Below are 108,844 nucleotides of genomic sequence, written 5' to 3' on the forward strand. Positions count from 1 at the left end.
GGGTCTCTTTCCCCCAGACGGGTATTGGACTTTTCGGCCAGATCGATGCTGAAGGTCCCAAGGGCCACATCCACCGAAGCGACGAGCATGTGGGTGGAATTGGTACCCACGTCAATGGCTGCCAAAGTCCTGACTTTTGGCGATCCACTCAGATCACTGTTCGATGACTGCTTGGCCCTCTGATTGCTGGGATCCACCGCGGGTGCTGGGGAAGACTCGGCACCTGGCATGGCGCACCGTGATGGAGACGAGCCCACTCTGCCATCGGTGCTCCGGGCCGAGTCGCCGCTGATTAAGGTTCCGAAAATTCAAGTTTCGGGTTCTGCGCACTGTGACTGGCACGACCTTTTCTCGCGTCATGTCGCCCTGGGTGGCTCTGCTGCGATGGAACAAACCAAGCGGGCGCCTGATTCTTCTTGTGCCAGCAGGGTGGAGTCTCTGGCTCGCTCCGGACGCTCCTCCCCCTGCGTTATTGGTGATGCAGATCCTGATCGGCGGATTGGCTGTGAGCGGGGCCGGCTGCATCGCCAATGATCTCTGGGACCAGACGATCGACAGTGAGGTAGAACGCACCCGCCAGCGTCCCCTCGCCAGCGGTGCGCTCAGCCGTAGACAAGCAACTGCTGGGCTGGTGCTGCTGCTGGCTCTGGCCCTGGCGGTCGTGCTCAGCCTTTCGACCCAAATGCTGCTCTGCCTGCAACTGGCAGTCCTAGCCCTCCCTCCGATCCTGATCTACCCCTCCGCCAAACGCTGGTTCCCTTTCCCTCAGGCGGTGCTGGGAGTCTGCTGGGGCTTCGCGGTGTTGATCCCCTGGGCGGCGTTCACAGGAAGCATCACCCCATCCATCCCCCTGATTGGCTGCTGGTTCTCCACCCTGTGCTGGACCTTCAGCTTTGACACGGTCTACGCAATGGCCGACCGGCCTGATGATGCGAAGCTCGGCCTGCGCAGCAGCGCATTGACTCTCGGCCGCAATGCCATTAGGACCGTTCGAGCTGGATATGGGCTCACGTCGGCATCCCTGGCCATCGCGGCCGCAGCCGCCGATGTGGGAGTGCTCTTCTGGCCCTTCTGGGTCATCGCAACCATTGGGCTGTGGCGCTCCACACATACCCTGCGAGCCAGTGAGCAACAACCAGCAGCTGTCTATGCCCGTCATTTCGGACGTCAGGTCCAAATCGGAGCCTTGCTGCTCATCGGCCTGGTGCTTTCACCTATGAGCTGATGCCGCAATCCGAACATCTTTGGTCATTGCCCAGTCCCTTAAAGGTGGGCGACAGAGTCAACATCGCTGCACCAAGCTCGGCGATCTGCGATGAAACCAGCCTGCTTGCAGGAATCGCCGTGCTCAAGTCATGGGGGCTGACAGTGAACACTCCGACCTGCCATGGACGGCACTGGGGCTACTTAGCAGGGCGCGACAGTGAACGATCAAGTGATTTGTCTGCTGACGCTGGGGTCGCACTGCTGGCCTGTGCCCGAGGTGGCTGGGGAGCAGCCCGTCTTCTTGAACAGGCCGTCCCCTGGAGAAAGGGATGGTTTCTTGGCTTCTCTGATGTCACAGCCTTGCTCTGCAGCCGCATGGCGAGCGGCTTTGGGGGAGGCATCCATGGACCACTGGTGACAACGCTGGCGAGCGAACCGAACTGGAGCCAACAGCGTCTTCACGATCTCCTGTTCGGACATCCAGTTGCGTCTCTCCAAGGGACCTGCTGGGCAGGCGGCGTTGGGATAGGCCCGTTGCTCACGGTGAATCTGACGGTGGCATCGCACCTGCTCGGCAGCCGTCACTTACCGGATCTACGAGGAGCGATCCTGGTGATCGAAGACGTGGGTGAAGCTCCCTATCGCCTTGATCGGATGCTCACCCATTGGCGGTTGGTGGGCGCACTGCAGGATCTGGAAGGCATTGGATTCGGGCGATTCAGCGGTTGCGATGACGCTGAGCAGAGCGAGTCTGAACACACATTCAGCTTGGAGCAAGTTCTGCGTGAACGCACTCAGGACCTGGGTTGTCCTGTGGTTGCAGATTTGCCCGTGGGTCACGGCAACGGAGGCAATGCGGCTCTGCCGATGGGCGTTCTCGCTCAACTGGATGGCAACAGCGGCACCCTAAGCCTGGAGCTACCGACTCATCGCTGACCAAGCACAGCTTCCGCCACAGTGAGATCGAACGGAGTGGTGACCTTGATGTTGGCGGGTCCCGCATCCAGCACCCTGACTGGCCATCCCAGGCGTTCAAACAGGGAGGCATCGTCGGTAACCGACCAACCAAGGGCCTTGGCCTTTGCATGGCCTTCACGCAGAGCAGCAACAGCAAAACCCTGGGGGGTTTGCGCTGCCCAGAGCTCTGCTCGATCTGGTGTTTCAGCGATAAGTCCCCCTCCTTTTACACGCTTGATCGTGTCGGTCACAGGAGTCGCAGCGATCACGGCATCCCCGCCAAGGACCTCTGCAGCGCAGCGGTTGAACAGGCTTGGATCGACGAGACAACGTGCACCGTCATGGATCAAGACATGCTCCGCATCCCCCGGGAGTGCGACCAAACCTCGCTCCACCGATTCCTGGCGTGTGCTGCCACCTTCGATCCAGGCAACAGGCTTGGGCGCGGCCTGCAGAAGGGAGGCAATCTCGTGTTCATCTCCAGGCTGACCGATGACCCCGATCCAACCGATCTCTTCAGCCGCAAAAGCCGACTCCAACGTCCAGGAAAGTAGGGGCTTGCCCCGAAGCTCGAGCAGGAGTTTGTTGCGATCAGCTCCCATTCGCCGGCCGCTGCCAGCTGCGGCAATCAACAGATGCACAAGCGACTCCTGCTGCCAGCAGTCTGAAACGGCCTCCATACAATCAGCTCGCACCCCCTGTGCTGCTGGTTCATGCGCGTTCTCGCTCTCAGCCCCGGAAGCCTTCAACAGCAGCTCGAGCGCCTGCCGGCTCTTGCGGCTGCCGCTGATCAGCTTGAGGCCAGCCTCCAGGTGGCCTGCGATCCATCCCATCGCGCGTTGTGGACGATGCTGCCAGCGGTGAAGAAAGTGATTCCCTTCCCTTTTGAAGCGACTCCGAACCTCTCGGATTGGGCCAACCTTCTGGGGCTAGTCAGGGAACCTGACTTCCAGGCATGCCTCAATTTCGCCACAGGGAAGCAGGTGAATTTAATGCTGTCGATGAGTCATATCCCGATGCGGGTGGCCACGGAAGGCTTTGCCAGTACGGCCTCCGCCACGGTGGAAGCAGGCTGGACGCCGCAGAAACTTGAAGCCTTTCTGTCCCCGATGGGGGTTTCTCTGAATGCCGATGCCTTTCGCCTCAGCCTGCCTGCGGATGCCATGGAGAAAGCCCGTAATGCTCAGCCCGCAGGGGATGGGCCTCTACTGCTGCTAGCGCCAAACACATTCCCTGGTGACTGGCCTCAGGAACGCTGGACATCACTCCCGGAGACCATCCGCAGCAAGCTGCCCCAGTTACGCAGCCTTGTATTACCGACTGACATGCCCATCGCCGAACGTGCCGCTGCCGTTGCCTGCGCTGATGTGGTGCTCAGCAGTTGTTCCCTGACCCAGCTGATTGCCACCTACTGCGGACTACCACTAGTTGCACTGGGTGCGAAAACAGACCAGCTTCCCCAGAGGGACATGATTCGCAGGCTCGACAACGAGGATCTGACTTCACTCTCGGTCCAGGATGTGATGCAAGCTCTCGGCTTCTGATGATGCGCCCCCGGCGGAGCAGACGAGACGATCTGCTCAGAGGCCGTCCACATCAACTGAGACACCTCGCACGCCCTTGGATGCTGCCGGGACTGGCACTGACCGCGTTGGTCCTCGGAGGAGCCATCGGTTACCGAATTACTGAAGGATGGGACTGGGGAGATTGCCTGTGGATGGTGCTGATCACGATCAGCACGATTGGCTATGGGGAAGTGGAGCCTCTGTCCCAGCCGGGGAGATTGGTCACGGTTTTGATCATTGCCGGAGGACTTCTGGTTGTTCAGCTCTCGATTCAACGCGTGCTGGGCTTGTCAGAATCCGGATACTTCCGTCAAGTACGGGAGCTGAGGTTTCGCCGGATGTTGCGGCGCATGAAAGACCACGTCATTCTCTGCGGCTACGGCAGGATCGGTCGTGAGATCAGCGAGCAGCTGCTGCTCGAAAAGGCACCAGTGCTAGTGGTCGAACTCGACCCTTTACGCAAAAAAGCTGCTGAAGAACGCGGACTGAAGGTGCTCCAGGCCGACGCCACCCTGGACGAAACACTGATGGAGGCCGGCCTCGATCGTTGCCGAAGCCTAGTGACCGCATTGCCCAGCAACGCAGCCAATCTCTACGTAATCCTGAGCGCCCGCGGACTTGAACAGCGATGTCGCCTCATCGCCCGCGCTGACAGCGAGGAGGCGGCGGCAAAACTTGAACTAGCTGGCGCCAGTGTGGTGGTGAGCCCTTACGTCGCAGGTGGTCGACTGATGGCGACGACGGCCTTGCGCCCCCTTGCGGTCGACTTCACGGATCTGCTGGCGGGGTCCGACTGCGAAATCGAGGAATTCCGCCTCAGTGAAGATCCTCTGCTGATGAGTCAGATCGCCCACCGCAGCCTGCAGGAACTTGACCTGGCACGGCGCACCGGTGCCATGGTGCTCGCCATCCGTGACAACAACACCCTGTCGGCCAATCCCAATGGAGAGGTGACCCTGGAACCGGGCCAAATGCTCGTGGTGATGGGTAGCAAGCAGCAACTGGAGGACCTGCGTCGGATTCTTGGTGACGCCATTGACGCAGTGGAAACCATGCGAGGCATGCAGGCGACTGAATGAAAGCTGGTTCTGCAGGTCCGTACGATCAGCCGGTCACAGGTTCTTGCATGAGCAGCATCCGCACCCTCGATGGCCAGATCGCTCTGGTGACAGGAGCCAGCCGTGGAATTGGTCGAGCCGTTGCCCTCGCCCTGGCTGAGGCCGGTGCTGAGGTGGTTGTGAACTATTCCAGCTCACCCGATGCGGCCGAAGTGGTGGTCAGTGAAATCAAAGATTCTGGAGGTGAGGCCTACGCCCTTCAAGCGAATGTGGCCGACGAGGAAGCTGTGAACGGTCTGATCAAGACCGTGATCGAGCGAAGTGGAAGAGTCGACGTTTTAGTCAACAACGCCGGCATCACCCGCGATGGGCTGCTGATGCGGATGAAGACCGAAGACTGGCAGGCCGTCATCAACCTGAATCTGAGTGGTGTCTTCCTCTGCACCAGGGCCGTGACCCGCCCAATGCTCAAGCAGAAAAGCGGAAGGATCATCAACATCACCTCTGTTGTGGGCCTGATGGGCAACGCCGGCCAGTCCAATTACGCCGCAGCCAAGGCCGGCGTCGTGGGATTCACCAGAAGCACCGCCAAGGAGATGGCCAGCCGTGGCATCACCGTGAATGCAGTAGCTCCAGGTTTCATCGCAACCGATATGACCAAGGACCTTGATGCAGAAGGGATCCTCGCCGCCATCCCCCTGGGGCGATTCGGAACTCCAGAACAGGTTGCCGGGGCTGTGCGGTTTCTGGCAGCCGACCCTGCTGCGGCCTACATCACCGGTCAGGTTCTGCAGGTTGATGGCGGCATGGTGATGGGCTGATCAGGGTCTGCGGCGGCCTCATGCATCACGGCTCAAGCGGTTGCCCCAGTTCATCCCTGAGTTTGCGGATTCGCTGCAGCAATCTGAATCTGCGACTGCGCTCTGTCGCGGTGAGAAAGATGCGCAGCGGCACGTAGACCAAGGCCATGATCCCGGCCAGGCCGGTCAGTAGAACAAAGAACAGTGCCCCTGAATTGGCCATGGATTAACGCTAACGAGCGCAGCGGCCTCCAGCAGATATCAGGGAGCGATGATTCGGCTTTCCCCACTTCCAGCAACGAGTCAAACGTCCAGCCGTTGTGGGACATTGACGAGCGGGTAAGTGTCGACCATGGCCAAGCTTCTCAGTTTTTCGGATGAATCCCGCGCTTCGCTGGAGCGAGGCATGAATGCTCTCGCCGATGCCGTGCGTGTCACCATCGGCCCGCGCGGTCGCAATGTGGTGCTTGAGAAGTCATTCGGAGCACCCGACATCATCAATGACGGCGACACGATCGCGAAGGAGATCGAGCTCGAGGATCCCTTCGAAAACATCGGCGCCAAACTGATTCAGCAGGTGGCTTCGAAAACCAAGGACAAAGCTGGAGACGGCACCACCACAGCAACCGTTCTGGCGCAGGCCATGGTGGAGGAAGGTCTCCGCAATACGGCAGCTGGCGCCAGCCCGATCGAACTTCGCCGCGGCATGGAAGCTGCTGTTGAGCACGTGGTTAAAGGCCTGTCTGAGCGCAGCCAGGCCGTCAGTGGAGATGCCATCCGTCAGGTGGCGACAGTCAGCGCCGGCGGCGATGAGGAGGTGGGCCAGATGGTGAAAGAAGCGATGGACAAGGTCAGCGTCGACGGAGTGATCACCGTCGAGGAATCCAAATCGCTGGCCACTGAGCTTGATGTCACCGAAGGCATGGCCTTCGACCGTGGCTACAGCTCCCCTTATTTCGTCACCGACGGTGACCGTCAGATCTGTGAATTCGATAACGCACTGTTGCTGCTAACTGACCGCAAAGTGAGCGCGGTGGCCGACCTGGTGCCAGTACTAGAAGCCGTTCAGCAGTCCGGCTCTCCCCTGGTGGTTTTGGCCGAAGAGGTGGATGGGGAAGCTCTGGCCACCCTCGTGGTGAACAAGAACCGCGGCGTTCTACAGGTTGCTGCTGTTCGCGCTCCATCGTTTGGTGAGCGCCGCAAAGCTGCTCTAGCAGACATCGCCATCCTCACCGGCGGCACAGTGATCAGTGAAGACAGGGCGATGACGCTGGAGAAGGTCACACTCGCCGATCTCGGCCGCGTCCGCAGAATCACGATCAGCAAAGAAAGCACCACGATCGTTGCCGGCGAGGAAAGCCGTAACGCAGTAGCTGAGCGGGTGGCCTCCATTCGACGTGAACTCGACAACACCGAATCGGAATACGACCGGGAGAAGCTCAGCGAACGCATTGCCAAACTTGCTGGTGGCGTTGCCGTGATCAAGGTTGGAGCACCCACCGAAACTGAGCTCAAAAACCGCAAGTTGCGCATCGAGGATGCCCTTAATGCAACGCGGGCAGCTGTTGAGGAAGGCATTGTTGCCGGTGGTGGTTCCACACTGTTGCAACTGGCAGGAACCCTTGATTCCGTCGCTGCTGAGCTGCAGGGAGATCGGCGAACAGGCGTGGAGATTGTTCAGCGCGCCTTGAACGCTCCCCTCAAGCAAATCGCCATCAACGCAGGTGCCAACGGGGACATCGTGGTGGAGCAGGTGCAACGCTCCGGCCAGGGCTTCAATGCCGTGACCGGCAATTACGAGGATTTACTGCAGGCAGGTATTCTTGATGCCGCCAAGGTGGTTCGCCTTGGACTTCAGGACGCTGTTTCGATTGCATCACTGCTAATCACAACTGAAGTGGTTGTGGCCGACAAACCTGAGCCTCCTGCACCGCCAGCAGCCGGCGGTGATCCCATGGGTGGCATGGGCGGTATGGGTGGCATGGGTGGCATGGGAATGCCCGGGATGATGTAGTGCCGCCAACGCGCGCCTAGTTCAGCTCAAAGAGCCCGAACCAGGCGCGCGTGAATCCGACAGACGGCCAGTGCTTCACGCGGGGGCTTGCTGCAGAGATGGCCCAATTCTCTGTTCAGAGCCTGGAGCTCACCCATCGGCAGACCTGCAACAGGCAGAGCCAGAACAAGTCCGCCGACCATCGCCGGGAGGGAAATCAGGCGCAACATGACTGAGTCTCGCGAGACTTAGACAGTCTGCCTTTCCAAGTGCCTGCAATAGGCCGCCACCTGAAGATCAACACCAGTGATGGCTGTTCCGACAACGACCACGTCCGCCCCGCCCTCGATGGCATCAGCTGCGTTTACAGCCGAAGCGATGCCTCCCTCGCAAACCAGCAGGATTGAGGAGGGAAGCTGCTCTCTCAAAGGATGTAACAGGTTCATGGCCGGCGGAGAGAGCTGTGCAGTGTCTTCTGTGTATCCAAACAGGGTCGTCCCAACCCAATCACATCCCAGAGCCGCAGCCCTCAGGCCGTTTTCAACACTGTCGACATCCGCCATCAAGGTTGCACCGAGCTCTGTTCTCGCTAATTGGATCAGCGTCTCAAGCGCTTGGCCTGAGGGCCGCTTGCGGGCGGTTGCATCCAGCGCAATCACATCAGCACCAGCCCCCCAGACAGCTCTCAGCTCCTCCCAACGAGGAGTGATGTAGACCGAACTATCGGGGAAAGAGCGTTTCCACAGACCAACGATCAGAGCATCCGGACAACGCTCCCGAACAGCTCCGATATGCTCAGGACTCTCCAGCCTGACACCGATAGCACCGTTGCGAAGACTGGCTTCGGCCATAGCGGCGATCACATCAGGATGACGCATTGGAGACCCCTCGGGGGCCTGAACAGAAACAATCAGGCCTCCCTGGAGATGATCGCGAGACAAGCGATTCCTGGACGAGACGACCATGACCTCTCAGGACGCTTTAGGCAAATCATGCTCGCTGACAGGTGTCAGCCAGCGGCGCAATCGTTGAGGACCGGCTGCTGGAACCGGACGAAGACTCGGGGCCGGCATATCGGTACTGATCTCAGGATCCACCACGCGACCCACGTCATCCAGACAGGTTTTCAACAACGTGCTGAAACGATTCAGTCCAGGACTCAGGGTCTCAGATCCCACAACTGATGTTGCTTCGGGTTTAGCAGCAGGCGCTGCACTCGATTCAGGCGAAGCGATCGGAGAAACCTCAGCCACTGGCTGTGCCATGGGTGATGGAGAACAGTCTTCAGAAGCCAGCAAACCCATCGGCAGGGAGTCGACACCGAAGCGGTGAACCCACTGCAGTTCGAGCCTTGTCAACAGCTGTTGGTCGTCCTGTTGCAGAGCCTGTTCGATCAGGTGCTGAAGGCTGATCTGACGAGGGTCCTGATGCTGGTAAGGGGAATGGTTCACGGAATCAGGCAAGCTTGCGATTGAGCAACGGGCGGATCAACAGGAACAACGCGGCCGTCAACAGCGTCAACACCAGAAGGCAGGTGGTGCCGGTGACGGAGCCATAGGGCGCTTCCAGCAGAACCGATGACAGATCAAGCGGGCCGGCATAAGCGGCACGAATGGGTTCAATCGCGAAGGTAAGGGGATTTAGCGATGCAAGCCAGCCCAGCCAGGGAGGCATGAAACTCAGAGGGGCCAGCGCCGTGCTTGCGAACAGCAGAGGCAGGTTGGCCACAAAGATCACTGCAATCAATTCGATGTGTCCTGGCAGGGCGAACGCCAATCCAAGGCTCAGAGCTGTGACTGCGAACACCAGCAGCAGCAACGTGAGCACCACCAGCAGAAGACCAGCAGCGCCTGGCCAGCCATAACCGAGCAAAGATGCGGTGAGCATGATCGCCAGGCTCTGCACAAGACTCAACGTCGTGATGTAGATGACCGAGGCCAGAACAATTGAACTGCGACTGCGTAGCGGAGCGACCAAAAGACGGTTTAGGAAACCGAATTCACGGTCGAACATCACTGGAAGCCCTGCATTGAGCGCAGCACTGAAGGCGGTGAACACAATCACCCCGGCTCCCAGAAAACGGCCATAGCTCATGCCACCTGGCAGCAACCCCTCTGGTGCGCGTGAGAACAAAGCACCAAACAGAACCAACCAGATCAATGGTTGGAGCACACCGGCCACCAATGTGGATGGACGCCGTTGCAGCTGAAGGAACAGACGTCGCGTCAGAGCGAAGGTTTCCTGGAGAAGCTCAGCAAACGCCGATCCGTTGTCGGAGTTTGAGGAATTTGTACCGAGGGCAGGACTGGTCATTGACAAGACGAAAACTGAAAGAACATCAGGACAGGCCTCAACGCATCGACTGGCGTCGCTCTTGTTTGGGATCGCGCTGACCTGCAACGGCAAGCTCGGCATCCATCAGCGTGCGGCCCGTGGCCTGCAGATACACATCGTCGAGGCTGGGACGACTCTGTGAAAGGGAGAACACGTCGAAAGCCTCACTCGCCAACCGTTGCTTCAGCGCTGCAAGCACATGCTCACCATCGACAACGAGATTGAGTGAATAACCCTGAGCGCGATTAATCACGATCCGCCTGACGCCGTCCACCACTTCGAGAAGTTGACGAACGCGTTCCGCTTCTAGCTGATCACTGAATTCGCGGACTCTCAGAGTCACCCGATCTCCACCGAGCTCACGTTTCAGGGCTTCCGGGGGACCCTCTGCAATCACACGACCGGCATCGATGATCGCCATCCGATCAGCAAGAGCCTCCACTTCCTCGAGGTAATGACTGCTCAGCAGGATCGTGGTTCCCTGATCGCGCAGGTCCCGAAGCACCTCCCAGATCACAGCGCGACTTTCGATATCGAGTCCGACTGTCGGCTCATCCAGAACAAGCAGCTGCGGTTGGTGCAATAGACCAGAAGCAAGATCCAGACGCCGTCGCATCCCTCCGGAATAGGTACCGCAGCGACGATCGATCCAATCGCCCATCGACATCCGATCCACCAGTTGATCAATCCGATTATTCCTGTCCTGCCGTGGCAGATGGTAGAGATCTCCCTGGAGTGCCAGAAGCTCGCGGCCGGTGAGGATCTTGTCAATCGCCACCTCCTGAGCCACGTAGCCCATCAGTTGGCGAACCGTTCGAGGCTCCTGAAGTGCGTCCACCCCTGCAACAACGACGCGGCCTTGATCAGGGGCAAGCAGTGTGGCCAAGATGCGCAATGCAGTGGTTTTTCCGGCTCCATTCGGTCCAAGCAATCCGTAGAGGCAGCCGGAAGGAACCGACAAACTGAGTCCGCTCAGAGCCGAAACGGTCCCATAGGACTTTTCCAGTTGATCCAGCTCAAGCAGTGACATCCCGCCCACAGAAACAATCGTTTGAAATCTAGGAAGCAATCCCAGGGAACCCTGCAGTCAGCGTCATTAGAAATCCCCTGAGCTGAAGATCAAACAGGGAAGCCGCGGAGAGACGGCTGATGATCAGCAACAGACAGATCCCGAAGAGATAAAGAATCGACCAGCGGAACAGTCCTTTAGCGCGATCAGTGCTGTCAGGGTCTTCAGCGAGTTTGCCGATCATCTGCAGCAGGCGTCCATTGAAGGGAAGCACTAAAAGGCCATAGAAAAGCCCACCCTCAGGCAGTGCCCAGATCCCAAGCATGCTGATTAGAACCGTTGCCCAGCCATAACGGCGAATGGCGCGCGCTGTAACGACAGACCCTTTCACGACAGGAAGCATGGGAATGCCGACCGCCCGGTAGTCATCGCGCAGAAGCAGGGCCAGAGCCCAGAAATGCGCCGGCGTCCACACCATCACTAGAGCAAACAGCCACCAGCCACTCAGCCCCACATGGCCGGTGGCTGCGGCTGCACCTACCAGAGGAGGGATGGCACCAGCGACACCTCCAACCACGATGTTCTGAGGGGTCCTTGGCTTGAGCAGTGCCGTATAAAGCAGGACATAACTGCAGAGCCCCAGCAGCGAAAGCCCTGCGGCGAGACAATTCACACCACTAACGAGCAGCATTGCCGCCGCAAGTGTGCAGGAGACAGCACCGGCGAAAGCGGCTGTTGGAGACAATCGACCCGAAGGCAGAGCACGGCCGCTTGTGCGCTGCATGCGGCCATCAAGCTCCTGCTCCCATAAACAATTGAGGACTCCTGCGGCGGCTGCGGCGAGAGCTCCCCCGCCGAGTGTGCAGACCAGTCTCGGAGAGGAGAGTGGCCAGCCCTCGGTCAAGGCCATGCCACCGAGTGTCGTGGCCAGCAGCAGAGGGATTAGTCGCGGTTTGGCCACCTCAAGCCAGGGAGGAAGTTTGATGCGTTTGCGCGAAGGAACAACCTGTTCGCGCGTGAGCGGAGCCGAGGCTGCAGCTGTGGCGGAACTAGCCATGACAGGCCTCCAGGGCAGAAGAGTCGAGAACGACGGGGAGTGGATTAGATGAAGGGGGTTGACGCCTGCAGGTCAGTCCTGCAAGAACCGCGACAAGAAGACAAGCCACGAGCTGATGAGCCACGGTCACTGCGGGCTGTGAAAGGCCAAGACGCAGAGTGGTGACACCAAGGCCGATCTGTGTGACGACGAGCAGAGGAGCCATCAGCAGAAGCGGCCATTGCTCTCGCCCCCAGCGCCCACTGAGCAGGGCCACCAGGACGAAAAGCAGCACACTTAAAGCTGCTGGCGTGGCTGCGGCACGATGCCAATGCAACCATTGGCAAGACTGACCTGCTTCAAGACAGCGCTGAGAGGCCCAAGACGTAGCCATGCCAGCACCGAGGAGGCACTGGCCAGAAACCGCCAACACGCTCAATGAGCCGAAAACGGTCCACCAGCGAGGCGGCGCGACGGACTGGGGGCCTGCCAAAAGTGTCTGGGTAAGACCACTGACCGTGATCACCAGGGTGAGCGCTAGAGCCAGATGAGCCGTGACCACACCCGAAGGCAACAGTTTCAAAACCGTGAGCGCTCCGAGGCCTCCCTGCAGTGCAACCATCAGCACCAGAAGGGCGCTAAGAGGCAGCAACCATCCAGGCAGATCACGGCGATACCACCAGACGACCGCCATCTGCACCAGAAGTGCCACGCCTACGACAAAGGCATCGAGACGATGAAACCACTCGAGGAAGACCTGGACGTTCATCTGACGACCAGGCAACAGGCTGCCGTAACAAAGAGGCCAATCAGGACAGGCCAGGCCTGCCTCCATGACCCTCGTCGCTCCTCCGATCACCACCAGAGCCACGAGGGCCACCACGAGATGGGCAGCCAACTGAGCCAGGCGGAGACGAATCGGATTGAGAGACGATGCAGTCAACACAAACTCCTAAATGGAGATGGTTATCCACGGAACGTAGCCGTTTGAATCAGAACGGCACGATGTGTAGCCGAGTGCAACATCTGCAATCTCAGACTTGATGAGACTTTGCTGACAAGAGAGCTCTTTAGCTCAGAAAAGCCGAAGGATTTTCAGGCTTGCTTAACAATCAACGCGTGGTGATTATTAACCAACCTCCATAGCCTGAAGACAAACAGATTGAGGTCCGGGGTGCCCATCCCCTCAGCAATTCTGACGCTGGTCATAGGAATGCTCCTCGTGCTCGGGGGGCTCTGGATTGGCCAGAACATCAACCTTCTTCCAATTGATGCCAGTGCCAATGCGCCGATTTACGACGAGTTGTTTCGTGTTTTGTTCAGCATTGGCACAATCCTTTTTGTAGGAATAGTCGGATTAATTCTTTTCAGCCTTGTGCGTTTTCGTCGCCGTCCAGGACAGCTCGGTGATGGATTGGCGCTTGAGGGCAATCTTCCACTCGAAGTGTTCTGGACTGCTGTTCCGGCAATCGTTGTTCTGTTCGTTGGGCTCTACAGCTACGACATCTACGAACGCATGGGTGGGATGGTCCCACTCGGCCATGGCAACCACGGCACTGAGACCGTGGTTGATCAGCGCATTTGGGGTGGCATCGGCTCGACGCAGGATTCCCAGATAGCCACAACGACAGGCATACCGCCACTGCCCATTGAGGTGACAGCAATGCAGTTTGCATTCCTCTTCCATTACCCCGACGGAGACATCATTTCCGGAGAAATGCATGTGCCTGTCGACCGACCAGTTTCACTACGGATGGAAGCCAAAGATGTGATTCATGCGTTTTGGATTCCTGAATTCCGGCTGAAGCAGGACGTGATCCCCGGTCAGCCGACGGTTCTCGACTTCACCCCAACCCGCACGGGCAGTTACTCGATCGTGTGCGCAGAACTCTGCGGTCCTTATCACGGAGGTATGCGCTCGAGCGTCGTGGTCGACAGCGCCGATGACTTTGACACCTGGCTCCAGTCCAACAGAAAGCTCCCCGCTGCTGAAGCATGACGATTACAGCTCCCCAAAAAACAGCGCCAGCTTCACCCTCACTGCAACCGCAAGGCTGGCTTCGCTATTTGAGCTTCAGCGTCGACCACAAGGTGATCGGCATTCAGTATCTCGTTTGCGGATTTGCCTTCTATCTGATCGGAGGCGCCATGGCGGGCGCGATCAGAACCGAACTGCTGAGTCCGGTTTCAGACTTCATGGCCAGAGATGTTTACAACCAGATCCTCACCCTGCACGGGACAGTGATGATCTTTCTCTGGATCGTTCCAGTGGTCAACGGGGCCTTCGGTAATTACCTGATTCCCTTCTATGTGGGCGCCAGAGATATGGCCTATCCAAGACTGAATGCGGTTGCTTTTTGGCTCATTCCTCCAGCAGGGCTGATGCTTATTAGCAGTTACTTCATCACGGGAGCAGCACAGTCTGGCTGGACAGCGTATCCACCTCTCAGCATCACAACGCCAGCAACTGGTCAAATAATATGGATTCTGAGTGTTCTTCTTCTCGGAGGAAGTTCAATCTTCGGCGGCATTAATTTCATTGCGACGATTCTCAAGCTCCGCCGCCCTGGCTTGAAATTGATGCAGCTTCCGATGTACTGCTGGGCGATGCTTGGCACAAGCATTCTCGTGGTTCTCTCTACTCCAGTTCTGGCGGGAACACTCATTATGCTGAGCTTCGATATTGTTGCTCACACGGGTTTTTTCAATCCAGGCATGGGTGGAAATGTTGTTGTTTACCAACATCTTTTCTGGTTCTATTCTCATCCCGCGGTTTACATCATGGTGCTGCCAGCTTTTGGCTTAGTTAGCGAAATTCTTCCGGTTCACTGCCGTAAACCCCTCTTTGGATACACAACCATGGTGTATTCGATTATGGCCATCGTTGTTCTTGGATTAGTGGTGTGGGCTCATCACATGTTCACCAGTGGCACTCCACCCTGGATGCGTCTGTTCTTCACCATTGCGACAGCTTTCATTGCGGTTCCTACCGGAATCAAATTCTTCAATTGGCTTGCAACGCTTTGGGGAGGCCGAATCAGTCTGAACAGTGCTGTGCTGTTTTCTTGTGGCTTCATTGTGAATTTCGTGCTCGGAGGAATCACTGGTGTGGCCCTCGCACAGGTTCCGTTTGATGTTCATGTTCATGACACCTACTTCGTCGTTGCCCATTTCCACTACATCGTCTACGGGGGGTCGGTGTTTGTGATTTTCGCTTCGGTTTATCACTGGTATCCCAAAATCACCGGACGCATGCTTGATGAGCATCTCGGACGTTTGCATTTCCTGCTGACCTTCGTTGGCTTCAACCTCTGCTTTGCTCCGCAACACTGGCTTGGCCTGAACGGCATGCCTCGCCGGGTGGCCGAATACGACCCGCAGTTTGAGCTCGTCAATCAGATCAGCAGTGCAGGAGCGCTGCTGATGGCCATCAGCACTCTGCCTTTTCTCTGGAATGTGATTGCCAGTGCATTTCACGGAGCCATTGCAGGCGACAACCCATGGCGAGCACTCACTCCTGAGTGGCTGACGTCATCGCCACCACCGGTTGAGAACTGGAAAGGAGATCCCCCTCTTGTCACCCATCCATATGGCTATGGCACCCCGGCAGACGAGATCGATCTGAACTCCGCCAGCGGTAGTGATCTTTGGAGAAGCGGTCAATGACATCACTTACTCCTCAAAACACTCAGCTTGATCACATGGATGATCACGGGGCTGACCACGGGACCGAACATCCGGATCACCGCATGTTCGGACTGGCCACCTTCCTGGTGGCTGACGCCATGACGTTCGCTGGTTTCTTCGCCGCTTATCTCACCTTCAAGGCAGTCAATCCATTAATGCCGGGTGCGATTTATGAGCTCGAACTGCCGCTGCCAACGCTCAACACCATTCTGCTGCTGGTGAGTAGCGCAACCTTTCACCGCGCGGGCGTGAACCTGCGCAGACAGCACAACGAACGCTGCCGCCTCTGGCTGATATTGACCGCAATTCTGGGTCTGGGCTTTCTCGCCAGCCAGATGGTGGAGTACTTCACTTTGCCCTTTGGTCTCGCCGACAATCTCTACGCCAGCACTTTTTATGCCCTCACGGGGTTCCATGGGCTGCACGTGACACTGGGGACACTGATGATCCTGATTGTGTGGTGGCAATGCCGAACACCTTCAGGTCGTATCAGTGCCAGCAATCATTTTCCGCTGGAGGCCGCAGAGCTCTACTGGCATTTCGTGGACGGAATCTGGGTCATTCTCTTTGTGATTCTCTACCTGATCTAACGAGCATCGAGATCGGTTCAATTGACAGAACTTCGACGAAATCCTTGCCCGGGTTGCAGTCTGGAGTCAGAATTGATGTGTCTTTTCCGATAGACATGCTGGTTGGAGATGAATTACTGAACAAGGCGCGAGCTCTCAGCAACCGCCCTGAAGATGAAATCGCCCGGGGCTGCGGTTACGTCGGTCCCAGTGGCCGTCTGATGCGCAAAAGTTTTTACAGAGCTCTGGTGGAAGCCAAGGGGTACAAACTTCCTTCCAGTAACGGCGGTTCAGGAGGAGGTAGCAGAGGACGTCAGGCCGAATTCCGCACACGCGTTCATGGCAACGGCAATCTTCTGATCGGCCATGCCTACACAAAACGCCTTGAGCTTGTTCCAGGCCAGGAATTCAAGATTGAACTGAACAAGGATTCCGGCACGATCACGCTTCTGCCACTCGCTGAATCCACCTGACACCACACGCAGGGCCTCGATCACTCTCAGTGTTCACCCAAGGAGACAACTGTCTGCTGCTCCTTGGGATTCTTTTTTGCAGGCTGTCTCTTTAGGCGACGGCAGGAGGATCCTGGCCGTCATCGATGCTCGAGCTGAACGCGATCAGCTCGATTCCGCTGAACAGGAAGCTAATGCCCACTAGCGTTCCCAGCACCCAGAGCAAACCCCAGAACTTGAGGGTGACGATTAACAGTCCCAGAATGAAAGTGATCACTCCGTTGGCGATGGCCCAGCCAGAGCCGGGCTGACTGCTGTTGGCCAGTCCATTGAAGAAGGCCACGACGCCCTCCACAAGGAAGACGATGCCAATGGCCAAGGCAAACGCAGCAACCTGCTCTGCGGCTTCACCAGGATCGCGAAAGTTACTGATCATCGAACCGCCGGCCACGATGAACAGCGTGGAGACCACCAAACGCCAGAAGCAGATCCAACGGCCCATCCTGCGGGAACGGGCAAGGTTGCTGATCCAGCCGACCACACCGCCAACCAGAAACAGCACCGCAATCACGCCTGTGGTCCAAAACGAAGCAATGACTGGGAAGATCAGGGCCAGGACGCCCAGAATGATGAGAAGAATGCCCTCTGCAATCGAGAAAGCTTTGAAGGTGCCCAGGGATTCGGAGCGGTCCTCGGAATTCATGAACAGTTCAGAGTGAACAACATCCGAAAGGTATTTAGACCTCACAAATCCCGCCATGAATTGCGGTAGTCATTCAGCCCCAGCCATGCTCTGCCAGCCAGGCGGCGCTGATTGGCGGAGTTCCCTCCTGAGAGCCGCTGGCACTGATGAGCCGTTCCGTATAGCGAGCCAGCAGATCAATCTCGAGGTTCACCTCATCTCCCACCTGCAGATCACGAAGAGCTGTGACCGACCAGGTGTGCGGAATCACCGCCAGCCAAAACCTTGACCCGGCATCAGCGCAACCCGCCACAGTGAGGCTGATGCCATTCACCGCAACACTGGCCTTATCGCAGATGTAGCGGCCGAAGTCCGCATCCCGCCAGCGCAGCTCCAGATGCCATGACTGGGGCAAAGACTCCACGGCGACCACCTCCCCGATGCCGTCCACATGTCCGCTCACAAGGTGTCCTCCCAAACGGTCCGACAGACGTAGAGCGGGCTCGAGGTTCACAGACCCTCCTCCTGCGGCCTTCGCCCCGAGAGTGGTGCGTTGAAGCGTCTCTTCACTCACATCCGCCAGAAAGCCGTCACCCACCAGTGAAGCCACCGTGAGGCAGACACCGTCCACAGCAACGCTGTCACCAAGCTGCAGTGGAGCGAAAGCACTGCAGCCTTCGACGAGCAGAGCGCGGCCACGTCGTTCGACCTGACCCACCGCCTGGACCAACCCGGTGAACATTGCCCATCTCCATCCCCTCTGCAATGGTCATAATCGAGATAGCGGCGGAGCCGTACTTGATCGAGATGAGCGTGGCGGGAATCGCCCTGGATGCCAGCAGCCGCAGTCCGATCGTGCTGCTGCGGGACCCATCCCGAAGCCGTCAGGTGCCGATCTGGATTGATCAGGCTCAAGCGCACAACATCATGGCCGGCCTCAATGACACGCCTCAGCCCAGGCCCCTTAGCCATGACCTGATGGCGGCATTGCTGGAGGCAGGAGGATTGCAGCTAGAGCGCGTGATCATTCATGCGATCGAAGACAGCACCTTCAGGGCCGTATTGCGACTATGCGAGAGAGGCCATGACAGCGAGACTTCCAGAACAGATGAGCTTGAGGCCGCTGTCGACGACGACGACAACCTGCTGGAGGTCGATGCACGACCCAGTGATGCGATCGCACTAGCCATCCGCACTGGCAGCAGGATCTGGATGCTGGAGGAGGTTGTTGCGGAAGCCTCGATTGCCGTGGATGCCGAAGCGGATGCGGAGGATCGTGATGAATTCCGTCGATTCCTCGATGGGATCAGTCCCGCCGCCCTGGGACGACACCTGAAATCACGCCAGCCTGGAGATCCCAGGGATGCCCAGGGCGACACCCAAGACCCTTGAGCAGCACACTCCCCCGTCCTGTGCTGCGCCGCTCATTCGGTGACGGGGCCGATGTGAGCCTTTTCACGCTGGGCACCATGCGCGCTCTCCAATCTCCAGAGCAGATGCTGCAGGTGTTACGCGCAGCTCTTGCGGCTGGCATCAACCATCTTGAGACAGCACCGGCCTATGGACCAGCTGAAGCCTTTCTGGGCAAGGCGCTGGCTCAGCTGGACAAGGAGGGCGTCGCCCCGGCAGATGGTGGCTGGGTGATCACAAGCAAGCTGCTTCCCGGGCAGAGTTTTCTTTCTGGGCGTGAGGCTCTCGAGGCCAGCCTTCGCAGACTCGGAATCAACACACTGGACAATCTGGCCATCCATGGCCTGAACCTGGACAGCCATCTCGACTGGGTTCTCTCCGGTGAGGGTGCCCGGCTGATCGACTGGGCCTTAACAAGCGGCAAGGTGCGACAGGTGGGTTTCAGCAGCCACGGGTCCAACGCCCTGATCGAGCGTGCAATCGCCAGTGACCGCTTCAGATTCTGTTGCCTACATCTGCATCTGCTGGACCCCACGCGCATGCCGCTGGCACAGCGGGCTCTAGAGCGATCCATGGGTGTTCTTGCGATTTCACCGGCAGACAAGGGCGGGCGACTGCAAGCGCCAAGTGAGCAGCTGAAAGTTGACTGCAGTCCCTTCCAGCCCCTGCAGCTGGCTTATCGCTTTCTGCTGGCAGCCGGCATCAGCACACTCACCGTGGGGGCCCAGAGCGCCGCAGACCTCAAACTGGCTCGATCGCTTGCTGCCAGCGAGGGTCCATTGGATCTAGAAGAGCAAAGGGCGCTCGCTCACCTTGAGCAGCAGCGTGAGCGTCGATTAGGGAATGAGCTCTGTAGCCAGTGCCGTGCCTGCCTTCCATGCCCCAACGACGTCCCGATCCCCGAGCTGCTGAGGTTGCGCAATCTTGCCCACGGCCATGACCTGATGGAATTCGCCGGGGAGCGCTACAACCTGATCGGCCGGGCAGGGCACTGGTGGGAAGCGGTCGATGCGAGCCAATGCGACAGCTGCGGTGATTGCTTGCCGCGCTGCCCGCACCAGCTGCCAATCCCCGACCTACTAACGGAGACCCATCAACTACTGGCAGCGTCACCGCGCCGGCGCCTATGGGGCTGATGCTTCCCAGAGCTGCTGCAAACGTTGCGCTTCTGCAGCATCGGGGGGCAACAACATCCAGCTCTTTGCCCAGACCGATTGCTTAGGGAGCACGAGAGGGCGCAGTCTGAGCGGAATTCGATCCTCCGCCCCGACAAGCTCATCCCTAGGCAACGGCGGAATCCAACCCTGAGCCAACAATCGAGACAGCAACGGTTGGTTCCATGCTTTCAGCACCCAGTCCTGCGGAATGGGTTCAACCGTCTGGGAAGGCCGAGCCAGCAATGTCCAGTGCAGTGGTGCACCCTGCTCCGGCAACAAAGCGGTAAGCCTGGGATCACGCTGTAGGGATGCCATGCAGCGCTGGAGAGGCAGCACAGCAACCCTGACATCACCCTGCAGCAGCCAGTTCATGCCGAAACGGTCATCAAAACTGAGGGCCGCCGCACGCAGGCGACGCAAGGCATCGCCATCTTGCATTCTCTCGGCGAGTGAGATCAGCAGCCTTGGACTGGAGGGCAGTAGCAGCTTGCCCTGGGCTGCAGGTTCGAGCAGAACATTCCAGCCAGCATCCGGCGCAGGAGCATTCGTCCCATCTCGCCGGATCACTATCACCCATGGACTGAAGGCCACCGGCAACAGCAGGGTCCTCCAAGCCAAGGGAGCCTCGCTGAGGAAGCGTTGTCCAGAAGGCCCCATCCTCGACAGAAGAGCATCAGCAGCTACTGCCTGCAAACGTTCGGGGCTGATCACCGACAACCAGCCGTCAGTGAGAGCCAGCAGGTCGGTTGGCCGCGGCCAAGAACTCTCGAGTGGGTTTTTCCCTGACAAAGCATCGAAACGCCAGGGCGCGGGCAGATCACGACGCCACAGAGAGGGCAGACAGTCCGCCGTTGCACGCAGGGTGGGAACCGATCCTCGCCGACCACAGCCGCTCAGTCCGGCCGCCGCTGTCACAGCGGCGAAATGGAGAAACCGACGACGGTTCAACAATGGCGCCGGATCAGTAACAGGCTTCATGGTCCGAACCTACGGGGCGACAGTGTTCGCATGGCCCGCCGCGAATAGCTGATCGACCGCCCGATCGCAGCACTGCACCAGAGTGTCGACGGAAACACCTCTCCACTGAGCCAGAAGGGCCAGGCCACCAGCACCGACTCCTTCTTTTACATAGCCCAGCTCGAAGTCGCGGAGTCGGGAGTGGCGGCTTGCAGAGAACCGCAGACCAGAGGCATAAGCCTGCAGTGAAACGGAGTAGTGCTGCTCGAGGTTGCAGAGCAGTGTCACCAGGGAAGAAGCAGGCGTTGCAGCCTGCAAACGCTCCGTGGCAAGCCAAGCGGTGGTGCCGATCACAACCCGATCGCAGAGCTGCTGACGACGGTCTGCTGAAACCGCGTGAAGTGCCAGCGCAAGCACCGCAGCCATCTGACTACCACCGGCGAGCAGTACGGGCTGATCCGTATCGAGCACCCCGATCAACAGCCCTGTGGCGAGGACCTGAAAAGGATCACCCACGGCCGCGAGCAACGCCTGTGCATCGATTTTTGATTGGCCAGACAAGTGAGACAGCCCCTCGCTGACCAGCTGCTGCTTAAGCGCCATGGGGGGATGCAGAGCACTGCCACTAACCAGTTTCTGCACATGCAATCCCAGCCCCGTCAACACGGCCAGGGCTGTGGTGGTGCCACCAGGCACACATTCCGCCAGCACCAGCGGCCGACGCAGTCGTCGCCCCAGACGCCGTCCGCGATCCAACAGCTTCTGCACTCGTTTGGTCTCCATCGCACAGCCACTGGAGACGCACTCAGCAGCTCCGGAACATGGATCTTCAAAGCGGAGATGAGGGAACTGCGGTGGCAGCGGCAATCCCAGGGCAGCGACCTGAGGAACCAGGCCGAGCTGGTCGCACACCACCCAGCTGATCAAGGCTGGTGAAACCCCTGCCGGCAAAGGTGGCAGGCACCAAAGCGGAGGAACGGATGGACCGTTGAGCAGCAGTTCCGCATCTGCGAGAGCCGTGGTGCGGCGTGCAGCTGGTGTGCAGCCCGCCGCAGAGATTCCCTGTTGTTCAGCGGTCCTTGTGGACCCGAGCACCAGCAGCAGATCGGGAAGCGGTTGAAGAGGGTCAGACCAGATGCCAGCAAAGCGTGTTCCATCTGCCGTCGCCGGCGAACCGGTCAGACGACACACCCCGAATGGAGGATCAGAGAGGGTCGAGTGCGACCAGTCCATGAAGCAGCGGGGGAGGGTCCGGGACGGGGGCCTGCAGTCGGGGGAAAATCCAGTAAGCCAGCGCATGGAGAGCAAGCACGTAAACCAGCTGCTGGATGAGCACAAGAGCCAGCGCCATCATCTGAACCAGCAGCAGATCAGGCGCAAGTGGCAATTGCAGCAGTTCCAGCAACCTGTCCAGAAGGCCTGCACCGGCACGGGTGATGATCACCCAGAGGTTTTCACCCACCAACAGCGAGAGAGCAACAACCCTGACAAGAAAACCAGCAGCGCCGATCAGCAAGCCAATCCCCCAGCTCAGCCACCAGCTGCAGCGATGCAGCCAGCACCAGCCGAGCCATACGGACAGCAATCCATAAGGGAACAGCATCAAGGGTCCGCGGACCGGCCCCATCAAGGCGATCAGCAGAAGAATCGCCACCGCCAGTCCCTCGACCCCGGCACGCGCACCCCGACGAACCGCCAACAAGGCGAGTGGCAGAGGCAGGGCAAGACGGAACAGAGCTCCACCGACTGGGAGGTAGTAAAGAGCCAGCCAGATCAAGGCAGCCGCAGCCGCTAGATAGGAGGATTCCATCATGCGCAAGGCCTGGCGATGGCTGAGAACTGGTCGCATCAGGAAGCAGGCTTCGCCTCAAGGTTGGAAGGCTGATTCAGATCGCTGACAGGCACCTTTTCGATGGTCTCCACCTCGAAGCCGATGCCAGCACGTCTGAGAGCCTCGGTGACCCCCTCCGCAGGAGCCGCTGGATCCGCTGCTGAGAGGCGAATCATGATGCGATAAGGCAAGGTACGCTCCGGAGTGGATCTCGGCTCAGAGTTATCGGTCGAGTCCTCAACTTCGTTGACTCTGGCTTTGGGCTTTTTGTTGTCGTTGTCGTTGTCGTTGTCGTTGGCCTGGTCCTCCTCCTTTTCAGCAACCACGCTGGAATCTGAAACGCTGGAATCTGCAGTGCGTGCATCTGCATCGTTGTCGTCCGAAACGTCGTCGTCTGGATCCGCCTGGGTGACTGCTGGACTGACCTCCCCTGCCTGAGAGTCAAAGCTTTCTGACAGCCGCTGGCCGAATGGTGTGCCATCACAGGCCTGCAGCAGCATCAGAAAGGGCAGCAACAACCGAACAAATAGCCTGATGCCCATCAGGAGTCGGCGGGGCGAATCACGCGCACTGCACTGGCACGCAAGCGACCTGACTTCGTCGTGGCAGGAGGCTTCTTGGTTGCGGGCTTTTTGGCTGCAGCTTTTTTGGCTGCAGGTTTTTTCGTGGTGGAAGCCTTTCGGCCTCCCTTTTTGCTAGCGGCCTTAGCATCCAGCAGCTCCACAGCTTGCTCAAGGGTGATGTCATCCGCTCCCTTTCCCTCCGGAAGCGAAGCATTGACCTTGCCCTGCTTCACATAAAGACCGTAGGGGCCGTCATAGACCTGCACGGACTCATCACTGCCCTCGGGCTTGCCGAGATCCTTGAGCGCGGTCCGACCGCCTCGACCACGTTTGGGCATGGCCAGCAGCTCAAGAGCACGGGTGAGTCCCACAGCCAGGACATCGTCATCGCCCTTCAGCGAGCGGTAGTCCTTCTCACTCTTGCCCTTGTCCCAAACCACATAGGGGCCAAAACGACCTAGTCCTGCCTGGACCCTGCCACCGTCAGGGTGCTCTCCCAGCAGCCTGGGCAGGCGCAGCAGTCCCAGCGCATCATCAAGGCTGAGGTCTTCGGGCTTCACTCCCTTGGGCAGTGATGCGCGCTTGGGCTTGGGGTTCTCATCACTGACCTGTCCACGCTGCACGTAGGGCCCGTATTGACCGAACAACAGATAGACGAGATCCCCAGTTTCCGGATCTTCACCTAAAGCCTCAGGCCCATCAGCCTTTTGCTTGAGAATGAGCTCGGCCTGGTCGTGATCAAGATCGGCGGGGGTGATCTCACGTGGAAGAGTGGCCTTGATCAGCTCCTCCTCACCGTCGTCACCGACACGTTTGGCTTCGAGATAGGCACCAAAGCGGCCGATTCTGACCACACAGGGAAGGCCCTCGAGGTCGATCGTGCGCGAGGCACCGGGGTCGATGTCGCCCTCCCTCAGGTGCACCTGGGACTCCAGCCCCTCGTTGCCCTTGTAGAAGCTTTCCAGGTAAGGCAACCACTGAACCTTCCCGTGAGAGATCTCATCAAGGGTGTTCTCCATCCTGGCGGTAAAGGAGGTGTCAACCAGGTCGGGGAAGTGCTCCTCGAGCAGAGCAGTCACCGCAAAGGCTGTGAAACTGGGCGTGAGTGAATTGTTTTGGAGCGCGGCATAGCCGCGATCAACGATCGTTCCAATGATCGAGGCATAGGTGGAGGGCCTGCCGATCCCCTCCTTCTCGAGCATCTTGACCAGGGAGGCTTCCGAGAAACGTGCTGGGGGCTGGGTCTGGTGACCAAGAGCCTCAATGTCTTTCAGCTTGGGAGAATCTCCCTGCTTGAGGGCTGGCAGCAACACTTCCTGGCCTTCCAGGGCCGCATCTGGATCATCACTGCCCTCCACGTAGGCACGGAAGAAGCCAGGAAAATCAATGCGCTTTCCACTAGCACGGAACACTGCATCAGCCGCACTCAGATCAACGGACAGCATGGTGAGGCGGGCCTCAGCCATTTGGCTGGCGACGGTGCGCTTCCAGATCAGCTCATAGAGAGCAAGGTCCCTACCGTCGAGACCTGTCTCCTGTGGAGCACGAAAACTCTCCCCGGCAGGACGAATCGCTTCATGGGCCTCCTGTGCATTTCGGGCCTTGGTGCTGAACTGCCTGGCTCCCTTGCTCAGATAGTCCTTGCCGTAACGCGATTCCACACAGCTGCGGGCAGCGCTAATCGCCTGATCAGAGAGATGCACCGAATCGGTGCGCATGTAGGTGATGAAACCACGCTCATAAAGACCCTGAGCGCAACGCATGGTTTCCCTGGCAGAAAGCCGAAGCTTGCGGTTCGACTCCTGCTGCAGGGTGCTGGTGGTGAACGGCGGAACGGGCCGGCGCACCGTGGGTTTTTCCTCCACGGACGTGACGCTCCATGCCACCGACTTAACCGTTTCTGAGAGGGTCAGGGCATCGCTTTCACTCAGAAGGCGGACCTTGCTCCCGGCCTTGAGCTCGCCAGTGTTTTCATCAAAGTCATTGCCTGTGGCAATGCGCTGCCCCTCAAGGTGAGTGAGCTTGGCGTCAAAACAACTGCCGGTCTGCTCTAGAGCGGCCTTGAGGTCCCAGTAGCTGCCGCTGCGGAATGCCCGACGAGCGCGTTCCCGTTGCACCAGCAAACGCACAGCCACAGACTGCACGCGACCTGCGGACAGGCCCCAGGCCACTTTCTTCCACAACAGCGGCGACAAGGTATATCCCACCAGACGATCCAGGATTCGCCTGGTCTCCTGGGCATGCACCAGTTCCATGTCCAGCTCACGGGTCTGGTCAAGAGCCCGCCCAATCGCTTCCTTGGTGATCTCGTGAAACACCATTCGTTTCACAGGAACCTTTGGCGCCAGGAGCTGCAACAAATGCCAGCTGATGCTTTCACCTTCTCGGTCTTCATCAGTCGCCAACAAAAGTTGGTCAGCACCTTTGAGGGCGTCCTTCAGCTCTTTGACCGTTTTTTTCTTGTCCTTTGGCACCACATAAAGGGGCTCGAAGTCGGACTCAGTGTTCACTCCAAGGTTGGCCCACTTCTGGCCCTTTTGCGCCGCGGGAATCTCACTGGCGTTGTTCGGGAGATCACGCACATGCCCCATGGAGGCTTCCACCCGGAAGTCCTTGGGAAGGAATCCACGGATGGTGCGGGCCTTGGTGGGGCTCTCAACGATGACCAGGGTGTGCGCCAAAGGAGGGCAAATAACCGTTCCCTTCTTTATCGCACCGCCGAACCAGTTGCAGCTAATACGCGCGATGCCACAAGGAGGAACGGGAGCGCGGCTAAAGTCGCCCGAATCGCTTTGCCCTGCGCGCGCCATGCCCGAAATGGGTGCCTTACTTCTCGACACCCAGCCATTGGCAGCGCCGGGTGATCTTCTCAATCTTGCGCTGAACGCCGGTGCGATTGCCCCGGAAGGCGCAGTTCTGCTGGCGATGCTGGCCACCCTGCTGGTGGATTTGGCCGGCGAAAAAGTCTCTGTGCGCTGGGTTCCACCCATTTGTTACGCAGGTCTGGGAACAGCCCTGGTGTTGCTTGCCCTGCAGTGGAACGCTCCACTAGAGCCATCCTTCCTGGGCGCATTTCTCTCTGATCATCTAGCGATTGCCTTCCGGGCCGTCGTCGCCTGCTCAACGCTTCTGTCTTTGCTGATCAGCTGGAGGTATGCCGAACAGGGAGGAACCCCTGTGGGTGAATATGCCGCAATCCTTCTGGCAGCAACGCTTGGAGGCATGCTGCTCTGCGGTGCCACCGATCTGGTGAGCATTTTTGTGTCCCTGGAAACCCTGTCAGTCGCGAGTTACCTGCTCTCCGGCTACATGAAACGCGATGCGCGTAGTTCGGAAGCAGCTCTGAAATATTTGCTGGTGGGTTCCGCCGCAGCTGCGGTTTTTCTTTACGGCTCATCACTGCTGTATGGACTTAGCGGCTCCACCAGCCTTGAGGCGATCGGGCAGTCACTGCTGACTAGTCCCACACCTCTTGCTGCTTTGGCACTGGTATTTGTGCTGGCAACAGTGGCGTTCAAGATCGCTGCAGTGCCCTTTCACCAGTGGACGCCAGACGTTTATGAAGGATCTCCAACCCCGGTGGTTGCCTTCCTGTCAGTGGGTTCGAAAGCCGCCGGTTTCGCCCTAGCTCTACGCATCCTGGTGGGCTGTTTCGGCAGTTTCGACACACAGTGGAAGCTGCTGTTCACCGTTCTCGCGGTGCTCAGTATGACCCTCGGCAATGTCGTTGCGCTCGCCCAGACCTCGATGAAACGGATGCTGGCCTATAGCTCCATCGGTCAGGCCGGCTTCGTGATGATCGGCCTGGTGTGCGGCACCGAGGACGGTTTCGCGGCCATGGTCCTCTACATGGCCGCCTACCTGTTCATGAACCTGGGGGCGTTTGCCTGCATCATCCTGTTCTCGATTCGCACCGGCAGTGATCGCATCTCCGATTACGCCGGTCTTTATCAGAAGGATCCCCTAATCACACTTGGGCTCAGTCTCTGCTTGCTGTCACTTGGTGGCATTCCACCAATGCTTGGGTTCTTCGGCAAGATCTATCTCTTCTTTGCGGGCTGGGCCGATCACCAGTATCTGCTGGTGGTGGTGGGACTGATCACTTCAGTGGTGTCGATCTACTACTACATCGGCGTAATCAAGATGATGGTGGTCAAGGAGCCTCAGGAAGCCTCCGATGCAGTGAAGTCCTATCCGCCGATCCAGTGGAATACCCTGGGACTCCCTCCACTCCGCGTTGCCCTGGTGACCTGCGTGGTGGTTACAGCTGTTGGTGGAATCCTCTCCAATCCCCTCTTCCAGTGGGCCAGTGATGCGGTAGCTGGAACCCCGATCCTGCAACAGGCGATCGCGAACGCCTCCGGAGCCACCCTTGGCTGACCAAGTGACGTGTCAACGCTCACCCGTCGCTGAATTGCGCGGAGTCGACAAGATCTATGGAACTGGCGCTGGCCTTGTTAGGGCGCTCGATCAACTTGATCTGACCGTGCGGAAAGGCGATTACCTCGCCGTCATGGGTGCAAGCGGCTCTGGCAAAAGCACTGCAATGAACATTCTGGGCTGCCTCGACCGCCCCAGCAGCGGCTCCTATCACCTCAATGGAAGTGCCGTGGAAGAGCTTGATGACGATGCCCTGGCCGATCTACGCAACCAGCAGCTGGGTTTTGTGTTTCAGCAATTCCATCTGCTGCCCCACGCGACGGCTCTCGAGAACGTGATGCTGCCGATGATCTATGCAGGGCTCTCACCCCAGCAGAGACGGGACAAGGCCAGAGATGCACTGGACCGCGTAGGGCTTGGGGAAAGGATGCAGAACAAGCCGAATCAGCTTTCCGGCGGTCAACAGCAAAGAGTCGCCATTGCCAGGGCCATCATCAACCAGCCTGCTCTTCTCCTGGCTGATGAACCCACCGGTGCCCTCGACTCACGCACCACGGATGACGTGTTGAATCTGTTCGATGCCTTGCACGACCAGGGCATCACGCTGGTGCTGGTCACCCATGAAGATGACGTAGCGGCGCGTGCTGAACGGGTGGCTCATTTCCGCGACGGCCGTGTCGAACGCTGGGATGGACGCACCCACGACTCCTAGCCGTTCTGAGATAGCTGATTAGGGTGGTCCGTGGGTGAACTGGATTACATGGTCTCCTCCGCCACTCCGAAGACGAGGCTCCTACTGGTAGACGACGAGGCTCGCCTCACGGAACTCCTGAAGATGGAACTGGAGGTTGAAGGGTATGAAGTTGATGTGGCCGCGGATGGTGCGACTGGTCTGATCCGAGCCCGCACGGATCCATCCCCAGACCTCATTGTTCTGGATTGGAATCTTCCTGATTTCAGTGGCGTGGACATCTGCCAGAGAATCCGCAGTAGCGCCATCACCACACCGATCCTGATGCTCACCGGCCACGACGACGTCGCTGATCGTGTGACGGCTCTGGATGCTGGAGTTGACGACTATCTGGTGAAGCCTTTTTCAATCGAAGAACTGATGGCACGACTGCGGGCTATGCAGAGACGTGCCAGCACATTCTCTGGTGCAGCTGGCGATGGACAACATCCTGAAACGCTCCAGGTCGGAGATCTGGTGATGAACACGAGCACAAGAGATGTGAGCCGGTCAGGCCAGTTGATTCAGTTATCCGTAAAGGAATACGAATTGCTCAATTTCCTGATGCGTGGTCAGGGGAAAGTGCTTGAACGTTCCGAAATCATGCACGGAGTCTGGGGTGAGAACTTTTACGGTGATGACAATCTGCTCGATGTTTACATCCGCTACCTACGTCAGAAGATCGAATCAAGTGAGCGTCCTGCATTAATCCACACCGTGAGAGGTGTGGGTTTCATCTTGCGAGAAGAGCGTCAGCTTGAGACCTCATGAGTCCTGTGAACGCTCGAGACTGGTCATCAGCTGCCCCACAAGCAGCGACACGGCGTCTGCACCGGAAGCAGTGAGCGGGTTGAGGTCAAGATCGCCAGGATCGACAGCCACCCAGCCACCGGCCTCAGGCTTACGCAGTTCAAAATGCAGATGCGGTCCTGTACTAAGCCCCGTACTGCCAACACGGCCGATCACTTCACCCTGACGAACCTTCTGGCCGGACTTCACGTAAATCTCTGAAAGATGTCCATACAGGGTCCGACGTGTGGGCTGGGCATGATCCAGCTCCACAGCAATGCCATAACCACCCGCGAGACCGCTGCTCAGGACCGTGCCAGACAACGCAGCGACCACTGGGGTCCCTTCAGGGGCAGCCAGGTCCTTGCCGGCATGCATCAGCCATCTGCCGATGATCGGATGGATCCGCCAGCCGAATTCACTGGTGGTGATGGCTGAACCGATGATCGGGAACAGCAGCTTGCGATCACCGTTGCCAGAGATCGACGCGGGCCTGGGTGAAACCGCAAACACCGTCTCCAGACGGAACGTGGCAGAGGAGCCTGCCAGCAAAGCTTTCACCGGTACTGAGATCGGAGGAAGCGGTGTGCCATCAAAGCCGCGTCTGGACAACCCGGTGAGCGTTTCGTCACGACCTTTCCAGACAACGCGTGGTTGCAGACGGGAACTACGGCGGCGCACCGCCACACCACTGCTGCATTCTTGCTGCGAGAGCGCACCGCTGCGGCAGGCCTTCTGGAACGCCGGAACATCGATGGGTCGGGCCTGTTCCCCCGTTTCAAGCTGCCGACGCTCGAGCGGTGTGATGACGCGATTTCGTTCGAGGGACTCCAGCGAACGATCGAAGGTCAGCGGCGGTGGTAGCGGCTTGAGCTCAGGAGGATTCACTGGCCCCTGCAGGGCAGGGATGGACAGCAGAACCGATGCGGCAAGCCAACGCAGAACCAACGGATCAAGACGGTCTCATCGAACGAGACTTTAGAGATCCTGTTCAGGACTGTCAGTCCAACGGGTCCAGCTGGTCCTCCGGGTCCCCTGCTCCAAAAGCAGACGTCCGTCCATGCCAATGCCTCGCACTTGCCAGGCCTCTCCCGTGGCTGGATCAGCAACCGATTCAGCCCAGAGACGCTGCTCGGCCTGACGGACCACCATGCAAGGCTCAAGCGCCAACTCGCGGGCGCGGTCGAGTGCTCGCAGCACGGCTGCCTGCCAGATCCTCAGCCGACATCGCCCTGAAGAAAGAAGTTGCCGAAGGGAAACCGCACTTGGGGGCACAGGATTATTCACGTTGAGCCCGACCCCGATCCTGGCTAGTCGGACCCGGCTGCCGCGGAAGACCAGGGTGGGCAGCACACCGGCCAGTTTGCGGGAATCAATCATCAGATCATTGGGCCACTTGATAGACACCCGCAGGCCAGTGGACTCGACCTGCTCCGCCAAAGCAAGAGCCACTGTGAGACCAAACAAGCCCGTTGAGCATTGCTGCTGAGGCCAGGGAAGAGCCGCGCTCAACCAGACACCACCCATCGGTGCCATCCAGCGGCGTCCGTACTGTCCATGGCCACGGATCTGATGATCAGCCAACACAGCGCGTGAATGGAGGTCACACCAGGGCTGTTGCACAAGCCATTGAGACAGCTCGGTCTCAGTGCTGGCACAGACGCCCAACCGCCTCAGCCACCAGGAGTCATGACCATGGCGCCGCAGATCATGCAGCAATAGCCCCCGGCCCGTCCGCACAAAGGTCAATGGCGCTTCTCCCACCAGGGCTGTAGGCGGGTGACAGCGTTCTCCAGATCCTTGACAGGACGGACAAGAGCCAGCCGCAACCAACCGCGACCCGCATCACCAAAGCCGGAACCGGGGGTCAGCGCCACGCCGCAGTGATCCAACAACTCAGCCGCAAGTTGTTCATCGCTCCAGCCCCTGGCACTCGCCCATTCCGGAATAGGCATCCAGAGGTAGAGGGCCATGGATGGAATTGGCACGGTCCAGCCAAGATCAGCCAAGGCCTGTCGCATGCGGTCGCGGCGCTGGCGATAAACAGGCAGGAGACGTGATGGCCAGTCGGCATGTTGATCCAGCGCCACCACCGCGCCCCGCTGAAGCGCCTGGCACTGATTGAAGTCAACGACACCTTTGAGCTGGCGCAACGCATGGATCAACGGGGCAGCCCCCACCGCAAACGCCAATCGGAATCCTCCGAGACACCATCCCTTGGACAAAGAGAAGAATTCGATTCCTCGCTCACGCCAGTGGGGACAGCGCAGCAGTGATGGGGCATCGCCCTCCAGCGCCAGATCCACATAAGGGTTGTCGTGGGCCAGCACCAGATCGTGTTGAACCGATCGGTGCATGGCCTCATCCAGCCAGGCCTGCTCTCCAGTGCGGGCGGTGGGGTTATGAGGAAAACCGAGCACCATCAAACCCAACTGCTGCCATTGGTCTGAAGAGAGCGCGTCGAAGTCTGGAGCCCAGTCCCGCTCAGCCGTCAGTGGAAGGGTGTGAATGTCGGCATCCGCCAGTTCTAGGCCACCCCGGTGAGAGGGGTAGGAGGGGTCAAGAATCAGAGCCGAATCGCCGGGATCAAGAACTGCGAGAGGCAGATGAGCTGTACCTTCCTGCGATCCCACCAGCAGCAGCACTTCGGTCTCGGCGTCCACTTGAACCCCGAAGCGCTGCTGACACCATGAGGCAGCAGCACTCCTGAACGATTGCGTCCCTGCATGAAGGCAGTACGAGGAGCTAGAGGAATGCTGAAGCACCTCGGCCATGGCTTCCACGGCAGCGACTGGTGGCGCCAAATCAGTGGAGCCGAGAGAAAGATCGATCAGAGCCTGGTGCTTCTGACGTTCACTGTCGACGTATGCCGATTTGCGCCTGTCATTGCGATCGAAGACGCCGCTGCCGAGTCTTGCGAGGCGATCAGAGGTGATCATCCAGAAAAGTCTGCAGTTGAAGGCGGGTGATCAAGGTCCCTGATCAGATCTTGTCGATGGAGCGGCGGAGCTCTTCAAGGTCATTGTCGACTTCCGAGACATTGACAGGCTTTACAGCATCAGCCTTGCCTTGTTCAGCTGCTGGAAGTGCAACGGCTTCCGGCCCACCCGCCAGTTGCTGACGAAGGGCAGCGAGATCATCATCAACATCATCACCACCCTCAAGGGCTGCAAACTGGCTCTCCAGATCGGCGCCTGCCAACTCAGCTGCTGCCTGACTGCTGGCTTCCATCGCCTGAACCTTGTCCTCCATCCGCTCAAAAGCGGCCATGGCGGAATTGCTGCCCATATTTCCCACTGCACTCTGGAGCTGCTGCTGAGCCTTGGCCGCCTGGGCCCTGGCCTTGAGCATGTCCTTCTTGGTCCGCGCCTCGGCGATCTTGCCTTCGAGTGCCACAAGACTCTTCTTAAGAGTTTCCACCTGGGCGTCCTGACCCTGCACCTGCTTGGCCAGAGCGGCAGAGGTCTCCTGGAATGTTTTCCGCCGGGTAAGTGCCTCTCGGGCCAAATCCTCTTCGTTCTTCTTGAGAGCGAGCTCCGCCCGTTCGTACCAGGTGCGCGCCTGGGATTCAGCTTGATCCGCCTGATTGCGAAGGCGCTTCTGACTGGCGATCGCCATGGCGACAGCCTGGCGAAGCTTCACCAGATCCTCCTGCATATCCGCAACGGATTGGTCGAGAATCTTGACGGGATCCTCGGCCTTGCTCACGAGATCGTTGACGTTGGCGCGCAGCAGTCGGCTGAGCCTGTCGAAGAAACCCATGGATCGGGGCGAGCAGCAATTCGAGCGTAGCGAGCAAATCAAGAGCACTTGCCTAAGGTCGATTCAAAAATCGGCAATTGGCATGGGTCGGGCCCCGAAATCGCAGCGGCGCCGCTTCGGGAAAGGAGAAGTGCTGTTGCCTCCTGAACCGGCACCCGTTCAACCGATTAGCGATTGTCTGGAGGCTCTTAAACGCAATTGGAGACAGGAGGGTTCACTGGCTGCGCTCTGGCAGGACTGGCCGAAACTGGCCGGCGATCCCCTCTCCAGCCATTGCCAACCACTGGCGCTGCGGAGCGGAACGCTGATCGTGGGGGCCAAATATCCCCAGTGGCGCCAGGCCTTGCTTTACAGCAAACCACAGCTGCTCGCAGCCATTCGTGCGGCAGGCCATCCAGTACGCGATCTGCGGATTCAGCAACACCATCCATCAGCGCGGGAGGTGGGCACAGATCCCCTCGAGGAATGGAAACAACACCCAAGTCGCATTGATGTGCATGGCATCGCGGCATGTCCCCGTTGTGGAAGCCCCTCTCCCCTGGGAGAAATGGCGCAGTGGGGGCATTGCAGCTTCTGCCGCCGCATCCAACTGAGTGAATTATCGACGCAGGGTGATCGCGATCAGTAACGCTCAGGTCGCGGTTTCTTCCAGGTGAGAACCACACCTTCATCGCGCAGATCAGCAGCACGCTGCTCAAGCCGTGATCTGTCCAGCCGCCACAACTCGTAAATGCCTGCGCTGGCCAGCTTCTGAGGTTGGAGACCCTGCCAGTGCTGCTTGGCTGCCGTTCCACGATTAATGACGACAAGCACCGAGGGGGAAGCGTCGACCTCGGTAGTGGGCAAACCCTGGAAACCTTGTCGCTGCTCATAGCTGAGACGATCAGCGAGGTTGGCGAGAGCTGCCCTTGACTGGCCTTCGTAGACCACCACCTGATCCGTGTAGAAGTGAAGTGAAGGCTTGAGCACGCCGATCATCGCCAGGGGTTCTCCTGGACGGCGTTGCGCCACAACCTGATTGGCGACCTGCCGCACCGGCAGCTGACGGACGCGATCGCCAAGCTGGATCATCGGCACGAGGGCAATGAGCTGAAACAGCACCATCGGTCCCTGCCAGGCCAGCAGTCGTCCGGGCACAGAGCCCCACAAACTCCAAGTTCCAAGCAGAACAGCAACGATGAAACACACTGCAGCTCTGATCACCAAACCACTGGCCATCAGCTCAGCCGGAAGGGTCGGCATCTCCGGATCCTGAATCAGAGGAATCCAGAGGGGCGAGGCCAGCAGGCCAGCCGCCAGGATCGCTGTGAGAAGCGCAGTTGAACCCCAGGCGATCAGCAACCCTCTGCGTCGCTGTAGAGACGGGGCAAGGGCTGTAGAGGCAATCAGCAAGGCTGCGGCCGGTGTAGCTGGCAGCCAATAGCTGGGCAACTTGGTCGCCGCTGCGGTGAACAGCAGAAACACTGCCAACAGCCAGCAGCCAGCGAAAGGGCCCAAGCTGTCGCGAGCCGGAATGCGCTGGAAGGAAGCACCTCCCACGAAATCGGCAATCACCCTCCCCAATCCGAAAAAGAGCAGCGGAGTGAAGGGGAATGACGCCACCACTAACACAGGTCCGAAAAACCACCAGGGCTGCAGATGGTCGTTCACCACGCTGGTAAGGCGCTGAAGATTGTGATATCCGAAAAAGCTGTCCCAAAAAGGCTGCCCCTCCACCAGCAGCTCTGCTGCATACCAGGGAAGACTGATCAAGCCTGTAATCAGGAGTCCTTGCAAAGGCCTCAGAGAACTCCACAGACCTAACAGATCCCGGCGAATCACAGCGAACAGCACCAAAGTGATCCCTGTGAGAACCACCGCCACTGGGCCTTTCGTCAAGACGGCGAAAGCCAGAACGATCCAGGCCAGCCACCAACGTCGACCCGATCCACTCACATAGCAGCGCCATTGGCAGAGCAGGCTGAGAGCGAGCGTCCCCGTCAGGAGCGAATCACTAACAGCGGTCCTGCTCCAGATCAGCACGAGTGGGGACAGGGCGAACGCAAGCGCTGCGGCGATGGCCGTCCGACGGGGATAGGAATCGCCCTGCAATGGGTGGCGCAGCAGGGTGTCCCCCAGAGCGAGCATGGTCAACACCGAGGCCAGGGCAGAGGGCAGCCGAGCCGCCCACGTACCGAGCGGGTCCCAGACGTTTCCGGCCGGCAGGGCATATCCCAGCCCCATCAGCCAATACACCAGTGGTGGTTTGTCGAACCGGGGCAGCCCGTTGACCCTTGGCGTGAGCCAGTCACCGGTCTCCGCCATGGCACGGCCCGACGCCGCGAATAAAGGAGGCGTTTCGTCAACGAGACCGGTATTACCGAGCTGCCAGCAGAAGATCGCCAGTGCCAACACCAGGATGAGCAGCATTCCACGCCGACGCTGGCGAGCGGTTGGACGAACGACTGAAGGAGTCGGTGCTGATGAATCCGCTGTCATCAGGAGATGGTGCCATCCACTGGTGTCAGCCCCCTGCGGATCCAGGCTTCAACTCGAGCTGCCAATCCTTCTTGACTCGCGCAACGCTCCACCCAACGACGGCAGGCACGACGGTCGATGGCCGACACCTGAAGTGTTGCTTTTGCAAGGGCTTCACGATCATCGGCGGCTACCAGCCAACCGGTTTCACCGTCTTGAATGATCTCTCCAGGGCCGCCACGGTTGTAGGCGATCACTGGCACACCACAAGCCAAAGCCTCAACGACAACATTGCCGTAGGCCTCATTCCACTTGGGCGTGTTGAGCAGCGCTCTGCAACCTCCAAGCTCGCGCTGCAGCTCAGCTGTGGGCTTGAAGCCGCACCATTCAACCGTGCCCGCTGGAACGGCACTCTCGACCCGCTTCGCATAGGCAGCGTCCTCCACCAGCCCCCAAACGCGCAGTGTCTCGCCAAGCTGGGCCGCAACCGACGCCGCATCCTCAAGCCCCTTTTCGGGGGCCACACGTCCAGCCCAGCCCAACGGACCACCCGTTGTGAGCTGCAGCTCATAACGGGAGAGATCGAAACCGTTACCGACCACCTCAGGGGGCCTAACCAGGGCGAAGTCGTCGGCCTGACGCCGGGTGTGAAACGCAAGGCGGCGCTGATCCCATCGGGCCAAATCAGCCACCGCACCGTCCATCACCGCAGACACGGACCCCATACTCACGAGGTGAAAAATGTTTGGGGCCACGTGGGGAGTGAGCCATAGCGGCAGCCAGTCGTATCCGAAATTGAGTAGAGCATCGGCATCGCTGCCCAGCCCCAAGGCGCGATCCCAGAGACGAGGCAGCACAGCATCTCTGGGAATCCGCATCGGTGCGTTCCGATCCGCATGCTGCCAACTCGGCTGATCAACCCCCGGGACGGTGTGAAGTGTCACTGTGCCGTCTGTCACCGGTGAACAGGAACCCTCCGGGGCAACAAGATGCAGGCGATGCCCACGCTGGACCAGGCCCTTCAGCAACGAAGCAAGCGTGAGCTCAACCCCGCCGCCCCTGCCAGTTCCGAGTTGTCCTACGGGTGTGCTTACTAGCACCAGAGTCAGAGGACGATCATTCATGCCTTCAGGTCTCCGGGAGGCGCGATCGAGGCTGAAAGCCAGGGCTCCCAGAGACGCTGTCGTTGACTCACCAACAGCACTGAGATCAGCACCAGCAGCACCGCCAACCATTGCAGGGTGTTAAGCCGTTCCCCCAACAACACTCCCCCGGAGGCAAGCGCAAACACCGGTGTGAGAAATCCAAGCGTGCTGAAACCGGTGAGATCCTCCCGGTTGGCGAACCAGAAAAAGAGGGAATAGGCCAGAGCACTGCCTAAAAGCGAGGCGTAGGCCATCTGAGCCCAGTCGAAGGCCGACCAGGGTGGGATCAGCTCAGTGCTGGCATCGAGACCATGCCAAGCGAGCAAAGGTAATCCACCCAGAACCATGTGCCACCCAGTGACCGCCACGGGATCACTGTTTCTGCACGCAAAGCGACAGAGCACGGTGCCCAGGGCCATCGCCAAGGCCGCCAGCAGCATCCAGCCCGTGCCGTCCTGCCATCCAGCCTGCAGATCGGAGAGATCAGCCTGCAACCACCAGTGCTGAAGTAGAGGTGCCGGAACCCCCAAACAAACGATTCCGGACAGTCCGAGCACAAGACCAACCCAGCCGATCGGATTGATCGATTCGGCGAACAGCCAGCGTGCGAGCAGAGCCACGATCAGGGGCTGCGAATCAATCAGAACCGATCCAAGGCCTGCACCAGTGCCCTGCAGTCCCTTGGCGAGAAAAAACTGAAAAAGAATCGCATCGACGAGGGTGAAAACCAGAAACCAGCCGCGATCAGCAGGATTAATGGACAGCGGCCTCCCCAGGAAGGGAACGGCGATCAGCAGCACGATCCCAGCAGGGAGCAGGCGAAGACAGGCCACCAGCGGAGCCCCACCAGATTCCACCAGAGGGGCCATGGCCGCCATTGCAGTCCCCCATAGAGCGAAGGGCAACACCATCAGCAGCCCGCGCTGCAGCGTCGTCATGGAAGAAGGCCGATAGGGTCCTTTTTAAGATCCGGCGAGTTGAACGGAGGATCATGGGGTGGCTTTGGCGCCGCAAGTCCAAACGCCGCATGGCGCGCATCGTGATTGAAGGCGCGATCAGTGGCTCGACAAGACGCAGGGTGCTGAAGGCTCTGCGAGACGTCCAGGAGCGGGAATTCCCGGCACTCCTGCTGCGCATCGATAGTCCAGGAGGAACGGTCGGCGACAGCCAGGAAATCCATGCTGCGCTGCTGCGCCTGCGCGAAAAAGGCTGCAAGGTAGTGGCAAGCTTCGGGAACATTTCCGCTTCAGGAGGTGTCTATGTCGGCGTGGCAGCTGATTCGATCGTGGCCAATCCCGGCACGATCACTGGTTCGATCGGTGTCATTCTGCGGGGCAACAACCTCTCGGAATTGCTGGCGAAAGTCGGTGTGCGCTTCGAAACCGTTAAGAGTGGTGCCTACAAGGACATTCTTTCCCCCGACCGGGCTCTGAGTCCTGAGGAACGTGAACTGCTCCAGAGCTTGATTGACAGCAGTTACGACCAATTCGTCACTGCCGTTGCCGACGGCCGTGGAATGGACAAAGACAAGGTTCGGACCTTCGCTGATGGACGGGTGTTCAGTGGTGCACAAGCCAAGGATCTGGGCCTTGTGGATGAGCTAGGGGATGAGGAACAGGCTCGATTGGTGGCAGCCCGCTTAGCTGAGCTTGATGAGGAGCGCTGTCGTCCTGTGACCCTCGGCAAACCTCGCAAACGCCTCCTGCAAAGCCTGCCTGGATCCAGCCTTCTGCTGCGACTCGATCAGTTGCTGACCACGGAACTTGAGCTGAGCGGCCAGCCTCTCTGGATGCACAGACCATGACAGCCCCTCGGCTGCTGCGAGGCCTGCGCGGTGCCACCACCTGCGCTGACAACAGCACCCATGCCATCCATGAGGCTGTCACCGAGCTGGTGGATGCACTGATGGACCAGAACGCCCTGGATCCAGATCAGCTGGTCTCGGTGACGTTCTCCGTGACAGCCGATCTGGACGCCAGCTTTCCCGCAGCGACGGCACGCCACCGCTCAGGCTGGGAAGAAGTGGCCCTTCTGGATGTCCAACAGATGGCCGTGCAGGGAGATCTTGCCCGTTGCATCCGTCTGTTGGCACACGCCTGGCTTCCATACGATCGATCGCTTCACCATCCCTACCTAAGGGGAGCATCAAGGCTGCGCCCGGACCGATCTAGTCACAACTGACAGATCAGGGGCCGACCCCCAAAGCACCTGGGTTCGTGAGATTCTCACGACAATTCACCTACGACTCACGGCATCCGCGCCGACTGCTCCCAAATCACGATGAAAAGACATTGTTCTCTCACACCCCATCGCAGAGCAGGACTGGCAGCCTTGGTCGGTTGCGGAGTCATCGGCGCAGCGGCGGCGCTACCCCTCTCAACACCCCCCGCCGTTGCTCAGAACACACCGTCTCTGCTGGAATTCCGCTGGGATTCAGGAACTGGATATCGGAAGCTCTACTTCGTTCAGAGCAGCCAACGCCGGCGTGAGCGCTCGGAGTACTTCTTCATGCTGCGAAAGAAGGATCGCAAGACCGCGATCCTCAAATTGAGCATCACGGTGCCCAGCTATTTCAACGCGCGCATCCGTCCTAAGAATCTCTCTCTCTGCAAGATGTCGATGGGCGGAATGCTCTCAAGAAGCAAGTGCAAAGAGGTGCTGCCGGCGGTGTTCGAAGTGAATGAGAAACAGACAGCCATCGAGGTCTTCCCCGACACTCCGATTCCAACTGGTGGTACTTATGCCGTGGTCATGAATGTCTTCAATCCGAGCCAGGGGGGAATGTTCCAGTTCAATGCTCTGGCGCAGGCCCCCGGAGACGTTCCCGTGTCCGGCTACCTCGGCAGCTGGCTTGTGGATATCGACTAACCCCGGCTGATAAACTCGCTTCTTGACGAAAGGCCGGGTGCCGGAAAAATCTCATGACGAAACGAACCCTCGGAGGCACAAGTCGCAAGCGCAGACGCGTGTCCGGTTTCAGAGTGCGGATGCGCACTCACACGGGTCGTCGTGTGATCCGCAGCCGCCGCAAACGCGGTCGTTCACGCCTTTCCGTGTGAATCTTTCGGATTGCGGCGATGGTCCTGCCGGCATCCATGCGTCTGCGCGGCCATCGCTGTTTTGATCATCTGCATCGGAAAGGCAAGCGCTTCCACGGCAGCCTGATGGTGCTGAGGAAGGCCTCAGCCCACCATTCCCTGCTCAAATACCCTGCAACCACGTCGTCATCAGACACACCCTGCGCAGCTCGAACATGCCGTGTGGCTGTGGTGATCAGTAGCAAAGTCAGCAAGCGGGCCGTGATCAGGAATCGATTACGGCGGCGCTTGCACGACCATCTGCGTACAAGGTTCGAGCATGCTCCAGAACACGCCAGCGTCTGGATACTGGTCAGTTTGAAGCCCGGGGCAGCCACAGAGGATCACGACTTGCTGGAAGAATGCGACAGATTGCTTGAACAGGCGGGCCTGAAGCCATGACCAGCTCCATCAAGGAAAACACCTTTTACGAAGGAGGTCCTGCGAAAGGGGATCTCATCTTCAACATCCTTCTGGGCTTCACCCTGATTGCCCTGCCATTCACCGTGGGGGCCATCGTGCGGGCTCTTTGGCTGCGCTTTCGCATCACCAGTCGGAGAGTGTCCGTGAGCGGCGGATGGATGGGCAAGGACCGCAGCCAGGTGGTCTACAGCCAGATCCGTGAGGTGCGCTGTGTGCCCCGTGGCTTTGGCGCATGGGGCGACATGGTTCTTGTGCTTACGGATGGATCACGACTTGAGCTCCGTTCGATGCCGCGCTTCCGTGAGGTTGAGACCTACATCCAGGAACGCATCACGAGCAGGCCTGAATCCAATGGCTCAAGCAGTGACAGCATTCCAAGCAAAGGCTTCGCTGCCTAATCCTGTGCAGCAACGCAACGGCCTCGACGCTGTTGCACACTGGCATCACCCTTCACCGCCCATCGGAACGCCATCGTGATCGGTTACATCTCCGACAATCTGCTGCTGCCGATCCTGGATTTCTTCTATGGATTGGTGCCCAGCTACGGGCTCGCGATCGTGGCTCTCACGGTGGTGATCCGCCTGGCTCTGTTCCCGCTAAGCGCGGGATCCATCCGCAGCGCACGGCGCATGCGCATCGCCCAGCCTGTGATGCAGAAGCGGCAGGCTGAGATCAAGTCTCGCTTCGCCAGCAACCCTCAGAAACAGCAGGAAGAGCTGGGCAAATTGATGAAAGAGTTCGGCAGCCCCCTAGCCGGATGCTTGCCATTGTTGGTGCAGATGCCGATCCTGTTCGCGTTGTTCGCCACGCTGCGTGGATCACCATTTGCAGACGTTCCTTACACCCTCAATCTGAAAGTGCTGCCCGCCGAGCAGATCGCTGCGGTTGAGCCCAAACCATTTACCAGTGCAAGCCACTCGATCTTTGTCACTGAGACCGATCATGTCCCCGTGATCGCCAGCCTGCCCGGTGGGACCAAGCTCGGCACCGGTGAAAGCGTTCAGATCCAGCTTCAGACCAAAAGCGGTGAGGCTTTCGCGGAGGTCCTTAACGGTGTTGCAAACGGTAAGTCCTTCCTGCCTGCCTGGGCTGTGACCAAAGGGGAGTCGATTGTCTCCGTCTCCGAAGCCGGAGAGATCACAGCACTGGCTCCCGGTGATGCAACCGTTGAAGGCAAGATCCCCGGTTTGGCCGCCCGCAGTGGTTTCCTGTTCATCAAGGCTCTTGGACAGGTGGGCTTCTACACGGACGGTGCCGTGAATTGGGACATCGCCATCCTTGTTGGCTCCTTTGGCCTGAGCCTGTTCATTTCCCAGCTGCTGTCGGGTATGGGCATGCCAGCGAATCCGCAGCAATCCACAGCCAACAAGATCACCCCGGTGATGATCACTGGAATGTTCCTGTTCTTCCCACTGCCGGCCGGCGTTCTGCTTTACATGGTGATCGCCAACATCTTCCAGGCCCTGCAAACCTTCTTGCTGACCCGTGAAGCTTTACCAGACAATCTGCAAGCCATCCTGGACGACCAGCTCAAGCAGCAACCTGCCGCAGCCGCAGCCGGTGGAGTTCCAGGAAGCCGGTTACCTTTCGAGCCTAAGGGCGGCAACAAATGATTCCCGGCCTTGAGCCGGTACCGCTCAGGGAGCTACAAGCTCTGGGAACCTCCAGGGTCTGGTCTGTGGATGGTCAACTTGATGAGATGCCCAGCCTCACTCCCGTGCGAGGCACTCTTAGGGCTGAGCATCTTGGCAATCTTCTCGAGGTTGAAGGATCGTTGCAGACCATCGTCTGCCTTCGCTGCGACCGTTGCCTCGGGCACTTCAACCAACAGCTCAGCGCCATCTCCAAGGAACTGATCTGGCTGGGCCAGGAACCTAGCGATAGTCATCTCGCCGAAGCGGGACTGGACCCGGCTTCACCCGATGGCCTGATGGAGTGCCTGAACCCACGCGGCGATTTCGAACCGGAACGTTGGGTTTTTGAACAGCTGAGCCTGCAGATGTCGGTCGTCAATCACTGCGGAGAGCACTGCCCGGGGATGCCACAACAACCATCGGATATCTCCGTCATTGGCGGAGAGAAGAGGCAAACACCTGATCCTCGCTGGCAGGCCCTGAAGGATCTGCAGTCGTCGATGCACCGCAAAGAGACGAACCATGACTGATAACTGGATCGCACAACTGGACCTCTTAATTCGATCGGGCACACCGTTGATCTGGATCCGTAGCCATGAGGAGGAACGCGTGGAAACGCTGCTACGCCAGACATCGGAGCGGCTGCCCGATCGCACCCTGACCTGCTGGGATTTCGTGGGAGGTCTCAGCGGCGCCCTGGGCCAGGAACAACTGGGAGCTCGACAGCCGATGGCGGTGCTGCAGTGGCTGCAGGAGCGCTCCCCTTCCAGTCCGACCCTTCTGCTGCTCAAGGATGTGCACAGGTTCTGCGAGGACCCTGGAATCGCCCGCATGCTGCGCAACCTCGCCAGCCAGCTACGAACCACTCCACACACCTTGATCGTGACCTGCGGGCAGTGGACACCCCCCGCCGACCTGGACGAGGCGCTCACCCTGATGGACCTGCCTTTGCCCCAGGAGCAGGAATTACGAACACTGCTCGCCAACATTGCTAAAGCCAGCGGACGAGCCCTGGAGGCTGAAGTGCTTGAGGAACTCACCCATGCCTGCTGCGGCCTTAGCGAAACCAGGGTGAGGCATGTGGCCGCCAAAGCACTCGCACAACGTGGATCTCTCAGCCGCGAAGACTTGGTCGATGTGCTGGAAGAGAAACGGCTTTCCCTAGCCCGCAGCGAAGTGCTGGAGTTCTGCCGAACGGATGCGACGCCTGGTGACATCGGCGGGTTGGAAACGCTCAAGCATTGGCTTGATCAACGTCACAGGGCCTTCAACGATGATGCACGCCGCTTTGGACTTCCACTGCCTCGAGGGGTGCTCCTGGTGGGGCCTCAGGGCACCGGCAAGTCACTCACAGCCAGAGCAATCGCCCACAGCTGGTCGATGCCTCTTCTGAGACTTGACGTTGGCCGCCTCTTTTCCGGCCTAGTCGGAGCCAGTGAAGCCAGAACCCGCGACATGATTCAACGGGCGGAAGCGATGGCGCCCTGCGTTCTCTGGATCGATGAAATCGACAAGGGATTCGGCAACGACAGCCGCAGTGATGGCGGCACCAGTCAGCGAGTTCTGGCCACCGTGCTCACCTGGATGGCCGAGAAACGCTCTGCGGTGTTTGTGGTGGCCACGGCGAACGGTGTGGAGCGTTTACCTGCGGAGCTGCTGCGCAAGGGACGTTTTGATGAAATCTTCCTGCTGGATCTGCCTTCGAGAGATGAGCGACTGAGCATCCTCAGCCTTCACCTGCAGAGGCGGCGTCCTGGTCTCAATCTGCCGTTGTCAACCGTGGTCGATCGCACGGACGGCTACTCCGGCGCTGAATTGGAGCAAGTGGTGATCGAAGCGATGCACCTGGCATTCGCCGAAATCCGTGAACTCACGGAAAGCGACATGATCCTGGCGGCATCGCAGCTCGTCCCCCTGTCACGCACGGCAAGGGAGCAGATGGAAAGCCTTAAGCAATGGGCCAGTGCCGGGCGAGCCAGACCTGCATCATTGCGAGCCGTAACGAACCCTGACACGGCGTAACGATCCGCCCCTTCAACCTGGGACGAACCCAGTCAAGCTCCGTAAGTTCCAGTGACCACTGAAAGCCCGGAATTGAACCGTTCTCCCGAAATCACCACTCAATTGGCAGCTGCCTGCCTCGGAGCCGGGGTGATCACCACGGTGGCCGTCGCTCAGGGGCAGAACCCTCTCACCGCCTTAGGAATCACATTGTTCTCTGCTGTGGCGGCTGTGATGGTTGGGCAGGTTTTCTGACAGCAAACAGAGCGCTGACAGCGGACGCCTAGGCTGCCGGCGCGATCATCCGAACCCCTGTGCTCGATCAGCGTCTGGTGCGAGAGAACCCTGAGCTGATTGCTACTCAGCTGGGACGCAGGGGCCTGAATGTGGATCTCAGCTCCCTTCAGCAGATCGCTCAGCATCAAAGGGATCTCGAAGAAGAGCGCAGCACGCTTCAGGCGGAGGGAAACCGCATCGGCAAGGTCGTGGGGCAGAAGATCAAAGCCGGAGCCGATCCGAAGGGAGCAGAAGTCGCTGATCTGCGTCAGCAGGGCAACGCCATCAAGCAGAAGGTGTCAGCTCTCGAGGATGAAGAAAAGCAGATCGCCTCACGCTTGAAGGATCAGCTGCTCACATTTCCCAACCTGCCATCGGCCGACAGCCCCGATGGAAAAGATGAAAACGACAACATTGAGGTGCGCAGCTGGGGCGTCCCGCGCCAACAGGAGGGCCTTGACGAGCACTGGGCGATTGCTGACCGTCTTGGCCTGCTGGACAGTGAGCGATCAGTGCGCATTGCCCAGAGCCGATTCGTCACCCTGTTCGGCCAAGGCGCGCGACTAGAGCGCGCTCTGATCAACTTCATGCTCGACCTGCATGGCAGCAAGGGCTACAAAGAGGTGTTGCCCCCAGTGCTGGTGAACAGCGCCAGTCTCACAGGATCAGGGCAGCTGCCGAAGTTTGCCGAAGAGAGCTTCCGCTGCGCTGACGACGATCTCTGGCTGACGCCCACTGCGGAAGTACCTGTTACATCTCTGCATCGCGATGAAATCATTCCGGGGGATCAGCTGCCTCTGAAGTACGTGGCCTACAGCCCGTGCTTTCGCAGAGAAGCCGGCAGCTATGGCCGTGACACCCGAGGGCTGATCCGCCTGCACCAATTCAACAAAGTGGAGCTGTACTGGTTCGTGCACCCCGAACACTCAGCGGAAGCTCACGCGCAAATCACCGCCGATGCAGAGGCGGTGCTGCAAGCCCTGGAACTCCCTTACCGGGTGCTGGAACTCTGCACCGGTGATCTGGGATTTTCCGCGTCGCGCACCTACGACCTCGAAGTCTGGCTGGCAGGCGCCGGTGCGTACCGGGAGATCTCAAGTTGCAGCGTTTGCGGCGATTTCCAGGCACGACGTTCCTCGATTCGCACCAAGGAAGGGAAAGTGACCCGGCTGGTTCACACCCTGAATGGCAGTGGCCTGGCGATCGGCCGCACCATGGCCGCTCTGCTGGAAAACGGTCAGCAGTCCGACGGCAGTGTGCTGCTGCCTCAGGCACTGGTCCCTTACTTCGGTGGGAACAGAATCCAGCCAGAATGAGTGGATTGAAACGGTATCCATGAACGTTCTGGCCTCACTCCTGGCTCTGGGGCTGTTGATCGTTATTCATGAAGCGGGGCATTTCCTGGCTGCCCGTCTGCAAGGCATTCGTGTCAACGGCTTTTCGGTGGGATTTGGGCCGGCTCTGCTCAAAACCGAGCAGGGAGGAGTGACCTACGCCCTGCGATTACTCCCACTGGGTGGATTTGTTTCCTTCCCTGAAGACGATGAAGAGAGTGATATTCCCAAAGACGATCCGGATCTTCTGCGCAACCGACCGATTCCCCAGCAGATGCTGGTGATCAGTGCTGGCGTTCTGGCCAATCTGCTGCTGGCCTGGTTAGTTCTTGTGGGACACACTGCCACCACAGGAGTCCCTGGGGAACCTGGACCAGGCGTGATGGTGATGAGCGTGCAGGGAGGTGAACCGGCAGCTCTTTCCGGGCTGAAAGCTGGCGACCGCATCTTGTCAATCGATGCCGTTGATCTTGGCCGTGGAGAGCCGGCCGTCCAGGCGGCAGTGGATCCGATCCGCAACAGCCCTGGGCAACCGCTCACGCTTCAAGTGCTCAGAAACGGTGTGGTCACGCCACTCCAGCTCACGCCTACTGACCAGCAGGGTATCGGCCGTATCGGCGCCCAACTTCAGGAAGTTGTCAGCGGCTCCACTCGTCCCGTGCGCTCACTGCTGGAAGCGGTCCGCGTATCCAGCCAGCAGTTCGGCGGGCTCTTCAGCAGAACGGTGTCTGGCTATGCAGGATTGTTCACGAATTTCGGCGCCACCGCTCAGCAGGTCTCAGGCCCTGTGAAAATTGTGGAAATGGGTGCGCAACTCTCGAGTCAGGGAGGGTCGGGTCTCGCCCTATTTCTGGCTCTGATCTCCATCAACCTGGCGGTTCTCAACGCCTTGCCACTGCCGCTGCTCGATGGCGGACAACTGGTGTTTCTGCTGCTGGAGGGGCTGCGCGGCCGCCCACTGCCGGAGCGGTTTCAGTTGGCAGTGATGCAGTCCAGTCTGCTGTTGGTGCTTGGCCTCAGCGTGCTGCTGATCGTGCGCGACACCAGCCAGCTTCCTGTGGTGCGTCAATTAATCGGCCAATGAAACTGTATGGTTGCTGATTGAACTGCTCCTGTTTAATCGCTGCATGGCCAAAAAGTCGATGATCGCCCGCGATGCGAAGCGCAAGAAGATGGTTGAGCGCTTCTCAGCCAAGCGGACTGCCCTAATGGCCGCCCTCAATGCAGCGGAGGGTCCTATGGAGCGGCTTGAGATCCACCGAAAGATCCAGGCACTCCCCCGCAACAGCGCCCCCACCCGCATGCGCAACCGCTGCTGGGCTACTGGCAAACCAAGAGGTGTTTATCGCGACTTTGGACTCTGCCGCAATCAACTTCGCGAACGTGCCCACAAAGGTGAACTCCCTGGTGTGGTCAAGTCCAGCTGGTGATTTGTCGAGAGTCCGCTTCAAAGTGATGCAGTTGAGGAGGTGTTTGAACACCTCCTTTTTTGATGGATGTGACGGAGCGAATCAAATTGGATTCAATGGGATTGACGTTTCAATCCTGTGAAGTGCCAGAATCAACATTGACAGAAAGACATAAACAACAGTGCAAGGTCAGACACAGTCGATCTCCTTTGACGGTCGGGAGATTCGGTTGACCACGGGGCGGTACGCCCCCCAGGCCGGTGGCTCGGTGATGATCGAATGCGGTGACACTTCGGTGCTTGTCACAGCTACCAGATCCAAGGGACGCGAAGGCATCGATTTCCTTCCCCTCATCTGCGACTACGAAGAGCGCCTTTACGCAGCAGGCCGCATTCCAGGAAGTTTCATGCGCCGAGAGGGGAGACCTCCCGAGCGAGCCACACTGATCTGCCGTTTGATCGACAGGCCGATGCGGCCTCTCTTCCCTAGCTGGATGAGAGACGACATCCAAATCGTGGCCACTTGCATGTCGCTTGACGAGCGTGTTCCTGCGGATGTGCTGTCGGTGACTGGCGCTTCAATGGCGACACTCTTGGCGGGCATTCCCTTCCAAGGACCGATGGCTGCGGTGCGTGTTGGCCTCCTGGGCGACGACTTCGTGCTCAACCCCAGCTTCCGAGAGATCGAACGAGGAGATCTCGATCTGGTCGTGGCCGGCACACCCGATGGTGTTGTGATGGTTGAGGCAGGGGCGAATCAGCTGCCGGAAGGGGATGTGATTGAAGCGATCGACTTCGGATATGAAGCGGTCTGTGAGCTGATCAAGGCTCAGGAATCCATCCTCAAAGAGGCTGGAATCGAGCAGGTCAAGCCAGAGGCTCCCAGCGAAGACACCACCTTGCCGGTTTATCTGGAAAAGGCTTGCAGCAAGTCGATTGGCGATGTGCTCAGCCAGTTCGATCAGAGCAAGGCAGAACGCGACGAAAAGCTCGATGCCATCCGTGATCAAACCGCTGAAACCATTGAGGGGCTCAAGGACTCGGACCCCGTCCGTCAGCTGGTTTCAGGCAATGGCAAAGCACTGCCGACCAGCTTCAAAGCCCTGACCAAGAAGCTGATGCGTCAGCAGATCGTGAAAGACGGCAAGCGTGTTGACGGCAGAAGTCTCGACCAGGTGCGTCCGATCAGCGCGGCGGCCGGCGTGCTGCCCAAGCGAGTTCATGGCTCAGGTTTGTTCCAACGCGGCCTCACGCAGGTGCTGTCGACCGCAACTCTTGGCACACCCAGCGATGCCCAGGAGATGGACGATCTCAACCCCAACACTGAGAAGACCTACCTCCATCACTACAACTTCCCTCCCTACTCAGTGGGCGAGACCAAACCGATGCGCTCCCCTGGCAGGCGTGAAATCGGCCATGGAGCCCTTGCAGAACGAGCCATCTTGCCCGTGCTGCCAGCGAAAGACACCTTCCCTTACGTGGTGAGGGTGGTGAGTGAGGTTCTCAGCTCCAATGGCTCCACCTCAATGGGTTCAGTCTGCGGCAGTACCCTCGCCCTGATGGACGCCGGTGTGCCATTGAAAGCACCCGTCAGCGGTGCCGCAATGGGTTTGATCAAAGAGGGCAAAGAGGTTCGAATCCTCACCGATATCCAGGGCATTGAGGACTTCCTCGGCGACATGGACTTCAAGGTGGCGGGCACCGACAAGGGCATCACCGCCCTGCAGATGGACATGAAGATCACCGGCCTGGAGATCAAAACCGTTGCAGAGGCCATCAATCAGGCGCGTCCTGCCCGTCTCCACATCCTCGAAAAGATGCTGGAGGCAATTGATACTCCCCGTGATGGCATGTCACCCCATGCCCCTCGCTTGCTCAGCTTCCGCATTGACCCGGAACTCATCGGCACTGTGATTGGTCCTGGTGGCCGCACCATCAAGGGGATCACTGAACGCACCAACACCAAGATCGATATCGAAGACAGTGGCATTGTCACTATTGCGTCCCATGACGGAGCGGCGGCTGATGAAGCTCAGAAGATCATCGAAGGGCTCACCCGCAAGGTCAATGAGGGCGAGGTGTTCAGCGGTTCGATTACCCGGATCATTCCAATCGGCGCCTTTGTGGAGATTCTCCCTGGCAAGGAAGGCATGATCCACATCTCCCAGCTGTCTGAAGCACGGGTCGAGAAGGTGGAAGACGTGGTGAAAGTGGGCGACGAGGTCACCGTTCGTGTCCGCGAAATTGACAACCGCGGCCGCATCAATCTGACCCTGCGCGGTGTGCCCCAGAGCGGTGAACACACTGAGCCCGAACCTGCCCCCACGCCTGTTGCTCCCCTCTCCTGAGGGGTCTATTCAGACCTGAAAACCAGGATCGATGGTCTCCATAGCCCGTGCCGCTCGCTGCTCAAGCTCGGCATGGGCTTTTCCATTGCTGGCGATCAGGCAACCTGCCTGACGCACATCGCCAGTGTTGTAGGCAAGCGAACGACCATCCGCATGGGTAAAGGCACCACCAGCCGCCAGCAACACGGCCTCAGGGGCTGCCATATCCCAGTCTTTTGGAGCGCTCTTGCCAGAGAGCGAGATGTAGAGATCGGTCTCTCCTCGAAGGATGGTGGCCACCTTGCAGCCCACACTGCCGACAGCCTTGGAGCCGGCGAGAGGAAGAGCTGCAATCAGTCGTTCCAGGCGATCGTCGCGATGACTACGGCTTGCCACCATGATCAGTTCGCCCTCAGCAGAGCGGTCGCTGAAGCAAACGGGACTGTGGATGCCGCTGCGATTTTCGCACCAGCTGCCATCACCCACCAGGCCGAACCACAGCTCATCTGCTTCCGGAAGCAACACCACACCCAGAACCGGACGCTGACCCTGCACCAGCGCCAGATGAACCGCGTATTCACCGGTGCCTTGCAAAAAATCCTTGGTGCCATCCAGAGGATCCAGAATCCAGAGCCATTCCGCAGGCAATGGCTCTCCATCGGTGAGCTGCTCTTTGGCCGTCTCCTCACTGAGCAAGGTCCAGCCAGCATCGGGGAACGCTGAACTCAGACCATCCAGCAACCATTGATTCACCGCCAGGTCAGCTGCAGAGACGGGCCCCTCTCCACCGTTGTCAACACTCAGGGCCCTGGAAAAACCATGGGGAGGCTGCTCACCGCGGGCATAGGCCCGCAGAATGTCGGCGGCCCCCCAGCAGAGAGGGCGCAGTGCCTCGAGCAGGCTGTCCTGACTGATGCCGGCAGGCAGGTCCATCGAAGTCGGCATCATGGAGTGATCTGGGCGGAGCCATTGTGAAGCAGCGCGCCGAACCGGAAGCGGGAGTTCTTTATCTGGTGGGGACTCCTATCGGTCATCTAGGCGACCTTTCACCGAGAGCACGGGCCCTGCTGGTGGCCGTGGACACCATTGCCTGCGAAGACACACGCCATAGCGGCCAACTACTTACAGCCCTGGGATCGAAAGCGCGCCGCTGCAGCTTTCACCAGCACAACACGAATGGCCGCATTCCTCAGTTGCTCAACGAACTCAGCAGCGGCCACAGCGTTGCCGTGATCAGTGATGCCGGACTACCCGGGATTAGTGACCCAGGCGAAGAGCTCGTGTCTGCAGCACATCAGGCTGGCCATGCCGTGATCTGCATCCCCGGACCCTGCGCCGCCACCACAGCACTGGTCAGCAGTGGCCTTCCCAGCGGTCGCTTCTGCTTTGAAGGGTTTCTGCCTGCCAAAGGGCGTGAACGACGCGAAAGCTTGGCAACCGTGGTTGCCGAACAACGCACCACCGTGCTTTATGAGGCTCCGCATCGACTGGTGAAGTTGCTGGAAGAACTCCGGGAACTCTGTGGTGATCAACGCGCTCTACAGGTGACTCGCGAACTGACCAAACGCCATGAACAACAGGTGGGACCGACCGTGATTGCTGCTCTGACGCATTTCAAGGAGCATCCTCCCCAGGGTGAGTTCACACTGGTGCTAGGCGGTGCTCCGCAACAGAAGCAAGCCACCATGAACGACGATCAGTGCCGCCAGCAACTCGCTGCACTGATCGAGCAGGGCATGAAGCCAAGTGACGCGGCGAGGGATTTAGCCAGAAGCGCTGGACGATCACGGCGTGAACTGTATGCACTGCTGCATGCGGATCAGAAACAGGCAGACTGAGCAGAGCTTTGCGAAACCCGCGGCATGTTGCTGCGCCTGAGACTGCTGCTGATCACGCTGGGGGGTAGTGCCGCATTGCTGGTGGTGCTTTGCCTTGGAGCGCAAAACCTCAGCGACCGCTACAGGTTGAAACTGGGTATAGGCACGACAGCACCGCTGCCTGCAGGATTCATTGTTGGAGTCAGCACTGTTCTGGGAGTGATCAGCGGTGGCAGCCTCGCGGTGGTGTTGATGCCTCACTCACAACGATGAATCAGTCGTCCAGTGAATACAGGGCGCCTTCAAGCACGAGGCGAGTGATTCCCCTGGCCAGCAGATGGCGAGAAGTGCGCTCAAACACCTCGGTATCGGGAACCTTGATCACACGCTGACTTCGGCCGCACTGACGCTTGGCAGAGCGAGGGCTTGAGTAGAGGCATAAGGCCTGACGTGCCAGCTCTTCGGGATTGACCACACCCAGTTCGGGGAATTCACTCAGCGGTCGTGGGTCTAGCTCAACCGTCTTATCGACGAGCATGTACACACTGTCGGGAAGGATGCCTGTAACGAAAGGACGACAGCTGACCTGCTCCCTGCTGACTTGCGGCAGATCAACCGGCAAAACAGCGATCTCCTGAAAGACCCCATCCGATGGCGCATCGAAGGGCTCGTCATCGCTGACATCATCAGCATCGTCATCACCAAAATCGTCCGCATCATCGAGGGCGAGGGTGACGCTGCCATCGGTTTCTTCCGCCTCCAACTGCTCAGGATCCTCTTGTGCTTCGGACAGTTCAGGAGCTTCTAGGCAATCAGCCTGAGGCGTGGACACGGAAGCGCGAGCACGCGCCGCCTTGAGCGCGTCGTAATCCTCTGGACTCAACAGGGTGCGAACAGTGCGGCTGACCGTATTCACGCTGCATCCATAAAACGCAGCGAGAGCGGCCGTTGACTCCCCGGCGCGATAATGGACCAAAAGCTCCTGCTTCTGACTGTCAGTAAGCCGGCTGGGTGGCATCGGACAATTTGAGCAGCCTTCAACTTTAGATGCTTCTCCTTGCTTTGACTGCAAGAATGAACTCCATGCTCCCTTAGCTCAGCTGGATAGAGCAACTGCCTTCTAAGCAGTCGGTCGATGGTTCGAATCCATCAGGGGGCGTCAGTCACAGACAGGTTTCTCAGCCATCCTTGCCCGCCACACCGTATAGGCCATGCCCTGACGATTGGCGATGAGTTCCCGAAGGGAGGCATCCCGTTCAAGCGTGCGGGCAAGAGTCAGATGACCGAAGGAGCGGGACTGACCTGGTTGCGCACGATGTTGTGGGCGACTCGAGTGATCGCGGTGAGAGCCAGCCATGGGTGAAAGCGAGTCGAAGGTGCAGAGCATTTTGGGAACTGACGCCACTGCTGGCCAGAGACAGCAAAAAGCGGGAGCTGTTGGATCCCACTGCGATCACGCATTCGATTGATACGTGGCGGTATGCAGTGAACTACTGCCAGAAGCCTTATGCGTTGGGCCGTGGGCCGGAGGTGTGGTGATGGATGTTGTCGTTAAGGGTGAGAGGGCCGTTATTGGCGATTGTGTGCTGTTGAGTTGTGGTGATAGCGAGCGGATTATGAGGGTGCGTGATGTGGATGGATGTCAGATCAGGCTTGATGGAGTGGTGAAGAGTGTGGAGCGCAATTGGTGCAAGGTTTTAGTTCAGGCTGAAGAAAGAGGACGGATTACTTATTCGTTGATGCACACAAGGCTGAGGGATGTGGAATTAACGGAGAGGGTGAATGTATGGAGCAAGGTGAATGCAAAGGGGATTGATCGTGTGAGGAATACCGGGACTGAAGAGTGTGAGTATTGGGCACCGTTAGGGGAAAGCAGTTTTTAGAGCTACCCAAACGGGGGAGTCAGGCGGCTGGCAGCGTTGCCCGCCTATGTGGTGATTCAGATCAGTGCTATGACTTTTGTACTGGCCAATCACCCATGTCAGAAGAACAGCTCAAAGCCTTTCTAGAAAAAGCCAAAGCTGACGCCAGCCTTCAGGAGAAGCTCAAAGCTGCAGCCGATTCCGATGCTGCACTTTCGATTGCGAATGAAGCTGGCTTTGCAATTACTGCAGAAGACATTCAATCGATGAAATCATCTACGGACATATCAGATGATGAACTGGAAAGTGCAGCTGGCGGCGGTTGGTGGCAATCCGGACCTGAGCATAGCTGTCATATCACTTGTTTGTAGTGGTTGCGGCTGACCATGACTTACGCCCCCAAAGCCACTGCCGCCGGAGGGGCTTTTTACTTCTTCAATCTCGCCAATAATCCCATAAATCAGCCCCCGATACCTGGCACAGTTGAGCGCACTTAGAGGCCTTTTTATTGCCTTAAGCTTTGGGGTTCATCTAAGCTTCTGACGAAGTAAAACAACTCTTCTATGTCTCGCAGGACTATTGCCATTGCTGCAGCACTGTCCGTGCTGGCTTTTGGGTCTTCGTTGATTACCACTTATGCGAACCCTTTCGCGAACAATTCATTCAACAGTGGGGTGGATAAATATGAACAGGGCAATTACCAAGGAGCAATTGCTGATTACACGAAGGCAATAGAGAGCAATCCTCAGTATGTCGATGCCTTCATTAATCGTGGTGCCGCCAAGGGTAAATTAGGGGATTATCAGGGAGCAATTGCTGATTACGATACGGCAATAGAGATTGATCCTGCGAGTGCTGATATCTTCTACAATCGAGGCACCGCAAAGATTAACGTAGAAGATTATCAAGGAGCAATTGCTGATTACACAAAGGCGATAGAGATCAATCCTAAGTTTTCCCGTGCCTTCGTTAATCGTGGTGCCGCCAAGGATGAATTAAAAGATTATCAAGGAGCAATTGCTGATTACAACAAGGGAATAAAACTCAATCCTGAAGACACTAATGCCTATTTCAATCGTGGCAATAGCAAGCGTGACCTTAAAAATTATCAAGGTGCAATTGCTGATTTCACGAAGGCAATAGAAGTCAATCCTCAGTATGCCAGCGCTTATATGAATCGTGGCAATGTCAAGGCTAAATTAAAAGATTATCAAGGAGCAATTCCTGATTACACGAAGGCAATAGAGATCAATCCTCAGTATGCCAGCGCTTATATGAATCGTGGTATTGCTAGAGAAATGACAAATAATCTTGAGGGTGCCTGTGTTGATTGGAGAAAAGCAGCAGATTTTGGATTGACAGAACCTGCTGAATGGGTGAAGAAGCAGTGTTCTTGACTAGACTGTCCATAGCCCAACCTTAGATACGGTGGGTTTTTTATTGCCTTGAAGTTTGGGGTACACCTAGGCCGACAGCTGCTATGACGGGTGAACAGACCTGTCATCTATGTCAGAAGAACAACTCAAAGCCTTCCTCGAAAAAGTCAAAGGCGACACCAGCCTTCAGGAGAAGCTCAAAGCTGCAGCGAACCCTGATGCAGTTCTTGCGATAGCGAAAGAGGCGGGATTTAGTATTTCTGTTGATTTAATCACCAAGGCACATTCAGAGATTTCTGAAGAGGAGCTTGAGGATGCGGCTGGTGGAAACCTTATGAGGGCGAATTGGGGTTGCCTACTTGATCCTGAAATTTCTAAAGCGCAGCCTTGGTGGGCAAAACCCTTTCTACCTTAACCTCAAAAAGACCATCAATCAGCCTTCAATAGGTGACGACTTCGTCGCCATACCTGGCACGATTGAGTGCAGCTGAGCAGAGATAGATAAAATTTGGCGTAGCTAAAATAAGTTTTCTTCTTGCGTAAGCATCTCATCGAGTGAGTGAAACCTTCAATCTGATGGTTGCTAGTGCTAAGCGGTATCCACTGCCCACGGCGCAGCAGGAGTTGCTTATCAGCCGTCAGATTAGGGAGTTGCTTGATACTGAAAAGACGACAAGATTACAGGTCAAGCGTTGGCAGCGTGCAAAAGGCTATAGCTCGATCATCTGAGGTACAGATCAGCTTTTGGATGTTTTATCCTTGCCTAGAACCACACGGACGACCAACTCGGTATTGATCCAGTGGGTCCCCTACCTCCTTGGTCTGTTGACGATAATATTGACATTGTTTAAATCGACTTAATCCTCTCCTCTCCTGAGAAAATTCCAATAATAGCCGAGGCTACCATCAGAAGGACTCCTGCCCATTGCGAAGGATGCAGATAGACTTCGAAAATCCACATATCACAGATCGCCACAATAGGTAGATTTAATAATAGAATATTTTCAAAGGGCAATGGTGGCAATGCAAATGCAGTCTTGGAGGCCATGAAACTTACGAACATGCTTAAGCCTCCAACGATAATGAGAAGCGCCCATAAAATAGCTATTGAATGTGGTGATGAGGATGGTATTTTGGACCATATCAATATTCCAGCACACCCAAATAAGATTTTACTTAATTGTTTGGTGAAAACTACCTCTCTTGCGTCAATTTTCTCCCTCATCCTTCCCATTAAAAACGATGCATTCGTGGCAAAGGCTAACGCTCCAATGCCGCACGTGATGCCTATGAGCGAATATGATTGGACTCTGATTCCAAGCATTAGATAAACTCCTATTATTGCGCTCAAGCCAGACACTGCTTCTAGCAGCATAGGCTTTCTCTTTTCAATCCCGCAGGTTCTGAGGATCAGCAATAGTGGTGCCAATCCAAGGAACATCGCCATGATTGTTGCTGGTAAGAAATTCAAGCCAAGAAAAAAGCAAATGTTGTACAAGCCGCTAAGCATTGCCAAGACAAAAACCAATTTCCACTCCTTCTTGCTCCACCCTTTGTAAACGTTCCAATTCTTTATTGTCCTTTGCAGTAATAATACTATTCCTAGTCCTGACGCAAGCAATAGCCATCCTGCGGAAAAGTGTTGAATAAGGAATTTTGACAAAATCGTAAATGAGGCAATTGCAAGCGCAGAGGCAATCCCCCATTTCAAACCATTTTTCATAAAATCGTAGGCGTTGTTTTGTGTCTTGCCAGATAAAGCAATATTTACTTGTTTTGTTTGTCCGTTTATGCCCCGCAATGTGCAGAGTTTTTGTTGTTTATTCCTGAATAATAAATCCTCTGACAAGTGAATGAATCAAAGTTTGGCACCCTTTGCTGATGATTGAGTAATGCTTCGTCCTTTCTTCCAGTCATTCCTTTCTTTGCAATATCTGGAGACTATCCCAGGTCCAGACAGTGAGGCAATGGCAAAGACAAGTCGTTACCACATTGCAGCTAGGGCCTAATTCTCGACAGACTCGCCTCATGTCTTGGCCTGGGATGCCATCACAACTCACCCAAAAGAGGGATTTGCCAACAGGTAATCCCAAGAGATGGATCTGGGAACTCCAAGCAAGAGCTCAGCCCAAATATCCTTTACCCCTACAGAACTATGAACAAGAAAAAGCCCAAGAAAGAAGCCGCTAACTACTACAGCACCCTCAACCTGGTCGCTGACCAGAAGGTGTTAGAGCAGGTCTCCAACGAGAAAGCACGGCAGAAGCTGAAATTATAGAAAAAGGGACGCTGGAGCCAGTTACACGAAAACGAGCGGTTCCACGACTGGCTCTTGCTTGACTTCCTGCTTCTTGTCTTGCTCTTCAGGCATCAGATTCTCCAGGACGTCCCCCAGATGTAGCAGCTATCTCGGGTCCGTAGGAACGAGCTTCCACTGAGCGTTCATGGGGATCTTTGGCCCGATCTTCATGTCATCTGGCTCTTTGAACGTCACGCGCCAATTAGGAATCCTGCAAGGCACGGAATCAGAAATTATTGCGCAACACCTCCATCTTCAGATCGGTCATCGACATGCCTTGATTGTGAACCCCATCCCAGAACGGAACGTCCAGGAACCAGGCCAGCTGATCAGCGTCGCGACGCAGGCCGGCCAGATCAGCGTGATCAATCAGATTGAGGCGTCCACCACGACGATTGACAAGATTGAGTTCATAGCTCTTGTAAAAATATCGGTGTCGAAGATGCGAAAGCCCCTGAGGAGCAAATGCTCCTGAAGTTGAAACCCTTTCTCCCAGCAATTGAATGGCATAAATCCCCCTGAGACTGCCACCAACAGCTGCAGCTGATCGAGCCGGAGGGGCTGGGGGAGCGCCTTTCGGCCGGGCTTTCCAGGCCATCCTCTGCTCCCAGAAACGACCGGATCGGAGATCGAATACAACCGTCCGCAGCGTCAGTGCATAGATGGGCATAAAGATCAGAACGATGGTCAGCCACGGGAGCCAGCCGGTCGTTACGACATCAGTGGACGACAGAACGTCTCTGGCGATCTGCCAGACGATCAGGATCAGCCCCGTTGCCTCACTCACAATCAGCAATGGCCTGTTGTGAGGAAGGTTTGGTCGCAATTCGGCCCAGCCTTCAGCCTCATGCACCACGAGGCGATGGGTGCGCCATGCATGACCGTTCATGGCCATAGGTGTCCAGGATGTTCGCTCGTAAACAGGGTCTGGCCGCATCGTCATTGACCTCTCCGGAATCGGTCGACAGCTGCAGATTCCAACTCCTCACACCCATTTTCTCGATTCTGACCCCGCCCAGGACTGACTCAGCGCCATACCACCCTCCGCGCAGCGGTCTTGTCTCGACGATGACCCACTGAGCATGTGCCGTGGGGAGTCATTCGTGAAGCTGCAGACCTTCCCTTGCTGAGTGTTCACAAGCCAGCCGACACCCTTCTTTGGTGCGTGCCTATCGACGAGTGGCCTGTCCTTGTTCAACATCGGTGGAGTCTGGCGAAACCGTCTGCCCACCAAGCGAAAGACCGACTGCTCAACAGGCAGTCGGTCGATCCCTAGAAAAACTGGATACAGCTCGCTTTCTATATCCAGAAACGTCCATCTCAGGGTCGCCCCCAACCGACCCCAGGCATTAAAAACCAAGTCATAGCCTTAAAGCCCTTGCTACGACTGGGCTGAAAATTGCCTTCTAAGCAGTCGGTCTATGGTTCGAATCCATCAGGGGGCGCTAGTCACACCAGGGCATCTCAGCCAATCACCACTCGCCGCTCGGCGGTTTTTTTGCCTGGCATCACCTGTGACCCATATCACTAACGACTGAAACACGCGTCATCAAATAATTTATGGATTAAAGAGATCTTGAGTGCATTAGCTGGACTCCTTCGGCTCTGCTCTTCGCATACTCAAATCAATGATGAGCCTTCTTCTCTTAATTACTGTCACTTACCTACTGTTTTTATTGCTTAAACAATTAGAGAGTAAACTGGATGGGTTGGAGGAATGGAAACAATATTCACTATTGATTTTCGCTTTCGCTTTAATGATTGAGGTAAGCCGACATGGGTATATACCTAAGAATTCTTGATACGTAATCCTCTATACATGCAGTAATGATGGTTAAGGCGGTGTCGACATCGGAGTCAAAGAGAAGCAATGAACAACACCGTGCCCCGCCAAGTGCGGGGTTTTTAGCAGCCAAGCCCCACTGATGTCGCAGGCTTCTGGCAAGCCTGTGAGCAAGAGCACAGGCTTATTTGAGACAGATCACTGAGTCAGACGTTGAAGCCGGAGATGGTAAGTGCATCGAGAGGAAACATTCCTCCACCACTTCTTAAACCAATGCCTCACATCACCACCTGGGATGCAATACGCGCCTCTCTTAGTGCTTGGGGTGGACAGTCCAATACTAAGAAGACATGGATCAGAAAAGCCAAGTTCACTGATGCTGCCGGCAACAAAAATGTTGAGCAAGACGCGCTAGCGTTCATGGGCTCTGCAGGAGCGATCACCAAAAACGCCTTAAACAACACTATTCAAGACAGTTTGCTTGTAAATTCAGGCACTCAATACGACCTGGCTCATAAATTAAATAATCAAGCCATTGCATCGAAAGGCATTTGCTTAAGGACTGATCATTTTGGCAGGGTGGATGTCAATGGAAGCTTAATCAATCGAACTCCATCTCATGGACTTCTTGGGGATGGCTTTGTCAATGAAAAGACTGAACTGTTAGAAGACAAAGTCAAAGGATTGGATTCAAATCCAGGTAGGGAGCCTGGTCATGATGGTGATGTTGACAGTCAACATGATAACGGATGCCATAGGAATTATTTTAAAGTCTATGAAGAACCACTTAGTGAAAGATTCCCATCCTCATGGGACGAAAATCATGAATCCACAAATCAGGGTGATGATTTTCTGAGCGATTTCGGCTTTCCCTTTCCAAGCAGCGACGGTGATAGCGATGCTCCGGAGCCTGCACCAGAAGGCGATACCGATGGAGGTGGCATGACAGATCCAGATGATCCAATGTCCGTTGATTCGTCGCCATCTGAAGATGATCCTGAAGGCGAGGATGGCAGCCAGGGTGGGATGAGCGATCCAGAGGCTCCAGTATGTGAAGACCCTGAGCCTTCTCAAGATGTTGATCAATCATCTGATAACCCAATGAATGATCATCAAGGAGATGCTGGCGAAACCCCTGCAATCGATAATCCCAATAGTGATATCAATTGGGGGCCAGATGGGCAAAACAGTCAAGCCGATTCAGCCTCGATTGGATTCATGCATCAACTCGATCCGATTACAAATTGGGGGCCTGACGGAAAGCTAGGAGATGCTGGTTTTGGGTTAGACATCGGAATTGGTGTTCGTGACCCTCATACAAACTGGGGCAGTGAACAGCACGATGAGTATTACAATCCATCCGGTCTAATCAACAGACTAGTTGGTATTAACCCTAAGCACAATGAATCCTATGATATCAATTCAAATGTCGTGGAATCAATGACAGCTGTCGGAAATGATTTCTTTTAATTGATAACTGCCGGAGAGCATGATTCGCGCAAAAAATAAAAGCCATATAAGACCCAAGCTCAGGAAAAGCGGGGCAGGTCAAGTGGTTCCTGATAAAAGCCGGCAAAAGACAATCGATCAGCCAACAACAACTAACAGCAAAAACCCCCCGCCTAGCGCGGGGTTTTTGCTGTCCTGGAACCTTGGCGTCACCAGCTTCCTGGTGATCTAAGCACAGTCAGGCACTGTGTTCTGAGCCATTCACTAGAAGCTCACCAGAACTTGGCAAGGTCTGCACCAGAGCTGTGTAGTGGGGTTCACCAGAAAGGCTGTGATCTTGAAGGAGTCGAGGGGGCAACGCCTCCAACACAACTCACACACTTATCAGCTTTAAAACAATGACTACTTCAATCTTCAATGCTCCCTTGCAAATCAAGGAAGCTATTCCAACCTCCACCCAGCCAGAGCTTGAACCGCTCTTCGATCAAGAGTTGGAAGCTGCTGCTGGGGGAATGTACCTCGGCAATCTGGATCGCGTCCTGGCACCACTCGATCGCTGTCTCTCACCTCTGGGAAGATGTTTGTAAAAACTGAACGCAGGCCTCTCAACAAGTGAGACCAATTACGCCCCGCCAAGTGCGGGGTTTTTAATTGCCAACTGCCGACCGTTGCTATGACTTTTGTACTGGCCAGTCACCCATGTCCCTAGAACAACTCAAAGCATTCCTCGCCAGGGTCAAAGGTGATTCCAATCTTCAAGAGAAACTAAAAGCAGCTAAGTCACCTGAAGATGTTGTAGGCATTGCGAAAGAACATGGTCATGAATTCACTTCTGACAAGTTCGGTCAGCTCAGTGAAGAGGAGCTGGAAGGCGTGGCTGGGGGACAGTGCTACATGTCACCTTGGATTCCTAGCCTAAAGGATTAACAAGAGCATTAAGACATAAACACTCGAAAAGAAACCCCCACTCTAGAATATCTTACCATTAGCTCACTCACCCCAAATCCCACCATTGACAGCGGTTTTTATTTCTTCAATCTCGCCAATAATCCCACAAATCAGCCTCCAATACCTGGCACGATTGAGCGTAGTAATTATTAGCCAAAGACACTGCAGCAGACTGTTGCTAGAACTAGGCTGTAGCTCAACGTACTCCCATGTCAGAAGAGCAGGCCAAGAGAAAGAAAGATGAGTCAAAGGATGTTAAAGAAGAGTTGACTGAAGACGAGTTGAAGGGTTTGTCAGGAGGAGGCGTTGTGTACAACAAAGACACTGGGGAGATGAGTTTTGATGAGCGAAACGCAGACAATAATTGGGGTTTGGGTGCAGTCAGAAAATAAAGAAAGAGGAGGGCAAGAGCAGACACTCCCTACAGTTTCAGAAACTCTACTATTAATACTATGGAAGACACCAAAAACATCAAGGACGCCAAAAAAGAGAACGAGTCGCCGGAACTCAAGGAAGAGTTGATTGACGAAGAGTTGTCAGAACTATCTGGCGGAGACAACCTTAAGCACCGTAATGAGGACGGTTTTCCCTGTAAACGTCAATACAATGGTCCAAACCTCGGCAACTAGAACTGAACTATGACACTTGATCAACTCAAAGCCTTCCTCGCCAAGGTCAAAGGTGATTCCAATCTTCAGGAAAAACTAAAGGCAGCAAAGTCACCTAAAGACGTTGTGGGAATCGCTAAAGAACACGGCCACGAATTCACTGCTGATAAGATTACTGAACTCAGTGATGAGGAACTAGAAGGCGTGGCTGGGGGCAATGGCTGCTGCAAAAAAGGAACTGAAAAACTGCAAGCGAGTTGGGGGTGAATAGGAACTCTCTGTAGGGGTTCTCCCTGATTCTACTCATCAAACCCCCTGCTGCCGAAGGGGCTTTTTATTGCTTCAATCAACCAAATAATCCCATAAATCAGCCTCCAAGACTTGATACCATTGAGAGCAGTAAGTATTAATCAAAGGCGCTGCGTCACATCGTTGCTATAACCGCAAAACACATTCGATACCCATGTCAGAAGAGCAACTCAAAGCCTTTCTAGAAAAGGTCAAAGCAGACACCAGCCTTCAGGAGAAGATCAAGGCAGCTGCGGATGCCAATACCGTTGTGACGATTGCCAAGGAAGCAGGATTCAGTATTTCTGCTGAGGATTTGAAGAAAACTCACGCGGAGTTAACGGTTGAAGAGTTGGAAAACGTGACTGGGGGCACAGCCTGGAGCAATAGCTGTTACTAAAAATTGTCTAGACAATGCTGACGACTGACTGAGCCCTTACCCAGCAAAGCATACAAATTCAAAAGCCTCAGGAGGCTTTTTATTACTTTATTTACCCCAATAATCCCACAAATCAGTCTTAAATACCTGGCACAATTGAGCGCAATAATTATTAGTTAAAGGCAAGAAACCGTCGCTGAAAGGGTGGCGAAGGCGCATCCCCCAAACTAGTGAATGTAACTTCTGACCGTAAAGCTCGACCCAGTTCACCGCACCGACTGCGCCGGTGAGGAGCTGCCGGCATCGTTCACGCGCAGCAGCGTTCTCCTCAACTGAGTGAAACTTTTCGTTTGCTCGAAGCTGGCTCCAGCGGCCACGCTCCAGAATTTCCGCTTCAGCTTGAGCCCGTGCTTTCGGCGGTGGTGGTCTCCGCCGGCGCATCAGTGTCATCAGCGCAGATTTCATCAACGCCCTGGTTATTGAATTCAGGTCAACAACAGGCAGCGTCACAGTTGCATCAATGGGCGCGCTGCATGGTGTCGACAGAAGTGTCTGACAGAAGCACTCGAGGGCTGTAAGCAGCGCCGCTGATCGGAGTTCTGGGGATGACTCCAGCGCTTCAGTTCACCAGAGCATTAAGTTTGCGAAAGTTCCATAAAGACTAAAAGCTAAAAAATCACCTATTATTGGAGAACTAAATAGCCATAGCCGATGAGAGTAAGAAGCAATTACTTTTTAACTACCGATGGTGTGCGTCTTCATTGGTTAGAGGCTGGCGACGGAATACCCTTGATTATGTTGCCAGGCTGGTCTCAATCAGCCGTCTTATTTCGGGACCAATTTAGTGGCTTATCCGAGCACGTACGATGTATAGCTCTAGACCATCGTGGCCACGGAGAAAGCGATAAGGCTGAACATGGTTATCGCGTTGACAAGTTGGCTCGAGACCTTCAGGAGTTTATATCCTTCTGCGGATTTAAAGGAGTAATCATTCTTGGACATTCAATGGGTGCATCTGTAATTTGGTCTTATCTAAACAGTTTTAGTGATGAAGCTATATCGGGTATTGTAATTGTTGATCAGCCCGCAGCATTGACGCTGCCAGACTATGAACCTAGTGAGCTGTTGAGGAAATCAGGGGCTATTTTTTCCTGGGAAGTACTTAATCACACATGCTCTTCACTGATTGGCAGCAATGGAATAGAGTTCTCTAAAAACATGATTTTAAATATGCTTAGTGATGAAATTAGCAATGCGGACCGTGAGTGGATACTAAAGGAGAATTTCAAGTTTCCTCGGCACCATGCAGCAACGCTGCTTTTTAATGCATGTGTTCAGGACTGGAGAGACACAATTTCCATGATAAAGCTTCCTGCGTTAATAATAGGTGGCGAAAAAAGCATCGTTCCGCCTGACAGCCAGCGCTGGATACAAAGCCAAATCGAAGGGTCTAGATTGCAAATATTTTCATCCGATCAAGGAGGATATCATTTCGCATTTCTTGAAAATCCTGAGAAATTTAATTTGGTTGTACGTCAATTTGTTGATGAATTGAAAGGTTCGAGTGATTGCTATGCCTGAGACAGTTGCTCTTCTGATATCAGACAGGTGCCAATAGAGCTGTTGTAGCACTGGTTCAGTAGCTAAGACGCTGGCGGTTCAACTAAGTATTGATTAGTGCCAGGTATTGAAGGCTGATTTGTGGGATTTTTGGGGTGATTGACGCAATAAAAAGCCCTTGCTAATGCAGGGGCTGTGAGTGTGTAGCCCTGTCCCCAGCTTATTTTGAATAGCGCTCGCAATATGCAGAATCTTCTTCTGGCCACAGTGCTCGTATGCCCCCCGCTGCGCCTTCCAGCTCCTCTTCACTGAGCTCTTCGAGCTTATCAGCAGTGAATTCATGACCATGTTCTTTAGCAATGCCTAAAACATCTTCAGGTGACTTAGCTGCTTTTAGTTTCTCCTGAAGATTGGAGTCACCTTTGACCTTGGCGAGGAATGCCTTGAGTTGTTCTAGGGACATGGGTGATGGGTCAGTTCAGCAGTAATAGCACTGGCTTAAATCACCACCTGGGCGGGCAACGCTTCCACCCGCCCACTGCAGGCAAACAAAAACCCCACTCGTAAGAGCGGGGCATTGCGTTGAAACGTCGTGGCTCAGAAGGCGCAGCCGTCACCTCCGCTAAGAGGGCTGAGCATCTGACCAGGGTTAGCGCCGGTCTTTTCTGCCATGAAGGTCGAACCACCAGGACCAGAGGTGCCGCCGAGTTCAACAACAGGGTTCAGTGATTCCCTGAAGCTGTTCATCTCAGCGGATGGTTCGAAGCGTTCGATTACAAAGCTGTTATCGCTTCTTAGATCGGTTGTTTGTAATTCACCCTTGATGTCTCCGAGCTTCATAAAGCCATCGACATCTTCATCGACATAAGCATTGGTCTTGCTGGCGGTCTTTGCTGCCAGGTAACTCGAACCAGGACCACCATTAGCTGCAGTCCAGTCGATGTTCTCCCTCATACCGAACACCGCATCATTGTTGTGTTGGTCACTCTTGACGTCGTTGCAGTCCTGCCAAATCCAGTTGCTGTCTTCAAAGGATGTGGCACTGCCATTTATCCAGACATTCATTGGACGACCTTCACCGGTTAGGGAGTCGCCGCCACGATCTGGCGTGAAGTGGTTATCGCCAACGATCACGCTGCCTTTGGCATCGATGTCTTGGGACTTGAAGACACCTTCACCACTGATAGGACCAAGGATTCTTGGATCACCGTCGCCAAAGGTCTCTGACAGAGAGTCAATCGAATCAGTGTCGTAACCCGTTTTAAAAGTTGGATGAACAGTGCTGATGCTTGCGCCTTTGGTGGGTCTGAAGTTGGTCGTTTCGTTCAAGGCATTGAAGGTACCGGTCAGCTCATCAACAGACTGAGCGGAGAGGTAGGAACCGCCGTAGGTCGTGTAGTGAGGCATTGATTTGAAAGCGGTAGAGGGTTGTTCCCTCTCGATGCACGCACCATCTCCGGCTTCAACATCTGACTCGATGACCTGTGTCAAGCAGGGCTGTGATCTTGCTCACAGGGGCGTCACCACATAGGCGGGCAACGCTTCCACCCACCTGATTTCTGCATCGTTTCCCAGGCTTCGATCGCGTTGTGGCGAAGCATTCGCCTGATGACCGGCTGACCACCACCCCGCAACGGTCTGGTCTCCACGACAACCCACTGAGCATGAGCTGTTGGATTGGCGTTGGTGAAGCTGCAGGCCTTCCCTTGCTGGTCGTTCACTAGCCAGCCGACATCGTTCTTCGGTGTATGGCGATCAACAAGTGGGCGGTCCTTGTTTGGCATCGGTGAATTCTGGCGAAATCGCCTACCCACCAAGCCAAAGACCGACTGCTCAACAGGCAGTCGGTCGATCCACAAAAAACTGGATACAGCTCGCTTTCTGTGTCCAGAAACGTCCATCTCAGGGTCGCCCCCAACCGAGCCCAGGCATTAAAAACCCAGTCATAGCCTTGAAAACCCTTGGCACGACTGTGAATTTTTTTGCCTTCTAAGCAGTCGGTCGATGGTTCGAATCCATCAGGGGGCGTCAGTCACAGACAGGTTTCTCAGCCATCCTTGCCCGCCACACCGTATAGGCCATGCCCTGACGATTGGCGATGAGTTCCCGAAGGGAGGCATCCCGTTCAAGCGTGCGGGCAAGAGTCAGATGACCGAAGGAGCGGGACTGACCTGGTTGCGCACGATGTTGTGGGCGACTCGAGTGATCGCGGTGAGAGCCAGCCATGGGTGAAAGCGAGTCGAAGGTGCAGAGCATTTTGGGAACTGACGCCACTGCTGGCCAGAGACAGCAAAAAGCGGGAGCTGTTGGATCCCACTGCGATCACGCATTCGATTGATACGTGGCGGTATGCAGTGAACTACTGCCAGAAGCCTTATGCGTTGGGCCGTGGGCCGGAGGTGTGGTGATGGATGTTGTCGTAAAGGGTGAGCGTGCAGTTGTTGGTGATTGTGTGCTGCTGAGTTGTGGCGATAGCGAGCGAATTATGAGGGTGCGTGATATGGATGGATGTCAGATCAGGCTTGATGGTGTGGTGAAGAGTGTGGAGCGTGATTGGTGCAAGGTTTTAGATCAGGCTGAAGAAAGAGGACGGATTACTTATTCGTTGATGCACACAAGGTTGAGAGATGTGGAATTAACGGAGAGGGTGCATGTATGGAGCAAGGTGAATGCAAAGTAGATTGATCGAGTGAGGCGATATGGAAATAATGAGTGCGAGTTTTGGGCATCGCTTGGTGAGAGCAATTTTTACAGCTACCCAAACGAGCGAGGCTGAGAGCTATACAAAACCCGAAAGGGAAAAATCAGGGGACGTTGAGTAGTCGCTATCGATCTCCCGACAAAACAACCTCACACCAATCACACAACGCCAAGTGCGGGTTTTTTCATTTGCAGACTAGACATAGTCAGTGCTGGCATATAAAGGCTAGAGATGGAGTCACCATGCAACGCCAAGGATGCCTCGCACTACTACTGCATTTGCTGCTGCCTTAGCCCTATGCTTGCCATTAGGACGCCCGTTGCTGGTTGCTCTGACACCTACCATTGGAATTGGCGTAGGGTTTCTCTCAACACAGGCGGCACATGCAAAAAACGTAATAGGCGTTTATGAATCAGGTTTAGAGAAGTTTAAAAGCGGGGATTATCAAGGGGCAATTTCTGATTTCAATAAGGTAATAGAATTAGATCCTAAGAGTCGATCTGGCTACTATGCCCGCGGCATGTCAAAAGCAAGCTTAGGAAAATACAAAAGCGCTATTAATGATTATACAAAAGCATTGCAGATTGATCCTAGTTTTGTCGCAGCCTACATAGGCAGGAGTGAAGCGAAAAGGAAAATAGGCAATACCAACGGATCCATGAAAGACCTTGATGCAGCAATAGAATTAGATCCCAAAAATGCCTTTGCATACAGAGTTCGAGGAATCCAAAAAGAGGAATTAGCTGACCTTGAAGGCGCTTGCGCCGATTGGTCGAAGGCAGCTGAATTGGGTGATAAGTCACCAGTCGCTGAATGGGTTAAGAAGCAATGCTGAAATCTGAAGCTGTCTAATATCGACGAATGCATGACACTCCCCCGCCAAGTGCGGGGTTTTTTCATTACCTACTGCCGAACTGCTGAATGGTGCTATGACAGCAGAACAGCGCTGCTACCCATGTCAGAAGAACAACTCAAAGCCTTCCTCGAAAAAGTCAAAAGCGACACCAGCCTTCAGGAGAAGCTCAAGACAGCTGCTGATGCTGATGCAGTAGTTGCAATAGCTAAGGACGTAGGTTTAACTATTTCTGCTGATAACTTGAAGAAAGCCCAGTCAGAACTTGCAAATGAAGAGCTAGAAAAGGTGGCTGGTGGAGAACAGTGCCCCCTGAATACTGGGTGCCCCCTGCATACTGGCTGGTGGTGCACTGGAGTACAAGTGGATCAATGACCACATCGTTCTGCCAGTAGTGAGTCATAAATGCGCAAAAGAAGTGATTAGCAATTTGAGCCAAAGATAATAGGCATAAAAGATCAAAACTTAGGCATTTAATTTCTTCAATAGCCTGACTAATCCCTTAAATCAGTCTCCAATACCTGGCACGATTGAGCGCAGTTGAGCAGAGATCAAGGAGATGAAAGCGTTAGCCAACTAGGTGAAAACAAAGTTCTGGAGCATTCACCAGAAGCTCACCAGAACTTCGCGGGGTCTACACCAGAGCTGTGTAGAGAGGTTCTCTAGAAGGGCTGTGATCTTGAAGGAGTCGAGGGATCAACGCCTCCAACACAACTCACACACTCACTCACTCACTCACTCACTCACTCACTCACTTGAAAACATGACTGAACAAAACATTCAAGATCAAATCATCGAGCTGACTGACGACCAACTGGAACGCGTCGTAGGGGGGTGGATACCTCCACTAATGAGGCTACCTATCCCCCCCCCCGGGGGTTTCCAGCCTTGGCATGAGAGAACTCCCCCAACTGAAACTTATAGATCCTGAATACCAGGGAAATCAGATTTGTTGAACTTCTTTTTTCTGATACTCATTACAGCTCGCCCTAAACAAGGCGAGCTTTTTATTCCAAAGTGCTACTTGGCACAATCCAGTAGACCATTGCTATCTATGACTGCTGAACAGACCTGATATCCATGCCAGAAGAGCAACTCAAAGCGTTTCCAGAGAAGGTCAAAGCTGACACCAGTCTTCAGGAGAAACTCAATGCAGCTAAGTCACCTGAAGATGTTTTAGGCATTGCTAAAGAACATGGCCATGAATTCACTGCTGATAAGATCAGCTAGCTCAGTGAAGAGGAGCTGGAAGGCGTGGCTGGAGGTGGTGGATGGTGCTGCTATGGACCATATAGCATGACACTCCATCACAATTAAGTCTCCATATAGGTTAGTGATAAAGGATTCTGAGACAGTTCTGCTGACAAGAATTGATGTTTACAATCATCATTCGGAGTGGAATTGCTTTGAAGTTGAAATTGATCATGCTGAGGCTGATAAATACTTTCGCGAGCCGCAATCGAAAGGTTGGTTTGTTTACAAATTAATTGACCCAGATGCTCCTCCGCGCCCTGTAAATGGCTCAGATTAACTCAGTCATCAAAACCTTGGAAATACTGCGGATCCTGATGAAATCAAAAGGTGTGGATTATTCCATGTGAAATGAAGTAGTAACAAACCAAGAGCCCAGCCAAGTGCAGGGTTTTTTATTGCTGCAGTAACGCCATCAGCTGAAGATCTCAGTCGTTTGCGGGAGGCTACTGACCTGCTCATTCAAAACAGCTTCGACGATGCCGTGTAGATAAGCAGCTCGACGTAGTTTTGTCATCGTTAAAGATTCAGGACTGAGTGTGCTCATGGAATTAAGAATCAGCTGAAGGGCGAACATGTTTTCTGCGCGATTCATGGCAATGGTATCGGTTGACATCACCATCTCTAGGATCAGCACCTGACTCGATGGTTTATCTCAAGTAAGGCTGTGATCTTGCTCACAGTCCAATCACATCGTCGGAAGGATGTGCGTCACCAGATCAGTGTTGACCCAACGAATCACGCCTGAATCTTCATCAACGATCTGGACAGGTTGTGCATGGAGGGGGCACGGGCAGCACCACTTTCACGTCTGCAGTCCTGACCTTCGCCTCACTTGCGTTGCCTGGACAAGCCGACACCGTGAGGGGCGCTCTGTGAGAACTGAATCGATTGAATCGGCCTGCGCCTATTGAGCAGTTCACCTGAGACTTCACGCAACCCAGGGCAACGCCTACATCCACAGCAGTCGCTGGACATTTGCCTTCCCCGCTGCTGAACAGGGCAAGACGTATCAACACCAGAACAGCGATGATTATGTGCTGTTCATTCGCGAAGGAAAGTACGCACTGACCGTGGATCAATCAGGCGCGAGACCACTGAAGCCAGGTTGTCGGTGAGCATGGGCTCGTGACAACTCGCTTGTGAAGCTGCAGACCCTGAGCGGATCCCTCAGCATCATTCAGGGAAACGACTGCTGCTCAGCCGGTTTCACATAGGGGCAACTCAAATCCCTCGGTGGCACCGAGGCCGTCAGCAAATAGCGGCTTACTTCTTTCTCGACGCAGGGTGTCTGGGCGTTGGTGTAGATGCCGTGCTCGTTACCGACCACCTGGAGCGTGCGCATCGAAGGAAACGCCCGGGCCATCGCGGTGGACCAGATCCAAGGTGTGGCGCCATCCCAACTGGATCCGGTGATCAGGCCGGACACGTCGCGCTGGGGAAAGGGAGCACGGGGCACTGGTGTGTTGACCTTCAGATCCTCATAGCCGCTGCAGAGAGCAAGAAAGTTCACGCCGATGCTGCCGCCGTAGATCGGAGCCTGACGGGTGAGATCCCCAAGCAAGGCAGCCTGTTGACGCGGAGACATCCGCTGGGGGAAGTCCTGACAGGTGACAGCAGCAAAACCTGCGGCAGCGAGCAGATCGTGCTCTGGACTGCGCAACAGAGGGTGTTGCAGCGTCTCCAGCGCAGCGGTTTGCTCCGCCGGAGCGCCGACCAGGGCCTGGTGCACCGTTTCGATCAGGGTCCGTCCATAGGTCCCGGATATCCTGGATTGCGGCAGGTAATTGACCAGGGGATCCAGCAGATCCCAGCGGGTGTACAGGCTGCCATCCGGCAAGATCAGTGGCTCCTGTTCCAGCCGGGCCAGCGATGCCTGCAAGGGAACCTTCAGGTCCGGATTTAATTGCAGGAAGAAACGGATTGCGTCATCGGGCGCTGTGGCGGAAAGACGCAGACCGGAGAGATCGCTCCAGGGATCGACACTCCCATCAAGGACCAGAGCACGCACTCGCCCAGGGAACAATGCCGCATAGGTGGAGCCAATCACCGTTCCGTAGGAGACACCCCAGAAGGTGAGCCGGTCATCACCAACCGACTGGCGCAGGGCGTCCAGATCATGAGCAGCCTCCACAGTGCCCATCTCAGGAATCAGGGCACGATGTCGCGCAATGCAGTCGCGGTTGCGCTCGGTGAGCTCTAGCTGACGCTGCGACAGCACCCGTTGCCAGTCCACGGGTCCAGTCGCTGGTCGGCGGGGCATGGGCACTTGACAATCCGACAGTGCAGGCCGGGACTGGCCAAGCCCCCGGGGGTCCCAGGTGACGAAATCAAACGCGCGCCGGATCTCATCAGGCAGGAGCATTCCTTTGTAAGCACTGCCGTGTCCTGGCTGACCGGGACCGCCTGGGTTGAAAAACACAGTCCCAATCCGTTCCTTGGCCGTGCCTGTTGCCGAAAGACGAAAGACCGCCAGCTCCACCTTGGGGCCATCCGGCTCTCGTCGGCGCAGTGGACGGATCAGGGTGGCGCACTCATAGCCGAAGGAGGCCAACTGTTCGTCCTGGCATGCCTGCCACTGCAGAGATGGAAGAGATTGCTCGGTCTGCCCCCACACAGCGAGTGGACTGAGCAGAGCCAGGCCGGGCAGCAAGACCATCGCCTTGCAAATCCAGGACAAACGTCCCCAAGCAGATGGTTTCAAGGCATGCGATCTTCAAGAACCACTCATCCAATCCCTGATGCACCCGGAGAAGCAACCCCTGATGATGAACTGCACAATCTTCCGCTGAGCAGGGTTGGCTGACCAGACCACATCGTCGAGTGACTGCGGTGACGATCGAATGAATCAACCGACAAACAGCAAACCATTACAGCTGCAGTGCACAACAACATGGCAATGGTTTTTTTTCGGAGAAACGCTTCAAACAAACGTCAATAGCCAGCTGAATGCCGATGATTCATCATCGAAAATTGATTGCTCTTTTGGTAAAAGAGATGACTTCATGAGCGCTTGCAAGACCAATTCAATCCAACACCCAATCGCTCCATGTTCCTGAAACCAAACCTGAGCAGATGGGCAATCCCACCTTTCAACTGCCAGAAAGCAGCCGTTGACCGACAAAGCCCAGAAGGAGTCACATGATGTCGCAGACACAACTCAAGACCCTCGTCAGCAGAGTCCTAGACAATCCAGATCTTCAGTAACGGATCAAAGCGGCCAAGTCAGCTGAGGATGACATCGCGATCGCAAAAGAGTACGGCTGCGAACTCGCATCATTGCAGCTCAGAAAACTCAATGAGTCAGAACTGGAAAATGTGGCTGGCGACGATGTCACTCAGTGCGATATGTATTGGCAGAAGCCAACGACGGCGAGGGCTTTGTGGAAGGTTTGTTGATCTGACTTCAGCTGCACTTCCAGCCTAAACACTCAAAGCACTTGCATTAGCTGGGGCTTTTTATTGCTTCAATAGCCCGACTAATCCCATAAATCAGCCTCCAATATCTGGCACGATTGGGTGCAGCAAGTAATAGCCAAAGACACTGCAGCAGACCATTGCTGTAGTGGTTACACTAACCCATTTTTTCTCAAGCAATGGCTGCGATTGATGATCTGATGGCTGCTCTTATTAGCCATGTTGAATTACAGCAGGCTATGACAAACGCCACATCTCTAGAAGATGCTGTTGAGGTTGCTGTTGATGCGGGATACAAAGTAACTTCACAGGAGTTGCTAGAAGCCTACACATCAAAAACGGTTGAACTATCTGAAGAAGAATTATTATCAGTCGCTGGAGGGAAAGGACGCACTGTAGGCTGATCGGCGGATACAAATGGCAGGACCGTTGGTTGCTAAAATCAGGCTGTTGCAAGACTTACTCTGATGTCAGAAGAGCAACTCAAAGCCTTTCTAGAAAAAGCCAAAGGCGACAGCAACCTTCAGGAGAAGCTAGAGGTAGCTGCTGATGCAGATGCAGTTCTTTCAATTGCAACAGAAGCAGGATTTAGCATTTCTGCTGATGATTTGAAGAACGCTCAATCAGAGATTTCAGATGATGAGCTGGAAAGCGCTGCTGGTGGTGGGCATTCTGGCAGCCCGTGCCACTCTGTATACACCCAATGTCCCGATGGATGCTAGGGCTTTGGTTGCTTCAATAGCCTGACTATTCCCATAATTCTGCCTCCGATACCTGGCACGATTGAGCACTGTTGAGCAGAGATCAGGCTGGCGGATGCATTACTTACCTACGTAGTTAAAAGGTTCTGGGACATTCACCAGAAGCTCACCAAAACCTCGTGGGGTATCCACCAAAACTATGCAGTGGTGTTCACCAGAAGGGCTGTGATCTTGAAGGAGTCGAGGGGGCAGCACGCCCATAAATTCACTCCTTAGAGGCATGACACAAGAACAACTCACAGCTTTCATCGCTAACGCCAAAAGCAATACAAGCCTTCAGGAGCAGCTCAAAGCCGCAGCTGATGTTGATACGGTTATGGCGATTACCAAAGAAGCAGGATTCAGCATCTTCTGTGATGACCTCGCCAAAGCGCAATCTGAGATTTCAGACGAAGAACTGGAAGGCGTGGTTGGAGGAACTCACGTTCCGAACACTGGGATTGAGTGTCGTTCCACATGGTTCTGTATGAGCCTTAGAGTCAACACTACTGTTAACTGCTGTCCTGGAGGATCTACTAAAGGAAAGATAGTTTGGCCCTGTAACAAGTAGGCTACTCATCAAAACTTCTCCCGCCGTAGGGGATTTTTATTTCTTCAATAGTCTAACTAATCCCATAAATAAATCTTCAATACCTGGCACAATTGAGCAGATTTGAGCATTAATCAGGCAAATGAAAGCGTTTCCAAAAGGTGGAGTCAGGCCTCTGAGCCATTAACCAGAAGCTCACCAGAACCTTGCGAGTTCTGTACCAGAGCTGTAAAATCTCAGCTACATTTAGGGAAGCTTCTGGCGAATAGCAGAATCAATCCACCACCTAGGCGGGCAACGCTTCCACCCACCTGACTTCTGCTGGGTTTCCCAGGATTCGATAGCGACGCAAACCCAACTTAATTACAAACGAAAAATTGTGCATTGGGGGTTCGCTCTATATCGAGGTAATGCCCACTCTGCGTATAGGTTTTTCTAGCCGTATTAAACACAAAGAAGTTCATGAGATTATGCGAAGTCGCCGCAACATACGCAAAGATATATTCATTCTTTTGGCCAATAATGTTTACTTTCTGGTTGACATCAAAGCTTCTTCCGCTGGCAGGATTGAATGATGAAACGTGATAGACAGATGCTGTGGGCAACGACTTTACGCGCCAAACAGTCGTGAAGTTGCCATTAGATTCATTAACGCAGGTCCATTCCTGACTCCAAGAGGGAGAGGCAGAAATAATTAATGACATAGCACTCGCCAATGCAACCCAAAGTGACCTCATCATCGTTAAACAGCTAAACGATTCAGATTATAAGAGCGATGAATACAGAAATTTCAAACATTGAGTCCTGAGTTTATAAAACCAAAAAATTTGTGAGAAAACTTCCGTTCACCTGACATCTGCTTACTCAGCCATGCCCCAATCACATCGAAACTGAGCATTCGCCTCACCACCTGTTGCCTACCACCCCGTAGCGATCTCGTCTCCACCTCAACCCATTGCACGTGCTGTGTTGGTATGTCGTTCCTGAAGTTGCAGAACTTCCTCTCCTACTCGTTCAGTAAGCAACCGACATCGTTCTTCGGCGCGTGGTGATCAACAAGTGGGCGGTTCTTGTTTGGCATGAGGCCACGTTGGCGAAACCGCTTGGCGAATGCTGGCCAAACTGAATGCTTGTGATTCAGCGCCCATGCCAAAGACAACCACGACTTGCGTTGAGATGACGTGTCTGCAGGAGTTGGCTGATCTGAAACGAATCGAGGTTCCCTGAGTAAAGACGATCGCTGGCGGTGATCCTGAAGGCCCGGTGGTGATACTGCGTTTGCTGCTGGCTCAGATGGTCTCGATGAGCAAGCGGCTACTGGGAGCAATGGTGCTCGATCGCGTGGATATTGAAGCCGATTCAGTGGAAAGACCAGCTGCTTCAGAGGCAGACGAGTCTGAGGCCAGAAACAGTTGCTGTCACTTACTTCTGGGGGTTCGCCTCTGCGCCGCGTTTGCATGTTTGTTTGCAGTTTCAGGGCATCAGCAAGACATCTGCAAGCACAGAGAACAACTGCTTTCCGAGCAGTGGGTCGTTGTCTGTCCAGGAATCGATCATCCCCTCCGTGCAGGAGCGAGCTGACAAGGATAGTGGCAAGTGATTCCTGACTGATGGCGATTACCAATTTGAATGTTTGAAAAACTTCTTATGCAAATGGCAGAAAAGTTTTGCTTGGTAAGCCATAGTCTCCAGCGACCATTTCTCTACATGTTCAGCGGGCAGTTCTTGCATTAAATTAAAACTTACGCGCTGATTTTTGCAGTCAATAAAAAATGCCGTTGGCACGACTAGACCATTGTCAGCCATGGCTTGAGTGGGTGTGGTGACTCCGACTCCAAACTCTGTTTTACTTCCTACGGCTCTTGCATAGCTAAACACGTATTTTTCAGGTTTATTGACATCAAAATAACCGTATTTTTCCATTGGCGTGCCTCCTACGTTGACTCCAAAAACTTTGCTATGTTGACCAAAAGCTGCAATTGCAAAAGATGTTGATAATAATAATTTTAAGAGTCTTCGGGGCATTTCAAATATCAATGCTTTCTTTCTTCTAGCAGGTCTATTTCATTTGGCAGGATGGGATATGCCTGCATCGCACTACAGGAACGACTACTCCCCTGGAGCCTCGGCGTCACCGACTTCCGCGTGAGCTAAGTCCAGTCAGGCAATGGGTTCTGAGCCATTCACCAGACGCGCACCAGAAACTAACGGGGTCTACACCAGAGCTGTGTAGTGGGCTCCACCAGAAGAGCTGTGATCTTGGAGGAGTCCAGGGGGTTACACCCCAACAATTCATTCCTTAGAACCATGACACAAGAACAACTCACAGCTTTCCTGGCCAACGCCAAAGGCAACACCAGCCTTCAAGAGCAGCTCAAAGCCGCAGCTGATGTCAATGCTGTTGCTGCAATTACTAAAGAAGCAGGATTTAACATCCCTGTTCATGGCCTCAATAAGGCTCAATCAAAACTTTCAGAAAAAGATCTAGAAGGTGCGGCTGGTGGGCGATGGGAAACCGCACAATCAACGCAATGTGGCTTTGGATGCTAGTAGGTAACATCACCAGCTCTCAACCAACCCATCAAAGCCCCTCCTAAGCAGGGGCTTTTTATTGCTTCAATCACCGCCAATAGCGCAATTTCAAGAAAGATGTGGCATGAAACAGGAAATCATTTGGACAAACCTTAATTCCCTCGCTATCAATATATAACCAATAAAAGCCACAGGCAACAATATGGCTCACTACACTCACGAATTCATCAGAAGGTTGCGCTTACGCCATCGTGGATATATCGCACTGTTGGCAGCACAAGTTGTTTTTCTACTGTTACTTCCAGTAGCAGAACGCTATCCAGCTTTTCAATCTTTCCTGAACATAGCCCTTGCAGGGGTAATACTTGGGTTAGTCAGTCGCTACACACAAATCAAAAAACTGAATTCGGTCTTCTTTGGTCTAGGGATTTTTGCCATTACCCTTGAAGTGATCTGGCGTTTAAGCCTCGAATTAGTACCAAACCTAGGCCACTGGCTTACACTCTTGCACGTACTTGCCTGGATTTTATTTTATTTTGCAAGCATTTTACGGCTAATAAAATCACTTATACGCGAACCATTCGTAACCGTTGCTGTCGTAATGGCTGCTGTGGAAGGTTATCTCTTGATTGGAGTGGCTGGTGGCGTGCTATTAACCGCAACCCTTGAGATGCATCCCACCGCGTTTGATTTCAACATTCTCACCAATGGTGATACAAACATCACCGTAGAAAACACATCGAATGCAGTGAGCCACTTTTCGCCGGTGTTAATGGCAGCAGCTTTTAACCTTTTGACCACGGTGGGATCTGGAGTTGTAAATTCCGGAGACACAATCTCTTCGGTAGTTGTCACAATCATTACCGTCAGTGGTCAATTGTATGTGGCGATACTGATTGCACTCATTCTTGGACGATCTCATTCTCGTTGACAACTTCGTAGAATAGATAATCTATAAGCTCACTTTTTAGCCCCTAAAGGATGGTTGCACGGCGTCCACCTGCCAAAGGATGCCACTGAAATCCATCGCGCCAAGACTCTGCCAACTGGGCCGGGGGTCGACGGTTCGCATCGATCAGGGGGCGTCAGTTACAGCAGGTTTTGTCAACCATCTCTACCCGCCACTCGGCGGGCTTTTGATTGCCTAAGAAGAAAGCAGAACAGTTCAAACAATCTCATTTGAACCATGAACCCCGAAACCCGCTTCGCGTTGTCCCTGCTGAACAAATTCGTCTCAGCACTCAGGACCAACGCTACAGACATCTTTAGAAGAAAGCACTCTCGTGGCACACAAGACCTTAGTTTTCCAGAAGTAGAAGAGCTGATGATGGATTGAATAAACCCTGCCTAACCGTTTACAAATCGGACAGGCTGGTGGACAGTGCTCCTGACCCTGAAGCACCTCCTAGTCGAATTCAGAGCAAGCAATAAGAATCGAGGAAATATGAAGCATTGCGCGGAGGAAGCTACAAAGCGATCACGATTCCTATTGACACACCTAGACAAAAGCAAAGAATCTCAATGGATCAGCACTTATATGCTCAAAGATTCACTGACATAAATTGCTAACAGCTGTTTCCGGGTTTTCCTCGTTCCGATTCAGACAGAGGGAATTCCACCAGAAGGGAGCGCACGCTATCCAGCAATCAATATCTTTGAAAGCTACTTAAAGGATTGCTAGCGATGAATAACCAATAGGCGACACTATAAAATTAGTGCCAAGTACGACGTTTTAATTGCCCTAGAACAGCTTAAACGCGGCTCCCCCAGTGTCATCGATGATTGATCTATCCTAGTAATATGAAGCGCGTAAGTTGAGCTTTGCCCCGCAAACCTTATTTCTCACATCTGGCGATGCCAATGAACACCGCAATCCACGTAAAAGCAATCAACAAATAAAGCATGATTGCTTAGTGAGCCGAACTAAAAATGAGGAGAGTTGTCCAACTCTCAATGCCGTTAATTAAGCGACCCATTAAATCTAAAAATTGATTGTGCCAACCGTGAGTCGGATTACCGTCATTGCCGCTCTTAGCAGTTCAGGGAGGCGTCAGATCCCTCATGTCAGCTGAGGACCCATGACGGCAGCTGTTAGTGATCTGTTGTTGCTGTTGCGGTCCGATTTTCGGGATATGCACTGAGCCATGGCTGCCAAGCGAAGACCACAGCAAAACAAGGCACGAGAAGAAGCTGCAACCTAGATCCTGGGAAAGAGTCGGAGGAGTCAACTCCGAGCTAACGACCTATTACACACGCCTGCTAAAAGCATACAGCTCGGCTGCTCAACCATCCCTGCCTGCCACATCGTATGGGCAATGCGCTGACGATTGGCGACGTCATTCGGGAGGGCGGAATTCCGTTGAAGCATGCGGGCAAAGTGCAGATAACGGAAGAAGCAGGGCTGGTCAGGTTGAGGACCATGTGGTGGGCGACTGAGCGCGATGAAAGCCAACCATGGCTAAGGGCGAGTCGGAGGTGAAGAATGTGCTGGGCGCTGGAGCTGTTATTGGCAAGGAACACAAAGAAGCGAGGGCTGTTGGCCCCTTCTGCGATCAACCATTGAATTGATACCTGGAGGTACGCGGCCAACCATTACCAAGAGGTCTTATGTAGTGGAACATGATCCATGGGGTGTGGTGATGGACGCATCAAACAAAAGAGGTAAATTAAACTTAGCAATACCTTGAGAAATAGCATGAAAAAACAATTCCTTACAACAACTATTTTAGCCCTAACTCAATTAACATTACTTTTCTACACTCTAGACTCAAAATCAGCTTCAATCGAACGCTATGAGTTGAAAACAGATGCCATCAAAGCGTGTATTAACTGGCTCAGGAACGGTACAAAATACACTTTTCATGATGACGGTACATGGCTTGAGGACAACAACCGAATCTGCGTAGACGGGAGAAAGAATTACGATTCAACAAATATCACTGGAATGGAAGACCCATCAATAGAACCAAAAAACTATGACGACATACCAAATCCCGTGAAAATGAAAATCATCAAATTTTTTGATTATAGAGAAGATGATGGAACATCGCTTGATCAATAAATACAGGAATAATTAGAAAGGGTGTTGTTGTCAAAGACGACAGGGCATTTGCTGGTAATTGCATGCTGCTGAGTTGCGGCGATAGCAAGCGGAATACAAGGATGAGTAACAAAACGGAATTCAGATCAGGCTTGATGCATTGACAAAGGGTGTTAAGAGTGATTGCTGCAAAGTCTTGACTCAGGTTGAGGCAGGAAGAAAAATTACTTATTGATTGATTCACACAAGGTTGAGAGATTGGAGTTAACGGAAAGGGGTCATGCGTGGGAAAGGTAAATGCAAAGCATATTGATCAAACCAGGCGATATGACAATAACGAGTGTGAGTATTGGGCAAGACGTGTGGAAAGCTGTTTTTAGGGCTACCCCAAACGGGGCAGGCAGGCGCAGGCAAGCGCCTGAAAGACAGACCATTGCTATGACTGCTGAAAAGACCTGATATCCATGTCAGAAGAGCAACTCAAAGCGTTCATCGCGAAAATTAAAAGTGATACCGGTCTTCAGGCAAAGCTCAAAGCCGTAGCTGATTCCGATGCAGTTCTTGCGATTGCAGAAGAGGCTGGGTTTATGATTTCTGCTTACGATTTAAAAACTCAGTCAGAACTTTCAGACGATGAACTGGAAGGAGTAGCTGGCGGTGGCTTTACACAAAATAAGACCTGCACCAGTATTCTTCTTGACAATTGCAAGTGATTTCTACTAAACGGCATTTGCATTTACACATTGCCAGCATGAAACCAGACAAGGGCAAGCAAATCATATTTTTTCGGCAAAAACAACATGCTCGTTTAAAAAGTCTATAAATCATGTTGCCATGCCTGGCAAGACAGAGCGCAGTATTTTTCAGCCAAAGACGCTGAAATAGTTAGCCGCTAAAAGGGTGATAAAAACACATCTACCAAAGCCAGGGAACTCAATATGGATCAGTTGAAATGAGGTGTTGGCTCTCTATAACAGCCCTGTTCGAGAAAGAACAGATTTTGAGACCAATGTAATTCCGCAATACTCTTTTTAAATACTTCGAATTGAAAACAACTTAATGGTCGCGGTACCCCGTCACAAACACAGTGCTTTGCTGAGGCATGATTAAACCGGCCTCTTGCATACGGCATAAAGCCATCAGGTAGCCGCGAGACTCTTCCTCAAGCCATGGGTAAGGTTGAAGATTCTCTATGGAAGCTCTAGCTGAGAAGCCGAGCAGGGCAAGCAACACCGCTGCAGTCGTTTTGATTCTTTTGCTCATGATTTGGGAGGTCAGCTCAAACCTGTGGGCATCAGCTTCCACTGAGCACCTTTCAGGTCTCAGGGCCGATATTCAGGTCTGCGGGCTCTTCAAACACAACGCGCTAATCGGCAACCCGAAATGGAACGTAGTCAGTGCGCTCGATCCGGATGCCTCCCGGGACCGATGCGGCTCCGTAGAGTCCGCTCATCCAGCCCACACCTAAACAACACCCAGCTCCGGCAATTCGGCTGCGTCGTGGATGACTTGACTGCCACATTGGCCGCCTAGGAATACGGATCGAAAGAGGCTGTATTGCTCAAAACATTCATGTTGAGTTGTCAAGAAGAAAGAGTCTCCCACCGATGTATTTCATCCTGAAAAGGAGACTTCTCCAGCAAAGGAGTGACACCAAGTTCAGATCGCCATTCTGCTAATGGCCGTTCCCAACCCTCTTCCCAACGGCACCCTTCCAAGAAGACTCCAGCGAGACCCACTTGAGCTCCAAAGCTAATCGCCTCCCAGATCATGCGATGTTCATCGGGGCAGATGAAACTGTGAGTCATCAGAGCAGAGAGACCCGCAACGACTCCTGGTTGCTGTTGTGAAACAGCGTAATAGGCTTGCACAGCCGCTTCCCCAGCTACCGAAGTATCAACACCAAGAATTAAATGGTGAATATCATGAAAGCTTCTAAGCCTGCGGGATAAGTAGTCTTCCTTTTCACTGGTCTCGGCAACCTTCCTCAGGTTTTTATTTACCGGAGGAAATGGATTCATGCCGAGCTGCCTAAACATTTGCTGAGCGCAGAATCCCAAGCTTCCAATTGGCATTGCATGCATATCATCAAATGATGGCCATGCAACGCCGAATCGCTCATCAACAAGACTCTGAATTTGAGGATGAGTTAAGAATTTATTGAGCCATTCTTTTTGCAAATCCCATTTAAAAATTGGCGAGAAATGCCTACTATGTTTAAACCCATGCTCAGGATCTCTGGCGACTTGAAGAATCCCTAACGCCAAATCGAAAGCATCCTCTTTTAATTCAGTACGCGAAACCATGTCGTGAATTTCCGTGGCTTTTCTGATCTAGACCTGCTGAGCATCAAAGTCACTACTCAAAACCGAACAAAAATATTCGGTTTACAGGGCAAAGCATCAGATGTGAACTGCATTGCCCTGAAGCAGATTTGAGCGTCTCCACCGACGACTCATCAGCCTTTCTCAGCGTTCGGGGAGAGAGGAGGGGCTGCATGCAGGGGCACTAATCACACTATGGCTGAGTTCAAGAAACAACAAGCGGAAAACAAACTCGTAGACGGAGCGCTTCACTTTCGTTTCTGTCCTCCGCCTTCGTGATTATCAGGCCAGTTCCAACCGAGTGATCACTCGCTTCACCTGAATATGAGACCAGTTCGTTGCACTTGCAGCAATGGTTAGACCAGCAACCTCTAGAGCTGCAGCTGGTCATGGCCAGTGAATGTGCTCCCGTAGTACCCGTCCGAAAAGGTCCTGAAACCGAACCTCAGAAGACGGTTGGCCCACTACCAATCGTGATCGAGCAGCCATAGAACAATTAGGTCCCACTGGGAGAAACCCATGACAACTGCAACCCTCCTGGCTGATGAGCGTTACTGGCAAGACCTTGCCGCAGCGCAAATGCGTCGTGAGCGCCAGGTGAGAGCTGAACTTCTCAATGGAAGGATGGCGATGCTCGGCTTCATAGCCCTTGTTGGAACCGAAGCATTGCTGCATCAAGGACTGCTATCAGCACTTGGCATTTGCCTCTAAACGCAGACACCCATGACATCAGCTAAGCCTCAGGCAAGGCGACCTGAGGGACTGGTGCTGATCTACGGCGTGCTCGACCTTGAACTGGAACGTCATCAGTCCATGATCGAATTCGGAGTGGGCATCCCCCTACAACGGCATTGAACTACTCGCATTTCAACGGGCCCTCTATGCCCAAGGGTTGACCAATGGAGCCAGCCCCTCGCAAGTCCTGCCCATGGCGATCTCAACAGCCTGACACCGATCCGGGTGAATCTGGGCAAACACGATCCACTCAGGGACGATGGCCTTGGTTTCACAACTAAAACCAACAGCAGGGGATCAAGGGTGAAAGTCCATATCGGCTCCGGTATGCCCCATGGTTTTGTCATGCAGCACTTTCTTGTCGGGGAAGCGGGTACAGCCGCAGAAAAGCAGAACCTGGCGTTCTTCCATGCAGGCAAAGCGCCTTAAAGATCCAGAGCGATAACCCCCACCTGAATTACGAACCGACCCACGCCACCGGGGTAGCAATGACGACGCTGTGAGCGCCAATCACAAAGGCTTTGGTTGTCTTGTCGATCAGACAATTCCACCGAGCAAAACCTCACGCCCATTGATCAGGGACACATCACCCATTAGGGCTATTTCCTTCTAAAACGCCAGATTCCTGAAGGCGATGACGTTCGATCAAGTACAGGGCTCCTAGGACGCTGCCGCACCAGAAGCCGAGTATCAGCAGAAACAGCCCCATGCTTTTCAGAAAGTTCATCAGCCGTGCCTCAGTGAACTGTTGTCTGCAGGGTTCGCCTCGACATAGCCCCGAGTCGTGCTGGTGAAACAGTATCCCCCATTTGAAGCAAAGTCACCACTAGGCGGGAAGGCTTCCAGCCACTTCACTTCTGCAGGGTCTCCTAGTTTTCAATCGGGTTATAACAGTGAAATTGTCTGACAACAAATGACCATATAGAAAAGATTGCTCAGCTCTCCGATGAAAATTGAATAGCCAAACTGCACTTCATATCAAAGCAACGCATGAAACGACTTGCACTCACAGTTGTTTTTTTACTAACAATCACGCCAGAGGCCCATATATCAAGAGCCCATGACGTTAATGGAGCGGAAAGTCTTGGTATCAAGGTCGAGAGCCTTGCGAAGCCAATAAGACAATGGGATGGAACTCTTTTACCACACTATCCGCAAGGCCAACCAGAAATCGCGATTTTAAGGATAAAATACCTGCAGGCATGACTCTACCTTGGCACCATCATCAAGTCATCAACGCCGCAGTGATTCTTGATAGAACCCTCGATTTATATCTGAAAAATAGAACAAAAAGGAGGTATGAGAGTGGAGATGCCTTAATTGAAGTTGTGAATAGGCTGCACATGGGAAGAGCTATCGGCAATAAGGACGTTCACTTAATTGTTTTTTATGCAGGAAAAAAGGACAGCTAACAACTATTTTGAAAGAGTGAAACACATCACGGAACTCTTTGCGCAATAAGAACACGCATTAGGCTGACCTGGTCTGCATGCAGTAAAGCCAACACACGCCATGCTTCGGCACATGCCGATCAACTAGCGGGCGGTCCTTTTATGGCATCCCGACACGTTGACGAAACCGCCTAGCGAATGCTGGACAAACTAAGTGCTTGTGATTCAGCGCCGACACCAGAAACCACCAGTCCGCAAGTTGGATTGATATGTCTGCAAGGCTTGGCTGATCTAGAACGACTGGAAGGTCCCTGGGTAAAACTGATCGCCAGCGGCGATTCAGAAGACGCGGCGGTGATTCTGCATTTGTTGCTGCCAAAGAAAAACGGGATGACTGCGGGCCACCCCGTACCATTCCTTTTTTCTTGGCTTTACGGTTCTTCAGCACCTCTGTCATTTGGACATAACAGTTTTGTAGACCACCAAGAAAGTGGAGTCGTCAAAAGCACATTTGCCAGGGTTTTAATGTAGTTTCTTATTCTTCCGTTGATGAATAAATTATTTTATGCGATCCAAGGGAATGAAGGATCATATTTCCTGTCTAATTTTTGCATTAACTCTTCAGCATTGTATAAGTCAGCACAAAAACTACATTGTCCTTCAGGGTCGCAGACAATGAAGCCGTCGCTGAATTTGTGTAAAGCCGTTCCCCGACTAGTTGTTGCCAAAAGAGTTTCGCGATCCATCGAGGTAATACGATTACATTTGTAATGGCATCTGTCAATCGAACGGTGTTGTATCAGTACTTACAATTATCGCAACTCACAATATGATTATTTGCTTTAAAGCACAGACACATAACTAGAACGGAGCTCGGCGTGTGCTGGAGGGGCGGGATATCTCATAACTCAGCTGGCATTCATCGGTTCATCGTCATCAAACCAACCTTCACTGATGCAAGCACCCTTTACGGAAATCAATGCCCTGACCGTTCTAAAACAAGGTTTTTTTGCTTTGACGTTTGGAATACATCTAACCCTGCCTTGGTTCCTCGCAGCGAATTTCTTCAATAGAGTTGGGGTGAGCCTTAATAAAGGGAACCGCCTCCATAGCCAGAACGCGGGCTTCGAAAGCATCACCGGCGTAGAAACAGCTTTCGATTCTTCGACTACTGGTCTCGCGGTGTCTGACGGTGTAGCGCTTGTGGCTTTTCATGGATCGAGACATGGTTTCACTTAAAGCTTCTGCCTGATCGAGCCAGTAATCAACAAAAATCTTTAATTGCTTCGGGATCATTCGCATACACGAGAATCAATGCTTTCAGCTTTCGTATCAACCACAACCAAACACTCTGGACAAAGGGTTCTATTGAATACAGTTAATACTAACTTTTAACTTCGATTAAGACACGCCTAGGATCTAGTTGATCGGTTTTAATTTTAATTCAATCAAAAGCTTTCCTATGACTCGCCAATCAGGGACCAATCTCCGCAAACTGAATGGGCACCTCGTGCATCTTGCCCTAGAAGTCGAGGCTAAGGTCAACGATGCTCGAAAAAATTACTTTGATGAGCTTGCACAGATGCATCGGTCGACCGGCAAAGAAGCTGAGAAGCAGTAGGTGTATTCATTGTTGCCTTGAGCTTTGGACTAATACTGGCCATCGATAATGGGCTTAATACCAAAACCGTTAACAACTGTTGCTTAACATCCAAGACGAGCATTGTAAAAAGTGCTCCCTATCCTCTTGCATCTTCCAATCCAAAAATCAGGTATAAACTGACACGGAGCAACCGTGCTGCAGGTCTGCGCAAAAACAAAGTCATGAAAGACAAGAGCAAGTCCTTCACATCGTGAAGAAGTACTCTTCAATCTGTTGCCTTTCAGTTCCTTAACACAGAAGACTACAACGTAGTTCCCAAGTATGTTCTATCCTTCGATTGTATCCATGCGTGGCTGTCACGATTAAATCTTGAGACTTGGCGAGAGGAGCAGTCAATCCCTGGTAAAATTTACTAGTTGCACAATGATCTTCCCAGGTAATGTAGTGGTGCTGGTGAAAGCTGTATTGACATGATTGTGGTGCTGACAGCCAAGCGCAGATCAAGGCTTTTTCGTCAACAAAAACCGAGATTCTGAAGAAGGTCAGATAGGTCCGAACTCCCCGACGAAGAACCACTCCACAGCCCTGGGCAGAACAAAGAGGCGCAACGACGATGCCGCCAGTTGATCGAAAGAATGCCGATGCGGCCTATTGGTTAGAGCTTTACAGCCAGAATCAATCAAGGTGTACTCCTGACATCTGCAATAGGCTCTAGGGCCATGAATGCATCGATTTCCTGCCAGAAAGCAGGACGCCAACAGGCCTCGGCTGGTGTGATCAACATAAGTCTCAAACGTGGCGCAACAGGGCATACACTCGAAGCAACTTCGGCGATGGCTACTCGATCGTCCAACATGCCATCCAAAAAGCACTCACATTAATCAGCTAAAAATCCATAGGTGAACAGTTTTCATACGCAAGCCAAATGCAATCGAACCATGAAAAAAATCCAACATGGACTACGCTTGATAGAGCATATGAATCGATGATGACATCTACAAAAATCATTCACATTGGACTGTGGAAAATCAAAAAAGACGTAAGCCCGAAAGCAGTATCAGACGTGAACAGACAGGTAATATCATTCAAAACCAGAATCCCGGGGATTGAGTTGGCATACGCCGGACCCTTGGAGACATTTAATTTCCCACAGGAAATTGTAGACGCCTTCGGCATTCCGCCTGATGCGACATTTCTAGCCAGAGGTTACAATCATGCTTTGTTTATTATCTTTGAAAACAAGAATTATCGCATTTTGTATGACACATCAAAGCCACACCTAGACTTGTCCCCAATCATGATGCCATTAATCGAGGGCGGTATGAACGGCGTGCTAACTATCGATTTTTGTCTGCCCAGGCTGTAGCCACCAACACTTAGTAGTCATACAAATGATTAAAGGGCTCCACTACGGCCCATTGAGCAATACGTAGGACAAGTCTTCGTAAGCCTGCAAACCTTTCCCTGTTGGGTGTTCTTCAACCAACCCGCACCATTCTTCGGTAAAGAGCGATCAACCAATGGTCGGTCCTTGATCGCCATCGGCACGGTCTGGCAAAGTCATTTGCTCTGTAACCGAAAGTGCGACTGCCTGCAGAACAATCGGTCGATGGTTCGAATCCATGAGAGGGCGTCTAGTTACAGCGTGGATTTTCAGCCAGGACCGGTTGCCCTTAAACACCGTGAGGATTGAGTGCCCTGGAGCCTTGGCCTCGCCAGCTTCTGCATGAGCTGATTTCCGCCTGGACGACCAATCTGAGCCATTCACCAGAAGCTCATCAGACATCCTTGGGGCTGCACCAGTGCTGGGAAGTGGAGATCTCCCAAGCAGCAATTGCAGAATTAGACCCAGCACAGACAACCACCGTCGCCGAACACATAGGCTTAAGTAGAAGTGAAATTCTGGAGTGTGGCTACTGGAACCATCTCCCAGACAACAAGACGTCCCATAAGGACAATGCTTCTGCACGTGCGAAGCCTGCAGTCAATCAGGGTGTAGTCGCTGCGATGCATTAGGTGGAGCTGTAAAGACAAAAAAACTTTGGCCCGTTCTGGGGATGCGCCTTCAACAGCCTTTTAGCGACGATGCCATCAGACGTGATCAGTCAATGGAAGGCCTCAGACGTGTCGTTGTCGGATCTGCTGTTGGCAGCCTTCTAGGTGCGGCGGCGTTTTTCGCAGTCGACGTGCTGATTTCAACGAGCGCCGAGGCAGTGCCAACGCATCTCACCTGTAAAGATACAACATCAACATGGAATAGTTCTCCATACACATTGTTCACACGGCAAGTCATTTTGGATTTTGATACAAATAGCGCAACTGTTGATGGAAATGAAAGACACTTCAATGTGACGCCTGCGGAACTAACAATTCACGAACAAGGTAGGAATAAAAACGGCACACGCACGAGTTATATATTCAAAGTCGATCGCAGCACATTAAAATATAATCACGAATATGAGTTCATCAGCTCTGGAAGCAAATTCAGAAGTAATGGACAGTGTCAGATCACCAAAGCGACGACAGCACACAAAAGTTGACTATCACTTGAGGAGCAACGGTTCCAACCGCCTTCCTTCTACATCATTTCCCAGCCTTCGCTGGCGTTATGGCGCAGCATCAGTCTGTCGAGGAGCTGAGCAGATTCAAGCAAGCTTTTAAGGTATTCACTAATGCATAATGAATGCAAGCTCTCGATCTTCAGTTAGGCGCTCATAAAAAAGTCTGCATTCGCTATCCACCACTCCCGCACTGATTTTGGTTTCTTTCCTGTAAGACTGGTAAAGTCATCCGTGATTCGAGCTGCTTTACCTGCACGAAAGGCATCAAGGTGACACATCACCTCAATATCTACATCTGCCTCTGTAAAACCAGCTTCTGTAAGCATCAGATTCCGAAACTCATCTCTAGGCATGTCTTGATAGATGATTCGGCGATCAAGAGCTTCTGTGGCAGCAGTTGCAACATCCTCAAAAGTCACCGCTTCCGGCCCAGTGATCATATATTCACAACCAACATGTGCTTCCTTTGGCGAATCCAAAACATTGATGAATGCATTTGTGACATCTTCTAAGGCCACAAAACCCACCTTTGCCGAACCGACACATGACATCAGCATGCTTTCGGCTTGGATCAATTCACGAAATGGTTTGAAGTTTGTTTCCATAACCGTCTGAGGACCGACAACCGTCCAAGGCAGTCCAGAAGAACGCATCAATCTCTCAGTGGCTAATCCAGCCGTGCCAAGTTCATCGTCATGCTCAACACCGCCAGTTAGCAGAACAATCTTCGCTCCATGACCGGATTGGATCATGGCCTCGATCACATTTCTCAGTCGAACTTCTTTTTTGTCGTCCATTGGTGCATTAACGAGCACCTTGTCGACTCCTTTCATTAATTGGGGCAAGGTTGAGGGATCATCCATATCGGCGGATATGAGTTCAGCCCCAGGTGCATCCAAAGCTGCCAACGCTTTTTCAGACCGTCCTGTCGCCCTGACTGAAAGACCACGTTTCGCTAAGCCTTCCACGACTGGACGACCAAACATGCCGGTGGAGGACATAACAAGGATCATCTTGGGTGAATCAGCTCTGAGAATTGAATTAGCAGATTTTTCAGCTTCCGGCACGATGGCAATATTCACACGACCCCAGACCGATGGTCTGAAGCCGTGTGAACGATGACTCACAAAGCACAGGAAGCCGGAATGTCATTCGTGAGAGTGCGGTCCTTTCCTTGCTAAGCGTTTATCAGCAAACCGAAACCGTTCTTCGGTCAATGGCGATCAACGAGCAGTCAGCGGTTTTTATTGCCATTGAGCCTTGGCTTCACAAGCTTGAGGATGAACTAGAGCCAGCCTTGAAGAAAATTCTGAGCTATTGATCAGACATGCACCAAAACTCTGCACTCTCCATACAGAGCTGTTTTGCAGGGTTCCCCAAAAAGGCTGTGAACTTGAAGGAGTCAAAGAGCTCGCAAGCTCAACATTCACTCCCAGAAACCATGGGGACTACCGTTAAAGTCAGAGTAACTGCTTACCCATGGGAAAAGTGGGACAAGCTGCCGAAAGAAGAGAGAAAAGCGGAAACGATAGAGGGAGATCATCGAGCCGTTGAAGAGCAACGGCAAGAAGATACAGTCAAGGAGGGGGTCACCCCATCGGCTTTCCAGATTAAGCTAATACCCACGCAAGCGCAGAAGCTGAAGCCGTTGGGGTTAATGAGACCTATCGGACAACTTTTAACCCAGCTAGTGGCGGCCAAATGGTTTGCAAACACTTCAACTTTGAGTAGTTACTGAGGAGTCCACATAAAGCCCCAACAATTGCGAGTTTTTAGTGTCAACACCGTAGATGCACTTCGCCCAGCAGAGCGTTGCTATGACTAGTGCACAAGCTTTATATCCATGTCAGAAGAACAACTCAAAGCATTCCTCACCAAAGTTAAAGGAGATTCAAATCTTCAGGAGAAAGTAAAATCATGTCGAGACGCTGGTGCCATGGTCAAACTCGCCAAGGAACTAGGTTTCGTTATTTCTGCGCTAGAAATATTGAATGATTTTAATTCTGACAGTTCTCAATTAAGCAAACAATTATCAGACCAAGACACTTCTGAGATTTATGGCGGAACAGGTGGATGGAATAACGGCAGCTTGGGCGGATTTAATAATGGCGGATTGAGTGGATGGAACAATGGAGCCTCGAGAGGATGGAGCAATGGTGGCGCAGGTGAATTCAACAATGCCTAAAGGCAGAAAACTAAAATCTATATATTTTCTCGAGCCATTTACTCCGCCAAATCTCATTGAGCAGCAATCAGTTCCAATGAGCTGGCATAATTGGATCCTTTTGATTGATACATAAAGGCATAGAGTAATAAGCAGTGGGATCATCTCTTCAACAAATCTTACATTGGTACCTCTAAAGCTTCAACGCCAAAACTAAAGAGCATCATGCTTTAGGAGAAGTTCAGAGCTAGTCAGTCGCTTGTCCAGATATTCGGAATGAAGGCGACCCGCCTGGATCAACAAAACTCTAAGATTACGACTAATGCACGTCAGCATCCATAGAAACTAAAAAATATGGGACTTAAATGAACTGCTCTAATACATTCGACACGATGAGCCGGCGGTGATCCATCTCCACCTCCGTTGGCGACATTTTCAACAACTGACTTCTACATGGTCTGCCAGGTATCGATTGCCTGGTATCTCAGCATTCCCCTGATCAGAGCCTAACAATTGCCCCGCCATGACCTGACCTCCACACGAATCGCTACATTTAAAGATCACGAGTGACTGGTCATATTATCTGCATTAGAGAACTGAATCACTCTGTAGCATCAAGGCGCTTCACTTCCTCCACAAACTTCTCTCCACTGTGAGAGTGCTCCCGATTCTTTTCATTCGGGTGGCTATGTCGTTCATCTGCACTAGCTTGCTTCAGCAGTTCTTTCTCGCGATGAACCGGATCAAGCCGTTCAAGATCAGCTTTATTTGGGCGTCTGCCACTTTGATGATGTTCGTTACTCATATCAATTGATCTCCTTGCGGAATGGGGTTGGCCCCTGGTCTTTCATGAGTTCATTTGTCTGGCTGTCTACCTTCTTGAGTGCTTCATCACTGACCGTATTGGTTGACAGATGATTCACACTGCGATTTCGCTCAACCTGAACGTCAAGCGAACTGGCATCGGAACGGTGCTTCTGGTCGTTCTCATGACGCATAGCGTCCTGACTCTGATTCATCAAGGTGGATACAACTAACCAGCTCATAGCAAACTCTGAATTCTCCGACCATCCTTGCGCGAATCCTTTAGCTCACAGCGTTTCCACACGCCTGACTTCTGCAGCGTTTCCCAGGCTTCGTTGCGACTGGATTGGCCAAGCGATCAAAAAGCCCACTTGTGAAACCAACGCATTACGTCAAAAGGCTGGGCTTGAAATACTGTTCAAGCTCACAGCCCAACGGCAATCCCGCAGGATTCCGCAGCTAAAAGGTCGGCAAAACCGGTATTTCTTAGTTGGGGACTGTCTGTCCCGCCTCGGGGGACTGTCGACGGGGTCGCATCAGGTGCTGCAGCTCGCGCGACGGAGAGGACTGGTTTGAAAACATCATCGCTAATGGCAGGAAACACGATCGAAGCCGGCTATTTTCCTCCCGTGCAACCCGCCGGGGAAGGTCTCGAAACCGTACCTCTAAGGTCGGCTGCCCCTCTGCTGCCTGCGGTGCAACAGGCCTAGAACCAAGAAGTCCCTTCCGGAGAAACTCATGACTCAAGAACAACTCAATACATTTCTCGTAAAACTCGAAGGCGACAGAGGCCTTCAAGAGAAGATTAAAGCTGCAAAGTCAACAAAAGAAGTAGTTAATGCTGCGCAAACAGAAGGTTTTTCGATTTCTACTAACAACCTCAATCTTCCCGCTAGAATTTCAGAAGAAGAGCTTGAAGCTACAAGTGCAGGACAGTTTGGATCTTATTGCCAATGCCACGGAACTATCTGCAAAAACTATACGATTGACAACTGAAGCTAAGGACCATCAAGAATGCCCGCCAAGAGCGGGTTTTTTTGGGAATCAAAGCTTGTCCCTGGACAATCTTTTGTTTCCCAGAAACATCAAAACAACGCAAGGAGCAAGCAATTCCTAGGGAAATTTAACAAACTTGAATCCAAAACAATCACTGCCAGGAAGTAAACATCAAAAGGGTAAGACCTCTAAGCAAAATATACTTTACCAGCACACTGGTCCCGACTGGCAGTGTTGATCCGTTATCACTTGGGCGGGCATCACTTCGATTCTTAATACTTGGACATTGAGCCCGCTATTGAGTATTGCCGGCTTGGCCTCCTTGACAGTAATTAACTGCTTTTGCATGAATTCTGTTCTTAGGCAAATCACGATTGCGCAAGTACTCTCGCTGATAGTCGACGCATCTGTTGATCTGATGACTCTCCCAAGCAAAAGGGAAAGCGTGCAAGATTGCGATTGATCCGAAGAAAATCGCGATTAGTTCGCCCTCTTTAAAATTCATTGCACTGGCTTACGCCACTTCATATTAAGTGAAATGGCGGAGACCTCTGGTCTCCTGATCACCTGGATAAGCATCGCTTCCACCCGACTGTTTGATACCTGGTCTCGCAGGGTTCAAGGTAGTTGTGCCTGGCAACCGGCGCACAGAATAACTGCACACGAAACGACAGATCTCTTGAATGAGGAGAATGACAAACGAACAATGGACTGTTCAGAGCGCTTTAAGGCGTTTCTCACCAGAAAAGATCGCACTTAGGGCCGATAGCATAATAAAAAATATACCAATCCACTGGTAGTCATCGAGGTGAATGTCGAACATCCAAGACTCAACAAAAGCAACAATTGGCAAGTTAAGCAATAATATATTCCTATAGGTCACAGGGGGAAGCGCAAATGCGGTCTTTGAAGCTGTAAAACTTTCCAGCATTTTCAGGCATCCAGTGGCAAGCAGCAACACCCAAAGGACTGCCAATGTCGGATAGGGCGCAGCAGGCAATCGTGAAATCAGAATAAGGCCAAAACACGCAAAAATAACCTTACTAAGCTGCTTCGAGAAAACAACTTCTTTTGCATTAATAATTCCACGGATTCTGCCGGTCAATATCACAGCATTTGTGCCAAATATTAGCGCAAAAGCACCAAACATTAGACCAATAAAAGAAAACGATTGAAGCTTCACTCCTAAAACAAGAAAAGCACCAAAAGCAGCAAAAAAGACCGCCAAGAACTCTAACGGCATAGGCAATCGACCCTCGATACTACACGTTCGAAGCAACAGTGTCACAGACGATAGTCCGACAAACATTGTTGCAATAGATGCCGGCAAATAATTAATGCTGAGCAGGATCGAAAAATTAAACAACCCGCTCAACAAGGCCATCAGAATAACTAGCCTCCACTGCTTGCGATTCCAACTTTTATAGACATGACCTCGCTTGAGAACAGATGGAATCAAGGCAACAATTCCGACCCCCGAAGCAAGCAACAACCATGGCGAAGAAAAATGTGAAAGAAGATATTTAGACAAAACAATATAGATGCTAAAAACAAAAGCAGTACTAACTCCCCAGATCAACCCCCTGACCATGGCATCGGATACAACTAAAACAATAATACAAGGCCACGAAAGTAATCAATCAAACATTTCACAAATGGTACTCCAGAAAATCAAGACCCATCAACACGAATATCACAGCAATAAACCATGTCATTACCGTGATCTTTAAGCGTAGAGTGGTTAATCAATCACTTAAAAGTGAGATTGCCCATTGTGAAAAATCAGCCAACAGCCTGCTCAGCAAACCAGAGCTTATTCAGCCAGGTACGGGGCCTGACTTGCTAGTCCGACTGACGCATGGAGGCCAATAGGTCGAAAACAAACTCGTAGTCAACACAGCTCAGCATCTGTTCAATGCATCCATAGGCACTTCCGTGCCCAACCTCAAATCGCTCTGTGAATGCCTCCTCGCTTAGCGTTGCTTGAGAAGCGAGTGCATCTCGCCGTATCCAGGCCGATAGTTCTTCAGATGTTTGACAGCGCAACAGCTCTTCGCTCGTGGCACAACTGATCAAGTCAACGACTCTTAGGGCATAGCGATAAGTGGCTTCTTCAAGCACCCCATTCCCTGACAGTTGTTCGATGTACTGCAGGGACTGAGATCGATTCATGGATCTGCTCCATAGAAGAATACGGGATCTTCTCCTGTGCAGCAGTGATTCTTTGACCGACTAGCTGAACCAGGTGATCATCAACCATGTCATGGCTTTTATGGCTTGCGAGAAGTGGTGTGAACGTAAGGACGACAAACAGATGACAGTCCGGCTGTAGCCGGACTGAACGCACTGAAAATAGCCACAGTGCGGAAGATCAGCGCGGGACTATGCATTTGAGTCCTTGCCTGTGTCCTTACAGGCGATGATTGAACAACCATTGCAAGCTTTTTGATGGCACGCTTCATGATCCAGTGGTCCGCTCCCGATCCCGCTAGTGAGGAGTACGCCAAAGCCATCGTTGATTACATCAAGGGCGGCAAGCCCATGGATGAATTCGCCGGTTTCAAGTTGCTGGCACGCCAGATCCACCCTCAGACCGGTGAAGGTGTGCTGCTTGTGGAAGCCGACAACCTGGCAGCAGTGCAGAAGCACACCTATCCCTGGACCAAGGGCCTCGGCGTCACAGCGGAGATCATCCCCGGCCTCAGCGATGAGGAGTTTGTCGAGCTGGAAGAGGGCATGAATAAGGTCTGACCAAAAGACCTAGGGACGAATAGCGGTGGCCCCAGGCTTCGAGACATTGTTTCTAAGCAGCCGCCAAACCACCGCTTTTCCCCCCACCACGGAGGAGCCTGGTGGCAATCACAACCCACTGCGTATGCGCGGCTGATAGGGCATTGCTGACGCTGTTGTAGACCCCCCTTTCCTAAGAAATAAAAAAAGACAAATCTCGCCACTCTTTGGCGATACCGCTCAGTCAGAGGACTGTCCTCATTGGGGAACTGGCAACGATGTCGAAAACAGCTGCACTTAGACGCCACACTGAAATGGTTAACCACTCCCTCCATGGCCGACGTTGGGCTGACATGCCTTCAAACGCTGGCGGGTCTGGAGCAAATAGACCGTGCATGGAGACGTTGGCTAAACTGTGACCGCAAGGGAGCCTCTACGGTGCTGAGGCGGAGAATCGGTGATCTATCAATCACTGCCAAACGGCCAACCAGTGCAATGGTTCTAGATTGGCTTGATACAGATCGTGAGGTCAACTCTTTCTGACTTGGCGGCCAAAGAAAAAACTAAGAATCCGGGCCCAAACTGAAGAGACAGGCGTAATCACGACTTCTCTCTTTGGTTTTGAGAAGTTCCCACACGCCATGCCCAAAGAGTCGTCAGAGCCGCGCCAAAAGCCATCACGACCAACAACAGCTGTTCAGTAGTCACAACAAGCATCCAAACGAAACGTATTAACTTTTAGCCACACAACCTTGATTGGCGCTTCAAATACCGTTTACAGAAGAAAAATCCCAATACCATGGAAGCGAAGCAAAAAGCGATATAAGACCCGAATGGGAACAGCAGTGCGGTTGAGTTGGACGAATCGATCTCCCGACACACACACACCAAGCACACACAGCACTGGGCAGGGTTGTCACAAGCCATCCGTGCAAAACGATGGGACTAAAACGTATTTGGTTAGAAGTAAAAACACCAGCATCAGAAACGTCGGCATGAGGTTGTGAAGGGCTTAGATGGTCTGAAACATCAGTAAAGTTGTTACCAAGGTTATTGGACTGTTTCAACCATGGACTCGGAAGCATTGGTCTGTCACCTCTTGTTAATTTGCTTTACTGAAGAAACAAGTGACGACAAAATTGCTGAAGTTTGGAGTCTTTTCGAGGACTTACCGAATGGATCAGATGGAGTTGAAGGAATTATTTCAGTCCAGTTCGGCACGAACAATAGTCCCGAAGAGTTAAACAAAGGTTTCACTCATTCAGTTGTAGTGACGTTTGACTCTGTCGCCTCAAGAGATGCTTATACCGGCACATCGTCTCAACCTGCTGCAACAAAGCACCTTGCATTGAAAGAGGTGTTCCTTCCAACAATTAAAGATATTATTGTATTTGATTACTCGCCTGAACCCTACTCCTCAAAAATCAGCCAAAACCAGAGGCCATGAACTCACCACAACGGGTTCTTACTATTATCAAAAAATACGGTTACGAATTCACCGCTTACATAACCTACTGACCCAATAAAAGGAACCAGCAGGCACATTTTAGGCGGCGGTCTGCTGAGCTTTCACAATCAAAACTCAAACTACTAATCAACAGGCCTCTGCGGGACTAGGACTGCCTAAATCCTGTGCCGGAAGACCTCACGAATACAGATACTTCACTTATTAAATGCGACTAAAAGCCTTAAAACAAGTCGCAACACCTGGAGCAGTAGAATTCAATAAATTTACAAGCAAAGACACATCCTTATACCTTTGCTATGACTACGGAAAGGATCCGAGAACCATGTCCGAAGAGCAACTCAGAGCATTCAAGAAAAAAATCAAAACCGATTCAAATCTCCAAAAAAAAATTAAATCCACGACAGATCCCGATGCCATCTCAGAAATTGCCAAAGAGTTGGGATTTTTAATTTCACCATCTGACCTTGCGGACGGCCTGGGCATAGACGAATTAGATGGTGTTGATTGGGGAGCTGATTAAGGCGAGAACCACAAAAGATTTTCTGATTAGTCACTACGTCAGTCAAGATGTGATTCATATGGCATGTTCAAGCGCAATTAGGCTGAAGCAGATCAAACCGTCTTTTTAGAGAGGAGTGGCACCAAGCAATATCACAATCAGGCTAAATCTGATGACAACGGTTTTTTACATTAAAGATTTCTAGGTTAAATCAATCCCTATGAGACGACGTACCCAAAGCAAAGAACTGAGTAGTCCTTAGCGATATTCCAAGATACAAGCCGTGGACATTCCTATAGAAAACGGACATCACGAACCATTGGCGGGTCCAGATTGGTGTCAATCTCAAGCCAAATATTGCAAGCTGCAAACTCTGTACTCCAAGCATTGCAATATTATTTTGCTAGCCCGGTCTGACCCGCTATACAAGCCTGATAGCTATTAATGCGCTAGCAAAGTATTTATGAATACCTAAAGAGGTTTATTTTTTGATGATTTGACATCTGTTTTCGGCAGCATTCATCCGGTCACTTACCTTGCCAGAGACAAAAGACGACCGCACCATCCAATAACTGATAGACATAAATTTTTCTTTGAAAATCTTACGTCATTTGGCCATCCACTGAATATCGCATCCTGTTCCTCAGAGCAACAACTGATTCAGTAATTCCTTGAGTCTTTTGCCTCAATAATCAATGATGGGAAAGAGATACTCGAAATCTTTTTGTCAACATACTCCCGCGTTGAATGGCTGTCTATCGGCCCTCTCTTCATAGCTCCAACAAAAGATCTAAAGCCGCTTTTGGTAGAAATATTACTGTTCCTAGCAATCATTATTGCTTCACTTAATTGGTGCTACCGGAGGACAAACTATTCATAATTTCCAAACAGCGAGCTGGAAACTGGGCTTATCACATTCAAAACACCGGCGCCAATGCCGGATTACTTATGTCTTTGAATTGATACATTTTACAAATCCCAATCAGCTACATATGGTTCAACACTAAACGAGCAGAATCACTCTATTTACTTCATGCCATTGTCAGATTAAAAGTTTGAGATCTGACATTAGGTCGCGTAGCTATCCCAACAACTCCTACAAAACAACAATCAGGTTGTCTTCCATGAAGCGACCCAAACGTATTCCGGCAAACTCAACCTAGCAACCACAACAACACTGATGATTCTTCATTTTATAATTATTCTAAGGTGGCGAAGCTTACCGCCACCATCAAGCAATCTGCTCGCGAAAATCACCCACTGGGCATCTGCAGACGGCATCTCGTTGCTGAAGCTACAACTCTTCCTTTCCTGTGAATTCTTAAGCCTGCCGATACCGTTTTTCGGCGGATGACACTTAACCAGGGGCTGGCGCCCTTAAGAGTAGCTTCAGGTTAGCGAAACATCAGGTGCTGTTTGAAACGCTTTTAGCGCATCCTTCCAATGCCATAACCGACGAGTAAGCCTGCAGCAACTCCCAACACACCCCCAGTCAATGCAGATCGTTGCGTGACGTTGAGGCGTCCTCCGAAAACGATTGCAATAGCGACAACTACAAGAAGTCCAGATGTCGCGACGACGGCATCCAGACTTTGATGCTTCGCTGTCTTGCCAGTCGACGGAGGCTTTTTTAACTTGCCTACCTCTTTATCCAATTCACGCTCAATCCTATTGATCTCGTCGTGTGGGCCTGCCATTCGATCTAAAGCGCTTCAGGGATTCTGGCCATTGCCAGTCGATCCAGCTGAAATCAACAAGTGGGCGAAACTTGTTTTGATCAGTTGAAGATTGGCCACTATCCGGACAAAACAATGACAATGTGCAGCATCACAACATTCACGCCATGGGCAGCATCAAGAAGGTATCGATCAAAAGAGCGTTAATTGTTGGCGCAACATCTGGACTCGTCGTCAGCTTCCTGCGTGGTCTAAACCCAGCTATCGCCCTCCTCATTGCTGTTGCCTGCGGCGTAGGCGTCGATCGACTCATCAGGAAAATCTGGCCATAGCCCTGATCCATAAAGTCTCCCCAGCCTCCGGCGTGAGTCGGATCAGACAACATCAGAACAGCAGTCAGGCCAACAGCAATGCGAACTGCGCTGCGCAGGAAGCCAGCATCAGGCAGCGAAACGAAACAAGTCAGGTGATCTCGTAACAACAAACTCCGCAGGCTGGGCACCGGCAAGCAAGTCGCATCGGCGACATCGCGGGGAGAAGAGTGTTGCCAACAAAAAGGCTCCCTTTCGGGAGCCACTGTTTGGTGTTGAAAGTTCCAACACCATTTACGCGCAAGCATCCAGTCCGCGTTGTTCGTTTAACGACTGAATCGCAACGATCCGAATCGAGCTGAACCTCTCAGCCAGCGGACATGGTCAGAAGATGCCGAGGGTCTTCTTCTTGCAGTAACCAGCGCCGATGTTCATCCATCCCGACTTGCAGGCTTCACCGTAAGTGGGTGCTACCTCGTAGTAGATGGGCGACACGCAAGTGCTGCCAAGGGTGTTGACGTAACCAAGTGGGCACTGGTCGTGACCAGGAGCTTTGGGAATTTCCTTCTGAGCCATGACGGCAGGCGCTGCTGTTGCAAGAGCTAAAGGCAGCAGTGCAAACAGTGATCTCTTCATGAGCAGATAATTACTTGATTTCGCTTTAGCCACCTCAGTTAGCTGAGACAAGCCGGTCAGACTGGCAGCTGATCGTTATCCTCCATGCCAATCCCCTGGAGCCAGCACCTCCAGAGGAAGCTGATACTCGATCTGTGAAACAGGAGATTGAGCCACCGCCAAACCATCATGGGTGTCAGTTTTACCAAGGCTTCAATGGCATCGTGCCTGAACAACTGGCAAACCAACGCCTGACTGTTCACCAGCCCAGCTCAGGCGCGCTCTTGACTCCTGGCAAAAGAATGGTCCGTTCACGACGAACTGTGGCCGGTGTGACTCCTAGCTCCGTGGCGATTTTGGTGATAAGTCCCCGTGGCCAAATATCAGGATGCTGTTCGGCGGCCTCATAAATGGCCTCATCCAAATCAATTTTTGCAAGGCGGCGGCTTTGCACCGCATTGAGATCAGGTTGAAGAGCTGTTGCTGTCATGAGTACCACCAGGTGGAACCCTTTAGGTCTATGGCCGCTAGATGCTTCTCGAAAGCGGTGACAGCCGCCCTGGAAGGTTCGGTTTCAGGATCTTGGCTGGCAAGTTCCATGGGAAGCACAGTTCTCCCATCAGGCTTCGATGGTTATTTCTTAAAATGCGTCCTGAAGATGAAATCTGGCCTGTTGTATTGATTGCTGGAAGCATCGTGGCCGTTTTGATGATTCTTGCCTTCAGTGATCCAGGTACCTTCGTGTGCGTTGGAGTCTGCGAGTGAATCTCAGCGCAGAAGTGGGTAATAGCGATTCATGCCGACCGTCTGCGCATCGTTGCCCTCGTTGGTCTGAACCGATGAGCTTTGAACTGTCAGCAGCTCAGCTGAACGACATGGTTCAGGATGGCTTGTACACCAAACTTGGCGTCAAGTCTTTTTGACTTAGCGACCAAAGAAGAACCGAGGCATCCCTGGGCCTTTCAATCTCACGATAGTCATCAAAGCGAAAGGATTGAGTGACGGGCAACAAAACCTTGAAGGCGCGTGAACGTCTCTTAACAGGAGCCAAAATCTAATGCGAACATACTTGGAAGTAACGCCCGATTGAGGTTCATCACAAATAGCCTCCAAGCATTAAAAACCTGTCATCGAACATTCTTGCTTCACGGGGGGGGGATTGTTGTCTATTCCGTAGGTCGATGGTTTGAATCCATCAAGGGGGGTTGCTGTAGCAACGCTTCTCAGCCAACACCAGCAGCTCTTAAACACCATGAACGCTAACTGCCCTGGAGCCTTGGCGCCGCCAGCTTGCGTATGAGCTGATTCCTACCTGGAAGTGGTATCTGATCGATTCACCAAAAGCTCACCAAAGCTTCTTGAGCTCATCACCAGAGCTATGTAGCTGGGTTCACCAGTAGGGCTGCGAGCTTGAAGGAGTCGAGGGGGCAATACCCCACGAACCGCTCAAGTCACTGATTTCAAGCCAATGGCCGAAGTCATGATTAATTCCAACTTGAACCCATGTCTCACACCTCTCTAAAAGCGCTTTGCTGTTCGCTAGTCATCACATCACTGCATGGGATTCAAGCGTCTGCCCTAACGAATCAACAGCTTTTGAAGCAACGTCTGATCACCCCAGCCGTCTATGTGCTGCTTCATAGTCGTGAAGCAAACACACCAATCAAGCGATGGGAGGTGATACAGGAGGCCTGTGGATCAGGTCGGCTCTCTCCAAGTGAATGCGGAACCTCGAGAAAGCGGAGGGAGTATTGATTAGGGGGTCGTGAATCTGGAATCTAACCCCTCAAAGCCCCTGCAAAAACTTGGGGTTTTTATTTGCCTTGCACCTTGGGGTGCAGCTTCCGAACATTTATTGATCCATTTTCTACTCGCAGACCGTTGCAGTAGCGACTGACACAAGAAATCTCGTTCAATACAAAATCCACTTCGCCTCAATTACCGGGTGATCGAAATTTACCATTTGCACTCCAAAACACAGCTTAGAGACTGATAATCTTTAGCCCTCACAAGCTTCTGGAAATCGCCTAACAGAAACACCTTATAATTCTTCTTCACTGAGTTCATTTCGCCAATCAACAGTAATGGTGGCCACACTATTAGAGAATTGCGACCACTTCATCAGGAGAATCAACAGCTAAACACATCCCCGGAAGACTCTGATCACCTTCCAGCTTATGAAGAAAAGATTTGAGTTAGTCCAGACGAACGGGCCTCAGGTCTTTTCAATAGATTTGAAAAAGCAAGCGTCAGATTTCTCTGTCAAAGAGCATCAATGGGATATCCCATTAAAGGCACATTTTCTTCATGCCATTTGAATCCCCCCCTAGCTACTTTTTCCAAGTCCGAGTCGTTGAGAAGACTAAGCTTGTCCAGAGTAAATTCATGACCATTTTCCTTGCCGATAATAACGACTTCTTCAGGTGATCTAGCTGCTTTGAGTTTGTTTTGGAGGGTCGTATTGCTTTTTGCCTTATCAAGGAAAGATTTGAGTTGTTCTAGGGACATGGGTGCTACGCCGGTTCAACAGTCATAGCAAGGGTCTGAATCAACAATCAAGAGGGCAGCGCGCACGACCCGTCTGTTATTTGGACTGCCGTCCCACTATCCGGTTATGCCTGTAGGTGCGTCTCCAGATCTACTGAAAAAATCTGTGGACCTCACCCAGCGATCAGTGTCAGCACAACGCATTTGCCTTGAGCCAGTGAATGTCGTTACTTATCGTGGTCAGCAGCAGCTCATCGCTGAGCCAAAGCAGGCCCGCTGAGCTTCGATGAAGTTCAGCAGGAGCTGACGACTACTCTTTTACCCTTACGTTGATCTTCCTCTCCATATCTCAGAGCTCCTGCGAGGTGGTCCTCCGGAAAAGAACCATCAGGGAGTTCAGCAAAGCCTTTGTACATAGCGAGAGCACTTTGACCTCCTGTGAGCCTGAAATCAAGGCTTGCTACATAGCCATCGCGGCAGCCACGTTTCCTGCGCCGTCACTTCATCATCGAATGGGGACCTCAGCAAAGAAGGTCTGAGAATCCTCCACACATCAGGCTTACCACCAGGTCACGCGCTGAACTGCAGACGACACACTGAAATGAGCATCTTGTCTTGACTCACTGCGCTGCATTCTTGAGGAGGATATGAGTCGAAATCCGGTCCAGGCTTGCACAAAGGTCAGATTTTTCGAAAACTATCGTTGCTACCGCGTTGGCCCCAGCCACCAGCAAACCCATTCGTGAAGTTCATGAGCAGAGCCTCTACGAAATGCTGTCAACGGGCAACTGTCACCCATAGAAGACTGGATAGAGATTTGACTCAAGTGGAGCCTGCGCCCTGAAAGATTTGAAAGGGGCTGATCCAAACAGGTGCAATTAACACCCAAAAGCAACCTAGCTGGGGACTATGGCTTTGGTTCGGTGAAGTGATCGTCACTACAGCGGAGGGACAACCTCTGCAGCTCCACCCCCCTCGCCAAGTTCGTTTTTTTGCTGTTTCCCCAGAACCCATATATCGACCGCGTCCGCATGAGCTGATCTGAAGCTGGGCACGGTATCTGAGACATTCACCAGAAGCGCACCAGAACCTCTTGAGGTAGGCACCAGAGCTCTTTAGCAGGGTTCACCAGAAGTGCTGTGATCTTGAAGGAGTCAAGGGGACAAACACCCCATCATTCACACCTTTAAAGCCATGACTACTTTCAACAACACATACAAATCAACCAAAGCGATTCTTTGCGCCGGGTTGATTGGAGCCACAACTTGTGCACTGGCACCTGCAGCAGAAGCCAGAGGCTACGAGTATCAGAGACGGCATGAGCTGAGGCAACTCCGCAGAGAAATTCGTCGTGAGACTCGTGACTACCGACGTGCGCGGAGAGAATATCGCCGCGAAGTCAATCGTTATCCACGTATCATTCCAGCCTATGGATTCGGTCGAGGGTATGTTTATGGGCAACCTGCAGGCTTTGGGATTCAATTGCGTTTCTGAAGCATGATCAGGAATTTTGACGCAACTGAAGAGAAAAAGAATCTTGCATTGAACCAACCATCAGCCCCGCCATGTGCGGGGCTTTTGGATTACGACACCCTGCTCAGAAAGAATCCCCTGAATAAGCAATACGCAGAAATCACCTAAAGGAGAACAACATATGCACAAGTAAACTCATCAGCTTCTCACCGAATGCTTGTCAAGCACTTTTGGTCTAGGCGAGCGACACAATAGACAATGGGGATAAGCGCCATAGATGCAATGACAACTCTCTGCTACCTATCTGCTGAAGAAACAAAGAACTTTATTGACTCCGTAATCGAAGAAGGACTCACAAGCACCACCGAGCATCATCACAAACTTGGAGCAGCCGATGTATGGAACTTCACCCTCTCAAATGGTGAACGCTTCCAACTCTGGGAAAGAAGCCGTGCATTTGAAACTATCTATACCTATTACAAACAAGGAATCGGCTCAATGCAATTCAAGACACTAGAAGGTGCGGTGCAGTCCATGAAGAAATTCTTTTAAGATTTTGGTTAGAGCAACCAATTTTGGGTTGATTTCACAAGTTTCCAAGCAATTGAACTCGGGCAGAAGTAGCTATCAGTCTTATCGTTGCTGGTTTCAGAGATCAGTGAGTCCCGGCGACTAGGGCGCGAGCTGAAATGAGTCCTAATAAAACCGAGACGAGCAATGATCAGCTGACGCCAACAATTACAAATAAGTTCAAACCCTCTGCAAAACTAGAAAGAGGAAAAATAGTTACTTCTTGCTAACCACTTCGATCTGCCCTCTAGAAGCATCGATCTTCCCTCTGCCGATATTGATGAGCATCCGCGGCTGGATTGCTCCGTGGCACAGAGAACTGATCACCAGCACCAGTGTAGACATAGCGATATGAGGCCAGCCGACGCTGCTGATGGATCAGTGGGAAGGAGGCTAGCGGCAGATCACCGCAGACAGGTGGCCGCATCAAGTGCAGTACTCCACAAGGCTCTGAGACAGGTACGTCACACAGCAGATAGAGGCGGCCAAGTCTCCATAGCGGTTGGGACACTCGTGATCCGTCCTCAACTGCTGCGCAGGCATCATCCGGAACGGAAGGGTTGTCCTGTATTCAATGAAGATCGTCCCAACGTGGCTCTGGATAAAGAGCGCGGTCACGCAGAGAAAAAACAGTTGCACGCCCCTCTTCCGTCTGCCAACGAGCTTTCTGGTGAAGCAGCAGTTCCTTCAGTTGCTCAACGCGGGAGTCCACAAGAAGTTCCAACGCAAGGTTGATGAGATCGGCTTCTTCTCTGGTGATCGTTATTTGACGGGTCTCTTCTGCCATTGGAATAAATCAGATGTCTGAACTTCACCTCACTTTGAAGCCAAAAGGCGCGGACGGCATCGTCGATCTCGAACTGCCTTGATGCCTACCCACAGATGCTACAACGAAGCAAAGAACGTGGCGGGGCAAAGTAAGAGTTTCAGGGGAACTGCACACCTGCGTGAAAGAAGCAGCATGGCATTACTGGAGGCATTGAACGAGGGGGGATCCAATGCCACAGATTGAATGCCTGCATGGGCCGAAGTGATGGCAATTAAGGAATCATTCAATTATTAACAGCACCAACAACAGAATCACCACAAGAATGGGTTGGGCGACTGTTTTACATGACGAAAAAATGGACACGACATCCTGACGACATCACTCACCACATGATTCGTGCTGCAGGGGTCTTTATCCTCGTAACTGGAACTTTTGTAACGTATTGGGTAATACGCGAAAACAAAAAAGATGTTTCGGTCCCCACTATCGAGCCAATGACTCGTCACGAAATTCCGAAGGACTCACCTCGCTAAATCGAACGAATTCAATCAACTGTACAAGCAGAAGTGATCAACCCCAAGGCAAGCCAGGCTTCAGCAAGTCTGCTGTCTGGTCTCTACTACCAGCAAGCGCATCTGGCCAGACACCCTATCGGCCCAGAGCCAACATAACTTTTCATACTGCATGGACAAGCTGCAAAGACCCAACACATCGTGGTTCGTCAAAGCAAGAAGCTGGAGATCGATGCCTAGCCAATCGGCGCATCACCTTGCTTCATCGAAAACGAGTGCATCAATCTCAGAACATTCTCCTTCAGTAATGATCGTGACCAAGATTTTATCGCTAGAGGCAACTGTATTCACAGAAAACTTCCCTGGAGGCTGTATCCACACAGCACGATTGGCCTCAAATCTGAATCCATCGACTTCACCCTTACGCAAGTCTCTTATAACACCATCGACAATCTGAATATCCTCCCAGTCAGTTGCGCTAGCCCCCATACTTCTACTCTTTTCAAGATCAACCTTAAAAACAATCGATCCAGCTTTTGTGCTTTCTTCTAAGATCTTTTTAGTGTCCAAATCGGTTTTTGTATTGACAACTTCAACTTCGCAGTTTAAATGCAGATAATCGTCAGCGTAGGCAGCAGAAGCACAAAAGACAAGTACGCCAAGGAACGAGACGGCTTTCAAAACAAAAACAACGAAGGATACAAAAGGAACAGTTCAGTGATTAGCAAAGAACAATGTTCTAAGTTTTCAGGCAGGTTTTACCCCAGTTAAACATCAAAACCCAAAAGAAGACAGCGCCTCCCAAAGCGACTTTCCAGGTATGTCTCGAAAAGAAACCATCTCTCTCAATCTTTTTCGCTTTATTTTCATCAGTACCATAGTTAGCGGCGAGGGTATGGACAAGTCCATACAACTGCAAGCAAATGGCAAGACCAACCACTCTTACGACTTCCGCAAACAACTGACTCATAACAGACTTGGAATTCAACAAAGGCTACCAACTGACCGACTAGGCTGATTGGGTAATTTTCAGGTCAATGACTACAAACAGACTTTTACTGACCAGTTTGGCTCTAGGTGTTCTCGTAGGCCTACTAGCGATCGCTCAAGGAATGACAACCAACCCCAGCGAACAGAATGAAGCAATGCCAGCAACTGGCGCCTTCCAGGCGAATTGAAACCATAGAACGACAATGAAGATTGATGCAATCAACACTATCCAAAAAAACTGGTTTATCATCAGCATCATCACTTTTACAAGTATCACAGTTCTATCACTGGTTCAGCCAGAAGAACTAGCTGATGCTCCTGGATCAGACAAAACACATCACTTTATTTCATACGCAGTCCTGGCTTTTCCTGCATCTTTGCGAAGACCAAGTGGATGGAAATACTTGATCCTATTTTTCGCCTTTTACAGCGGTCTGATCGAAGCAATTCAGCCGTACGTGAATCGCCAAGGAGAATGGCTCGATTTTATTGCGAACATTTCAGGATTACTTCTTGGTTCTATACTTGCGCTATGGGCCAGGGAGCTTACTGCAAAAATTAGTGATTAATTTCAACAAGAGACCGACTGGAAAGCAATGACTCATTTGATGAATTTACACCGATGCTTACTTCAACCTCCTGGTCTAATCAGTAACGAAAGTACTTAACCACTTCGCCCTTACCCTTCGCTCCTTGCTTATTCTTCCAGGCTTTAGTAATCACTGTTTTATTCTCATAACCGAGAACTTGTTCGTTAACACTGTCTTGTCTGCACCACCGGGCAGTGACTGCATGCTCAATCATTTCGCGGCCTTCCTGGTCTTCTTGAATTAACTCATCATAAAAATCAATCTGGAATGCTCTTGTTTCTGCTCGGAATCTATCGGCATCTCTGTAGGCGCCTAAATCCTCCTCTTCTATCTCATTCAACGCAATCTCCAACTCTTTCTCTCGGTCTGCCGGTTTAGATGGCTGCTCATCTCTGAAACTGGTAATCGTAACTTCAGCAGTCCTACTTCGCCACTCATCACAGGCTTCTTTTGCTTTCTGCTCAGATGGATAGCTGCATCCTGCTAGAACGAGCGCAAACAGGATAAAAGGGAGCCTCTGGATCATTTGCTGACTCATTAATCTATTTTACATCAATACGGCAACATCAATGCATCAGCGACATGTTTACCAGACAATCATTATCCCAAAGCAGAAAATCAAAACTTCTTAGCCGGCGGTCTGGATAAACAAGAAAAACTTAGCATGACTGAGAATAACTATTACCGATAGGAGGTATCTAGTTTCTGATCCAACAGATTGCATATATACTGAGAATCAAAGTAAAAGAAACCATGCCAACTGTGCTCTTATAACGCATCCACTTTCTGTCCCACTTGTAAGGGGCCATCAAAACAATCGAAGTAAGGCTAAAGAAAGCAAAACTCGCCAGAGACCAATGGGGCTTAAGATGGTGCAGCAAGAGGTAAACAGCATGCGCAAGAAAGCAAAGCTGTGAAAAATAAGAGCTAAGGGCACCAAGATTATAGACAAGGGCTTTGTGAGAAATTGCAAATTTAAATAGCGAGTTTGGCTTCATTGCAATCAATTATTCATCAACAAAGCGACAAGATACAAATCTCTAAAGCAATCAAGACTAGCCAAATAGACGTGCAAAAGCCGAAGGGAGACCTCTGAGTCAAAGGTCAAGTTGATTCCAAAGCAATGAAACAAGAGCATCGGCGGCCAGTTGTTTATTGGATTCATACTGGCTGTGGGACTGTTCTGCATCCTGAGCATCGACATCTGTGACAGCAATTAAAATCTCAACTCGCGTCGATGAATCAATCACTCCTTTTCGCTGAAGCCAAGGAATAGATAGGGAATTGGATGAAAGCAGTACAGGGCGTTGACTGCATACTGGCTGCTCCAATCCGCTACTGAGCCAGCCAAGGTCATACAACATCATCGCTGGAGGTGGACCGTCGGTGCCAGTTCCCTTAACAGGAAAGCAGGAAGACTGAAACTGAATCTGTGTGATGCGATAAAGACTGTTGATCTTGGCAGTTCCAGGAACAGGAATTCCTCCGGTTTGCAGAGTGAGGAGACGTTCAGGCCGGTGCTGCTGGTAAAGATCCTCAATCAAGCGAATACATTGCCTGGGAAGATCGGATACACCATGATTCGAACAGCGCAGTAAAGGATGGACAAATAATATCTCACCAAGCTGATAAGCCCTAAAACGCGATCGCACAGGCAGTTGCTGAATTGGTAACTTTTCCGCTTCTAAACGGTTTTCAAGAGCATCGTAGGAATAGATATTCCAGTGAACTACTAATGCTTGAACAGGCGGCAGGGGGGGGGAGACAGGAATCAATTTAACAGTTTAGAACAAAGAACTCGAAGGGAAAGAGCATGCGACTGATGACAAACATATCAAAGCCGCGCAGTGAATGGCCATCCTGACCATAACTTATGTGCACAAGATGGTTTTGCGTAGAAGAGCAAGAAAAAAAGTCATGCTGTAAATGATTCAACAGGATCTCAACGAACAAGATTAATCGTTTCGAGCTTCACGCACAAAACTAGACCACTGACAGCTGGCAGCCGTTCTGAAAATAAAAATGGAATCTCTGAAGGGTGACGACTCGCTCCAAGAGCTCCAAAGGATGACCAACCCACTAAGCAGCTTTAGATTTTGCCAGTGCAACTGTTGATTACAGCGGCAATCGCTATCGATGTGCTTCTGGCTAACTGGATCGGCTTTTTATTTCACGGTTTGTTCCCATGAGATTGACCCATGCTTGGCCGTCTTCATTCGATGCTCTCAGCCGTTTCGTTTATTCGTTCAGCTCGGTCGAAAGCCCGCCAGACGTTGAGAGTGATTGGGATGAATGTAGTAGCAGTTGCTGTGTGCCTGAAAAACCTGATACAACAAGCCTCAACCAGCTGAGCCAAGCCCTACCGAGAGTGGCTGGGTTTTTGGTGGTTATGCAAACATGACCGCAACGGAACGGTTAATCACGAAGCTAAATCAACGAATACACTCCAACAACTGCAACCTATACCCAGAACATGCGACCGTTTCTGGGATCATCTGATCGGATTCAGCTTGGAGAAACGGCTTAGCTTCTCCCATGTTCTGGAATTTAAAACTTGAAATGGACGGGCTGTTGATGGAATCCGACTTACACAAGACAGCAGCCGCAGCAAGGGAATCGCTTATCGCTTTTGCTGTGATGTGGATTCGCGCCAATTGCACCGAGGATGAACGCACCCGCATGGAGTGGATCAGCAACGCCGATCTCAAAAAGGACAGTTCGTTTGGCTGCGAGACCAGCGAAGAGCACAACCAACGGCTAGAAACAGTGCTCGGTCAAGCGGCTGATGGGGTCATCGCTGTTCTCGTTGATCATTGGGGTGTCACTTCAATCAGGAACTCTGTTCATACGTACAACGAAACTGATCAATCTGAATCCACAGAGCGAGCGCGCTCAATAATCAATGGCTCAGGTTTGAGGTCTTGAGTACCAACAGTTTCAAAGATGGTGGGTACCGAAACAGCTCAGCAAAGCCTCGCCCCAACCGTCGTTGTGATCTAGACGATCCGCTTTCAGATTCTTTTTTTGATCAGCCTGCATTTTCATCATTGTGGCCTCAGTGAACACCTGACCCCTGTCCTGGGCAAGGTTCACTTCATGCACCGGCAGAGTTGT

The 108,844-nt window shown here is 53.2% G+C and carries 133 protein-coding genes, 3 tRNA genes and 2 pseudogenes (2 of these 138 running past the window's edge); 79 read left to right on the forward strand and 59 right to left on the reverse strand.

Going from position 1 to position 108,844, the window contains the following annotated elements:
* Positions 1–230, reverse strand: partial view of a Ppx/GppA phosphatase family protein gene (locus DXY31_RS14530; RefSeq protein ID WP_114994444.1) — the beginning only. The gene continues 1,432 nt to the left of window position 1, outside the view; 230 of the gene's 1,662 nt are visible here — the first part of the coding sequence; its start codon is at positions 228–230; its stop codon lies off the left edge, out of view.
* A 101-nt stretch (positions 231–331) separates the two neighbouring features.
* Here DXY31_RS14530 and DXY31_RS14535 point away from each other — a divergent pair, with 101 nt between their 5' ends.
* Both DXY31_RS14535 and DXY31_RS14540 read left to right on the forward strand, forming a co-directional pair.
* A complete protein-coding gene (locus DXY31_RS14535; RefSeq protein WP_114994445.1) occupies positions 332–1,225 on the forward strand; it encodes a 4-hydroxybenzoate polyprenyltransferase in 894 nt (297 codons plus the stop codon).
* Entirely contained in the window at positions 1,225–2,142 is a 918-nt protein-coding gene (locus DXY31_RS14540; protein ID WP_114994446.1) for an LD-carboxypeptidase, read from the forward strand. Before DXY31_RS14535 ends, DXY31_RS14540 begins: the two co-directional genes overlap by 1 nt.
* Here DXY31_RS14540 and ispD read toward each other — a convergent pair.
* The gene (gene ispD / locus DXY31_RS14545) at positions 2,133–2,804 is read right to left on the reverse strand and encodes a 2-C-methyl-D-erythritol 4-phosphate cytidylyltransferase (protein WP_114994727.1); all 672 of its coding nucleotides are present in this window, start codon (positions 2,802–2,804) and stop codon (positions 2,133–2,135) included. The two genes, DXY31_RS14540 and ispD, sit on opposite strands and share 10 nt — an antisense overlap.
* 72 nt (positions 2,805–2,876) lie before the next feature.
* Between ispD and DXY31_RS14550 the strand changes: the two genes are divergently transcribed.
* The 3 genes from DXY31_RS14550 to fabG are packed head-to-tail and all read left to right on the forward strand — an operon-like array spanning position 2,877 to position 5,607.
* Positions 2,877–3,707: a glycosyltransferase family 9 protein gene (locus tag DXY31_RS14550; protein ID WP_114994447.1), complete on the forward strand. Its 831-nt coding sequence runs from the start codon at positions 2,877–2,879 to the stop codon at positions 3,705–3,707.
* Positions 3,707–4,807, forward strand: a complete 1,101-nt coding sequence (locus DXY31_RS14555; protein ID WP_114994448.1) for a TrkA family potassium uptake protein — start codon at positions 3,707–3,709, stop codon at positions 4,805–4,807. Before DXY31_RS14550 ends, DXY31_RS14555 begins: the two co-directional genes overlap by 1 nt.
* A 47-nt stretch (positions 4,808–4,854) precedes the next feature.
* Entirely contained in the window at positions 4,855–5,607 is a 753-nt protein-coding gene (gene fabG, locus DXY31_RS14560) for a 3-oxoacyl-[acyl-carrier-protein] reductase (protein ID WP_114994728.1), read from the forward strand.
* A 25-nt stretch (positions 5,608–5,632) separates the two neighbouring features.
* Here fabG and DXY31_RS17140 read toward each other — a convergent pair whose 3' ends face one another.
* A complete protein-coding gene (locus tag DXY31_RS17140; RefSeq protein ID WP_170953727.1) occupies positions 5,633–5,809 on the reverse strand; it encodes a hypothetical protein in 177 nt (58 codons plus the stop codon).
* Positions 5,810–5,938: 129 nt separating this feature from the next.
* Between DXY31_RS17140 and groL the strand changes: the two genes are divergently transcribed.
* Entirely contained in the window at positions 5,939–7,600 is a 1,662-nt protein-coding gene (gene groL, locus DXY31_RS14565; RefSeq protein ID WP_114994449.1) for a chaperonin GroEL, read from the forward strand.
* A gap of 26 nt (positions 7,601–7,626) precedes the next feature.
* Here groL and DXY31_RS14570 read toward each other — a convergent pair whose 3' ends face one another.
* Genes DXY31_RS14570 through DXY31_RS14600 form a run of 7 tightly spaced genes read right to left on the reverse strand, consistent with a single transcriptional unit; the run spans position 7,627 to position 12,901 of the window.
* Complete coding sequence (locus DXY31_RS14570; protein WP_114994450.1) at positions 7,627–7,809, reverse strand: hypothetical protein; 183 nt, start codon at positions 7,807–7,809, stop codon at positions 7,627–7,629.
* Between the two features lie 18 nt (positions 7,810–7,827).
* Positions 7,828–8,544: an N-acetylmannosamine-6-phosphate 2-epimerase gene (locus tag DXY31_RS14575; protein ID WP_114994451.1), complete on the reverse strand. Its 717-nt coding sequence runs from the start codon at positions 8,542–8,544 to the stop codon at positions 7,828–7,830.
* 6 nt (positions 8,545–8,550) lie between these two features.
* Positions 8,551–9,030, reverse strand: a complete 480-nt coding sequence (locus tag DXY31_RS14580; protein WP_137025006.1) for a hypothetical protein — start codon at positions 9,028–9,030, stop codon at positions 8,551–8,553.
* Between the two features lie 4 nt (positions 9,031–9,034).
* A complete protein-coding gene (locus DXY31_RS14585; RefSeq protein WP_114994453.1) occupies positions 9,035–9,892 on the reverse strand; it encodes an ABC transporter permease in 858 nt (285 codons plus the stop codon).
* Between the two features lie 37 nt (positions 9,893–9,929).
* The gene (locus tag DXY31_RS14590; RefSeq protein WP_114994454.1) at positions 9,930–10,943 is read right to left on the reverse strand and encodes an ATP-binding cassette domain-containing protein; all 1,014 of its coding nucleotides are present in this window, start codon (positions 10,941–10,943) and stop codon (positions 9,930–9,932) included.
* 28 nt (positions 10,944–10,971) lie between these two features.
* Positions 10,972–11,979, reverse strand: coding sequence for a heme o synthase (locus tag DXY31_RS14595; RefSeq protein WP_114994455.1), 1,008 nt, complete (start codon positions 11,977–11,979; stop codon positions 10,972–10,974).
* On the reverse strand, positions 11,972–12,901 hold the full coding sequence (locus DXY31_RS14600) for a heme A synthase (RefSeq protein WP_114994729.1): 930 nt from the start codon (positions 12,899–12,901) through the stop codon (positions 11,972–11,974). Before DXY31_RS14600 ends, DXY31_RS14595 begins: the two co-directional genes overlap by 8 nt.
* 231 nt (positions 12,902–13,132) lie before the next feature.
* Here DXY31_RS14600 and DXY31_RS14605 point away from each other — a divergent pair, with 231 nt between their 5' ends.
* The 4 genes from DXY31_RS14605 to DXY31_RS14620 all read left to right on the forward strand — a co-directional run bounded on the left by DXY31_RS14605 (position 13,133) and on the right by DXY31_RS14620 (position 16,687).
* Positions 13,133–13,957, forward strand: a complete 825-nt coding sequence (locus DXY31_RS14605; RefSeq protein ID WP_114994456.1) for a cytochrome c oxidase subunit II — start codon at positions 13,133–13,135, stop codon at positions 13,955–13,957.
* Complete coding sequence (ctaD, locus tag DXY31_RS14610) at positions 13,954–15,624, forward strand: cytochrome c oxidase subunit I (protein ID WP_114994457.1); 1,671 nt, start codon at positions 13,954–13,956, stop codon at positions 15,622–15,624. Before DXY31_RS14605 ends, ctaD begins: the two co-directional genes overlap by 4 nt.
* On the forward strand, positions 15,621–16,235 hold the full coding sequence (locus tag DXY31_RS14615) for a cytochrome c oxidase subunit 3 (RefSeq protein WP_114994458.1): 615 nt from the start codon (positions 15,621–15,623) through the stop codon (positions 16,233–16,235). The genes ctaD and DXY31_RS14615 overlap by 4 nt, the downstream gene beginning before the upstream one ends.
* Before the next feature lie 95 nt (positions 16,236–16,330).
* Positions 16,331–16,687, forward strand: a complete 357-nt coding sequence (locus tag DXY31_RS14620; RefSeq protein WP_114994459.1) for an AbrB family transcriptional regulator — start codon at positions 16,331–16,333, stop codon at positions 16,685–16,687.
* Positions 16,688–16,778: 91 nt separating this feature from the next.
* Here the strand turns inward: DXY31_RS14620 and DXY31_RS14625 are convergent, their stop codons facing one another.
* Both DXY31_RS14625 and DXY31_RS14630 read right to left on the reverse strand, forming a co-directional pair.
* Positions 16,779–17,369, reverse strand: a complete 591-nt coding sequence (locus DXY31_RS14625; RefSeq protein WP_114994460.1) for an HdeD family acid-resistance protein — start codon at positions 17,367–17,369, stop codon at positions 16,779–16,781.
* 73 nt (positions 17,370–17,442) lie between these two features.
* The gene (locus tag DXY31_RS14630) at positions 17,443–18,090 is read right to left on the reverse strand and encodes a riboflavin synthase (protein ID WP_066905968.1); all 648 of its coding nucleotides are present in this window, start codon (positions 18,088–18,090) and stop codon (positions 17,443–17,445) included.
* Positions 18,091–18,155: 65 nt separating this feature from the next.
* On the opposite strand from DXY31_RS14630, the gene DXY31_RS14635 reads away from it, so the two are divergent.
* Positions 18,156–18,740, forward strand: a complete 585-nt coding sequence (locus DXY31_RS14635; protein WP_371639552.1) for a bifunctional nuclease family protein — start codon at positions 18,156–18,158, stop codon at positions 18,738–18,740.
* 77 nt (positions 18,741–18,817) lie between these two features.
* On the forward strand, positions 18,818–19,894 hold the full coding sequence (locus DXY31_RS14640) for an aldo/keto reductase (RefSeq protein WP_170953751.1): 1,077 nt from the start codon (positions 18,818–18,820) through the stop codon (positions 19,892–19,894).
* On the opposite strand, the gene DXY31_RS14645 is transcribed toward DXY31_RS14640, so the two are convergent.
* From DXY31_RS14645 to topA, 5 genes are read right to left on the reverse strand one after another with little or no spacing between them, the layout of a single operon-like run.
* Complete coding sequence (locus DXY31_RS14645; protein WP_114994463.1) at positions 19,883–20,893, reverse strand: ABC transporter substrate-binding protein; 1,011 nt, start codon at positions 20,891–20,893, stop codon at positions 19,883–19,885. The two genes, DXY31_RS14640 and DXY31_RS14645, sit on opposite strands and share 12 nt — an antisense overlap.
* A 9-nt stretch (positions 20,894–20,902) precedes the next feature.
* On the reverse strand, positions 20,903–22,105 hold the full coding sequence (locus tag DXY31_RS14650; RefSeq protein ID WP_114994464.1) for a nicotinate-nucleotide--dimethylbenzimidazole phosphoribosyltransferase: 1,203 nt from the start codon (positions 22,103–22,105) through the stop codon (positions 20,903–20,905).
* Positions 22,077–22,721 carry a DUF2232 domain-containing protein gene (locus DXY31_RS14655; RefSeq protein ID WP_114994465.1) on the reverse strand — a complete coding sequence of 215 codons (645 nt, stop codon included), beginning with the start codon at positions 22,719–22,721 and terminating at the stop codon, positions 22,077–22,079. Before DXY31_RS14655 ends, DXY31_RS14650 begins: the two co-directional genes overlap by 29 nt.
* The gene (locus DXY31_RS14660) at positions 22,721–23,218 is read right to left on the reverse strand and encodes a hypothetical protein (protein WP_244279850.1); all 498 of its coding nucleotides are present in this window, start codon (positions 23,216–23,218) and stop codon (positions 22,721–22,723) included. Before DXY31_RS14660 ends, DXY31_RS14655 begins: the two co-directional genes overlap by 1 nt.
* 26 nt (positions 23,219–23,244) lie before the next feature.
* Positions 23,245–25,947, reverse strand: coding sequence for a type I DNA topoisomerase (gene topA / locus DXY31_RS14665; RefSeq protein WP_114994467.1), 2,703 nt, complete (start codon positions 25,945–25,947; stop codon positions 23,245–23,247).
* 127 nt (positions 25,948–26,074) lie between these two features.
* Between topA and DXY31_RS14670 the strand changes: the two genes are divergently transcribed.
* Genes DXY31_RS14670 through DXY31_RS14680 form a run of 3 tightly spaced genes read left to right on the forward strand, consistent with a single transcriptional unit; the run spans position 26,075 to position 29,147 of the window.
* Positions 26,075–27,646, forward strand: a complete 1,572-nt coding sequence (locus DXY31_RS14670; RefSeq protein WP_114994468.1) for an NAD(P)H-quinone oxidoreductase subunit N — start codon at positions 26,075–26,077, stop codon at positions 27,644–27,646.
* Positions 27,639–28,358 (forward strand): ABC transporter ATP-binding protein, encoded by a 720-nt coding sequence (locus DXY31_RS14675; RefSeq protein ID WP_114994469.1) that lies wholly within the window; start codon positions 27,639–27,641, stop codon positions 28,356–28,358. Before DXY31_RS14670 ends, DXY31_RS14675 begins: the two co-directional genes overlap by 8 nt.
* A 48-nt stretch (positions 28,359–28,406) precedes the next feature.
* Positions 28,407–29,147 carry a response regulator transcription factor gene (locus DXY31_RS14680; protein ID WP_114994730.1) on the forward strand — a complete coding sequence of 247 codons (741 nt, stop codon included), beginning with the start codon at positions 28,407–28,409 and terminating at the stop codon, positions 29,145–29,147.
* Here the strand turns inward: DXY31_RS14680 and DXY31_RS14685 are convergent.
* From DXY31_RS14685 to DXY31_RS14700, 4 genes are read right to left on the reverse strand one after another with little or no spacing between them, the layout of a single operon-like run.
* Positions 29,142–30,113, reverse strand: a complete 972-nt coding sequence (locus tag DXY31_RS14685; protein WP_114994470.1) for a M23 family metallopeptidase — start codon at positions 30,111–30,113, stop codon at positions 29,142–29,144. The two genes, DXY31_RS14680 and DXY31_RS14685, sit on opposite strands and share 6 nt — an antisense overlap.
* A gap of 30 nt (positions 30,114–30,143) precedes the next feature.
* On the reverse strand, positions 30,144–30,929 hold the full coding sequence (locus tag DXY31_RS14690; RefSeq protein WP_244279851.1) for a biotin--[acetyl-CoA-carboxylase] ligase: 786 nt from the start codon (positions 30,927–30,929) through the stop codon (positions 30,144–30,146).
* Positions 30,911–32,104 (reverse strand): aminotransferase class I/II-fold pyridoxal phosphate-dependent enzyme, encoded by a 1,194-nt coding sequence (locus DXY31_RS14695; protein WP_114994472.1) that lies wholly within the window; start codon positions 32,102–32,104, stop codon positions 30,911–30,913. The genes DXY31_RS14690 and DXY31_RS14695 overlap by 19 nt, the downstream gene beginning before the upstream one ends.
* 43 nt (positions 32,105–32,147) lie before the next feature.
* A complete protein-coding gene (locus DXY31_RS14700) occupies positions 32,148–32,927 on the reverse strand; it encodes a PspA/IM30 family protein (protein WP_114994473.1) in 780 nt (259 codons plus the stop codon).
* A gap of 82 nt (positions 32,928–33,009) precedes the next feature.
* Here DXY31_RS14700 and DXY31_RS14705 point away from each other — a divergent pair, with 82 nt between their 5' ends.
* Complete coding sequence (locus DXY31_RS14705; RefSeq protein WP_114994731.1) at positions 33,010–33,555, forward strand: DUF721 domain-containing protein; 546 nt, start codon at positions 33,010–33,012, stop codon at positions 33,553–33,555.
* Here DXY31_RS14705 and DXY31_RS14710 read toward each other — a convergent pair.
* Genes DXY31_RS14710 through DXY31_RS14720 form a run of 3 tightly spaced genes read right to left on the reverse strand, consistent with a single transcriptional unit; the run spans position 33,549 to position 37,467 of the window.
* Positions 33,549–35,405 carry a glycosyltransferase family 39 protein gene (locus tag DXY31_RS14710; RefSeq protein ID WP_114994474.1) on the reverse strand — a complete coding sequence of 619 codons (1,857 nt, stop codon included), beginning with the start codon at positions 35,403–35,405 and terminating at the stop codon, positions 33,549–33,551. The two genes, DXY31_RS14705 and DXY31_RS14710, sit on opposite strands and share 7 nt — an antisense overlap.
* Positions 35,405–36,508: a glycosyltransferase family 4 protein gene (locus DXY31_RS14715; RefSeq protein ID WP_114994475.1), complete on the reverse strand. Its 1,104-nt coding sequence runs from the start codon at positions 36,506–36,508 to the stop codon at positions 35,405–35,407. The genes DXY31_RS14710 and DXY31_RS14715 overlap by 1 nt, the downstream gene beginning before the upstream one ends.
* Complete coding sequence (locus DXY31_RS14720; protein ID WP_114994476.1) at positions 36,505–37,467, reverse strand: DMT family transporter; 963 nt, start codon at positions 37,465–37,467, stop codon at positions 36,505–36,507. The genes DXY31_RS14715 and DXY31_RS14720 overlap by 4 nt, the downstream gene beginning before the upstream one ends.
* Positions 37,468–37,520: 53 nt before the next feature.
* On the opposite strand from DXY31_RS14720, the gene sppA reads away from it, so the two are divergent.
* The 14 genes from sppA (at position 37,521) to DXY31_RS14790 (ending at position 49,030) form a co-directional block, all read left to right on the forward strand.
* Entirely contained in the window at positions 37,521–38,333 is an 813-nt protein-coding gene (sppA, locus tag DXY31_RS14725; protein ID WP_114994477.1) for a signal peptide peptidase SppA, read from the forward strand.
* Positions 38,330–38,710 carry a chorismate mutase gene (gene aroH / locus DXY31_RS14730; protein ID WP_114994478.1) on the forward strand — a complete coding sequence of 127 codons (381 nt, stop codon included), beginning with the start codon at positions 38,330–38,332 and terminating at the stop codon, positions 38,708–38,710. The genes sppA and aroH overlap by 4 nt, the downstream gene beginning before the upstream one ends.
* 99 nt (positions 38,711–38,809) lie before the next feature.
* Entirely contained in the window at positions 38,810–39,397 is a 588-nt protein-coding gene (locus DXY31_RS14735) for a DUF2808 domain-containing protein (protein ID WP_114994479.1), read from the forward strand.
* A 53-nt stretch (positions 39,398–39,450) separates the two neighbouring features.
* Positions 39,451–39,588, forward strand: a complete 138-nt coding sequence (gene rpmH / locus DXY31_RS14740; RefSeq protein WP_074159280.1) for a 50S ribosomal protein L34 — start codon at positions 39,451–39,453, stop codon at positions 39,586–39,588.
* 18 nt (positions 39,589–39,606) lie between these two features.
* Entirely contained in the window at positions 39,607–40,008 is a 402-nt protein-coding gene (gene rnpA, locus DXY31_RS14745; RefSeq protein ID WP_114994480.1) for a ribonuclease P protein component, read from the forward strand.
* The gene (locus DXY31_RS14750) at positions 40,005–40,427 is read left to right on the forward strand and encodes a PH domain-containing protein (protein WP_114994481.1); all 423 of its coding nucleotides are present in this window, start codon (positions 40,005–40,007) and stop codon (positions 40,425–40,427) included. Before rnpA ends, DXY31_RS14750 begins: the two co-directional genes overlap by 4 nt.
* A 75-nt stretch (positions 40,428–40,502) precedes the next feature.
* Positions 40,503–41,642, forward strand: coding sequence for a membrane protein insertase YidC (gene yidC, locus DXY31_RS14755; protein WP_114994482.1), 1,140 nt, complete (start codon positions 40,503–40,505; stop codon positions 41,640–41,642).
* A complete protein-coding gene (locus DXY31_RS14760; RefSeq protein ID WP_114994483.1) occupies positions 41,639–42,193 on the forward strand; it encodes a DUF177 domain-containing protein in 555 nt (184 codons plus the stop codon). Before yidC ends, DXY31_RS14760 begins: the two co-directional genes overlap by 4 nt.
* On the forward strand, positions 42,186–43,685 hold the full coding sequence (locus tag DXY31_RS14765) for an AAA family ATPase (RefSeq protein ID WP_114994484.1): 1,500 nt from the start codon (positions 42,186–42,188) through the stop codon (positions 43,683–43,685). Before DXY31_RS14760 ends, DXY31_RS14765 begins: the two co-directional genes overlap by 8 nt.
* Positions 43,686–43,736: 51 nt before the next feature.
* Positions 43,737–43,919, forward strand: a complete 183-nt coding sequence (locus tag DXY31_RS17145; protein ID WP_114994485.1) for a hypothetical protein — start codon at positions 43,737–43,739, stop codon at positions 43,917–43,919.
* Positions 43,920–43,978: 59 nt separating this feature from the next.
* Entirely contained in the window at positions 43,979–45,256 is a 1,278-nt protein-coding gene (gene serS / locus DXY31_RS14775) for a serine--tRNA ligase (RefSeq protein ID WP_114994486.1), read from the forward strand.
* 19 nt (positions 45,257–45,275) lie between these two features.
* The gene (gene rseP, locus DXY31_RS14780; RefSeq protein ID WP_114994732.1) at positions 45,276–46,358 is read left to right on the forward strand and encodes an RIP metalloprotease RseP; all 1,083 of its coding nucleotides are present in this window, start codon (positions 45,276–45,278) and stop codon (positions 46,356–46,358) included.
* A 43-nt stretch (positions 46,359–46,401) separates the two neighbouring features.
* Positions 46,402–46,704, forward strand: coding sequence for a 30S ribosomal protein S14 (gene rpsN, locus DXY31_RS14785; RefSeq protein ID WP_114994733.1), 303 nt, complete (start codon positions 46,402–46,404; stop codon positions 46,702–46,704).
* A gap of 160 nt (positions 46,705–46,864) precedes the next feature.
* Positions 46,865–49,030, forward strand: a complete 2,166-nt coding sequence (locus tag DXY31_RS14790) for a polyribonucleotide nucleotidyltransferase (RefSeq protein ID WP_114994487.1) — start codon at positions 46,865–46,867, stop codon at positions 49,028–49,030.
* A gap of 9 nt (positions 49,031–49,039) precedes the next feature.
* Here the strand turns inward: DXY31_RS14790 and DXY31_RS14795 are convergent, their stop codons facing one another.
* A complete protein-coding gene (locus tag DXY31_RS14795) occupies positions 49,040–49,957 on the reverse strand; it encodes a 3'(2'),5'-bisphosphate nucleotidase CysQ (RefSeq protein ID WP_114994488.1) in 918 nt (305 codons plus the stop codon).
* 23 nt (positions 49,958–49,980) lie between these two features.
* Here DXY31_RS14795 and rsmI point away from each other — a divergent pair, with 23 nt between their 5' ends.
* Together rsmI and DXY31_RS14805 are read left to right on the forward strand one after the other, a co-directional pair.
* Entirely contained in the window at positions 49,981–50,847 is an 867-nt protein-coding gene (rsmI, locus tag DXY31_RS14800) for a 16S rRNA (cytidine(1402)-2'-O)-methyltransferase (RefSeq protein ID WP_114994489.1), read from the forward strand.
* 24 nt (positions 50,848–50,871) lie between these two features.
* Positions 50,872–51,099 carry a hypothetical protein gene (locus DXY31_RS14805; RefSeq protein ID WP_114994490.1) on the forward strand — a complete coding sequence of 76 codons (228 nt, stop codon included), beginning with the start codon at positions 50,872–50,874 and terminating at the stop codon, positions 51,097–51,099.
* A 1-nt stretch (position 51,100) separates the two neighbouring features.
* Here the strand turns inward: DXY31_RS14805 and DXY31_RS14810 are convergent, their stop codons facing one another.
* Complete coding sequence (locus DXY31_RS14810) at positions 51,101–51,844, reverse strand: helix-turn-helix domain-containing protein (protein ID WP_114994491.1); 744 nt, start codon at positions 51,842–51,844, stop codon at positions 51,101–51,103.
* A gap of 67 nt (positions 51,845–51,911) precedes the next feature.
* Here DXY31_RS14810 and DXY31_RS14815 point away from each other — a divergent pair.
* Positions 51,912–51,985, forward strand: a tRNA-Arg gene (locus tag DXY31_RS14815).
* Here the strand turns inward: DXY31_RS14815 and DXY31_RS14820 are convergent.
* Positions 51,986–52,213: a hypothetical protein gene (locus DXY31_RS14820; RefSeq protein ID WP_206749824.1), complete on the reverse strand. Its 228-nt coding sequence runs from the start codon at positions 52,211–52,213 to the stop codon at positions 51,986–51,988.
* Positions 52,214–52,364: 151 nt separating this feature from the next.
* Here DXY31_RS14820 and DXY31_RS14825 point away from each other — a divergent pair, with 151 nt between their 5' ends.
* The 5 genes from DXY31_RS14825 (at position 52,365) to DXY31_RS17150 (ending at position 54,793) form a co-directional block, all read left to right on the forward strand.
* A complete protein-coding gene (locus DXY31_RS14825; protein ID WP_137025007.1) occupies positions 52,365–52,709 on the forward strand; it encodes a hypothetical protein in 345 nt (114 codons plus the stop codon).
* Between the two features lie 95 nt (positions 52,710–52,804).
* Positions 52,805–53,059 carry a Nif11-like leader peptide family natural product precursor gene (locus DXY31_RS14830; RefSeq protein ID WP_114994494.1) on the forward strand — a complete coding sequence of 85 codons (255 nt, stop codon included), beginning with the start codon at positions 52,805–52,807 and terminating at the stop codon, positions 53,057–53,059.
* 192 nt (positions 53,060–53,251) lie between these two features.
* On the forward strand, positions 53,252–54,085 hold the full coding sequence (locus tag DXY31_RS14835) for a tetratricopeptide repeat protein (RefSeq protein WP_114994495.1): 834 nt from the start codon (positions 53,252–53,254) through the stop codon (positions 54,083–54,085).
* Between the two features lie 109 nt (positions 54,086–54,194).
* Positions 54,195–54,479 carry a Nif11-like leader peptide family natural product precursor gene (locus DXY31_RS14840; protein WP_114994496.1) on the forward strand — a complete coding sequence of 95 codons (285 nt, stop codon included), beginning with the start codon at positions 54,195–54,197 and terminating at the stop codon, positions 54,477–54,479.
* A 140-nt stretch (positions 54,480–54,619) separates the two neighbouring features.
* Complete coding sequence (locus tag DXY31_RS17150) at positions 54,620–54,793, forward strand: hypothetical protein (protein ID WP_170953728.1); 174 nt, start codon at positions 54,620–54,622, stop codon at positions 54,791–54,793.
* 118 nt (positions 54,794–54,911) lie between these two features.
* Here the strand turns inward: DXY31_RS17150 and DXY31_RS14845 are convergent, their stop codons facing one another.
* Positions 54,912–55,913, reverse strand: a complete 1,002-nt coding sequence (locus DXY31_RS14845) for a DMT family transporter (protein ID WP_114994497.1) — start codon at positions 55,911–55,913, stop codon at positions 54,912–54,914.
* Positions 55,914–56,589: 676 nt separating this feature from the next.
* Complete coding sequence (locus DXY31_RS14850) at positions 56,590–57,306, reverse strand: hypothetical protein (protein WP_137025008.1); 717 nt, start codon at positions 57,304–57,306, stop codon at positions 56,590–56,592.
* A 431-nt stretch (positions 57,307–57,737) separates the two neighbouring features.
* Here DXY31_RS14850 and DXY31_RS17155 point away from each other — a divergent pair.
* From DXY31_RS17155 to DXY31_RS14885, 8 genes are all read left to right on the forward strand, one after another.
* Positions 57,738–57,808: transfer RNA gene (locus tag DXY31_RS17155), tRNA-Ser, on the forward strand.
* 611 nt (positions 57,809–58,419) lie between these two features.
* Positions 58,420–59,616: a hypothetical protein gene (locus DXY31_RS14860; protein ID WP_137025009.1), complete on the forward strand. Its 1,197-nt coding sequence runs from the start codon at positions 58,420–58,422 to the stop codon at positions 59,614–59,616.
* Positions 59,617–59,993: 377 nt separating this feature from the next.
* Positions 59,994–60,182: a hypothetical protein gene (locus tag DXY31_RS14865; protein WP_114992926.1), complete on the forward strand. Its 189-nt coding sequence runs from the start codon at positions 59,994–59,996 to the stop codon at positions 60,180–60,182.
* A 112-nt stretch (positions 60,183–60,294) separates the two neighbouring features.
* Positions 60,295–60,522 carry a Nif11-like leader peptide family natural product precursor gene (locus DXY31_RS14870; RefSeq protein WP_114994501.1) on the forward strand — a complete coding sequence of 76 codons (228 nt, stop codon included), beginning with the start codon at positions 60,295–60,297 and terminating at the stop codon, positions 60,520–60,522.
* 230 nt (positions 60,523–60,752) lie between these two features.
* Positions 60,753–60,935, forward strand: a complete 183-nt coding sequence (locus tag DXY31_RS14875) for a hypothetical protein (protein WP_114994502.1) — start codon at positions 60,753–60,755, stop codon at positions 60,933–60,935.
* Between the two features lie 60 nt (positions 60,936–60,995).
* On the forward strand, positions 60,996–61,172 hold the full coding sequence (locus tag DXY31_RS17160) for a hypothetical protein (RefSeq protein WP_170953729.1): 177 nt from the start codon (positions 60,996–60,998) through the stop codon (positions 61,170–61,172).
* Positions 61,173–61,181: 9 nt separating this feature from the next.
* A complete protein-coding gene (locus DXY31_RS14880) occupies positions 61,182–61,418 on the forward strand; it encodes a Nif11-like leader peptide family natural product precursor (protein ID WP_114994503.1) in 237 nt (78 codons plus the stop codon).
* A 196-nt stretch (positions 61,419–61,614) separates the two neighbouring features.
* A complete protein-coding gene (locus DXY31_RS14885) occupies positions 61,615–61,839 on the forward strand; it encodes a Nif11-like leader peptide family natural product precursor (RefSeq protein ID WP_114994504.1) in 225 nt (74 codons plus the stop codon).
* A gap of 87 nt (positions 61,840–61,926) precedes the next feature.
* Here DXY31_RS14885 and DXY31_RS16575 read toward each other — a convergent pair whose 3' ends face one another.
* The gene (locus DXY31_RS16575) at positions 61,927–62,328 is read right to left on the reverse strand and encodes a hypothetical protein (protein WP_137025010.1); all 402 of its coding nucleotides are present in this window, start codon (positions 62,326–62,328) and stop codon (positions 61,927–61,929) included.
* 285 nt (positions 62,329–62,613) lie between these two features.
* On the opposite strand from DXY31_RS16575, the gene DXY31_RS14895 reads away from it, so the two are divergent.
* Complete coding sequence (locus DXY31_RS14895; protein WP_170953730.1) at positions 62,614–63,399, forward strand: alpha/beta fold hydrolase; 786 nt, start codon at positions 62,614–62,616, stop codon at positions 63,397–63,399.
* A gap of 199 nt (positions 63,400–63,598) precedes the next feature.
* Here DXY31_RS14895 and DXY31_RS14900 read toward each other — a convergent pair whose 3' ends face one another.
* From DXY31_RS14900 to DXY31_RS14910, 3 genes are all read right to left on the reverse strand, one after another.
* The gene (locus tag DXY31_RS14900; protein ID WP_114994507.1) at positions 63,599–63,841 is read right to left on the reverse strand and encodes a Nif11-like leader peptide family natural product precursor; all 243 of its coding nucleotides are present in this window, start codon (positions 63,839–63,841) and stop codon (positions 63,599–63,601) included.
* A 134-nt stretch (positions 63,842–63,975) separates the two neighbouring features.
* Positions 63,976–64,869: a hypothetical protein gene (locus DXY31_RS14905; RefSeq protein WP_114994508.1), complete on the reverse strand. Its 894-nt coding sequence runs from the start codon at positions 64,867–64,869 to the stop codon at positions 63,976–63,978.
* 29 nt (positions 64,870–64,898) lie between these two features.
* On the reverse strand, positions 64,899–65,162 hold the full coding sequence (locus DXY31_RS14910; RefSeq protein ID WP_114994509.1) for a DUF1651 domain-containing protein: 264 nt from the start codon (positions 65,160–65,162) through the stop codon (positions 64,899–64,901).
* A 164-nt stretch (positions 65,163–65,326) separates the two neighbouring features.
* Between DXY31_RS14910 and DXY31_RS17165 the strand changes: the two genes are divergently transcribed.
* A tRNA-Arg gene (locus tag DXY31_RS17165) sits at positions 65,327–65,406 on the forward strand.
* Here DXY31_RS17165 and DXY31_RS14915 read toward each other — a convergent pair.
* Positions 65,407–65,634, reverse strand: coding sequence for a hypothetical protein (locus DXY31_RS14915; RefSeq protein WP_206749824.1), 228 nt, complete (start codon positions 65,632–65,634; stop codon positions 65,407–65,409).
* Positions 65,635–65,785: 151 nt separating this feature from the next.
* Here DXY31_RS14915 and DXY31_RS14920 point away from each other — a divergent pair, with 151 nt between their 5' ends.
* The 4 genes and pseudogenes from DXY31_RS14920 to DXY31_RS14935 form a co-directional block, all read left to right on the forward strand.
* Entirely contained in the window at positions 65,786–66,058 is a 273-nt protein-coding gene (locus DXY31_RS14920) for a hypothetical protein (protein WP_137025011.1), read from the forward strand.
* A gap of 277 nt (positions 66,059–66,335) precedes the next feature.
* On the forward strand, positions 66,336–66,914 hold the full coding sequence (locus tag DXY31_RS14925) for a tetratricopeptide repeat protein (protein WP_114994511.1): 579 nt from the start codon (positions 66,336–66,338) through the stop codon (positions 66,912–66,914).
* A gap of 120 nt (positions 66,915–67,034) precedes the next feature.
* The gene (locus DXY31_RS14930) at positions 67,035–67,307 is read left to right on the forward strand and encodes a Nif11-like leader peptide family natural product precursor (RefSeq protein ID WP_114994512.1); all 273 of its coding nucleotides are present in this window, start codon (positions 67,035–67,037) and stop codon (positions 67,305–67,307) included.
* 705 nt (positions 67,308–68,012) lie between these two features.
* Positions 68,013–68,159: pseudogene (locus DXY31_RS14935) on the forward strand (Nif11-like leader peptide family natural product precursor); the annotation flags it as partial.
* Between the two features lie 439 nt (positions 68,160–68,598).
* On the opposite strand, the gene DXY31_RS14940 reads toward DXY31_RS14935, so the two are convergent.
* The 4 genes from DXY31_RS14940 to DXY31_RS14950 form a co-directional block, all read right to left on the reverse strand.
* A complete protein-coding gene (locus tag DXY31_RS14940; protein WP_206749825.1) occupies positions 68,599–68,805 on the reverse strand; it encodes a hypothetical protein in 207 nt (68 codons plus the stop codon).
* A gap of 66 nt (positions 68,806–68,871) precedes the next feature.
* Positions 68,872–68,925, reverse strand: a complete 54-nt coding sequence (locus DXY31_RS17880; RefSeq protein ID WP_371639553.1) for a hypothetical protein — start codon at positions 68,923–68,925, stop codon at positions 68,872–68,874.
* 13 nt (positions 68,926–68,938) lie between these two features.
* Positions 68,939–69,202, reverse strand: coding sequence for a hypothetical protein (locus DXY31_RS17625; protein ID WP_244279852.1), 264 nt, complete (start codon positions 69,200–69,202; stop codon positions 68,939–68,941).
* 161 nt (positions 69,203–69,363) lie between these two features.
* A complete protein-coding gene (locus DXY31_RS14950; protein WP_244279853.1) occupies positions 69,364–70,887 on the reverse strand; it encodes an alpha/beta fold hydrolase in 1,524 nt (507 codons plus the stop codon).
* Between the two features lie 892 nt (positions 70,888–71,779).
* Here DXY31_RS14950 and DXY31_RS14960 point away from each other — a divergent pair.
* From DXY31_RS14960 to DXY31_RS14975, 4 genes are all read left to right on the forward strand, one after another.
* A complete protein-coding gene (locus DXY31_RS14960; protein ID WP_114994516.1) occupies positions 71,780–72,004 on the forward strand; it encodes a Nif11-like leader peptide family RiPP precursor in 225 nt (74 codons plus the stop codon).
* Between the two features lie 63 nt (positions 72,005–72,067).
* Positions 72,068–72,322, forward strand: coding sequence for a Nif11-like leader peptide family natural product precursor (locus DXY31_RS14965; protein WP_114994517.1), 255 nt, complete (start codon positions 72,068–72,070; stop codon positions 72,320–72,322).
* Positions 72,323–72,581: 259 nt separating this feature from the next.
* On the forward strand, positions 72,582–72,911 hold the full coding sequence (locus DXY31_RS14970) for a Nif11-like leader peptide family natural product precursor (RefSeq protein WP_114994518.1): 330 nt from the start codon (positions 72,582–72,584) through the stop codon (positions 72,909–72,911).
* A 1,242-nt stretch (positions 72,912–74,153) separates the two neighbouring features.
* A complete protein-coding gene (locus tag DXY31_RS14975) occupies positions 74,154–74,471 on the forward strand; it encodes a hypothetical protein (protein ID WP_114994519.1) in 318 nt (105 codons plus the stop codon).
* Between the two features lie 36 nt (positions 74,472–74,507).
* Here DXY31_RS14975 and DXY31_RS14980 read toward each other — a convergent pair whose 3' ends face one another.
* A complete protein-coding gene (locus tag DXY31_RS14980; protein ID WP_137025013.1) occupies positions 74,508–74,915 on the reverse strand; it encodes a hypothetical protein in 408 nt (135 codons plus the stop codon).
* A gap of 282 nt (positions 74,916–75,197) precedes the next feature.
* On the opposite strand from DXY31_RS14980, the gene DXY31_RS14985 reads away from it, so the two are divergent.
* The 6 genes from DXY31_RS14985 to DXY31_RS15000 all read left to right on the forward strand — a co-directional run bounded on the left by DXY31_RS14985 (position 75,198) and on the right by DXY31_RS15000 (position 79,175).
* Complete coding sequence (locus DXY31_RS14985; protein ID WP_114994521.1) at positions 75,198–75,440, forward strand: Nif11-like leader peptide family natural product precursor; 243 nt, start codon at positions 75,198–75,200, stop codon at positions 75,438–75,440.
* A gap of 184 nt (positions 75,441–75,624) precedes the next feature.
* Positions 75,625–76,353, forward strand: coding sequence for a hypothetical protein (locus DXY31_RS14990; protein ID WP_114994522.1), 729 nt, complete (start codon positions 75,625–75,627; stop codon positions 76,351–76,353).
* Between the two features lie 79 nt (positions 76,354–76,432).
* Positions 76,433–76,570, forward strand: a complete 138-nt coding sequence (locus tag DXY31_RS17460) for a hypothetical protein (RefSeq protein ID WP_206749826.1) — start codon at positions 76,433–76,435, stop codon at positions 76,568–76,570.
* A 38-nt stretch (positions 76,571–76,608) separates the two neighbouring features.
* A complete protein-coding gene (locus DXY31_RS17170; protein WP_170953731.1) occupies positions 76,609–76,758 on the forward strand; it encodes a hypothetical protein in 150 nt (49 codons plus the stop codon).
* 1,359 nt (positions 76,759–78,117) lie between these two features.
* Positions 78,118–78,483, forward strand: a complete 366-nt coding sequence (locus DXY31_RS14995) for a hypothetical protein (protein WP_114994523.1) — start codon at positions 78,118–78,120, stop codon at positions 78,481–78,483.
* Between the two features lie 443 nt (positions 78,484–78,926).
* The gene (locus DXY31_RS15000; protein ID WP_114994524.1) at positions 78,927–79,175 is read left to right on the forward strand and encodes a Nif11-like leader peptide family natural product precursor; all 249 of its coding nucleotides are present in this window, start codon (positions 78,927–78,929) and stop codon (positions 79,173–79,175) included.
* A 343-nt stretch (positions 79,176–79,518) separates the two neighbouring features.
* Here DXY31_RS15000 and DXY31_RS15005 read toward each other — a convergent pair whose 3' ends face one another.
* Together DXY31_RS15005 and DXY31_RS15015 are read right to left on the reverse strand one after the other, a co-directional pair.
* A complete protein-coding gene (locus tag DXY31_RS15005) occupies positions 79,519–79,767 on the reverse strand; it encodes a hypothetical protein (RefSeq protein ID WP_170953732.1) in 249 nt (82 codons plus the stop codon).
* A 278-nt stretch (positions 79,768–80,045) separates the two neighbouring features.
* A complete protein-coding gene (locus tag DXY31_RS15015) occupies positions 80,046–80,768 on the reverse strand; it encodes a Coq4 family protein (RefSeq protein WP_114994526.1) in 723 nt (240 codons plus the stop codon).
* A 537-nt stretch (positions 80,769–81,305) separates the two neighbouring features.
* Here DXY31_RS15015 and DXY31_RS15020 point away from each other — a divergent pair.
* The 3 genes and pseudogenes from DXY31_RS15020 to DXY31_RS17885 all read left to right on the forward strand — a co-directional run.
* Positions 81,306–81,497: a chlorophyll a/b-binding protein gene (locus DXY31_RS15020; protein WP_114994527.1), complete on the forward strand. Its 192-nt coding sequence runs from the start codon at positions 81,306–81,308 to the stop codon at positions 81,495–81,497.
* Between the two features lie 12 nt (positions 81,498–81,509).
* Positions 81,510–81,641, forward strand: coding sequence for a hypothetical protein (locus tag DXY31_RS17750; RefSeq protein WP_256359640.1), 132 nt, complete (start codon positions 81,510–81,512; stop codon positions 81,639–81,641).
* Positions 81,642–81,731: 90 nt separating this feature from the next.
* Positions 81,732–81,806, forward strand: a pseudogene (locus tag DXY31_RS17885) (hypothetical protein); the annotation flags it as partial.
* 12 nt (positions 81,807–81,818) lie between these two features.
* On the opposite strand, the gene DXY31_RS17630 reads toward DXY31_RS17885, so the two are convergent.
* Positions 81,819–82,031 carry a hypothetical protein gene (locus DXY31_RS17630; RefSeq protein ID WP_244279854.1) on the reverse strand — a complete coding sequence of 71 codons (213 nt, stop codon included), beginning with the start codon at positions 82,029–82,031 and terminating at the stop codon, positions 81,819–81,821.
* A gap of 76 nt (positions 82,032–82,107) precedes the next feature.
* Positions 82,108–82,248: a hypothetical protein gene (locus DXY31_RS17465; protein WP_206749827.1), complete on the reverse strand. Its 141-nt coding sequence runs from the start codon at positions 82,246–82,248 to the stop codon at positions 82,108–82,110.
* 263 nt (positions 82,249–82,511) lie between these two features.
* Here DXY31_RS17465 and DXY31_RS17635 point away from each other — a divergent pair, with 263 nt between their 5' ends.
* On the forward strand, positions 82,512–82,727 hold the full coding sequence (locus DXY31_RS17635; RefSeq protein ID WP_244279855.1) for a hypothetical protein: 216 nt from the start codon (positions 82,512–82,514) through the stop codon (positions 82,725–82,727).
* A 383-nt stretch (positions 82,728–83,110) separates the two neighbouring features.
* Positions 83,111–83,443 carry a hypothetical protein gene (locus tag DXY31_RS15035; protein WP_114994529.1) on the forward strand — a complete coding sequence of 111 codons (333 nt, stop codon included), beginning with the start codon at positions 83,111–83,113 and terminating at the stop codon, positions 83,441–83,443.
* Between the two features lie 501 nt (positions 83,444–83,944).
* On the opposite strand, the gene DXY31_RS15040 is transcribed toward DXY31_RS15035, so the two are convergent.
* Positions 83,945–84,139 carry a hypothetical protein gene (locus DXY31_RS15040; protein WP_244279857.1) on the reverse strand — a complete coding sequence of 65 codons (195 nt, stop codon included), beginning with the start codon at positions 84,137–84,139 and terminating at the stop codon, positions 83,945–83,947.
* A 1,301-nt stretch (positions 84,140–85,440) separates the two neighbouring features.
* Here DXY31_RS15040 and DXY31_RS17470 point away from each other — a divergent pair.
* Positions 85,441–85,881, forward strand: coding sequence for a hypothetical protein (locus DXY31_RS17470; RefSeq protein ID WP_137025014.1), 441 nt, complete (start codon positions 85,441–85,443; stop codon positions 85,879–85,881).
* 147 nt (positions 85,882–86,028) lie between these two features.
* On the opposite strand, the gene DXY31_RS15050 is transcribed toward DXY31_RS17470, so the two are convergent.
* Positions 86,029–86,301: a hypothetical protein gene (locus DXY31_RS15050; protein WP_137025015.1), complete on the reverse strand. Its 273-nt coding sequence runs from the start codon at positions 86,299–86,301 to the stop codon at positions 86,029–86,031.
* A gap of 271 nt (positions 86,302–86,572) precedes the next feature.
* Between DXY31_RS15050 and DXY31_RS16580 the strand changes: the two genes are divergently transcribed.
* Positions 86,573–87,055: a hypothetical protein gene (locus DXY31_RS16580; protein WP_137025016.1), complete on the forward strand. Its 483-nt coding sequence runs from the start codon at positions 86,573–86,575 to the stop codon at positions 87,053–87,055.
* Between the two features lie 164 nt (positions 87,056–87,219).
* Here the strand turns inward: DXY31_RS16580 and DXY31_RS15055 are convergent, their stop codons facing one another.
* Complete coding sequence (locus tag DXY31_RS15055; RefSeq protein ID WP_114994532.1) at positions 87,220–88,158, reverse strand: NAD(P)H-binding protein; 939 nt, start codon at positions 88,156–88,158, stop codon at positions 87,220–87,222.
* 359 nt (positions 88,159–88,517) lie between these two features.
* On the opposite strand from DXY31_RS15055, the gene DXY31_RS15065 reads away from it, so the two are divergent.
* Together DXY31_RS15065 and DXY31_RS15070 are read left to right on the forward strand one after the other, a co-directional pair.
* Positions 88,518–88,814 carry a hypothetical protein gene (locus DXY31_RS15065; protein ID WP_137025017.1) on the forward strand — a complete coding sequence of 99 codons (297 nt, stop codon included), beginning with the start codon at positions 88,518–88,520 and terminating at the stop codon, positions 88,812–88,814.
* 105 nt (positions 88,815–88,919) lie between these two features.
* A complete protein-coding gene (locus tag DXY31_RS15070; protein WP_114994535.1) occupies positions 88,920–89,261 on the forward strand; it encodes a Nif11-like leader peptide family natural product precursor in 342 nt (113 codons plus the stop codon).
* Positions 89,262–89,841: 580 nt separating this feature from the next.
* Here the strand turns inward: DXY31_RS15070 and DXY31_RS16585 are convergent.
* Positions 89,842–90,045 (reverse strand): hypothetical protein, encoded by a 204-nt coding sequence (locus tag DXY31_RS16585; protein WP_137025018.1) that lies wholly within the window; start codon positions 90,043–90,045, stop codon positions 89,842–89,844.
* Between the two features lies 1 nt (position 90,046).
* Positions 90,047–90,259, reverse strand: coding sequence for a hypothetical protein (locus tag DXY31_RS15075; RefSeq protein WP_170953733.1), 213 nt, complete (start codon positions 90,257–90,259; stop codon positions 90,047–90,049).
* Between the two features lie 523 nt (positions 90,260–90,782).
* Between DXY31_RS15075 and DXY31_RS15080 the strand changes: the two genes are divergently transcribed.
* Positions 90,783–91,040, forward strand: a complete 258-nt coding sequence (locus tag DXY31_RS15080; RefSeq protein WP_114994537.1) for a Nif11-like leader peptide family natural product precursor — start codon at positions 90,783–90,785, stop codon at positions 91,038–91,040.
* A gap of 715 nt (positions 91,041–91,755) precedes the next feature.
* On the opposite strand, the gene DXY31_RS15090 is transcribed toward DXY31_RS15080, so the two are convergent.
* Positions 91,756–92,619, reverse strand: a complete 864-nt coding sequence (locus DXY31_RS15090; protein ID WP_206749828.1) for an EamA family transporter — start codon at positions 92,617–92,619, stop codon at positions 91,756–91,758.
* Positions 92,620–92,882: 263 nt separating this feature from the next.
* Entirely contained in the window at positions 92,883–93,212 is a 330-nt protein-coding gene (locus DXY31_RS15095; protein ID WP_114994540.1) for a hypothetical protein, read from the reverse strand.
* A gap of 276 nt (positions 93,213–93,488) precedes the next feature.
* On the opposite strand from DXY31_RS15095, the gene DXY31_RS15100 reads away from it, so the two are divergent.
* The 3 genes from DXY31_RS15100 to DXY31_RS17175 all read left to right on the forward strand — a co-directional run bounded on the left by DXY31_RS15100 (position 93,489) and on the right by DXY31_RS17175 (position 95,758).
* Complete coding sequence (locus tag DXY31_RS15100) at positions 93,489–93,791, forward strand: DUF3303 domain-containing protein (protein ID WP_114994541.1); 303 nt, start codon at positions 93,489–93,491, stop codon at positions 93,789–93,791.
* A 1,048-nt stretch (positions 93,792–94,839) separates the two neighbouring features.
* Complete coding sequence (locus DXY31_RS15105) at positions 94,840–95,217, forward strand: Dabb family protein (RefSeq protein WP_198410875.1); 378 nt, start codon at positions 94,840–94,842, stop codon at positions 95,215–95,217.
* Between the two features lie 343 nt (positions 95,218–95,560).
* The gene (locus tag DXY31_RS17175; RefSeq protein WP_170953734.1) at positions 95,561–95,758 is read left to right on the forward strand and encodes a Nif11-like leader peptide family natural product precursor; all 198 of its coding nucleotides are present in this window, start codon (positions 95,561–95,563) and stop codon (positions 95,756–95,758) included.
* 1,406 nt (positions 95,759–97,164) lie between these two features.
* On the opposite strand, the gene DXY31_RS15115 is transcribed toward DXY31_RS17175, so the two are convergent.
* The 4 genes from DXY31_RS15115 to DXY31_RS15150 form a co-directional block, all read right to left on the reverse strand.
* Positions 97,165–97,434 carry a hypothetical protein gene (locus DXY31_RS15115; protein WP_114994543.1) on the reverse strand — a complete coding sequence of 90 codons (270 nt, stop codon included), beginning with the start codon at positions 97,432–97,434 and terminating at the stop codon, positions 97,165–97,167.
* Between the two features lie 674 nt (positions 97,435–98,108).
* Complete coding sequence (locus DXY31_RS15125; RefSeq protein ID WP_114994545.1) at positions 98,109–98,360, reverse strand: hypothetical protein; 252 nt, start codon at positions 98,358–98,360, stop codon at positions 98,109–98,111.
* A 238-nt stretch (positions 98,361–98,598) separates the two neighbouring features.
* Positions 98,599–98,829, reverse strand: coding sequence for a hypothetical protein (locus DXY31_RS15135; protein WP_114994547.1), 231 nt, complete (start codon positions 98,827–98,829; stop codon positions 98,599–98,601).
* A gap of 1,772 nt (positions 98,830–100,601) precedes the next feature.
* A complete protein-coding gene (locus tag DXY31_RS15150; protein ID WP_114994550.1) occupies positions 100,602–100,847 on the reverse strand; it encodes a Nif11-like leader peptide family natural product precursor in 246 nt (81 codons plus the stop codon).
* Positions 100,848–102,020: 1,173 nt separating this feature from the next.
* Here DXY31_RS15150 and DXY31_RS17475 point away from each other — a divergent pair.
* Both DXY31_RS17475 and DXY31_RS15155 read left to right on the forward strand, forming a co-directional pair.
* Positions 102,021–102,320 (forward strand): hypothetical protein, encoded by a 300-nt coding sequence (locus tag DXY31_RS17475; protein ID WP_206749829.1) that lies wholly within the window; start codon positions 102,021–102,023, stop codon positions 102,318–102,320.
* A gap of 237 nt (positions 102,321–102,557) precedes the next feature.
* Positions 102,558–102,851 (forward strand): hypothetical protein, encoded by a 294-nt coding sequence (locus tag DXY31_RS15155; protein ID WP_114994551.1) that lies wholly within the window; start codon positions 102,558–102,560, stop codon positions 102,849–102,851.
* 589 nt (positions 102,852–103,440) lie between these two features.
* Here DXY31_RS15155 and DXY31_RS15165 read toward each other — a convergent pair.
* On the reverse strand, positions 103,441–103,656 hold the full coding sequence (locus DXY31_RS15165) for a hypothetical protein (protein WP_114994553.1): 216 nt from the start codon (positions 103,654–103,656) through the stop codon (positions 103,441–103,443).
* Positions 103,657–104,402: 746 nt separating this feature from the next.
* Positions 104,403–104,831 carry a hypothetical protein gene (locus tag DXY31_RS15170; protein WP_114994554.1) on the reverse strand — a complete coding sequence of 143 codons (429 nt, stop codon included), beginning with the start codon at positions 104,829–104,831 and terminating at the stop codon, positions 104,403–104,405.
* 512 nt (positions 104,832–105,343) lie between these two features.
* Here DXY31_RS15170 and DXY31_RS15180 point away from each other — a divergent pair.
* On the forward strand, positions 105,344–105,709 hold the full coding sequence (locus DXY31_RS15180) for a VanZ family protein (protein ID WP_114994556.1): 366 nt from the start codon (positions 105,344–105,346) through the stop codon (positions 105,707–105,709).
* 79 nt (positions 105,710–105,788) lie between these two features.
* Here DXY31_RS15180 and DXY31_RS15185 read toward each other — a convergent pair whose 3' ends face one another.
* Together DXY31_RS15185 and DXY31_RS15195 are read right to left on the reverse strand one after the other, a co-directional pair.
* Positions 105,789–106,256 (reverse strand): hypothetical protein, encoded by a 468-nt coding sequence (locus tag DXY31_RS15185; RefSeq protein WP_170953735.1) that lies wholly within the window; start codon positions 106,254–106,256, stop codon positions 105,789–105,791.
* A gap of 571 nt (positions 106,257–106,827) precedes the next feature.
* Positions 106,828–107,505: a hypothetical protein gene (locus tag DXY31_RS15195; protein ID WP_137025020.1), complete on the reverse strand. Its 678-nt coding sequence runs from the start codon at positions 107,503–107,505 to the stop codon at positions 106,828–106,830.
* A 760-nt stretch (positions 107,506–108,265) separates the two neighbouring features.
* On the opposite strand from DXY31_RS15195, the gene DXY31_RS15200 reads away from it, so the two are divergent.
* Positions 108,266–108,655: a hypothetical protein gene (locus tag DXY31_RS15200; protein ID WP_114994560.1), complete on the forward strand. Its 390-nt coding sequence runs from the start codon at positions 108,266–108,268 to the stop codon at positions 108,653–108,655.
* A gap of 12 nt (positions 108,656–108,667) precedes the next feature.
* On the opposite strand, the gene DXY31_RS15205 is transcribed toward DXY31_RS15200, so the two are convergent.
* On the reverse strand, positions 108,668–108,844 hold the 3' portion of the coding sequence (locus DXY31_RS15205; protein WP_114994561.1) for a Nif11-like leader peptide family natural product precursor. It continues 9 nt past the right edge of the window; only the last 177 of its 186 coding nucleotides appear in the window; its start codon lies off the right edge, out of view — the gene reads right to left on this strand; the stop codon is at positions 108,668–108,670.

Origin of the sequence: Synechococcus sp. UW179A (assembly GCF_900473965.1) — a bacterium.
Lineage (GTDB): Bacteria > Cyanobacteriota > Cyanobacteriia > PCC-6307 > Cyanobiaceae > Synechococcus_C.

Bases quoted from the DNA above. Each gene is read 5' to 3' on its own strand.
- DXY31_RS14650 (WP_114994464.1), bottom strand. From the start codon at position 22,105: ATGGACTGGTCGCACTCGACCCTCTCTGATCCTCCATTCGGGGTGTGT.
- DXY31_RS14585 (WP_114994453.1), bottom strand. From the start codon at position 9,892: ATGACCAGTCCTGCCCTCGGTACAAATTCCTCAAACTCCGACAACGGA.
- DXY31_RS15095 (WP_114994540.1), bottom strand. From the start codon at position 93,212: ATGAATCGATCTCAGTCCCTGCAGTACATCGAACAACTGTCAGGGAAT.
- DXY31_RS16580 (WP_137025016.1), top strand. From the start codon at position 86,573: ATGCGCCTTCAACAGCCTTTTAGCGACGATGCCATCAGACGTGATCAG.
- DXY31_RS14795 (WP_114994488.1), bottom strand. From the start codon at position 49,957: ATGATGCCGACTTCGATGGACCTGCCTGCCGGCATCAGTCAGGACAGC.
- DXY31_RS17175 (WP_170953734.1), top strand. From the start codon at position 95,561: ATGTCCGAAGAGCAACTCAGAGCATTCAAGAAAAAAATCAAAACCGAT.
- DXY31_RS14880 (WP_114994503.1), top strand. From the start codon at position 61,182: ATGACACTTGATCAACTCAAAGCCTTCCTCGCCAAGGTCAAAGGTGAT.
- DXY31_RS14620 (WP_114994459.1), top strand. From the start codon at position 16,331: ATGCTGGTTGGAGATGAATTACTGAACAAGGCGCGAGCTCTCAGCAAC.
- DXY31_RS14655 (WP_114994465.1), bottom strand. From the start codon at position 22,721: ATGCGACCAGTTCTCAGCCATCGCCAGGCCTTGCGCATGATGGAATCC.
- DXY31_RS15075 (WP_170953733.1), bottom strand. From the start codon at position 90,259: ATGAATCAGAGTCAGGACGCTATGCGTCATGAGAACGACCAGAAGCAC.
- DXY31_RS15125 (WP_114994545.1), bottom strand. From the start codon at position 98,360: ATGAAGAGATCACTGTTTGCACTGCTGCCTTTAGCTCTTGCAACAGCA.
- DXY31_RS14765 (WP_114994484.1), top strand. From the start codon at position 42,186: ATGACTGATAACTGGATCGCACAACTGGACCTCTTAATTCGATCGGGC.
- DXY31_RS14615 (WP_114994458.1), top strand. From the start codon at position 15,621: ATGACATCACTTACTCCTCAAAACACTCAGCTTGATCACATGGATGAT.
- DXY31_RS15080 (WP_114994537.1), top strand. From the start codon at position 90,783: ATGACTCAAGAACAACTCAATACATTTCTCGTAAAACTCGAAGGCGAC.
- DXY31_RS17465 (WP_206749827.1), bottom strand. From the start codon at position 82,248: ATGAACTTTCTGAAAAGCATGGGGCTGTTTCTGCTGATACTCGGCTTC.
- DXY31_RS17475 (WP_206749829.1), top strand. From the start codon at position 102,021: ATGACTACTTTCAACAACACATACAAATCAACCAAAGCGATTCTTTGC.
- DXY31_RS17170 (WP_170953731.1), top strand. From the start codon at position 76,609: ATGAACCCCGAAACCCGCTTCGCGTTGTCCCTGCTGAACAAATTCGTC.
- DXY31_RS14555 (WP_114994448.1), top strand. From the start codon at position 3,707: ATGATGCGCCCCCGGCGGAGCAGACGAGACGATCTGCTCAGAGGCCGT.
- DXY31_RS15180 (WP_114994556.1), top strand. From the start codon at position 105,344: ATGAAGATTGATGCAATCAACACTATCCAAAAAAACTGGTTTATCATC.
- DXY31_RS15155 (WP_114994551.1), top strand. From the start codon at position 102,558: ATGGGGATAAGCGCCATAGATGCAATGACAACTCTCTGCTACCTATCT.
- DXY31_RS14625 (WP_114994460.1), bottom strand. From the start codon at position 17,369: ATGAATTCCGAGGACCGCTCCGAATCCCTGGGCACCTTCAAAGCTTTC.
- DXY31_RS14810 (WP_114994491.1), bottom strand. From the start codon at position 51,844: ATGCCACCCAGCCGGCTTACTGACAGTCAGAAGCAGGAGCTTTTGGTC.
- DXY31_RS15050 (WP_137025015.1), bottom strand. From the start codon at position 86,301: ATGTCTGATGAGCTTCTGGTGAATGGCTCAGATTGGTCGTCCAGGCGG.
- DXY31_RS14805 (WP_114994490.1), top strand. From the start codon at position 50,872: ATGTTGCTGCGCCTGAGACTGCTGCTGATCACGCTGGGGGGTAGTGCC.
- DXY31_RS15115 (WP_114994543.1), bottom strand. From the start codon at position 97,434: ATGGCAGGCCCACACGACGAGATCAATAGGATTGAGCGTGAATTGGAT.
- DXY31_RS14700 (WP_114994473.1), bottom strand. From the start codon at position 32,927: ATGGGTTTCTTCGACAGGCTCAGCCGACTGCTGCGCGCCAACGTCAAC.
- DXY31_RS14720 (WP_114994476.1), bottom strand. From the start codon at position 37,467: ATGACGACGCTGCAGCGCGGGCTGCTGATGGTGTTGCCCTTCGCTCTA.
- DXY31_RS14635 (WP_371639552.1), top strand. From the start codon at position 18,156: ATGAGCGTGGCGGGAATCGCCCTGGATGCCAGCAGCCGCAGTCCGATC.
- DXY31_RS17635 (WP_244279855.1), top strand. From the start codon at position 82,512: ATGAAACGACTTGCACTCACAGTTGTTTTTTTACTAACAATCACGCCA.
- DXY31_RS14990 (WP_114994522.1), top strand. From the start codon at position 75,625: ATGGCTCACTACACTCACGAATTCATCAGAAGGTTGCGCTTACGCCAT.
- rnpA (WP_114994480.1), top strand. From the start codon at position 39,607: ATGGTCCTGCCGGCATCCATGCGTCTGCGCGGCCATCGCTGTTTTGAT.
- DXY31_RS14760 (WP_114994483.1), top strand. From the start codon at position 41,639: ATGATTCCCGGCCTTGAGCCGGTACCGCTCAGGGAGCTACAAGCTCTG.
- DXY31_RS14630 (WP_066905968.1), bottom strand. From the start codon at position 18,090: ATGTTCACCGGGTTGGTCCAGGCGGTGGGTCAGGTCGAACGACGTGGC.
- DXY31_RS14985 (WP_114994521.1), top strand. From the start codon at position 75,198: ATGACACAAGAACAACTCACAGCTTTCCTGGCCAACGCCAAAGGCAAC.
- DXY31_RS15015 (WP_114994526.1), bottom strand. From the start codon at position 80,768: ATGGTTTCGCGTACTGAATTAAAAGAGGATGCTTTCGATTTGGCGTTA.
- rseP (WP_114994732.1), top strand. From the start codon at position 45,276: ATGAACGTTCTGGCCTCACTCCTGGCTCTGGGGCTGTTGATCGTTATT.
- DXY31_RS16585 (WP_137025018.1), bottom strand. From the start codon at position 90,045: ATGAGTAACGAACATCATCAAAGTGGCAGACGCCCAAATAAAGCTGAT.
- DXY31_RS14710 (WP_114994474.1), bottom strand. From the start codon at position 35,405: ATGACAGCGGATTCATCAGCACCGACTCCTTCAGTCGTTCGTCCAACC.
- DXY31_RS14640 (WP_170953751.1), top strand. From the start codon at position 18,818: ATGCGCGCTCTCCAATCTCCAGAGCAGATGCTGCAGGTGTTACGCGCA.
- DXY31_RS14570 (WP_114994450.1), bottom strand. From the start codon at position 7,809: ATGTTGCGCCTGATTTCCCTCCCGGCGATGGTCGGCGGACTTGTTCTG.
- DXY31_RS14895 (WP_170953730.1), top strand. From the start codon at position 62,614: ATGTTGCCAGGCTGGTCTCAATCAGCCGTCTTATTTCGGGACCAATTT.
- DXY31_RS14820 (WP_206749824.1), bottom strand. From the start codon at position 52,213: ATGCTCTGCACCTTCGACTCGCTTTCACCCATGGCTGGCTCTCACCGC.
- DXY31_RS14595 (WP_114994455.1), bottom strand. From the start codon at position 11,979: ATGGCTAGTTCCGCCACAGCTGCAGCCTCGGCTCCGCTCACGCGCGAA.
- DXY31_RS17750 (WP_256359640.1), top strand. From the start codon at position 81,510: ATGACATCAGCTAAGCCTCAGGCAAGGCGACCTGAGGGACTGGTGCTG.
- DXY31_RS14550 (WP_114994447.1), top strand. From the start codon at position 2,877: ATGCGCGTTCTCGCTCTCAGCCCCGGAAGCCTTCAACAGCAGCTCGAG.
- DXY31_RS14965 (WP_114994517.1), top strand. From the start codon at position 72,068: ATGTCAGAAGAGCAACTCAAAGCCTTTCTAGAAAAAGCCAAAGGCGAC.
- DXY31_RS15020 (WP_114994527.1), top strand. From the start codon at position 81,306: ATGACAACTGCAACCCTCCTGGCTGATGAGCGTTACTGGCAAGACCTT.
- rpmH (WP_074159280.1), top strand. From the start codon at position 39,451: ATGACGAAACGAACCCTCGGAGGCACAAGTCGCAAGCGCAGACGCGTG.
- DXY31_RS14750 (WP_114994481.1), top strand. From the start codon at position 40,005: ATGACCAGCTCCATCAAGGAAAACACCTTTTACGAAGGAGGTCCTGCG.
- DXY31_RS14865 (WP_114992926.1), top strand. From the start codon at position 59,994: ATGACTACTTCAATCTTCAATGCTCCCTTGCAAATCAAGGAAGCTATT.
- DXY31_RS14680 (WP_114994730.1), top strand. From the start codon at position 28,407: ATGGTCTCCTCCGCCACTCCGAAGACGAGGCTCCTACTGGTAGACGAC.
- DXY31_RS14840 (WP_114994496.1), top strand. From the start codon at position 54,195: ATGTCAGAAGAACAACTCAAAGCCTTCCTCGAAAAAGTCAAAGGCGAC.
- DXY31_RS17160 (WP_170953729.1), top strand. From the start codon at position 60,996: ATGGAAGACACCAAAAACATCAAGGACGCCAAAAAAGAGAACGAGTCG.
- DXY31_RS14670 (WP_114994468.1), top strand. From the start codon at position 26,075: ATGCCCGAAATGGGTGCCTTACTTCTCGACACCCAGCCATTGGCAGCG.
- DXY31_RS15100 (WP_114994541.1), top strand. From the start codon at position 93,489: ATGGCACGCTTCATGATCCAGTGGTCCGCTCCCGATCCCGCTAGTGAG.
- DXY31_RS17140 (WP_170953727.1), bottom strand. From the start codon at position 5,809: ATGGCCAATTCAGGGGCACTGTTCTTTGTTCTACTGACCGGCCTGGCC.
- DXY31_RS15150 (WP_114994550.1), bottom strand. From the start codon at position 100,847: ATGTCCCTAGAACAACTCAAATCTTTCCTTGATAAGGCAAAAAGCAAT.
- DXY31_RS14900 (WP_114994507.1), bottom strand. From the start codon at position 63,841: ATGTCCCTAGAACAACTCAAGGCATTCCTCGCCAAGGTCAAAGGTGAC.
- DXY31_RS15135 (WP_114994547.1), bottom strand. From the start codon at position 98,829: ATGACAGCAACAGCTCTTCAACCTGATCTCAATGCGGTGCAAAGCCGC.
- DXY31_RS14850 (WP_137025008.1), bottom strand. From the start codon at position 57,306: ATGACGATGCGGCCAGACCCTGTTTACGAGCGAACATCCTGGACACCT.
- DXY31_RS14960 (WP_114994516.1), top strand. From the start codon at position 71,780: ATGGCTGCGATTGATGATCTGATGGCTGCTCTTATTAGCCATGTTGAA.
- DXY31_RS14590 (WP_114994454.1), bottom strand. From the start codon at position 10,943: ATGTCACTGCTTGAGCTGGATCAACTGGAAAAGTCCTATGGGACCGTT.
- DXY31_RS15070 (WP_114994535.1), top strand. From the start codon at position 88,920: ATGTCAGAAGAACAACTCAAAGCATTCCTCACCAAAGTTAAAGGAGAT.
- DXY31_RS14540 (WP_114994446.1), top strand. From the start codon at position 1,225: ATGCCGCAATCCGAACATCTTTGGTCATTGCCCAGTCCCTTAAAGGTG.
- DXY31_RS17470 (WP_137025014.1), top strand. From the start codon at position 85,441: ATGCAATCGAACCATGAAAAAAATCCAACATGGACTACGCTTGATAGA.
- ctaD (WP_114994457.1), top strand. From the start codon at position 13,954: ATGACGATTACAGCTCCCCAAAAAACAGCGCCAGCTTCACCCTCACTG.
- DXY31_RS14995 (WP_114994523.1), top strand. From the start codon at position 78,118: ATGAAAAAACAATTCCTTACAACAACTATTTTAGCCCTAACTCAATTA.
- DXY31_RS14980 (WP_137025013.1), bottom strand. From the start codon at position 74,915: ATGCCCCGAAGACTCTTAAAATTATTATTATCAACATCTTTTGCAATT.
- DXY31_RS15165 (WP_114994553.1), bottom strand. From the start codon at position 103,656: ATGGCAGAAGAGACCCGTCAAATAACGATCACCAGAGAAGAAGCCGAT.
- DXY31_RS14825 (WP_137025007.1), top strand. From the start codon at position 52,365: ATGGATGTTGTCGTTAAGGGTGAGAGGGCCGTTATTGGCGATTGTGTG.
- DXY31_RS15065 (WP_137025017.1), top strand. From the start codon at position 88,518: ATGGGGACTACCGTTAAAGTCAGAGTAACTGCTTACCCATGGGAAAAG.
- DXY31_RS14645 (WP_114994463.1), bottom strand. From the start codon at position 20,893: ATGAAGCCTGTTACTGATCCGGCGCCATTGTTGAACCGTCGTCGGTTT.
- DXY31_RS14920 (WP_137025011.1), top strand. From the start codon at position 65,786: ATGGATGTTGTCGTAAAGGGTGAGCGTGCAGTTGTTGGTGATTGTGTG.
- DXY31_RS14875 (WP_114994502.1), top strand. From the start codon at position 60,753: ATGTCAGAAGAGCAGGCCAAGAGAAAGAAAGATGAGTCAAAGGATGTT.
- DXY31_RS14835 (WP_114994495.1), top strand. From the start codon at position 53,252: ATGTCTCGCAGGACTATTGCCATTGCTGCAGCACTGTCCGTGCTGGCT.
- rpsN (WP_114994733.1), top strand. From the start codon at position 46,402: ATGGCCAAAAAGTCGATGATCGCCCGCGATGCGAAGCGCAAGAAGATG.
- DXY31_RS14885 (WP_114994504.1), top strand. From the start codon at position 61,615: ATGTCAGAAGAGCAACTCAAAGCCTTTCTAGAAAAGGTCAAAGCAGAC.
- DXY31_RS15000 (WP_114994524.1), top strand. From the start codon at position 78,927: ATGTCAGAAGAGCAACTCAAAGCGTTCATCGCGAAAATTAAAAGTGAT.
- DXY31_RS15185 (WP_170953735.1), bottom strand. From the start codon at position 106,256: ATGATCCAGAGGCTCCCTTTTATCCTGTTTGCGCTCGTTCTAGCAGGA.
- DXY31_RS14705 (WP_114994731.1), top strand. From the start codon at position 33,010: ATGGGTCGGGCCCCGAAATCGCAGCGGCGCCGCTTCGGGAAAGGAGAA.
- DXY31_RS14910 (WP_114994509.1), bottom strand. From the start codon at position 65,162: ATGCCAAACAAGGACCGCCCACTTGTTGATCGCCATACACCGAAGAAC.
- sppA (WP_114994477.1), top strand. From the start codon at position 37,521: ATGGGGTGGCTTTGGCGCCGCAAGTCCAAACGCCGCATGGCGCGCATC.
- DXY31_RS14695 (WP_114994472.1), bottom strand. From the start codon at position 32,104: ATGATCACCTCTGATCGCCTCGCAAGACTCGGCAGCGGCGTCTTCGAT.
- DXY31_RS17460 (WP_206749826.1), top strand. From the start codon at position 76,433: ATGCCACTGAAATCCATCGCGCCAAGACTCTGCCAACTGGGCCGGGGG.
- DXY31_RS14940 (WP_206749825.1), bottom strand. From the start codon at position 68,805: ATGGTGATGTCAACCGATACCATTGCCATGAATCGCGCAGAAAACATG.
- DXY31_RS14915 (WP_206749824.1), bottom strand. From the start codon at position 65,634: ATGCTCTGCACCTTCGACTCGCTTTCACCCATGGCTGGCTCTCACCGC.
- DXY31_RS14860 (WP_137025009.1), top strand. From the start codon at position 58,420: ATGCCTCACATCACCACCTGGGATGCAATACGCGCCTCTCTTAGTGCT.
- DXY31_RS14735 (WP_114994479.1), top strand. From the start codon at position 38,810: ATGAAAAGACATTGTTCTCTCACACCCCATCGCAGAGCAGGACTGGCA.
- DXY31_RS14575 (WP_114994451.1), bottom strand. From the start codon at position 8,544: ATGGTCGTCTCGTCCAGGAATCGCTTGTCTCGCGATCATCTCCAGGGA.
- DXY31_RS14830 (WP_114994494.1), top strand. From the start codon at position 52,805: ATGTCAGAAGAACAGCTCAAAGCCTTTCTAGAAAAAGCCAAAGCTGAC.
- DXY31_RS14925 (WP_114994511.1), top strand. From the start codon at position 66,336: ATGCCTCGCACTACTACTGCATTTGCTGCTGCCTTAGCCCTATGCTTG.
- DXY31_RS14870 (WP_114994501.1), top strand. From the start codon at position 60,295: ATGTCCCTAGAACAACTCAAAGCATTCCTCGCCAGGGTCAAAGGTGAT.
- DXY31_RS14970 (WP_114994518.1), top strand. From the start codon at position 72,582: ATGACACAAGAACAACTCACAGCTTTCATCGCTAACGCCAAAAGCAAT.
- aroH (WP_114994478.1), top strand. From the start codon at position 38,330: ATGACAGCCCCTCGGCTGCTGCGAGGCCTGCGCGGTGCCACCACCTGC.
- DXY31_RS15105 (WP_198410875.1), top strand. From the start codon at position 94,840: ATGGACTCGGAAGCATTGGTCTGTCACCTCTTGTTAATTTGCTTTACT.
- groL (WP_114994449.1), top strand. From the start codon at position 5,939: ATGGCCAAGCTTCTCAGTTTTTCGGATGAATCCCGCGCTTCGCTGGAG.
- fabG (WP_114994728.1), top strand. From the start codon at position 4,855: ATGAGCAGCATCCGCACCCTCGATGGCCAGATCGCTCTGGTGACAGGA.
- DXY31_RS15040 (WP_244279857.1), bottom strand. From the start codon at position 84,139: ATGTCTCGATCCATGAAAAGCCACAAGCGCTACACCGTCAGACACCGC.
- DXY31_RS15200 (WP_114994560.1), top strand. From the start codon at position 108,266: ATGTTCTGGAATTTAAAACTTGAAATGGACGGGCTGTTGATGGAATCC.
- DXY31_RS14930 (WP_114994512.1), top strand. From the start codon at position 67,035: ATGTCAGAAGAACAACTCAAAGCCTTCCTCGAAAAAGTCAAAAGCGAC.
- DXY31_RS14715 (WP_114994475.1), bottom strand. From the start codon at position 36,508: ATGAATGATCGTCCTCTGACTCTGGTGCTAGTAAGCACACCCGTAGGA.
- DXY31_RS15035 (WP_114994529.1), top strand. From the start codon at position 83,111: ATGCTGGACAAACTAAGTGCTTGTGATTCAGCGCCGACACCAGAAACC.